This is a genomic window from Hydrogenophaga sp. PML113 (assembly GCF_001777155.1).
GTDB classification, from domain to species: Bacteria; Pseudomonadota; Gammaproteobacteria; order Burkholderiales; family Burkholderiaceae_C; genus Hydrogenophaga; species Hydrogenophaga borbori.
The window spans coordinates 52,193-137,500 of record NZ_MIYM01000009.1 but is presented as its reverse complement, the minus strand read 5'-3'; the positions used below and the strand labels follow the sequence as shown (position 1 = coordinate 137,500).

At 70.5% G+C, this 85,308-nt stretch carries 76 protein-coding genes, 2 rRNA genes and 1 riboswitch (1 of these 79 running past the window's edge); of the genes, 54 read left to right on the top strand and 24 right to left on the bottom strand.

Annotation, left to right across the window (positions count from 1 at the left end; all coding sequences use genetic code 11):
- Positions 1 to 137 precede the first annotated feature (137 nt).
- Positions 138 to 3,011 (top strand): 23S ribosomal RNA (locus tag BHU06_RS17285).
- A gap of 155 nt (positions 3,012 to 3,166) precedes the next feature.
- Positions 3,167 to 3,279, top strand: a 5S ribosomal RNA gene (rrf, locus tag BHU06_RS17280).
- Positions 3,280 to 3,388: 109 nt separating this feature from the next.
- On the opposite strand, the gene BHU06_RS17275 is transcribed toward rrf, so the two are convergent.
- Together BHU06_RS17275 and BHU06_RS17270 are read right to left on the bottom strand one after the other, a co-directional pair.
- The gene (locus BHU06_RS17275) at positions 3,389 to 4,345 is read right to left on the bottom strand and encodes an MBL fold metallo-hydrolase (protein ID WP_254668197.1); all 957 of its coding nucleotides are present in this window, start codon (positions 4,343 to 4,345) and stop codon (positions 3,389 to 3,391) included.
- 26 nt (positions 4,346 to 4,371) lie between these two features.
- Positions 4,372 to 5,115, bottom strand: a complete 744-nt coding sequence (locus BHU06_RS17270) for a hypothetical protein (protein WP_070400450.1) — start codon at positions 5,113 to 5,115, stop codon at positions 4,372 to 4,374.
- A 62-nt stretch (positions 5,116 to 5,177) separates the two neighbouring features.
- Between BHU06_RS17270 and BHU06_RS17265 the strand changes: the two genes are divergently transcribed.
- Positions 5,178 to 6,170: a triacylglycerol lipase gene (locus BHU06_RS17265; RefSeq protein WP_070400449.1), complete on the top strand. Its 993-nt coding sequence runs from the start codon at positions 5,178 to 5,180 to the stop codon at positions 6,168 to 6,170.
- On the opposite strand, the gene phhA is transcribed toward BHU06_RS17265, so the two are convergent.
- Both phhA and hppD read right to left on the bottom strand, forming a co-directional pair.
- Entirely contained in the window at positions 6,092 to 6,946 is an 855-nt protein-coding gene (phhA, locus tag BHU06_RS17260) for a phenylalanine 4-monooxygenase (protein WP_070400448.1), read from the bottom strand. The genes BHU06_RS17265 and phhA overlap by 79 nt on opposite strands.
- Before the next feature lie 19 nt (positions 6,947 to 6,965).
- A complete protein-coding gene (hppD, locus tag BHU06_RS17255) occupies positions 6,966 to 8,087 on the bottom strand; it encodes a 4-hydroxyphenylpyruvate dioxygenase (protein ID WP_070400447.1) in 1,122 nt (373 codons plus the stop codon).
- A gap of 119 nt (positions 8,088 to 8,206) precedes the next feature.
- On the opposite strand from hppD, the gene BHU06_RS17250 reads away from it, so the two are divergent.
- From BHU06_RS17250 to BHU06_RS17200, 11 genes are all read left to right on the top strand, one after another.
- Positions 8,207 to 8,680 carry an Lrp/AsnC family transcriptional regulator gene (locus tag BHU06_RS17250; RefSeq protein WP_070400514.1) on the top strand — a complete coding sequence of 158 codons (474 nt, stop codon included), beginning with the start codon at positions 8,207 to 8,209 and terminating at the stop codon, positions 8,678 to 8,680.
- 85 nt (positions 8,681 to 8,765) lie between these two features.
- Positions 8,766 to 9,437 (top strand): GNAT family N-acetyltransferase, encoded by a 672-nt coding sequence (locus tag BHU06_RS17245; protein ID WP_070400446.1) that lies wholly within the window; start codon positions 8,766 to 8,768, stop codon positions 9,435 to 9,437.
- Between the two features lie 95 nt (positions 9,438 to 9,532).
- Positions 9,533 to 10,399, top strand: a complete 867-nt coding sequence (locus tag BHU06_RS17240) for an HlyC/CorC family transporter (RefSeq protein ID WP_175442878.1) — start codon at positions 9,533 to 9,535, stop codon at positions 10,397 to 10,399.
- Positions 10,400 to 10,471: 72 nt separating this feature from the next.
- A complete protein-coding gene (gene lnt / locus BHU06_RS17235) occupies positions 10,472 to 12,283 on the top strand; it encodes an apolipoprotein N-acyltransferase (protein WP_070400445.1) in 1,812 nt (603 codons plus the stop codon).
- A 130-nt stretch (positions 12,284 to 12,413) separates the two neighbouring features.
- A complete protein-coding gene (gene glyQ, locus BHU06_RS17230) occupies positions 12,414 to 13,319 on the top strand; it encodes a glycine--tRNA ligase subunit alpha (protein ID WP_070400512.1) in 906 nt (301 codons plus the stop codon).
- Between the two features lie 21 nt (positions 13,320 to 13,340).
- Positions 13,341 to 15,485: a glycine--tRNA ligase subunit beta gene (gene glyS / locus BHU06_RS17225; protein ID WP_070400444.1), complete on the top strand. Its 2,145-nt coding sequence runs from the start codon at positions 13,341 to 13,343 to the stop codon at positions 15,483 to 15,485.
- A gap of 28 nt (positions 15,486 to 15,513) precedes the next feature.
- On the top strand, positions 15,514 to 15,834 hold the full coding sequence (locus tag BHU06_RS17220) for a hypothetical protein (protein WP_070400443.1): 321 nt from the start codon (positions 15,514 to 15,516) through the stop codon (positions 15,832 to 15,834).
- Positions 15,831 to 16,370, top strand: coding sequence for a DUF6036 family nucleotidyltransferase (locus tag BHU06_RS23050; RefSeq protein WP_070400442.1), 540 nt, complete (start codon positions 15,831 to 15,833; stop codon positions 16,368 to 16,370). Before BHU06_RS17220 ends, BHU06_RS23050 begins: the two co-directional genes overlap by 4 nt.
- A complete protein-coding gene (gene gmhB, locus BHU06_RS17210) occupies positions 16,367 to 16,945 on the top strand; it encodes a D-glycero-beta-D-manno-heptose 1,7-bisphosphate 7-phosphatase (RefSeq protein WP_070400441.1) in 579 nt (192 codons plus the stop codon). The genes BHU06_RS23050 and gmhB overlap by 4 nt, the downstream gene beginning before the upstream one ends.
- Before the next feature lie 18 nt (positions 16,946 to 16,963).
- Entirely contained in the window at positions 16,964 to 17,698 is a 735-nt protein-coding gene (locus BHU06_RS17205) for a 1-acyl-sn-glycerol-3-phosphate acyltransferase (protein ID WP_070400511.1), read from the top strand.
- A gap of 5 nt (positions 17,699 to 17,703) precedes the next feature.
- Positions 17,704 to 18,603 carry a M48 family metallopeptidase gene (locus tag BHU06_RS17200; RefSeq protein WP_070400440.1) on the top strand — a complete coding sequence of 300 codons (900 nt, stop codon included), beginning with the start codon at positions 17,704 to 17,706 and terminating at the stop codon, positions 18,601 to 18,603.
- Here BHU06_RS17200 and BHU06_RS17195 read toward each other — a convergent pair.
- Positions 18,590 to 19,657: an MBL fold metallo-hydrolase gene (locus tag BHU06_RS17195; RefSeq protein ID WP_070400439.1), complete on the bottom strand. Its 1,068-nt coding sequence runs from the start codon at positions 19,655 to 19,657 to the stop codon at positions 18,590 to 18,592. The genes BHU06_RS17200 and BHU06_RS17195 overlap by 14 nt on opposite strands.
- A gap of 122 nt (positions 19,658 to 19,779) precedes the next feature.
- On the opposite strand from BHU06_RS17195, the gene BHU06_RS17190 reads away from it, so the two are divergent.
- The 10 genes from BHU06_RS17190 to BHU06_RS17145 all read left to right on the top strand — a co-directional run bounded on the left by BHU06_RS17190 (position 19,780) and on the right by BHU06_RS17145 (position 29,440).
- Entirely contained in the window at positions 19,780 to 20,184 is a 405-nt protein-coding gene (locus BHU06_RS17190; RefSeq protein ID WP_070400438.1) for a MerR family DNA-binding transcriptional regulator, read from the top strand.
- Between the two features lie 98 nt (positions 20,185 to 20,282).
- Positions 20,283 to 20,741: a PaaI family thioesterase gene (locus tag BHU06_RS17185; RefSeq protein ID WP_070400437.1), complete on the top strand. Its 459-nt coding sequence runs from the start codon at positions 20,283 to 20,285 to the stop codon at positions 20,739 to 20,741.
- 34 nt (positions 20,742 to 20,775) lie between these two features.
- On the top strand, positions 20,776 to 21,957 hold the full coding sequence (locus BHU06_RS17180) for an isovaleryl-CoA dehydrogenase (protein WP_070400436.1): 1,182 nt from the start codon (positions 20,776 to 20,778) through the stop codon (positions 21,955 to 21,957).
- A 35-nt stretch (positions 21,958 to 21,992) separates the two neighbouring features.
- The gene (can, locus tag BHU06_RS17175; protein ID WP_070400435.1) at positions 21,993 to 22,652 is read left to right on the top strand and encodes a carbonate dehydratase; all 660 of its coding nucleotides are present in this window, start codon (positions 21,993 to 21,995) and stop codon (positions 22,650 to 22,652) included.
- A gap of 60 nt (positions 22,653 to 22,712) precedes the next feature.
- The gene (locus BHU06_RS17170) at positions 22,713 to 23,894 is read left to right on the top strand and encodes an acetyl-CoA C-acyltransferase (RefSeq protein WP_070400434.1); all 1,182 of its coding nucleotides are present in this window, start codon (positions 22,713 to 22,715) and stop codon (positions 23,892 to 23,894) included.
- Between the two features lie 103 nt (positions 23,895 to 23,997).
- A complete protein-coding gene (locus tag BHU06_RS17165) occupies positions 23,998 to 24,666 on the top strand; it encodes an SDR family oxidoreductase (RefSeq protein WP_070400433.1) in 669 nt (222 codons plus the stop codon).
- Between the two features lie 14 nt (positions 24,667 to 24,680).
- Positions 24,681 to 25,313, top strand: coding sequence for a pyridoxamine 5'-phosphate oxidase family protein (locus BHU06_RS17160; protein ID WP_070400432.1), 633 nt, complete (start codon positions 24,681 to 24,683; stop codon positions 25,311 to 25,313).
- A 1-nt stretch (position 25,314) separates the two neighbouring features.
- A complete protein-coding gene (locus BHU06_RS17155) occupies positions 25,315 to 26,445 on the top strand; it encodes an acyl-CoA dehydrogenase family protein (RefSeq protein ID WP_070400431.1) in 1,131 nt (376 codons plus the stop codon).
- A 126-nt stretch (positions 26,446 to 26,571) separates the two neighbouring features.
- Entirely contained in the window at positions 26,572 to 27,963 is a 1,392-nt protein-coding gene (trkA, locus tag BHU06_RS17150; protein ID WP_070400430.1) for a Trk system potassium transporter TrkA, read from the top strand.
- Positions 27,964 to 27,976: 13 nt separating this feature from the next.
- Complete coding sequence (locus BHU06_RS17145; protein ID WP_070400429.1) at positions 27,977 to 29,440, top strand: TrkH family potassium uptake protein; 1,464 nt, start codon at positions 27,977 to 27,979, stop codon at positions 29,438 to 29,440.
- Positions 29,441 to 29,550: 110 nt separating this feature from the next.
- Here BHU06_RS17145 and BHU06_RS17140 read toward each other — a convergent pair whose 3' ends face one another.
- Entirely contained in the window at positions 29,551 to 30,255 is a 705-nt protein-coding gene (locus tag BHU06_RS17140; RefSeq protein WP_070400428.1) for a glutathione S-transferase N-terminal domain-containing protein, read from the bottom strand.
- Positions 30,256 to 30,350: 95 nt separating this feature from the next.
- Here BHU06_RS17140 and BHU06_RS17135 point away from each other — a divergent pair, with 95 nt between their 5' ends.
- Together BHU06_RS17135 and BHU06_RS17130 are read left to right on the top strand one after the other, a co-directional pair.
- On the top strand, positions 30,351 to 30,752 hold the full coding sequence (locus tag BHU06_RS17135; protein WP_070400427.1) for a YchJ family protein: 402 nt from the start codon (positions 30,351 to 30,353) through the stop codon (positions 30,750 to 30,752).
- Positions 30,749 to 31,390, top strand: a complete 642-nt coding sequence (locus BHU06_RS17130) for an HAD family phosphatase (protein ID WP_070400426.1) — start codon at positions 30,749 to 30,751, stop codon at positions 31,388 to 31,390. The genes BHU06_RS17135 and BHU06_RS17130 overlap by 4 nt, the downstream gene beginning before the upstream one ends.
- A 12-nt stretch (positions 31,391 to 31,402) precedes the next feature.
- Here BHU06_RS17130 and BHU06_RS17125 read toward each other — a convergent pair whose 3' ends face one another.
- The 3 genes from BHU06_RS17125 to BHU06_RS17115 form a co-directional block, all read right to left on the bottom strand.
- Complete coding sequence (locus BHU06_RS17125; protein WP_083293289.1) at positions 31,403 to 32,548, bottom strand: alpha-hydroxy acid oxidase; 1,146 nt, start codon at positions 32,546 to 32,548, stop codon at positions 31,403 to 31,405.
- Positions 32,533 to 33,213 (bottom strand): Fe2+-dependent dioxygenase, encoded by a 681-nt coding sequence (locus BHU06_RS17120; RefSeq protein WP_070400425.1) that lies wholly within the window; start codon positions 33,211 to 33,213, stop codon positions 32,533 to 32,535. Before BHU06_RS17120 ends, BHU06_RS17125 begins: the two co-directional genes overlap by 16 nt.
- Before the next feature lie 130 nt (positions 33,214 to 33,343).
- Complete coding sequence (locus tag BHU06_RS17115) at positions 33,344 to 34,366, bottom strand: AraC family transcriptional regulator (RefSeq protein ID WP_070400424.1); 1,023 nt, start codon at positions 34,364 to 34,366, stop codon at positions 33,344 to 33,346.
- Positions 34,367 to 34,484: 118 nt separating this feature from the next.
- On the opposite strand from BHU06_RS17115, the gene BHU06_RS17110 reads away from it, so the two are divergent.
- The 14 genes from BHU06_RS17110 (at position 34,485) to BHU06_RS17045 (ending at position 47,902) form a co-directional block, all read left to right on the top strand.
- Complete coding sequence (locus BHU06_RS17110; RefSeq protein WP_070400423.1) at positions 34,485 to 36,092, top strand: carboxyl transferase domain-containing protein; 1,608 nt, start codon at positions 34,485 to 34,487, stop codon at positions 36,090 to 36,092.
- An 8-nt stretch (positions 36,093 to 36,100) separates the two neighbouring features.
- Positions 36,101 to 36,616 (top strand): DinB family protein, encoded by a 516-nt coding sequence (locus BHU06_RS17105; RefSeq protein ID WP_070400422.1) that lies wholly within the window; start codon positions 36,101 to 36,103, stop codon positions 36,614 to 36,616.
- 30 nt (positions 36,617 to 36,646) lie between these two features.
- A complete protein-coding gene (locus tag BHU06_RS17100; RefSeq protein ID WP_083293288.1) occupies positions 36,647 to 37,783 on the top strand; it encodes an acyl-CoA dehydrogenase family protein in 1,137 nt (378 codons plus the stop codon).
- Between the two features lies 1 nt (position 37,784).
- Positions 37,785 to 38,567: an enoyl-CoA hydratase/isomerase family protein gene (locus BHU06_RS17095; protein ID WP_070400420.1), complete on the top strand. Its 783-nt coding sequence runs from the start codon at positions 37,785 to 37,787 to the stop codon at positions 38,565 to 38,567.
- Positions 38,568 to 38,684: 117 nt separating this feature from the next.
- The gene (locus BHU06_RS17090) at positions 38,685 to 39,305 is read left to right on the top strand and encodes a DUF4126 domain-containing protein (RefSeq protein ID WP_070400419.1); all 621 of its coding nucleotides are present in this window, start codon (positions 38,685 to 38,687) and stop codon (positions 39,303 to 39,305) included.
- Positions 39,302 to 40,618: an adenosylmethionine--8-amino-7-oxononanoate transaminase gene (gene bioA / locus BHU06_RS17085; protein ID WP_083293287.1), complete on the top strand. Its 1,317-nt coding sequence runs from the start codon at positions 39,302 to 39,304 to the stop codon at positions 40,616 to 40,618. The genes BHU06_RS17090 and bioA overlap by 4 nt, the downstream gene beginning before the upstream one ends.
- On the top strand, positions 40,608 to 41,837 hold the full coding sequence (locus tag BHU06_RS17080) for an 8-amino-7-oxononanoate synthase (protein WP_070400418.1): 1,230 nt from the start codon (positions 40,608 to 40,610) through the stop codon (positions 41,835 to 41,837). The genes bioA and BHU06_RS17080 overlap by 11 nt, the downstream gene beginning before the upstream one ends.
- Positions 41,837 to 42,547 (top strand): dethiobiotin synthase, encoded by a 711-nt coding sequence (bioD, locus tag BHU06_RS17075; RefSeq protein WP_070400417.1) that lies wholly within the window; start codon positions 41,837 to 41,839, stop codon positions 42,545 to 42,547. Before BHU06_RS17080 ends, bioD begins: the two co-directional genes overlap by 1 nt.
- Positions 42,540 to 44,549, top strand: coding sequence for an acetyl/propionyl/methylcrotonyl-CoA carboxylase subunit alpha (locus tag BHU06_RS23170; protein WP_070400416.1), 2,010 nt, complete (start codon positions 42,540 to 42,542; stop codon positions 44,547 to 44,549). The genes bioD and BHU06_RS23170 overlap by 8 nt, the downstream gene beginning before the upstream one ends.
- Before the next feature lie 19 nt (positions 44,550 to 44,568).
- On the top strand, positions 44,569 to 45,489 hold the full coding sequence (locus tag BHU06_RS17065; protein ID WP_070400415.1) for a glyoxylate/hydroxypyruvate reductase A: 921 nt from the start codon (positions 44,569 to 44,571) through the stop codon (positions 45,487 to 45,489).
- 11 nt (positions 45,490 to 45,500) lie between these two features.
- Entirely contained in the window at positions 45,501 to 46,412 is a 912-nt protein-coding gene (locus BHU06_RS17060; RefSeq protein ID WP_070400414.1) for a hydroxymethylglutaryl-CoA lyase, read from the top strand.
- A gap of 4 nt (positions 46,413 to 46,416) precedes the next feature.
- On the top strand, positions 46,417 to 47,013 hold the full coding sequence (locus tag BHU06_RS17055) for a YbaK/EbsC family protein (RefSeq protein WP_254668196.1): 597 nt from the start codon (positions 46,417 to 46,419) through the stop codon (positions 47,011 to 47,013).
- Complete coding sequence (locus tag BHU06_RS17050; protein WP_070400413.1) at positions 47,010 to 47,234, top strand: DUF1289 domain-containing protein; 225 nt, start codon at positions 47,010 to 47,012, stop codon at positions 47,232 to 47,234. Before BHU06_RS17055 ends, BHU06_RS17050 begins: the two co-directional genes overlap by 4 nt.
- Positions 47,231 to 47,902 carry a 2-hydroxychromene-2-carboxylate isomerase gene (locus BHU06_RS17045; RefSeq protein ID WP_070400412.1) on the top strand — a complete coding sequence of 224 codons (672 nt, stop codon included), beginning with the start codon at positions 47,231 to 47,233 and terminating at the stop codon, positions 47,900 to 47,902. Before BHU06_RS17050 ends, BHU06_RS17045 begins: the two co-directional genes overlap by 4 nt.
- A 16-nt stretch (positions 47,903 to 47,918) precedes the next feature.
- Here BHU06_RS17045 and BHU06_RS17040 read toward each other — a convergent pair whose 3' ends face one another.
- A complete protein-coding gene (locus tag BHU06_RS17040) occupies positions 47,919 to 49,211 on the bottom strand; it encodes a serine hydrolase (protein WP_070400411.1) in 1,293 nt (430 codons plus the stop codon).
- A gap of 56 nt (positions 49,212 to 49,267) precedes the next feature.
- Positions 49,268 to 50,362, bottom strand: a complete 1,095-nt coding sequence (locus BHU06_RS17035; RefSeq protein ID WP_070400410.1) for a substrate-binding domain-containing protein — start codon at positions 50,360 to 50,362, stop codon at positions 49,268 to 49,270.
- Between the two features lie 236 nt (positions 50,363 to 50,598).
- Between BHU06_RS17035 and BHU06_RS17030 the strand changes: the two genes are divergently transcribed.
- The 6 genes from BHU06_RS17030 to BHU06_RS17005 all read left to right on the top strand — a co-directional run bounded on the left by BHU06_RS17030 (position 50,599) and on the right by BHU06_RS17005 (position 60,465).
- Positions 50,599 to 51,072 carry a hypothetical protein gene (locus BHU06_RS17030; RefSeq protein ID WP_070400409.1) on the top strand — a complete coding sequence of 158 codons (474 nt, stop codon included), beginning with the start codon at positions 50,599 to 50,601 and terminating at the stop codon, positions 51,070 to 51,072.
- An 84-nt stretch (positions 51,073 to 51,156) separates the two neighbouring features.
- Positions 51,157 to 51,639, top strand: a complete 483-nt coding sequence (locus BHU06_RS17025) for a hypothetical protein (protein WP_070400408.1) — start codon at positions 51,157 to 51,159, stop codon at positions 51,637 to 51,639.
- Between the two features lie 62 nt (positions 51,640 to 51,701).
- Entirely contained in the window at positions 51,702 to 55,331 is a 3,630-nt protein-coding gene (locus BHU06_RS22875; protein ID WP_175442877.1) for a hypothetical protein, read from the top strand.
- A gap of 76 nt (positions 55,332 to 55,407) precedes the next feature.
- The gene (locus BHU06_RS17015) at positions 55,408 to 57,132 is read left to right on the top strand and encodes an NADH-ubiquinone oxidoreductase-F iron-sulfur binding region domain-containing protein (protein WP_070400406.1); all 1,725 of its coding nucleotides are present in this window, start codon (positions 55,408 to 55,410) and stop codon (positions 57,130 to 57,132) included.
- On the top strand, positions 57,129 to 59,957 hold the full coding sequence (gene fdhF / locus BHU06_RS17010) for a formate dehydrogenase subunit alpha (protein ID WP_083293286.1): 2,829 nt from the start codon (positions 57,129 to 57,131) through the stop codon (positions 59,955 to 59,957). Before BHU06_RS17015 ends, fdhF begins: the two co-directional genes overlap by 4 nt.
- Positions 59,958 to 60,027: 70 nt before the next feature.
- Complete coding sequence (locus tag BHU06_RS17005; RefSeq protein WP_070400405.1) at positions 60,028 to 60,465, top strand: universal stress protein; 438 nt, start codon at positions 60,028 to 60,030, stop codon at positions 60,463 to 60,465.
- A gap of 23 nt (positions 60,466 to 60,488) precedes the next feature.
- On the opposite strand, the gene BHU06_RS17000 is transcribed toward BHU06_RS17005, so the two are convergent.
- Entirely contained in the window at positions 60,489 to 61,595 is a 1,107-nt protein-coding gene (locus BHU06_RS17000; RefSeq protein WP_070400404.1) for an ABC transporter substrate-binding protein, read from the bottom strand.
- 134 nt (positions 61,596 to 61,729) lie between these two features.
- Between BHU06_RS17000 and uvrA the strand changes: the two genes are divergently transcribed.
- Together uvrA and BHU06_RS16990 are read left to right on the top strand one after the other, a co-directional pair.
- The gene (gene uvrA, locus BHU06_RS16995) at positions 61,730 to 67,639 is read left to right on the top strand and encodes an excinuclease ABC subunit UvrA (RefSeq protein ID WP_254668195.1); all 5,910 of its coding nucleotides are present in this window, start codon (positions 61,730 to 61,732) and stop codon (positions 67,637 to 67,639) included.
- 175 nt (positions 67,640 to 67,814) lie between these two features.
- Complete coding sequence (locus BHU06_RS16990) at positions 67,815 to 68,672, top strand: hypothetical protein (protein ID WP_217494353.1); 858 nt, start codon at positions 67,815 to 67,817, stop codon at positions 68,670 to 68,672.
- A 19-nt stretch (positions 68,673 to 68,691) separates the two neighbouring features.
- Here the strand turns inward: BHU06_RS16990 and BHU06_RS16985 are convergent, their stop codons facing one another.
- The gene (locus BHU06_RS16985; protein ID WP_070400402.1) at positions 68,692 to 69,150 is read right to left on the bottom strand and encodes an Lrp/AsnC family transcriptional regulator; all 459 of its coding nucleotides are present in this window, start codon (positions 69,148 to 69,150) and stop codon (positions 68,692 to 68,694) included.
- Between the two features lie 111 nt (positions 69,151 to 69,261).
- Between BHU06_RS16985 and mdeB the strand changes: the two genes are divergently transcribed.
- Positions 69,262 to 71,844 (top strand): alpha-ketoglutarate dehydrogenase, encoded by a 2,583-nt coding sequence (mdeB, locus tag BHU06_RS16980; protein ID WP_070400401.1) that lies wholly within the window; start codon positions 69,262 to 69,264, stop codon positions 71,842 to 71,844.
- Between the two features lie 32 nt (positions 71,845 to 71,876).
- Here mdeB and BHU06_RS16975 read toward each other — a convergent pair whose 3' ends face one another.
- On the bottom strand, positions 71,877 to 72,371 hold the full coding sequence (locus tag BHU06_RS16975) for a hypothetical protein (protein WP_070400400.1): 495 nt from the start codon (positions 72,369 to 72,371) through the stop codon (positions 71,877 to 71,879).
- Between the two features lie 230 nt (positions 72,372 to 72,601).
- Here BHU06_RS16975 and BHU06_RS16970 point away from each other — a divergent pair, with 230 nt between their 5' ends.
- Positions 72,602 to 72,943: a hypothetical protein gene (locus tag BHU06_RS16970; RefSeq protein ID WP_070400399.1), complete on the top strand. Its 342-nt coding sequence runs from the start codon at positions 72,602 to 72,604 to the stop codon at positions 72,941 to 72,943.
- Positions 72,944 to 73,003: 60 nt separating this feature from the next.
- On the opposite strand, the gene BHU06_RS16965 is transcribed toward BHU06_RS16970, so the two are convergent.
- From BHU06_RS16965 to BHU06_RS16950, 4 genes are all read right to left on the bottom strand, one after another.
- The gene (locus tag BHU06_RS16965) at positions 73,004 to 73,384 is read right to left on the bottom strand and encodes a hypothetical protein (RefSeq protein WP_070400398.1); all 381 of its coding nucleotides are present in this window, start codon (positions 73,382 to 73,384) and stop codon (positions 73,004 to 73,006) included.
- Between the two features lie 87 nt (positions 73,385 to 73,471).
- A complete protein-coding gene (locus BHU06_RS16960) occupies positions 73,472 to 74,638 on the bottom strand; it encodes a hypothetical protein (RefSeq protein WP_070400397.1) in 1,167 nt (388 codons plus the stop codon).
- 129 nt (positions 74,639 to 74,767) lie between these two features.
- Complete coding sequence (locus BHU06_RS16955; protein ID WP_070400396.1) at positions 74,768 to 75,994, bottom strand: MFS transporter; 1,227 nt, start codon at positions 75,992 to 75,994, stop codon at positions 74,768 to 74,770.
- Positions 75,991 to 76,791, bottom strand: a complete 801-nt coding sequence (locus tag BHU06_RS16950) for an HAD-IIB family hydrolase (RefSeq protein WP_070400395.1) — start codon at positions 76,789 to 76,791, stop codon at positions 75,991 to 75,993. The genes BHU06_RS16955 and BHU06_RS16950 overlap by 4 nt, the downstream gene beginning before the upstream one ends.
- Positions 76,792 to 76,886: 95 nt before the next feature.
- A riboswitch (S-adenosyl-L-homocysteine riboswitch) is annotated at positions 76,887 to 76,978 on the top strand.
- Between the two features lie 65 nt (positions 76,979 to 77,043).
- Between BHU06_RS16950 and ahcY the strand changes: the two genes are divergently transcribed.
- The 4 genes from ahcY (at position 77,044) to BHU06_RS16930 (ending at position 80,601) form a co-directional block, all read left to right on the top strand.
- Positions 77,044 to 78,474, top strand: a complete 1,431-nt coding sequence (gene ahcY / locus BHU06_RS16945) for an adenosylhomocysteinase (RefSeq protein ID WP_070400394.1) — start codon at positions 77,044 to 77,046, stop codon at positions 78,472 to 78,474.
- A gap of 102 nt (positions 78,475 to 78,576) precedes the next feature.
- Complete coding sequence (locus BHU06_RS16940) at positions 78,577 to 79,332, top strand: TlyA family RNA methyltransferase (RefSeq protein WP_070400393.1); 756 nt, start codon at positions 78,577 to 78,579, stop codon at positions 79,330 to 79,332.
- Positions 79,329 to 80,159, top strand: a complete 831-nt coding sequence (metF, locus tag BHU06_RS16935) for a methylenetetrahydrofolate reductase [NAD(P)H] (protein ID WP_070400392.1) — start codon at positions 79,329 to 79,331, stop codon at positions 80,157 to 80,159. The genes BHU06_RS16940 and metF overlap by 4 nt, the downstream gene beginning before the upstream one ends.
- A gap of 64 nt (positions 80,160 to 80,223) precedes the next feature.
- Complete coding sequence (locus tag BHU06_RS16930) at positions 80,224 to 80,601, top strand: septal ring lytic transglycosylase RlpA family protein (protein WP_239478314.1); 378 nt, start codon at positions 80,224 to 80,226, stop codon at positions 80,599 to 80,601.
- Between the two features lie 19 nt (positions 80,602 to 80,620).
- Here the strand turns inward: BHU06_RS16930 and BHU06_RS16925 are convergent, their stop codons facing one another.
- From BHU06_RS16925 to BHU06_RS16900, 6 genes are all read right to left on the bottom strand, one after another.
- Positions 80,621 to 81,727, bottom strand: coding sequence for a 2Fe-2S iron-sulfur cluster-binding protein (locus tag BHU06_RS16925; RefSeq protein WP_070400391.1), 1,107 nt, complete (start codon positions 81,725 to 81,727; stop codon positions 80,621 to 80,623).
- A 2-nt stretch (positions 81,728 to 81,729) separates the two neighbouring features.
- Positions 81,730 to 82,254, bottom strand: coding sequence for a 1,2-phenylacetyl-CoA epoxidase subunit PaaD (gene paaD, locus BHU06_RS16920; RefSeq protein WP_070400390.1), 525 nt, complete (start codon positions 82,252 to 82,254; stop codon positions 81,730 to 81,732).
- A gap of 4 nt (positions 82,255 to 82,258) precedes the next feature.
- Positions 82,259 to 83,098: a 1,2-phenylacetyl-CoA epoxidase subunit PaaC gene (paaC, locus tag BHU06_RS16915; protein ID WP_070400389.1), complete on the bottom strand. Its 840-nt coding sequence runs from the start codon at positions 83,096 to 83,098 to the stop codon at positions 82,259 to 82,261.
- Complete coding sequence (gene paaB / locus BHU06_RS16910; RefSeq protein WP_070400388.1) at positions 83,098 to 83,394, bottom strand: 1,2-phenylacetyl-CoA epoxidase subunit PaaB; 297 nt, start codon at positions 83,392 to 83,394, stop codon at positions 83,098 to 83,100. Before paaB ends, paaC begins: the two co-directional genes overlap by 1 nt.
- Positions 83,391 to 84,401, bottom strand: a complete 1,011-nt coding sequence (paaA, locus tag BHU06_RS16905; protein ID WP_070400387.1) for a 1,2-phenylacetyl-CoA epoxidase subunit PaaA — start codon at positions 84,399 to 84,401, stop codon at positions 83,391 to 83,393. Before paaA ends, paaB begins: the two co-directional genes overlap by 4 nt.
- Positions 84,402 to 84,528: 127 nt before the next feature.
- Positions 84,529 to 85,308 carry the 3' portion of a 23S rRNA (adenine(2030)-N(6))-methyltransferase RlmJ gene (locus BHU06_RS16900; protein WP_070400386.1) on the bottom strand. It continues 135 nt past the right edge of the window, so 780 of the gene's 915 nt are visible here — the last part of the coding sequence; its start codon lies beyond the right edge, outside the window; the stop codon is at positions 84,529 to 84,531.

The window sequence follows — 85,308 nt, the reverse complement described above, 5'->3', positions numbered from 1 at the left end:
TCAACGAATATTCAATTTGATTAAAGCAAATTGGATGCGGCATAACGCGCCGGGTGAAAGACCCGGCAAGCATTTGCTTGATGATGTGGCGGCGAGGTTTGTGCGGCGGCAACGTGGCGCAGACGTCAAAGTTATAGGGTCAAGTGAATAAGAGCATGTGGTGGATGCCTTGGCGATGATAGGCGACGAAGGACGTGATAGCCTGCGATAAGCTTCGGGGAGCTGGCAAATTAGCTTTGATCCGGAGATTTCCGAATGGGGAAACCCACCGAAAGGTATCGTGCACTGAATACATAGGTGCACGAGGCGAACCGGGTGAACTGAAACATCTCAGTAGCTCGAGGAAAAGACATCAACCGAGATTCCGAAAGTAGTGGCGAGCGAAATCGGAGGAGCCTGCAAGTGATAGCACAAGACTTAGCGGAACGCTCTGGAAAGGGCGGCCATAGTGGGTGATAGCCCCGTACGCGAAAAGACCTGTGTGGTACTGAGCTTGCGAAAAGTAGGGCGGGACACGTGAAATCCTGTCTGAAGATGGGGGGACCATCCTCCAAGGCTAAATACTCATCATCGACCGATAGTGAACAAGTACCGTGAGGGAAAGGCGAAAAGAACCCCGGGAGGGGAGTGAAATAGATCCTGAAACCGCATGCTTACAAAAAGTCGGAGCCCGCAAGGGTGACGGCGTACCTTTTGTATAATGGGTCAGCGACTTACATTCAGTGGCGAGCTTAACCGAATAGGGTAGGCGCAGGGAAACCGAGTCCGAATAGGGCGATTCAGTCGCTGGGTGTAGACCCGAAACCAGGTGATCTATCCATGGCCAGGATGAAGGTGCCGTAACAGGTACTGGAGGTCCGAACCGACTAGTGTTGCAAAACTAGCGGATGAGCTGTGGATAGGGGTGAAAGGCTAAACAAACCTGGAAATAGCTGGTTCTCTCCGAAAACTATTTAGGTAGTGCCTCAAGTATTACCGTCGGGGGTAGAGCACTGTTTTGGCTAGGGGGTCATGGCGACTTACCAAACCAAGGCAAACTCCGAATACCGATGAGTACAGCTTGGGAGACAGAGCACCGGGTGCTAACGTCCGGACTCAAGAGGGAAACAACCCAGACCGCCAGCTAAGGTCCCTAAAATTGGCTAAGTGGGAAACGAAGTGGGAAGGCTAAAACAGTCAGGATGTTGGCTTAGAAGCAGCCATCATTTAAAGAAAGCGTAATAGCTCACTGATCGAGTCGTCCTGCGCGGAAGATGTAACGGGGCTCAAGCCAGTTACCGAAGCTGCGGATTCGCCAGCAATGGCGAGTGGTAGGAGAGCGTTCTGTAAGCCTGTGAAGGTGGCTTGTAAAGGCTGCTGGAGGTATCAGAAGTGCGAATGCTGACATGAGTAGCGTTAAAGCGGGTGAAAAGCCCGCTCGCCGTAAGCGCAAGGTTTCCTACGCAACGTTCATCGGCGTAGGGTGAGTCGGCCCCTAAGGCGAGGCAGAGATGCGTAGCTGATGGCAAGCAGGTCAATATTCCTGCACCGATCACAAGTGCGATGTGGGGACGGATCTTAATAGGTTATCCGGGTGTTGGATGTCCCGGTTTAGGCAGAAGTAGGCGTGCGTCAGGCAAATCCGGCGCGCATATACCGAGGCTGCCGATCGAGCGAGCTTGCTCGCGAAGTAACTGAACGAGGTCCCAGGAAAAGCCACTAAGCTTCAGCTTGTGATCGACCGTACCGCAAACCGACACTGGTGCGCGAGATGAGTATTCTAAGGCGCTTGAGAGAACTCGGGAGAAGGAACTCGGCAAATTGACACCGTAACTTCGGAAGAAGGTGTGCCCTAGTAGTGTGTAGTGAACAACGAAGCACGAACGGGTTGCAAAAAATAGGTGGCTGCGACTGTTTATTAAAAACACAGCACTCTGCAAACACGAAAGTGGACGTATAGGGTGTGACGCCTGCCCGGTGCTGGAAGATTAATTGATGGGGTGCAAGCTCTTGATCGAAGTCCCAGTAAACGGCGGCCGTAACTATAACGGTCCTAAGGTAGCGAAATTCCTTGTCGGGTAAGTTCCGACCTGCACGAATGGCGTAACGATGGCCACACTGTCTCCTCCCGAGACTCAGCGAAGTTGAAATGTTTGTGATGATGCAATCTCCCCGCGGAAAGACGGAAAGACCCCATGAACCTTTACTGTAGCTTTGTATTGGACTTTGAACAGATCTGTGTAGGATAGGTGGGAGGCTTTGAAGCCCGGTCGCTAGATCGGGTGGAGCCAACGTTGAAATACCACCCTGGTGTGTTTGAGGTTCTAACCTAGGTCCATTATCTGGATCGGGGACAGTGCATGGTAGGCAGTTTGACTGGGGCGGTCTCCTCCCAAAGCGTAACGGAGGAGTTCGAAGGTACGCTAGGTACGGTCGGACATCGTGCTAATAGTGCAATGGCATAAGCGTGCTTAACTGCGAGACTGACAAGTCGAGCAGATGCGAAAGCAGGACATAGTGATCCGGTGGTTCTGTATGGAAGGGCCATCGCTCAACGGATAAAAGGTACTCTGGGGATAACAGGCTGATACCGCCCAAGAGTTCATATCGACGGCGGTGTTTGGCACCTCGATGTCGGCTCATCTCATCCTGGGGCTGTAGCCGGTCCCAAGGGTATGGCTGTTCGCCATTTAAAGAGGTACGTGAGCTGGGTTTAAAACGTCGTGAGACAGTTTGGTCCCTATCTTCCGTGGGCGCTGCAGATTTGAGGAAGCCTGCTCCTAGTACGAGAGGACCGGAGTGGACGCACCTCTGGTGTACCGGTTGTCACGCCAGTGGCATTGCCGGGTAGCTAAGTGCGGAAGAGATAACCGCTGAAAGCATCTAAGCGGGAAACTCGTTCCAAGATGAGATCTGCCGGGGCCTTGAGCCCCCTGAAGGGTCGTCGTAGACCACGACGTTGATAGGCTGGGTGTGGAAGCGCAGCAATGCGTTAAGCTAACCAGTACTAATTGCCCGTGCGGCTTGACCCTATAACTTTGATGTCTCACATCAACAGCAAATGCAACGATATGCCAATCGTTGTCGCAATCAAATGAAACGCTGATCGATCCGCCGCAACATGCGCGGATCACGACTCTATGAATCCGCTTGGCTGAACCAATCAGCAGCCAAGCAACCCGTTATGCCTGACGACCATAGCAAGGTGGCCCCACTCCTTCCCATCCCGAACAGGACAGTGAAACGCCTTTGCGCCGATGATAGTGCGGATTCCCGTGTGAAAGTAGGTCATCGTCAGGCTCTTACAACCAAACCCCCAACCAATCGGTTGGGGGTTTGTCTTTTTGGGGTATCCAAAAGTTTTGTGTCCAATACCGCCGACCTTGTTATGGGTTGTCGCAGGAGGCGGTCAACAATTGCAAACCCAAGCGCCGTCGATGGCGAGCGCTTGTACCCGAACCAAATCGCCCAGCAGCGTGTCAAGCACCTCCGATGGCGTTCCCGGGTGGTCCATTCGCGCAATGCGGAGGAAGTAGTCCGACGCGGCAAACCAGCTTTGCAGTTGGGCCAGTTCAACGCGTTGCCATTCCAGCATCTTGAATTTCACCAGCACTTTGAGTGCGTGCGATCGGTGCTTGGCGGGATCGCGCTGGAATTGGTCCAGGCGGCTGCGGGCCCGGGCAAGGGCGATACCGACCTGCTCGCCCTGGAAGACGGGGCCATGGCCAGGGATCACGGTCGAGGGAGCGAGCGACTCGATCAGGTCCAGGGTGGCGCCGACCTCATCAAACGCATCGACGCCGTCCAGCTCCGGAAAGACAACACCGAAGCCATTGCCCCACAAGGCATCGCCGGAAATCAGGACGCCATGTTCGGGCTCGTGCAGCAGGATGGCGTGAGGGTCGTGGCCTGGGGCTGAGCGCACCTCCCATCGCAGGGCACCGGTGCGCAGATGCCCGCCCGGGTGCAACAGCTCGTCGTAGTCAAAGCGCGGGCAGAACTGGCCGGTGGGCACGTAGGTCAAGGCGACGGGGTCCCAATGGCGAACCGCTAAGGCCTGTCCGGGCGGGATGGCGACCCGGGCACCGGGCCAAGCGTCCAGCAGCGCGGCATTGCCGCCGCAATGGTCGCTGTGCAAGTGGGTGTTCACCACCCGTTCCAGTGGTTGATCGCCAAGGGCCTGTCGGATGAGGGTCACGGTCTGCTCGGCGTGGCTGGCGTAGCCTGTGTCCACCACCAGGCCACCGGCCTCGGTGCGCACGACCACGCTGTTGGCCGACAGCCATCCCCGCTCCAGCACCTGGATCCCCAGCGCCGCCAAGGGCTCTCTGGGCATGGCGTGGGCGAGGGCGGGTGCGTGGGGCATGGGCGATTGTGGGTCGGACCGGCACCCTATGCCGGTGCGCGTGACCACTCGGCGTCGAGTCGGCGACAGGCCTCGGCCAGCGGCGCGTCGAACAGGCAGTCGATCCAGCCGGCTTCTCGCTCGGCGATGGTGTGCAGGAAGGCGGAGGCGTCGCCGAGCGCGGCAAAGGCATCGAAGCCGGATTCGAGAAAGTGCTGCAGGGCGTCCAGGCCGGCCGCTTCTGCGGGTTTGCGCATCATGCGAAGGCCCAGCCGCAGTGAGCGCATGCGGGTCAGCCGCTGTAGCTCCTGGCCCATGTGCTGGACCACGGCCAACTGGCGCTCGCGCTCGCCGCGGGCGCCGCAGGCTCGCCAGGCCAGGGTGTAGCGCTCGGCGATGGGCGTGCCTTCGGCCTGGCCCAGCCAGTGCCCGGCGAGGGCATCGTCCAGCCGCTCGGTGAGCGCGTGAATTTCGGTCAGATCGACCGCCAGTTGGGCAACGGCGGCAGGGAACAGGCGTTCGAGCGCGCCGGCAATGCGCCCGAACTGCTCGTCGCGGCGGGAGAAGTCGTGTTCACCGTACAGCTCCTCCAGAAAGAAGCGCACCGCCGGCTGGGTGCGCGGATCGATGGCGAGGTCGGCGTAGCTGGCGCGGAAGCGCCGGGCCTGCAGCCGTTTCACGGTGTGCACCGCGGCGGCATGGGCGGGCGAGCCCAGGGCCCCCTGGCGGAGCGCGGCCACGCTGTGCAGGTGGGCGCGGATCTGGTCGGCGAAAGCCGTGTTGAAACTCATGTGCAGGTGAAACCTGGCGTGATCGGCGGCGATGAATGCTGTTGGCGTGAGATAGTCGGTGCATGCGCGAGCCGACACCACATCCTACCGCCCGCTCGGCCCTGGCCGACCTGCAGCGTTTGCTGGTGTGCGGCGCAGGCCTGTTGCTGCTGTTGGCGGTGGGCCTGTGGTGGCGCGGGCACCCGACCGGGGCGCTGCTGCTGGCGGCGACCGTGCTGTTCGGGCACGCCCTGGCCTTGGGCGTCGAATGCGCGCTGGCGGCCTGGGTGAACCGCGAGGACACCCGCCGCCAGGGCCGCGGCGCGGTCACGCCCTGGACCGCCTGTGTGCGCGCCTGGTGGCGCGAGGTGCTGGTGGCCCCCCGGGTGTTCGCCTGGCGCCAACCCTTTCGCTGGCGTCTCTTGCCGGATACCCCGGCACCGATGCCGGGCCCCGGTGGGGCGGTGGTGCTGATCCATGGCTTCGTGTGCAACCGGGGCTTCTGGCTGCCCTGGCTGCGCGCCTTGCGCGAACGGGGCCTGGCCTATGCGACGGTCAACCTGGAGCCGGTGTTCGGCTCGATCGACGACTATGTGCCGCTGGTGGAGGGGGCCGTTCGGCGCGCCGAGCGGCTGGGCACCGACCGGCCGACCCTGGTGTGCCACAGCATGGGCGGCCTCGCGGCCCGCGCCTGGCTGGTGGCCGATCCGCGCAATGCCGCGCGCGTGGCCAGGGTGGTCACCATCGGCAGCCCGCACCGCGGGACCTGGATCAGCCGTTTCAGCCGCGTCGTCAATGGCCGCCAGATGCGCGTGGACGGGGACTGGCTGGGCCAGCTCGCCGAGCGCGAGCGCGCGCAGCGCGGCGAGTTGCCCTACGCCGGCTTCGTGTGCTGGTACGCGGACACCGACAACATCGTGTTCCCGGCACCCACCGCCACGCTGCCCGGCGCCGACAACCGGCTGGTGCCGGGCGCGGCGCACGTGGACCTGGCGTTTCAGCCGAGGGTGATGGGCGAGTCGCTGGCGATGCTGGCGTCGGCCGGCAATTCGCCGAGCGAGCGCACGGTGTCGTAGATCGGCGTGAAGTCGGGCGCTGTCATGTCGAAGAGCTGCTCGAAGCTGTCGATGACGAAGTAGGTGGCCTGGTAGTCGTCGATCTTGTAGCGGGTGCGCATGCAGCGCACCAGGTCGAGCGCGATGCGCCGCGCGCGCGGGCTGGTGACGCTGTGGCGCAGTTCGCCAGACGAGCTGAGGATGCCGGCGCCATAGGCGCGCAGGCCCTGCGGCTCGCGGATCAGCCCGAATTCGATGGTGTACCAGTACAGGCGCGAGAGCAGCTCGCCCGCGCCGAGGTCGTGCGCCTTCAGCCCGCCCTGGCCGTAGCGTTGCACGTAGTCGGCGAACACCGGGTTGAACAGCAGGGGCACGTGGCCGAACAGGTCGTGGAAGACGTCGGGTTCGACGATGTAGTCGAACTCCTGCGGCGTGCGGATCCAGTCGGTCACCGGGAAGCGGCGGTGGGCCAGCAGGTCGAAGAAGGGGCGCTCGGGGATCAGCCCGGGCACGGCCACGATTTCCCAACCGGTGGCCGGGCGCAGGCGCTCGTTGATCTCGTCGAAGCGCGGGATGCGGTCGCGCACGCCGAGGGCGGGCAGGGCGTCGACAAAGGCCTGCGCGGCCAGGCCGGGCAAGAGGGCGCTCTGGCGCTCGTAGAGCCGGCGGTAGGTGTCGTGGTCGGCCTCGGTGTAGGCCGACCAGTTCTGCGGGCAGGTGTAGTCGTCGCGGGCGCGCGAATAGTCCCCGCGCGGGGGGCGCTCGCTGGCGCCGTAGACGACGGGTTCGACGGCCATGGTGTTTTCCGCCGGATGCTCAGGTTTTCTGCAGCACGCCGCGGCGCATCTGGTCGAGCTCCATGGTCTCGAACAGGGCCTTGAAGTTGCCTTCGCCGAAGCCCTGGTTGCCCTTGCGCTGAATGAACTCGAAGAAGATGGGGCCGAGCTGGTTCTCGCTGAAGATCTGCAGCAGCAGTTCGCCGGGCGCGCCGTCCACCAGGATGTTGCGTTGCTTCAGGGCCTCGATGTCCTCGGCCAGATTCGGGATGCGCTTGGGCAGCAGCTCGTAGTAGGTCTCGCTGGTGGTCAGCAGCTTCACGCCCGCCATCTGCAGCGCGTCGACCGTGTCGTACAAATTGGTCGAGCCCATGGCGATGTGCTGGATGCCCTCGCCGTGGTAGCGGTCCAGGTACTCCTGGATCTGGCCCGACTTTTCGTTACCCTCTTCGTTGATCGGGATGCGGATCTTGCCGCAGGGGCTGGTCATGGCCTTGCTCTTGACGCCGGTGGCCTGGCCTTCGATGTCGAAGTAGCGCACCTCGCGGAAGTTGAACAGGCGCTCGTAGAAGTCGGCCCATTCGGCCATGCGGCCGCGGTGCACGTTGTGCGTGAGGTGGTCGATGTAGGTGAGGCCGTGGCCCACCGGGGCGAGCTCGGCGCCGGGCAAGGGCTCGAAGTCGACGTCGTAGAAACCAATGTTGCCGATGTCGCCGTCCTTGGCGCCGTTCTTGCCGCGCCAGCGGTCGATGAAATAGATGATGGAGTCGCCGATGCCCTTGATGGCGGGGATGTTCAACTCGCCCGGGCCGGCCTGCCCCGCGTAGCCCCAGGCGCCCAGGGAGATGGCGCGCTCGTGGGCGGCCTTGGCGTCCTTCACGCGAAAGGCGATGGCGCAGACGCTGGGCCCGTGTTGGCGCGCGAAGCGCTGCGCGAAGCTGTCGGGCTCGGCGTTGATGATGAAGTTGATCTCGCCCTGGCGGTACAGGGTCACGGCCTTGTGGCGGTGCTTGGCGATCGCCTTGAAGCCCATGCGCTCGAACAGCGCGCCCATGGCCACGGGGTCGGGCGCGGCGTACTCGATGAACTCGAACCCGTCGGTGCCCATGGGGTTGTCCCAGCCCTGAAAGGCGGTGGCGGAAGCGGGCAGGGCGGCGTTCATGGCGGTCTCCTTCGTGGGGTCTGGGGGATGGGCCACTGTATCGGCGCAGGGTGTCACGATTCCGGCGTTTGTGGGCGCGCCATTTGTCCATCACGCAGGATTTCTGCACAATGCCGGCGATGGAAGCCTTGGACAAGCTCGATCGCGCCATCCTGCGCAGCCTGCAGGCCGATGGACGCGCCACCTACGACCAGGTCGCCGAGACCGTGGGCCTGTCGGCCAGCGCTGTGCTGCGCCGGGTGCGCCGCCTGGAAGAGTCGGGCGTGATCGCGCGCTACGTGGCCCTGCTGCGGCCCGAGGCCGTGGGCCTGGGCCTCACGGCCCACGTGAGCGTGCGCCTGGAAAAGCACGCCGAGGGCAACAAGCGCAACCCCATGGACGAGTTCCGCGCCAGCGTGATGGCCTGGCCCGAGGTGGTGGAGTGCGTGGCGCTCACCGGCGACATGGACTACCAGCTGCGCCTCGTGGTGGCCGACATGGCCGCCTACTCGCGCTTCATGATGGACACGCTGCTTAAGCACCCCAGCGTGCAGGACTGCAAGACCAGCTTCGTGATGGACCGCGTCAAGAGCACCACCGCGCTGCCGCTCTGAGCGGGCGCCGCGCCCGGGGCGCGGGCGCTTGCGCGTGGCGGTGCTTGCGGCCAGACTTGGGCGCTTTCCCCAGCCGGCACACCCCATGGCGACCCGCGACCCCGCCCCGCCCCGCGACGACCGAACCGACAGCGGCACGGTGCCCATCCGCGCGCTCGACAGCGGCCACCGCGCCGAGATCGTGCGGCACCTGCTCTCGCTGGACGCCTCCGACCGCTACCTGCGCTTCGGCTACGCCGCCACCGACGAGCAGATCGGCCGCTACGCCGAGCGCCTGGACTTCGACCGCGACGCGGTCTTCGGCATCTTCAACCGCCGCCTGCACCTCATCGCCATGGCCCACCTGGCCTTCTCGGTCGACCCGCAGCTGCGCAGTTGCGCCGAGTTCGGCGTCTCGGTGGCCAAGGCCTCGCGCGGCAAGGGCTACGGCAGCCGGCTGTTCGAGCGCGCCGTCACGCACGCGCGCAACGAGGGCGTCTCCCAGCTCTTCATCCACGCCCTGTCCGAGAACACGGCCATGCTCAAGATCGCGCGCAACGCTGGCGCGGTGCTGGAGCGCGCCGGCTCCGAGACCGAGGCCCACCTGCGCCTGCCGCCGGCCGACTTCGACTCGCGCGTGAGCGAACTGCTCAGCGACCAAGTGGCCGTGACCGACTACCACCTCAAGGCCCAGGCCAAGCAGTTCTGGGGCGTGATCCGCCTGCTGCAGGAGATCCGCCAAGGCGTGCGCGACGCCCGCGACCGCGCGCGCGGCTGAGCGGCCGGACCGGGTGCGCCACCGGCGCGCCAGGGGTTTGTCCCTTCAAACCCATGGGGTATCCTCGCCCGTTGTTACAACCACCGTCTCCCCCAGTGGCCGACCACCCCCCCAGTAGCGGGCCGCAGCGCGGCCTGCGGCCCCCCGACAAACGCGGATTCCTGCAGAAGCTTGTCGAGTTCATCAACCCCGGGCCGGACTCCAAGGACGAGCTGATCGAGACCCTCGCCGAGGCCGAGGACAACGACATCATCAACGCCGAATCCCGCGTGATGCTCGAAGGCGTGATCCGCATCGCCGACATGACCGCCGGCGACGTCATGGTGGCCGCGCCGCGCATGGACATGATCGCCATCGACGCGCCCTACGACGAGCTGCTGCACCTGGTGATCGACACCGCGCACTCGCGCTTTCCGGTCTACGAGGGCGAGCGCGAGAACATCATCGGCATCCTGCTCGCCAAGGACCTGCTCAAGCTGCAGCGCGCGCCTTCGCTCAACATCCGCGCCCTGCTGCGCCCGGCCACCTTCGTGCCCGAGAGCAAGGGCCTGAACGACCTGCTGCGCGAGTTCCGCGGCAACCGCAACCACCTGGCCATCGTCATCGACGAGTTCGGCCGCGTCGCCGGCCTCATCACCATCGAGGACGTGCTGGAGGAAATCGTCGGCGAGATCGAGGACGAGTTCGACGTCGACGAGGACGCTGGCGACGTCTTCGCGCTGGCCGACAGCACCTGGCGCGTCAGTGGCGACACCCCGATCGAACGCATCAACGAGGCCTTCGAGCTCCACCTCTCCGACGAGGACTTCGACACCATCGGCGGCCTGATCGCGCACACCATGGGCCACGTGCCCAAGCGCGGCGAGGCGCACGAGATCGAGGGCCTGCGCTTCACCGTGCTGCACGCCAAGGGCGGTGCCGTGAAGTGGTTCAAGGTGGCGCCGGTGCCCGCCGAGCCCTGACCCCCTTCCCCCAACCCACGGCCCATGCGCAGCCTTTTCGGATCGCTCCACACCCCCTCGAGCTTCCACCCCATGACGCGCCGCCCGCCCGGGCGCGGTTCGCGGCTGGCGGGTTTCCTGTTCTTCTGGGTCTGTCTGCTGGGGGGCCTGGGCCAGGCCGCCGCCATCGCCTGGCCCACGGCGGCCTGGGTGCCGCCGGGCCTGGTGCCGGGGCAGCCCAGCGGCGGGCTGCAGATCGTGTCGCTGGCCCTGCTGGTGCTTGCGCTGCAGTTCGCCACGCGCGTGGGGCAGGCCATGTGGCGCGGCTGGCTGTTCGCCACCGCCTGGCTGGCCGGCAGCTTCTGGTGGCTGTTCATCTCCATGAACACCTATGGCGGCTTGCCGGCCTGGCTGGCCGCCCTGGCCGTGCTGGCGCTGGCCGGCGCGCTGGCGCTGTACTACGCCCTGGCCGTGGGCTTCCTCTGCGCCTGGGCGCCGCTGGCGCGCAGCGCACAGGCGCTGATGTTCGCCGCCGCCTGGACGTTGGCCGAGCTTGCGCGCGGCCAGCTCTTCACCGGTTTTCCCTGGGGCGCGGGCGGTTACGCCCAGGTCGACCTGATGGCGCCATGGGCGCCGCTGGTCGGGGTCTACGGCATGGGCTTCATCGCGGCCATCCTGGCCTATGTGCTGGCCTCGGTCCTCACCTGGGCGGTGCACGCCGCCCTGGCCTGGATGCGCCAGCCCGTGCGGCCCGTGCCCGTGCGCAACGCCGGTGGCGTCTACGTGTCCACGCCGCCCACCGCCCGCGTGCAGGCGCGCCACTGGTCGCCGTTCACCGTGGCGCGCGGCGCCCTGGCCTGGCTGGTGGTGCTGCTGCTGGTCATCAGCTGCCTGGGAGGCGGCGAGCGCTGGCGCGGCCTGGGCCAGACCGAGACGGCCGGCACCGGTCCGCTGCGCGTCTGGCTGCTGCAGGGCAACATTCCGCAGGACCAGAAGTTCGTGCCTGGCACCGGCGTGGCCCAGGCGCTGGAGTGGTACCCGCGCCAGATGCGCGAGGGCATCGCGGCCGCCAGCGCGCGCGCCGACGGGCCCCAGCTCATCGTGGCGCCGGAAACCGCCGTGCCCCTGCTGCCCGAGCAGCTGGGCGCCGCCTTCTGGCAGCCGCTGCTGCAGCCCATCGCCGCGCAGACCGGCCCGCAGGCCGCCGCCGTGCTCACCGGCCTGCCCCTGGGCAGCCTGGAGACCGGCTACACCAATTCCACCTGGGGTTTCACCCCCGCCGCCGCGCGCCGTGCCCTGGCCAACGCCCAGTCGCCCGAGGTGCACCGCTACGACAAGCACCACCTGGTGCCCTTCGGCGAGTTCATCCCACCCTTCTTCCGCTGGTTCACGCAGATGATGAACATCCCCCTGGGCGACTTCGCGCGCGGCGCGCTGCCCCAGGCGCCCTGGACCTGGGCGGGCCAGCGCATCGCACCCAACATCTGCTACGAGGACCTGTTCGGCGAGGAGATCGCCGCCGGCTTCGCCACCGCCGAAGGCGCGCCCACCGTGCTGGTGAACCTCAGCAATATCGCCTGGTTCGGCGACTCCATCGCCATCGACCAGCACCTGCAGATTTCGCGCCTGCGCGCGCTGGAGTTCGGCCGGCCGATGCTGCGCGCCACCAACACCGGCGCCACCGCCGCCATCGACCACCGCGGCGTGGTCACACAGCTGCTGCCGCGCCTGGAGCGCGGCCGGCTGGAGGCCACGGTGGAGGGTCGCAGCGGCCTCACGCCCTACGCGCAATGGGCCGCGCGCTGGGGCCTGATGCCGCTGTGGGTGGTCTGCGGCGCGCTGCTGCTGGTCATCGCCTCGCTGCGCCACCTGGGCCGCCGGGGCGGCCGCACGCGGCGGCGCTGAGCCCGGCCGGACCGACCCCCGGCCCGTAAAATCGCGCATTCCGCCGGTGGCCCGCCTGGGCGGCGCACCGCGCACCCCCAACAAGACCTCTCCCTTTCCGCCGGCCCGCCCACGCGCGGGCCTCACGCGCATGTTGACCTTCCAGCAAATCATCCTCACGCTGCAGACGTACTGGGCCAACCAGGGCTGCGCGCTGCTGCAGCCCTACGACATGGAGGTGGGCGCCGGCACCAGCCACACCGCCACCTTCCTGCGGGCCATCGGCCCCGAACCCTGGAAGGCCGCCTACGTGCAGCCCAGCCGCCGCCCCAAGGACGGCCGCTACGGCGAGAACCCCAACCGCCTGCAGCACTACTACCAATACCAGGTGGTGCTCAAGCCGGCGCCGGCCAACATCCTGGAGCTCTACCTGGGCTCGCTCGAGGCCCTGGGTTTCGACCTCAAGAAGAACGACATCCGCTTCGTCGAGGACGACTGGGAAAACCCCACGCTGGGCGCCTGGGGCCTGGGCTGGGAGGTCTGGCTCAACGGCATGGAGGTGACGCAGTTCACCTACTTCCAGCAGGTCGGCGGCATCGACTGCCGCCCCGCCACCGGCGAGATCACCTACGGCCTGGAGCGCCTGGCCATGTACCTGCAGGGCGTGGACAACGTCTACAACCTCACCTGGACCGAGGGCCTGAGCTACGGCGACGTCTACAAGCAGAACGAGGTGGAGCAGTCCACCTACAACTTCGAGCACAGCGACGCCGATTTCCTGTTCACCGCCTTCGCCGCGCACGAAAAGCAGGCCAAGCACCTGATGGCCGAGCGGCTCGCGCTGCCGGCCTACGAGCAGGTGCTCAAGTGCGCGCACAGCTTCAACCTGCTGGACGCGCGCGGCGCGATCAGCGTGACCGAACGCGCCGCCTACATCGGCCGCATCCGCAACCTCGCGCGCAGCGTGGCCCAGAGCTACTACGAGAGCCGCGAGCGCCTGGGCTTCCCCATGGCGCCGCGCGAGTGGGTGGCGCAGATCGAGAAAAAGGCCGCCTGAGCCGGGAAGAGAAGAACAACGATGTCCGCACAGAACCTGCTCGTCGAACTGTTTGTCGAGGAACTGCCGCCGAAGGCGCTGAAGAAGCTCGGCGAGGCCTTCGCCACCGGCCTGGCCCAAGGCCTCAAGGCGCAGGGCCTGGCGCCGGCCGACGCCACCGTGACGCCCTTTGCCTCGCCGCGCCGCCTGGCCGCGCACCTCACGGGCGTGCTCGCGCGCGCCGCCGACAAGCCCGTCTCGCAAAAGCTCATGCCGGTCTCGGTGGGGCTGGACGCCAGCGGCCAGCCCACGCCGGCGCTGCTCAAGCGCCTGGCCGGCCTGGGCGCCGACGCCTCGGCCGTGGCCGGCCTGCGCCGCGCCATGGACGGCAAGGCCGAGGCCTTGTTCTTCGACAGCGTGGCGCCCGGCGCCGATCTCGCCGCGGGCCTGCAGAAGGCGCTTGACGAGGCCATCGCGCAACTGCCCATTCCCAAGGTCATGACCTACCAGCTCGAGTCCGGCTGTGCCCTGCCGGGCTGGGACAGCGTGCAGTTCGTGCGCCCCGCGCACGGTCTGGTGGCACTGCACGGGGCCGAGGTGGTGCCCGTGAAGGCGCTGGGCCTGAAGGCCGGCAATGCCACGCACGGCCACCGCTTCGAGGCCCGCGTCGATCCCGTGCCCATCGCCCACGCCGATGCCTACGCCGACACGCTCGCCCAGGACGGCGCCGTCATCGCCTCCTTCGCCGAGCGCCGTGCCGACATCGCGCGCCAGCTCGCCGAGGCCGCCGCGCGCGTGGGCGGCGGCTGCCGCCCGATCGAGGACGAGGCCCTGCTCGACGAGGTGACCGCGCTGGTCGAGCGCCCGAACGTGCTCATCTGCGAATTCGAGAAGCAGTTCCTCGACGTGCCGCAGGAGTGCCTCATCCTCACGATGAAGGCCAACCAGAAGTACTTCCCCCTGCTCGACGCGCAAGGCCGGCTCACGAACCAGTTCCTGGTGGTCAGCAACATCCGCCCGGCCGACGCCAGCGCGGTCATCGGCGGCAACGAGCGCGTGGTGCGCCCGCGCCTGGCCGACGCCAAGTTCTTCTTCGACCAGGACCGCAAGAAGACGCTGGAATCGCGCGTCGAGGGCCTGGGCAAGGTGGTCTACCACAACCAGCTCGGCACGCAGGGCGAGCGCGTGGAGCGCGTGCGCGCGATTGCGAAATGGGTGGCCGACAAGATCGGCGCCGACTCGAAGCGTGCTGACCGCGCGGCGCTGCTGGCCAAAGCCGATCTGCTGACCGACATGGTGGGCGAGTTCCCGGAGTTGCAGGGCATCATGGGCGGTTACTACGCTAGGCACGACGGTGAGGACCCAGACGTCGCTCAAGCGATTGCCGATCAGTACGTTCTGAATCGCTCGGAGACCGCTGACGCAGACAACCTTGTTTCTGCCGCGTTGGTTTTGGCCGATCGTGCAGAGACGTTGGTGGGCATCTGGGGCATTGGCTTGAAGCCTACGGGTGACAAGGACCCGTTTGCTCTGCGTCGCCACGCGCTGACGGTGCTAAAGACCATAGAGCTTCTCAACCTCGCGTCGTCCCTAGACGGAGGGGGGCAGCAGCAGTTCTCGCTTGCTGAGCTGCTTCGCTTTGCCGCATCAACGTTCAAGGCGAACCAGGTAGGTGAGGGTGTGGCGGATGAGGTTCGCCAGTTTGTTTTCGAGCGGTACGCAAACCAACTGACTGCGCTTTTTGGCGCAAACACTGTTGATGCAGTACTGAGTCTTGAGCCACCCATCGGCCACATCACCGGTCAGCGCATCAAGGCCGTGCGCGCCTTCGCCGCGCTGCCCGAGGCCCCGGCCCTGGCGGCGGCCAACAAGCGCATCGGCAACATCCTCAAGAAGTCCGAGGGCGTGGGCGAGTCGGTCAACGCTGGCCTGCTGAAGGAGCCCGCCGAGAAAGCCCTGTTCGACGCCATGCAGGCCACCGTGCCCGGCGCCGACGCTCAGTTCGAGGCCGGCGACTTCACCGCCAGCCTGCAAGCCCTGGCCGCGCTGCGCGAGCCGGTCGACGCCTTCTTCGACGGTGTCATGGTCAATGCCGACGAGCCTGCGCTCAAGGCCAACCGCCTGGCCCTGCTGCAACAATTGCACCGCGCGATGAACCGCGTGGCCGACCTGTCCCGGCTGGCCTGAGATCACCGGACGCCACTACCATTGCGCCATGCCCACCCCGCGTCAGATTGAGCGCTTCACCCTGGCTTTCCACCGGGAGGCTTTGCAACGGGTGGCCCGGTCGCCCGAGCTGATCGATCGCGCGCTGGCCGTGCTGGACCGTTGGGAAGCCTCGGGTTTGTCGAATGGATCGACGCCTTACCGCGAGGAGTGGCGGCAACTGCTGCTCGCGCGGGACGTGTCGCGGCTGACCCAGGCGGTTTGCGCCGACGGCGATCACGCGGCGACCTTGCGGGGTATGTCCCCGCTCGGCTTCGTGCTGCCGGACGAAGAGCGGCAGCGCCTTCGCCGGGAAGCCATGGCGCAATGAAACGGACCCAGCTCGCCCATGTGCTGCGCGCTGCCGCCGAGATTTCCGGCGAGAAGAGCTTCGTGCTGGTCGGTAGTCAAGCGGTGCTGTTGCTGCTGGAGCAGCCAGAGGGACGGTTGACCTTGTCCGAAGAGATCGACCTGTATCCCGCTGTTGCTCCCGACAAGGCCGATCTGATCGATGGTGCGCTTGGCGCGCTCTCGCCGTTCCATGATGAGTTCGGCTACCACGCCGATGGGGTCAGCCCGGACACGGCCGTGATGCCGGCCGACTGGATGGACCGCGCGGTCTTCCACTACTTCGGCGACATCACGGCCATCTGCCCCGATTTGCACGATCTGGCCGTGTCCAAATGCGTGGCCGGGCGCGAGAAGGACGCCGAGTTCCTGCGGGCCTTGTTCGAGCAAGGCCATCTGGATGTGAACGTCCTCATCGAACGCATCCGCCAACTCGATGGCACCCAGTACCCGGTCGGCAGCATCGAAGCCTGGGCCCGCCGGCGCCACGCGGACGCCCTGCATGGGAAGGGATCATGAAGCTTCTCATCCTCGACCGCGACGGCACGCTCAACCGCGGCCGCGACGACAAGGTGGCGTCGCCGGACGAATGGGAGCCTTTGCCGGGCGCGCTCGAGGCGGTGGCGCGGCTCAACCACGGCGGCTGGCGCGTGGTGCTGGCCACCAACCAGTCGGGCATCGGCCGCGGCCTGTTCGACATGGCCTCGCTCAACGCCATCCACCTCAAGATGCACCGCCTGCTGGCCGCCGCCGGCGCGCGGGTGGAGGCCATCTTCATCTGCCCGCACGCGCCCGAAGACGCCTGCGGTTGCCGCAAGCCCGCGCCCGGCCTGTTCCAACAGATCGGCGCGCGTTTCGGCGTGCCCCTGGCCGAGGTCGTGGCCGCCGGCAACTCGCTGCGCCACGTGCAGGCTGGCGCCGCCGCCGGTTGCGCCACGCACCTGCTGCTCACCGGCCAGTCGGCCACGCTGGGCGGCCAGCCCGGCGCCACCATCGCCGGCCTGCCGCCCGCCACCCAGGTCCACGCCGACCTCAGCGCCTTTGCCGACTGGCTGCTGGCCCAGGTCCCACCCCCTTCCAAGCCGACCGCCTGACCCCCGAGCATGATCGCCATCCACTTCCTGCGCTCCGTGTTGCATTTGCTGGTGATGGTGATCACCGTGATCCCCTGGGGGCTGGCGGTGGTGATCGTCTCGCCCTTCGTGAGCAGCACCACGCTGTACTGGATGTGCGCGAACTGGCTGCGCGTGGCGGTGCACAGCGGCACGCTGATCCTGGGCATCCGCAACCGCGTCACGGGCCTGGAGAACCTGCCCGTGGGCAGCACCGCGCCGGCCGTGCTGCTGCTCAAGCACCAGTCCACCTGGGAAACCTTCGCCATGCCCACGCTGATGCCGCACCCGCTGGCCTACGTGTTCAAGAAGGAGCTGCTCTACGTGCCCTTCTTCGGCTGGGCCATGGGCCGGCTGGACATGATCCACATCGACCGCAGCAAGCGCACCCAGGCCTTCAACAAGGTGGTCGAGCAGGGCCAGCGCCTGCTCGACCAGGGCACCTGGGTGATCATGTTCCCCGAGGGCACGCGCATCCCGCGCGGCCAGAAGGGCAGCTACAAGACCGGCGGCACGCGCCTGGCCGTGGCCACCGGCGCGCCGGTCATCCCCATCGCCGTGACCTCGGCCAAGTGCTGGCCGCGCAAGGCCTTCATCAAGCGGCCTGGCGTGGTGGACTTTTCCATCGGCAAGCCCATCCCCAGCCAGGGCCGCGAGGCCGACGAGCTCATGCGCGAGGTCGAGGCCTGGATCGAAGGCGAGATGCGCCGGCTCGACCCCGAGGCCTATCGATAGAAGCCATGAAGGGCTTCGTGCAGCTGGCGTTCGATCTGTTCGGCCCCGCCGAGCCCGGGCCGCCGCGCGCCGCGCCGGCCCCATCGGCCCCATCGGCCCCGGCCGCCCCGGTCGGTACCGACCACGCGCTGCCGCTGGCCGAGGTCTTCCAGCCCGGCACCTGGCACCACCCGCGCGCCAACCGCCTGGTGCGCCTGCGCGGGGCCGAGGTGGGCTACGAATTCCTGCGCGGCAAGCGCCGCACCATCGGCCTGAGCGTGGGCGCCGAGGGCCTGAGCGTGCGCGCCCCGCGCTGGAGCACGCTGGGCGATGTGGAGGCCGTGCTGCAGGAAAAGGCCGGCTGGGTGCTCGACAAGCTGGCCGAGGCGCGCGAGCGCGCCGAGCGCCAGGCCAGCTCGCGCATCCGCTGGGCCGACGGCGCCGAGCTGCCGCTGCTGGGCGAGCCGGTGCGCCTGGCACTCGATCCGGCGCACGGCTTCTCGGGCCGCGGCGGCGCCTTCGATGCGGCCGCGCGCGTGTTGCGCGTCGGCCTGCCGCGCCACGCGAGCGAGGCGCAGATCCGCGACGCCGCGCAGGCCTGGCTGATGCGCCACGCGCGCACCGTGTTCACGCAGCGCCTGGATCACTTCGCGCCGCGCCTGGGCGTGCAATGGACCCGGCTGAGCCTGTCCAACGCCGACACGCGCTGGGGCAGCGCCAGCGCCGACGGACGCATCCGCCTCAACTGGCGGCTCATCCACCTGTCCATGGACGCCATCGACTACGTGGTGGTGCACGAACTCAGCCACCTGCACCACATGGACCACAGCCCACGCTTCTGGGACGTGGTCGCCAGCGTGATGCCCGATCACGCCGAGCGCCGCCGCGCGCTCAAGGACGCGGCGCTGCCCTTCACCGAGGGCTGAAGCGCCAGACGCCGTCGGCGCCGCGGGTGCGCGCCAGCGTGCCCGCGTGCCACAGCCGGTTCAGGTGCGCCACCGCTTCGCCCATGGCGAAGGTGGTCTGGTGCAGGTCCAGTTGGCGCTGGAACAGCACGGGCAGCGCGTCGAAGGCGCTCAGGGGCTTTTCGCGGCAGGCCGCCACCACCTCGGCCAGGCGCTCGTCGTGGTGCGCGTGCAGTTGCGCGATGCGCTCATGCAGGCCGGTGAAGGGCCGCCCGTGCGAGGGCAGCACCAGCGTGTGCTCGGGCAGCGGCAGGAACTTGTCGATGGAGTCGAGGAAGCGCTGGAGTGAGTCGGCCTCGGGCTCCTGCTCGTACACGCTCACGTTGGTGGAGATGCGCGGCAGGATCATGTCGCCGCTGATCAGCACGCCCAGGGACTCGCTCCACAGGGCCATGTGCTCGGGCGCGTGGCCGTAGCCGCTGATGCAGCGCCAGTCGTGCTCGCCGATGCGCACCGCCAGGCCGTCGAGCAGGCGGCGCGACTGCGCGGGCACGGACGGCACCAGGTTCGGGTAGTAGCCGGCGCGCGCCCGCACCTTGGCCACGCTCTGGGGGTCCGTGAGGCCGTGGCTGGCGAAGTAGGCCGCCGCCGCGTCGCCGCCGAAGCCGGTGGTGGTCTGGGTGCCCAGGCGCGCCATCGCGTGGTCGGTGGCGCTGATCCACAAACGGCAGTCCCACTTCTCGCACAGCCAGTGCGCCAGGCCGATGTGGTCCGGGTGCATGTGCGTCACGATCACGCGCAGCACGGGCAGGCCGTCCAGCTCGTTGGCGAACACCTGCTCCCACTGCGCCTTGGCCTCCTCGCGGGCGATGCAGCAGTCCATCACCGTCCAGCCCTCGCGGCCGTCCAGGGTGTCGCGCAGCAGCCAGAGGTTGATGTGGTCGAGTGCGAAGGGCAGCGTCATGCGGATCCACTTCACCCCCGGTGCCACCACCAGGGCGCGGCCAGGCTCGGGCAGGGTGGTGCCCAGGGGGTAGTGCAGCCGGGCTTCGAGCTGATCGCGGGTGAGACTCATGGCGTGGGGGAATGATTTCAGTAAGATGCGCGCGCCTTGACGTTGACGTAAACGTCAAGAAAAGGGCATTCTACGGAGCCACCGTTCCCTCCTCTGTCCGCCACCCGACACCCGCCCGGCACATGGCCACCAACCCGACCTACACCATCAGCGATCTGGCGAGAGAGTTCGACCTGACGACCCGCGCCATCCGCTTCTACGAAGACGTGGGCCTGCTGCAGCCGCTGCGCGAAGGCCCGGGCGGGCGCAACCGCGTCTACAGCGCGCGCGACCGCACCCGCCTGAAACTCACGCTGCGCGCCAAGCGCCTGGGCCTGTCGCTCACCGAGGCCAAGGACATCATCGACATGTACGACAGCCCGCGCGACACCGGGCCGCAGCTGCGCAAGTTCCTCGCCGTGCTGGCCGAGCACCGCCGCCAGCTCGAGGGGCAGATGGCCGATCTGGTGGCCAACCTCGACGAGGTCAAGGCGCACGAAAAGGAGGCGCGCGCCCTGCTCACCAAGATCGAGCGCAAGGGCGCCTGAGCCGCCGGCGGCCCGGTCGACCGCTGGTTTGACGTTTACGTAAACGTCAACCTAGAATCGGGGCTCTCCCATCCCCCGGGCCGCGCAGCCCCGCACCGATGAGCACCCCCTTCCAGGCCCAGGACCCGAACTACGAAGCGCGTGTGCGCGAGAGCTTCGCTCGCCAGGCCGCCATGGACACCCTGGGCGCCTCGCTGGCCGAGGTGGCGCCGGGGCGCGTGGTCATCACCCTGCCATGGGCCGCGCGCCTCACGCAGCAGCACGGCTTCCTGCACGCGGGCATGGTGTCCACGGCGCTCGACTCGGCCTGCGGCTACGCGGGGTTCTCGCTCATGCCGGCCGACGCCGCCGTGCTCACCATCGAGTTCAAGATCAACCTGCTCGCGCCCGCGCAGGGCGAGTCGTTCCGCATGGTCGGCACGGTCATCAAGCCCGGGCGCACCGTCACCGTGGCCGAAGGCCAGGCCTATGCCCTGCACGAGGGCCGGGAGAAGCTCGTGGCCACCATGGGCTGCACCCTCATGACCGTTCTGGGCCGCGACAAGGTGCGCGGCTGACACCTCCCACACCAACACCCACAGGAGACTTTCCATGACCCAACTGCCCGGCCTCGACTTCCAGCTTGGCGAGGACATCGACGCCCTGCGCGACGCCGTGCGCGACTTCGCGCAGGCCGAGATCGCGCCGCGCGCGGCCGAGATCGACCGCAGCGACCAGTTCCCCATGGACCTGTGGCGCAAGATGGGCGAGCTCGGCGTGCTGGGCATCACCGTGCCCGACACCTACGGCGGCGCCAACATGGGCTACCTCGCGCACATGGTCGCCATGGAAGAGATCAGCCGCGCCAGCGCCTCGGTCGGCCTGTCCTACGGCGCGCATTCCAACCTGTGCGTCAACCAGATCAAGCGCAACGGCAACGACGCGCAGCGCCAGAAGTACCTGCCCAAGCTCATCAGCGGCGAGCACGTGGGCGCGCTGGCCATGAGCGAGCCCGGCGCGGGCTCCGACGTCATCAGCATGAAGCTCAAGGCCGAGGACAAGGGCGGCTACTACCTGCTCAACGGCAGCAAGATGTGGATCACCAACGGCCCCGACGCCGACACCCTGGTGGTCTACGCCAAGAGCGAGCCCGAGCTGGGCGCGCGCGGCGTCACGGCCTTCCTCATCGAGAAGGGCATGAAGGGCTTCTCCATCGCGCAAAAGCTCGACAAGCTGGGCATGCGCGGCAGCCACACCGGCGAGCTGGTGTTCCAGAACGTGGAGGTGCCGGCGGAGAACATCCTGGGTGGCCTCAACAACGGCGCCAAGGTGCTCATGAGCGGGCTGGACTACGAGCGCGCCGTGCTCACCGGCGGGCCGCTGGGCATCATGCAGGCGGTGATGGACAACGTGGTGCCCTACATCCACGACCGCAAGCAGTTCGGCCAGAGCATCGGCGAGTTCCAGCTCATCCAGGGCAAGGTGGCCGACATGTACACCGTGCTGCAGGCCGCGCGCAGCTTCGCCTATACGGTGGCCAAGAACCTGGACACGCTGGGCAGCGAGCACGTGCGCCGCGTGCGCAAGGACTGCGCCTCCGTCATTCTGTGGACGGCCGAGAAGGCCACCTGGATGGCCGGCGAAGGCGTGCAGATCTTCGGCGGCAACGGCTACATCAACGAGTACCCCCTGGGCCGCCTGTGGCGCGACGCCAAGCTCTACGAGATCGGCGCCGGCACCAGCGAGATCCGCCGCATGCTCATCGGCCGCGAACTCTTCGCCGAAACCATGTAAGCCGCCCGGCGGGCGGCAGGCAGCACAATCCTTCCATGAGCGACGACCTTCAACACCTGCTGGATCACAACCGGCGCTGGGCGGCCCAGATCGAGGCCGAACGCCCCGGCTTCTTCACCAAGCTCTCGCAGCAGCAGAGCCCACGCTACATGTGGATCGGCTGTTCCGACAGCCGCGTGCCCGCCAACCAAATCACCGGCCTGGACCCGGGCGAGGTCTTCGTGCACCGCAACGTGGCCAACGTGGTGGTGCCGACCGACCTGAACTGCCTGTCCACCGTCCAGTTCGCGGTGGACGTGCTCAAGGTCGAGCACCTCATGGTGGTGGGCCACTACGGCTGCGGCGGCGTGCAGGCCGCGTTGCGCGACACCCGCGTGGGGCTGGCGGACAACTGGTTGCGCCATATCAAGGACGTGCGCGACAAGCATGCCACGCTGCTGTCCGCGCTGCCCGAGGCGCACCGCCACGACGCGCTGTGCGAACTCAATGCCATCGAGCAGGTGGTCAACGTCGCGCAGACCACGGTGCTGCAGGACGCTTGGGAACGCGGCCAGGCCGTGGCCCTGCACGGCTGGGTCTACGGCCTCAAGGACGGCCTGGTGCAGGACCTGCGCATGACCGTGCGCGGCAACGCCGACCTGGAGGCGGTGCACCGCCAGGCCGTGGCCGGCGTGAAGGACCGCTCGCGCGGCTGAGTTCCGCCGCCCGCGCGCCGCCACCGTTCTCGACCGATCTTTCGAACCAAGGAGTACACCATGTCCGATCCCATCGTTATCCTCGGCGCCGCGCGCACGCCCATGGGCGCCTTCCAGGGCGACTTCTCGCCGCTGGCCGCGCACGACCTCGGCGGCGTCGCCATCAAGGCCGCCATCGAACGCAGCGGCGTCGACCCCAAGGGCGTCGACGAGCTGCTGTTCGGCAACTGCCTGATGGCCGGCCAGGGCCAGGCGCCCGCGCGCCAGGCCGCGCTCAAGGGCGGGCTGCCGCTGTCCACCGGCGCGGTCACGCTGTCCAAGATGTGCGGCTCCGGCATGAAGGCCACCATGCTGGCGCACGACATGCTGATGGCCGGCAGCGCCCAGCTCATGGTGTCCGGTGGCATGGAAAGCATGACCAACGCGCCCTACCTCATGCTCAAGGGCCGCGGCGGCTACCGCATGGGCCACGACCGCATCTTCGACCACATGATGCTCGACGGCCTGGAAGACGCCTACGAACCCGGCCGCAGCATGGGCACCTTCGGCGAGGACTGCGCCGCCAAGTACGCCTTCACGCGCGAGCAGCAGGACGCCTTCGCCACCGCCTCGGTGTCGCGCGCCAAGGCCGCCACCGAGAGCGGTGCCTTCGCCAAAGAGATCGCCGCCGTCACCGTGAAGGACCGCAGCGGCGAGCGCGTGGTCTCCATCGACGAAGGCCCGGGCAAGATCAAGCTCGACAAGATCCCCGCGCTCAAGCCGGCGTTCAAGACGGACGGCACCATCACCGCCGCCTCCAGCTCCTCCATCAACGACGGCGCCGCCGCGCTGGTGCTGGCCAAGGCCTCCACCGCGCAGCGCCTGGGCGCCAAGCCCATCGCCCGCATCGTCGGCCACGCCACGCACGCGCAGGAGCCCAACTGGTTCACCACCGCGCCCGTCCACGCCACGCAGAAGCTGCTGGCCGCCACCGGCTGGAAGGTGGGGGATGTCGACCTGTGGGAAGTGAACGAAGCCTTCGCCGTGGTGCCCATGGCCCTGATGGCCGAGCTCAAGGTCTCGCACGACAAGCTCAACGTCAACGGCGGCGCCTGCGCCCTGGGCCACCCCATCGGCGCCAGCGGCGCGCGCATCCTGGTCACCCTGATCCACGCGCTGCAGGCGCGTGGCGGCAAGCGCGGCGTGGCCACGCTGTGCATCGGCGGCGGCGAAGCCACGGCGATGGCCATCGAGCTGCTGTGAACCACCCCCGCCGCGCTTCGCGCGACCCCCTTGGGGGGGCGGCACCGACGGCCCGGCAACGCCGGTTCCGTGGTGCCCCTGGGTCGCCTCCCCTCTGACCCGCATGGCCACCGTTCTGGTCATCGGCGCCTCGCGTGGCATCGGCCTCGAATTCGTGGGCCAGTACCGCGAGGCCGGTGAGCGCGTGATCGCCACCGCGCGCGACGACGCCGGCCTGGCGCGCCTGCGCGAACTCGGTGCCGAGGCCCTGCGCGTGGACGTGGCCGAGCCCAACAGCGTGAGCGGCCTGGCCTGGCAGCTCGAGGGCGAGAAGATCGACGTGGCCCTGTACGTGGCGGGCGTGTTCCCGCAGGGCAGCGCACGGACGCCGCCCACGCGCGAGGCCTTCGACCACGCCATGCACGCCAACCTGCTGGGCGCCATGCAGGTGATCCCGCAGGTGGCCCCGTTGGTGGAGGCCGCGCACGGGCGCTTCGCCTTCCTGTCCAGCGCCATGGCGCAGATCGCGGGCGTGTCCGACAGCCGCGGCTGGGTCTACCGCGCGAGCAAGGCCGCGCTGAACATGGCGGTGGCCTCGGCCCAGCACGACTACCCCGAGGCCATCCTCGTCGCCATCTCGCCCGGCTGGGTGCAGACCGACATGGGCGGAGCCTCGGCCCCGCTCTCGCCCGAGCGCAGCGTGGCGGACATGCGCCGCACCCTCGCGCGCCTCACGCCCCGCGAGGGCGGTCGCTTCATCGACCACGACGGCCGGCCGTTCGACGGCTGGTGAGCCAGGGGCTTTCCATGATCCAGACCCTCGAACAGTTGCGCGGCCTCTACGCCGCCCCGGGCGAGCGCGCGCGCCGCAAGCAGCTGTCGCGCATCGACGCGCACGCCCGCCGCTTCATCGCGCTGTCGCCCTTCTGCGTGCTCGCCAGCGGCGGCGCCAACGGCCGCCTGCTCGACGCCTCGCCGCGTGGCGGCGAGGCCGGCTTCGTGAAGGTGCTCGACGAGCACACCCTGCTGCTGCCCGACTCGGGCGGCAACAACCGGCTCGACACGCTGGAGAACCTGATCGCCGACCCGCGCCTGTCGCTGATCTTCCTGGTGCCCGGCGTGGAAGAGACGCTGCGCATCAACGGCCGCGCGCGCCTGCGCGACGAGCCCGAGTTCGTGGACCGCTTCGCCCGGGAGCGCCAGCGGCCCAAGCTGGTGATCGAAGTCGCGGCGCGCGAGGTCTACCTGCATTGCGCCAAGGCCTTCATGCGCTCGCGCTTGTGGGAGCCGGCGGGCTGGCCCGCGCGCGACGCGTTGCCGACCATGAACCAGATGATCAGCGACCAGATGGGGCTCGCCGCGCCCACCGAAACCCAGGAGGCCATGCGCGCGCGCTACCTCGCGCAGCTGGTCCAGGAACAGAGTCCCGATAAGGAATGACATGCTGCTGACCCCCGACCAGGAAGCCGTCCGCGAGGCGGTGCGCGCCTTCGCCCAGGCCGAGCTCTGGCCCCACGCCGCGAAGTGGGACCAGGAGCACCACTTCCCGGCCGACGTGCACCGCGGCCTCGCCGAACTCGGCGCCTACGGCATCTGCGTGCCCGAATCGTTGGGCGGTGCCGGCCTGGACTACGTGAGCCTGGCCGTGGTGCTGGAGGAAATCGCCGCCGGCGACGGCGGCACCAGCACCGCCATCAGCGTCACCAACTGTCCCGTCAACGCCATCCTCATGCGTTACGGCAGCGCCCGGCAGCAGGAGCGCTGGCTGCGTCCGCTGGCCGCCGGCCAGATGCTGGGCGTGTTCTGCCTCACCGAGCCGCACGTGGGCTCGGACGCCTCGGCCTTGCGCACCACCGCGGTGAAGCAGGGCGGCGACTACGTGCTCAACGGTGTCAAGCAGTTCATCACCAGCGGCAAGAACGGCCAGCTCGCCATCGTGATCGCCGTGACCGACAAGGCCGCGGGCAAGCGTGGCATGAGCGCCTTCGTGGTGCCCACCGACACACCGGGCTATGTGGTGGCGCGGCTGGAAGACAAGGTGGGCCAGCACAGCAGCGACACGGCGCAGATCAACTTCGAGAACTGCCGCATCCCGGCCGACAACCTCATCGGCGCGGAGGGCGAGGGCTACAAGATCGCGCTGTCGGCGCTGGAGGGCGGGCGCATCGGCATCGCGGCGCAGAGCGTCGGCATGGCGCGCAGCGCCTTCGACTGCGCGCTGGCCTACGCCAAGCAGCGCGAGAGCTTCGGCCAGCCCATCTTCAACCACCAGGCGGTGGGTTTCCGCCTGGCCGAGATGGCGACGCAGATCGAGGTGGCGCGCGCCATGGTGCTCCACGCGGCCGCGCTGCGCGACGCCGGGCGCCCCTGCCTGAAGGAGGCGGCCATGGCCAAGCTGTTCGCCAGCGAGATGGCCGAACGCGTGTGCAGCGACGCCATCCAGGTGCACGGCGGCTACGGCTACGTGAGCGACTTCCCGGTCGAGCGCATCTGGCGCGACGTGCGCGTGTGCCAGATCTACGAAGGCACCTCGGACGTGCAGAAGATCCTCATCCAACGCGCCCTGGCCTGATGACCAGAGAACCCCTCCGGCGCGAAATGCCTTGACCGAGGGTGCCGCGGAACCGGCTTTGCCGGGCCGCAGGCACCGCCCCCTGGGGGGTGACGCCGCAGGCGGCGCGGGGGGTACCATACTTTTATGAACATCATCATCCTCGGGGCCGGCCGCGTGGGCGAGAGCGTGGCCGAGAGCCTGGTCTCCGAGCAGAACGACATCACCGTCATCGACATGGACCCGGCGCGCCTGCGCCTGCTCGAAGACAAGCTCGATCTGCGCGGCGTGGTGGGCAACGGCATCCAGCCCTCGGTGCTGCGCGACGCCGGCGCCAAGGACGCGGACATGGTCATCGCCTGCGCGGCGGCCGACGAGACCAATCTCGTGACCTGCAAGGTGGCGCACGACGTGTTCAACGTGCCCACCACCATCGCGCGCCTGCGCTCGCCCGAGTTCATCGAGGGCGACGAACTGCTCTCGCAGACCGGCTTCTCCGTCAGCCACGTGCTCTGTCCCGAAGAGTCCGTCACGCGCTACATCCGCCAGCTCATCAGCTACCCCGAGGCCCTGCAGGTGCTGGAGTTCGCCGATGGCCGCGCCAGCCTCATCGCGGTGCGCGCCAACCACGGCGGCGCGCTCGTGGGGCACACCATCGGTGAGTTCCGCGAGCGTTACACCCGCTGCGAAATGCGCGTGGTCGCGCTCTACCGGCTCGACACCGAGATGGAGGCCACGCCCTCCACCCGCATCCTCGCGGGCGACGAGATCTTCGTGCTCGCCGACACCGACAAGATCCGCGACGTGCTCTCGGCCATCCACAACACCGACAAGCCCGTGCAGCGCGTGATGATCGTCGGCGGTGGCCGCGTCGGCCTGCGCCTGGCGCGCAGCCTGGTGGGCCAGTGCGAGGTGAAGCTGCTGGAGCGCGACAAGAAGCGCTGCGAGTACCTGGCGAGCCAGCTGCCCTCGAGCATGCTGATCCTGCAGGGCGATGGCGCCGACGAAGACCTGCTGGAGGAGGAAAACGTGGGCGAGATGGACATGTTCCTCGCGCTCACCAGCGACGACGAGGACAACATCATGTCGGCCATGCTGGCCAAGCGCCTGGGCGCGGGCCGCGTCATGGCCCTCATCAACCGCCGCGCCTACGCCGACATGATGCAGGGCGGCACCATCGACATCGCCATCTCGCCCTCGCAGGCCGTCATCGGCGAGCTGCTCACCCACATCCGCCGCGGCGACGTGGCGGCCGTGCACAGCCTGCGCCGCGGCGCGGCCGAGGCCTTCGAGGGCATCGCGCGCGGCGACGCCAAAACCAGCAAGCTCGTGGGCCGCCGCATCGAAGAGCTCAAGCTGCCCAAGGGCACGCGCATCGGTGGCATCGTGCGCGGCGAAGGGCGCAACTCCGAGGTGCTGATGCCGCACCACGACCGGCTCATCGAGGCCGGCGACCACATCATCCTGTTCATCCCGAACAAGCGCCTGGTGCGCGAGGTCGAGAAGCTGTTCCAGGTCAGCGCCACCTTCTTCGGCTGACGGCCGAGCGACCATGCAATCCCTCTGGCTGCCCGTCCTCAACGTCTTTTCGCGCGTGCTGCTGGCGTTCTCGCCGACCTTCCTGGTGCCCATGGCCTGGGCCTGGTTCCTCGACAAGAACCACCACGTGCTGGTCTGGGCCTTCGGCTTCGCGGCCACCGTGTGCAGCGGCTGGGCCCTGTGGATGCTCACGCGGCGGCACCGCCGCGAGCTCATGCCGCGCGACGGCTTTCTGCTGGTGAACCTGGTGTGGGTGGTGCTGCCGGCCTACGCCGCCGCGCCGCTGTACTACAGCGTGCCAGACCTGAGCCTGAGCAAGGCCTACTTCGAGGCCATGAGCGGGCTCACCGCCACCGGCGCCACGGCGATCTCGGGGCTGGACCTGCTGCCGGTGTCCATCAACGTCTGGCGCTGCTTCCTGCAGCTCGTCGGCGGCCTGGGCATCATGCTGCTGGTGGTGGCCGTGCTGCCGCTGCTGGGGCTGGGTGGCATGCAGATCTACCGCGCCGAGACGCCCGGCCCCATGAAGGACACCAAGTTCACCCCGCGCATCGCCGAGACCGCGCGCGGCCTTTGGGGCGTGTACGCGCTGTTCTCCGTGGCTTGCATGCTGGCCTACCGCTGGGCCGGCATGGGCTGGGCCGACGCCTTCATGCACATGTGCACCACCATGGGCCTGGGCGGCCTGTCGCCCTACGACGCCAGCTTCGGCCACTACAACTCGGCGCGCATCGAGTGGGTGGCCACCGCCTTCATGACCATGGCGGGCATCAGCTTCCTGCGCTACTTCGTGGTCATCAAGCACCGCTCGCTGCGGCCCATCACCAACGACCGCGAGATCCGCACCTACCTGGTGGTGCTGGCCGCGGCCATCGCCGTGGTGACGCTGCTGCTGCTGGTGAACGGGGTGTACACGGACGTCGGAACCGCCCTGCGCAGCGCGGCCTTCCACGTGGTCTCGGTGGCCACCACCACGGGTTATGCGTCGGTCGACTACGCGCAGTGGCCGGTGTTCGCCCCGGTGCTGCTCATGTTCCTGGGCTGCTTCGCCTCCTGCGCGGGCTCCACGGGCGGCGGCATCAAGATGGTCCGCATGGTGCTGCTGATCAAGCAGGCGCGGCGCGAACTGGTCCGCATCATCCACCCGCGCGTGGTCAACCCGGTCACGCTGGCCGGCGGCGTGGTGCCGCCGCAGGTGATGAACGCGGTGTTCGGCTTCATGCTGATCTACGGCGCGGCCACTGTGGGCCTGACCATGCTGCTGCTGCTCACCGGGCTGGACATCGTCACCGCGTTCTCCGCCGTGGTCGCCACGGTCAACAACATCGGCCCGGGCCTGGGGCTGGTGGGGCCGGCGAGCAACTATGGCGTGCTCAATGACGGCCAGATCTGGGTGCTGAGCTTCGCGATGATGCTGGGCCGGCTGGAGCTGTTGACGGTGCTGGTGCTCTTCACCGGCCACTTCTGGCGGAAGTAGGAAGCCCCCCTGCGCCGCTGCGCGGCTTCCCCCGGAAGGGGGGACGGCGCCTGCGGCCTGGCAGAGCCAGTTCCGCGGCGCCCCTGGACGACGACCCTTCGTGCCTGGGCTCAGTCGCGCGCCGGGATGTTGAGCCCGCGCTGCACGGCGGGGCGCGCGACAAAGGCCTCGAGCACGCGCTGCACCTCGGGGAAGTCCTGGAAGCCGACGATCTCGCCCGCGCCATAGAAGCCCACGAGGTTGCGCACCCAGGGAAAGGTGGCGATGTCGGCGATGGTGTACTGCTCGCCCATGATCCAGCGCTTGCCCTTGAGGTGCTGGTTCAGCACCGCCAGCAGGCGCTTGCTCTCGTTCACGTAGCGGTCGCGCGGGCGCTTGTCCTCGAAGTCCTTGCCGGCGAATTTGTGGAAGAAGCCGAGCTGGCCGAACATGGGGCCGATGCCGCCCATCTGGAACATCAGCCACTGCAGGGTCTCGTAACGCGCGCCGGCGTCGCGGGGCAGGAGCTGGCCGCTCTTGCTGGCCAGGTAGACCAGGATGGCGCCCGATTCCCACAGCGCCAGCGGCGTCCCCTCGGGACCGTTCGGGTCGATGATGGCCGGGATCTTGTTGTTCGGGTTGAGCGAGAGGAACTCGGGCGAGAGCTGGTCGTTGGTGTCGAAGCGCACCAGGTGCGGCTCGTACGGCAGGCCGGTTTCTTCCAGGGCGATGGACACCTTCACGCCATTGGGCGTGGGCAGCGAGTACAGCTGCAGGCGGTCGGGGTGCCGGGCGGGCCACTTCTTCGTGATCGGGAAGCTGTCGAGAGCGGTCATGGGTTCTCCTTGGGGTGCGCGCATTGTGCGGTCCGCCCCGCGTGGCCCCAGGGATTGCAGGGGCATCGATAATCCGCCCTCTTCCGCGATTCCCGATGCCCACCCCCACCAGCGCGCCCTGTCCCTGCGGTCGCGGCCCCGCCTTCGACGCCTGCTGCGGCCGCTACCTCGGCACCGCCACCCCCGCCCCCGACGCCGAATCGCTCATGCGCTCGCGCTACAGCGCCTTCGTGCGCGGCGACGTGGCGCACCTGCTGGCCACCTGGCATGCCAGCACGCGGCCGGCCACGCTGGACCTGGAGCCGGGCGTGAAGTGGCTGGGGCTGCAGGTGCGCGCGCACCGCGCCATCGACGCCGACCACGCCGAGGTCGAGTTCGTCGCGCGCTCGCGCGTGGCGGGCCGGGGCCAGCGCCTGCACGAGCGCAGCCGCTTCATGCGCGAGGGGGGGCTCTGGTACTACGTGGACGGCGATTTTCCGAGCGAGGACAAGCGGTGAGTTTCGAGGCGGTTTTGTTTGATTGCGACGGCGTGCTGGTCGACAGCGAGCCCATCACCAACGGTGTGTTGCGCGAGTCGCTCGTCGAGGCGGGCTGGGCGATTTCGCCCGAGGACTGCGAGCGCCTGTTCATCGGCCGCGCGGTGCGCGACCAGCGCGCGCTGATCGAGCAACACACCGGCCGCCCCTGGTCCGAAGAATGGCTGCAGGCCTTCTACGCGCGGCGCAATGAGCGCCTGCGCGCCGAGCTCAAGGCCATCGAGGGCGTGCACGAGGCCGTGGCACAGCTGCACGGCTCGGTGGGCGGGCGCATCGCCTGCGCCTCGGGCGCCGACCGCGCCAAGGTGGTGATGCAGCTCGAGCAGGTGGACCTGGCGCGCTGGTTCGGCGACGCCATCTTCAGCGGCCACGACCTGCCGCGCTCCAAGCCGGCGCCCGACGTCTACCTGGCCGCCGCCGCGCACCTGGGGGTGGACCCGAGGCGCTGTCTGGTCATCGAGGACACCGCGCCCGGCGCCCAGGCCGGCCTGGCCGCGGGCGCCACGGTCTGGGGCTTCTGCACCCAGGGCCATGGCCGCGCCTTCGAGGGCCTGCCGGTGGCGCGGGTGTTCCACCACATGCGCGAGCTGCGGCTCTGAGCGGGGCGCGGCTCAGCCGCCGCGCCAGATCCGGCTCTCGTCGATATCCGCCAGCGTGCGGCAGCCTGTCAGGGCCATCGCCATCTCCAGTTCCGCGCGCAGCAGGTGCAGCACATGCGCCGCGCCGGGCGCGCCAGCGGCGGCCAGGCCATGCAGCACGGGCCGGCCCACCAGCACGGCCGAGGCGCCCAGGGCCAGCGCCTTGAACACGTCGGTGCCGCGGCGCACGCCACCGTCCAGCAGCAGCGGCAGGCGGCCGTTCACGGCGCGCGCGATGGCGGGCAGGGCCTCGATGGTGGCGGGCACGGTGTCGAGCACGCGCCCGCCGTGGTTGGAGACGATCACGCCATCCAGGCCCTCGTCGGCCGCGCGCACGGCGTCCGCGGGCGAGAGCACGCCCTTGAGCAGGACGGGCAGCGCGGTCTGCTCGCGCAGCCAGGCGATGTCGCGCCAGGTCAGGGCCGTGTCCACCAGCGGGCTGTCGAACAGGGGCGGGCGACCCAGGGGCGCGGTGTGGGGCGGCGGGTTGCGCACGCCCTGCAGGTTCACGGCGCTCAGGCCCGGCGGCAGCGCGAAGCCGGCGCGCTGCTCGCGGTTGCGCGCGCCGCTCACGGGCGCGTCCACCGTCACCACCAGGGCGCGGTAGCCCGCGGCTTGCACGCGGTGCACCAGTTCGCGGGTGAAGCCGCGGTCGTGCTGCACGTAGAGCTGGAACCACAGCGGCGCGGTGGCCTGGCGCGCCAGCGCGTCCAATGGCAGGCCGGCCTGCGTGCTCACCACCATGCCCGCGCCCAGGGCGCCGGCGGCGAGCACCGTGGCCCTCTCGCCGTCGGGGTGCGCGAGCTGCTGGTAGGCCACCGGGGCGACAAAGATGGGGTGCTCGAAGGCCTGGCCCAGCAGCGTGAGCCGGGTGTGGGCGCCGGCCAGCTCGGCCAGCGCGCGCGGCGCCAGGCGCAGGCGCTGGAAGGCGGCCTGGTTCTCGCGCAGGGTGATTTCATCCGCCGCGCCGCCCTGCAGCCAGGCCCAGGCCGCGGGCGTCATGCGCTCGCGCGCCAGCGGTTCGTAGTCGCTGACGGCGGCCACCTCGGGCGGGATCTGCGCCAGCGGCGGCTTCATGTCGCGTGGGCTCGCCGATGGCGACATCAGGTGTTCGCCCATTGCCGCAGCAGGTTGTGGTACACGCCGGTGAGCCGGTCCAGCGCGGGGTGCCCGGGCGTGTCGCGCACAAGCTGCTGGATGGCGGTGTCGAGTTCGAGCATCAGCGCGCGCTGGCTGTCGTCGCGCACCAGGCTCTGGACCCAGAAGAAGGCCGCCAGCCGCACGCCGCGCGTGACCGGGGTGACGTGGTGCAGGCTGGTGCCGGGGTAGAGCACCAGGTCGCCGGCCGCCAGCTTGGCGCTGTGCTGGCCGAAGCTGTCCTGCACGGTCAGTTCGCCGCCCTCGTACTCGTGTGGCTCGCTGAAGAACAGGGTGGCCGACAGGTCGCTGCGCACCCGGTGCGGCGTGCCCGGCACGCTGAAGATGGCCGCGTCCACGTGCGCGCCGTACCGGCCGCCGCCCTGGTAGCGGTTGAAGCGCGGCGGCAGCACCTTCAGCGGCAGGGCGGCCGACAGGAAGAGTGGGTGCTGGCCCAGGGCCTGCAGGATCAGGTCGCCGACCTGGCGCGCCGCCGGCTGGTCGTCGCCCAGCTGCTGGTTGTGCTTGACCTGGGCGGCCAGGTGGCCGGCGGTGGCGCGGCCGTCGGTCCAGTCCGCGGTCTCCAGCGACTGGCGGCACTGGCGCAGCTGCTCGGGCGTCAGCACCTGGGGAATGCGCAGCATCATGGGCGGGCAATTTAAATGAGAACGATTCCCGATTGTGACCGGCTTTTGTCCCGAGACACCGCGGAACCGGCGTTGCCGGGCCGAGGCCGGCGCGCGGGGGCGCGCGACGCTCGTCGGGTGGGCTGCCGCGTCAGCGCCGCCGGAAGTCGCCAGGCGACTGTCCCGTCCAGGCCCGGAAGGCGCGGATGAAGCTTTTCTCGTTGCGAAAGCCCGCCGCCTCGGCCACCTGCTTGATGGGCCGGTCGGTGCGCAGCAGCAGCTGGCTCGCGCGCTCGCGCCGCACCTCGTCCTTCAGCGCCTGCAAGTTGGCCCCTTCTTCCCTCAGCTGGCGGTGCAGGGTGCGCGCCGAGGTGTGCAGCAGGGCGGCCAGGTCGTCGGCATTGTGGGTCTCCAGCGGCTGGCGGGCCAGCAGCTGGCGCACGCGCTGCACCAGCAGGCGGTCGCGCCGGTAGGAACGCACCGTCAGCGGCAGCGCGCGCTGCAGCAACTGGCTCATGGCCGCTTCGTCGCGGCGCAGGGGCAGGCTGAGGTAGCGCGAATCGAAGTGGATGGCGGCCTGGTCTGTGCCGAAGCGGGCCGGGGCGTCGAACAGCACCGCATAGGCCTCGACGTGCGGCGGCGGCGCGTAGGGGAAATGCGCCTCCAGCAAGGGGATGCGCGAATCCACGAACCAGGCCGCCAGGCCGTGGATGTTGCGCAGCACCGAGACCACGCACAGCTCGGTGAGCGGGCCGGGGTCGCGGCGCAGGCGCAGGGCGATGGCGGCGCGCTCGCCGCTGGTCTCGACCGAGAGCGCGACCGCGTTCGCCAGCAGGCCGTGGTGGCGGCACCAGCGCTTGAGCGCCACCGCCAGCGTGGGCGAGGACAGCGAGGCCCGCGCCAGCAGCCCGTAGCTGCCCCAGGGCAGCGCCCGCTCGAAGCAGCCCAGGGCCTCGTCGTCGAGCTCGCGCATGGCCGCGTAGGACACAGCCTCCATCTGCGCGGCGGTGATGCGCGCTGGCGGATCGTTCAGGTGCTCTGGCGGAATTTGTGCCTGCGCCAGGGCCGCCGCCGGGTCCATGCCGCGCGCCCGGTAGGCCAGCACCATGGCCCGGACCAGCGCCATGGGCGTGAGGGCGGGGCCGGGCAGCAGGTCGGGGGTGTCCGCGGGCATGGCGCGAGTGTGCCACCGCGCCTGGTCTTGTGGCGCGATTTGCAACCGCCATGGCGGCCGGCGGCGGCGGCCGGGGGTGTACCCTCGCCCTTCGTTCGCCCACCACACGAGACAGGCCATGCCCATCCTGGAGACCAAGCTCAACCCCCGATCGGCCGAATTCCAGGCCAACGCCGAGGCCATGCGCGCCCAGGTGGAGGACCTCAAGGTCCAGCTCGCCCAGGCCGCCCAGGGCGGCGGCGAGGCCGCGCGCGCCAAGCACGTCAAGCGCGGCAAGCTGCTGCCGCGCGAGCGCGTGCAGATGCTGCTGGACCCCGGCACGCCCTTCCTGGAGCTGGCGCCCCTGGCCGCGCACGGCATGTACCACGGCCACGCGCCCTGCGCCGGCCTGATCGCCGGCATCGGCCGGGTGAGCGGCGTCGACTGCCTGATCGTCTGCAACGACGCCACCGTCAAGGGCGGCACCTATTACCCCATGACGGTGAAGAAGCACCTGCGGGCGCAGGAGGTGGCGATGCAGAACCAGCTGCCCTGCATTTACCTGGTGGACTCGGGCGGCGCCAACCTGCCCAACCAGGACGACGTCTTCCCCGACCGCGAGCACTTCGGCCGCATCTTCTACAACCAGGCCAACATGAGCGCGCAAGGCATTGCGCAGATCGCGGTGGTGATGGGCTCGTGCACCGCCGGCGGCGCCTACGTGCCCGCCATGAGCGACGAGACCATCATCGTGAAGAACCAGGGCACCATCTTCCTGGGCGGCCCGCCGCTGGTGAAGGCCGCCATCGGCGAGGTGGTGAGCGCCGAGGACCTGGGCGGCGGCGACGTGCACACGCGCCTCTCGGGCGTGGCCGACCACTTGGCGCAGAACGACGCCCACGCCATCGCGCTGGCGCGCCAGGCCGTGGCCACGCTGAACCGCCGCAAGGAGGCGAGGCAGGCGCTGATCGAGCCGCGCGCGCCCAGGTATCCGTCCGAGGAGCTGTACGGCGTCATTCCCACCGACACCCGCAAGCCCTACGACGTGCGCGAGGTCATCGCGCGCCTGGTCGACGGCTCCGAGTTCCACGAGTTCAAGGCGCGCTTCGGCAGCACCCTGGTCTGCGGCTTCGCGCACATCGAAGGCATGCCCATCGGCATCGTGGCCAACAACGGCGTGCTGTTCTCCGAAAGCGCGCAGAAGGGCGCGCACTTCATCGAGCTGTGCGGCCAGCGCAAGGTGCCGCTGCTGTTCCTGCAGAACATCACCGGCTTCATGGTGGGACGCAAGTACGAGAACGAGGGCATCGCGCGCCACGGCGCCAAGATGGTCACGGCCGTGGCCACGGTGCAGGTGCCCAAGTTCACCATCATCATCGGCGGCAGCTACGGCGCGGGCAACTACGGCATGTGCGGCCGCGCCTACAGCCCGCGCTTCCTCTGGATGTGGCCCAACGCGCGCATCAGCGTCATGGGCGGCGAGCAGGCCGCGAGCGTGCTGGCCACCGTCAAGCGCGACGGCATCGAGGCCAAGGGCGGGTCCTGGAGCGCCGAGGAAGAGGCGAAGTTCAAACAGCCCCTGCTCGATCAGTTCGCGCACCAGTCGCACCCCTATTTCTCCAGCGCCCGCCTGTGGGACGACGGCGTGATCGACCCCGCCGACACGCGCCGCGTGCTGGCGCTGGCGATGTCGGCCACGCTGAACGCGCCCATCGGTGAGCCGAAGTTCGGCGTGTTCCGCATGTGAGCGCAGCCATGGACGCCCGCGCCCATTTCCTCACGCTCGCGCGCTACCACGCCTGGGCCACGCGGCGCCTGCTGGAGGCGGTGGCCGCGCTCGACGAAGACGCCTACCGGCGCGACGTCGGCCTGTTCTTCAAGAGCGTGCACGGCACGCTGAACCACCTGCTGGTGGGCGAAAGCCTGCTGTGGTTTCCCCGCTTCGCGCGGGGCGAATCGCCGGCGCTGGCGCTGGACATGGAGGCCGAGCCCGATCGCGCGCGGCTCGCGCAGGCGGTGCTTGATGGCGCGCTGGCCTGGGACGGGGCCATCACCCACTGGCCCGCCGAGCGCTTCGACGGTCGCCTGCGCTACACGCGCTCGAATGGCGAGGCCATGGACCTGCCCTTCGCGCCCACGCTGGCCCATGTGTTCAACCACGCCACGCACCACCGCGGCCAGATCACCGCGGCACTGACCCTGCTGGGGCAACCGGGGCCCGAACTGGACCTCGTGCGCTTCCTGCAGCTGCAGCCCGCCCGGACCGGCTGAAGCCGGCCACCCTTGACGGAGACACCAGCCTTGGAACCCACGATCTACGACACCCCCGAGCACCAGACCCTGCGTGAGCAGGTGGCGCGCTTCATCGCGCGCGAGGTCGAGCCGCACGGCATGGCCTGGGAGCAGCAGGGCTTCGTGCCGCGCGAGGTGCTGCGCCGCATGGGCCAGGCCGGCCTGCTGGGCATAGCCTTCGAAGGCGAATACGGCGGCGGCGACGCCGATGCGCTGACCAATCTGGTGTTCGCCGAGGCGCTGTCGCAGAGCACCTTCGCCGGCTTCGTGATCACCGTGCTGGTGCACACCGACATGGCCGGCCCGCACCTGCACCACGCCGGCAGCGCCGCGCAGAAGGCCCGGCACCTGCCTAAGGTCTGCGCGGGCGAATCGATCTGCGCCGTGGCGATCACCGAACCCGGCGCCGGCTCCGACGTCGCCGGCATCCGCACGCGCGCCGTGCGCGAGGGCGATGAATGGGTGCTCAACGGCACCAAGATGTTCATCACCAACGGCGTGCACGCCGACCTCTACTTCGTCGCGGCCAAGACCGGGCCGGGCAAGCGCGAGGTCTCGATGTTCATCGTCGAGAAGGGAACGCCCGGCTTCAGCGTGGGCCGCGCGCTGCACAAGACGGGCTGGCTCAGCTCGGACACCGCCGAGCTGGTGTTTGACAACGTGCGCCTCCCCGCCGCCAACCTGCTGGGCGAGGAGGGCAAGGGCTTCTACGCGGTGATGAAAAACTTCCAGACCGAGCGCATCGCCCTGGGCGCCATGGCCGTGGGCCATTGCCAGCGCGCGCTGCAGCTCACGCTGGACCACGTGCGCCAGCGCCAGGCCTTCGGCGGGCCGCTGTGGGACCAGCAGGTGATCCGCCAGCGCCTGTCGATGCTCGACGCCAAGGTGCGCGCGGCGCGCCAGTTCATGTACCACTGCGCCTGGGCGGTCACGCAGGGCAAGGACATCGTGCAGCAGGTGTCGATGCTGAAAGCGCTTACCGGAGAACTGGTGAACGAGGTGGTGCAGACCTGCCAGCAGTTCCACGGCGGCATGGGCTTCATCCGCGAGACCGCCATCGAGCGCCTGTGGCGCGACGCGCGCGTGCTGGCCATCGGCGGCGGCGCCACCGAAGTGATGCTGGAAGAGGTTGCGAAGAGGTACTGACATGAGCGATGTGATCGAGGTTTCCCGCCCCAGCGCGCACGTGGCGCGCGTCTGGCTCAACCGCCCCGATGTGCGCAACGCCTTCAACGACGAGGTGATCGCCGCGCTCACGCACGCCTTCGGCGCGCTGTCGCAGGACGCGGACCTGCGCGTGGTGGTGCTGGGCGCGCACGGCAAGGCCTTCTGCGCCGGCGCCGACCTGAACTGGATGAAGGCCATGGCCGGCTACTCGTGGGAAGAGAACCGCGCCGACGCCCAGCGCCTGGCCGACATGCTCTGGACCCTGGACCAGTGCCCGGTGCCCGTGGTGGGGCGCGTGCAGGGCGACTGCTACGCCGGCGGCGTGGGCCTGGCGGCCATCTGCGACGTGCTGGTGGCCGTGGAGGGCGCGACCTTCTGCCTGTCCGAGGCGCGCCTGGGCCTGCTGCCGGCCACCATCAGCCCCTACGTGGTCCGCGCCATGGGCGCGCAGGCCGCGCGCCGCTACATGGTCACGGCCGAGCGCTTCAGCGCCGTGCAGGCCCACGCCCTGGGCATGGTGCACGAGCTGGCCACGCCCGAGACGCTGGACGCCACGGTCGACGGCATCGTGGCCACCCTGGCCAACAACGGCCCGGCCGCCGCGCGCGCCTGCAAGGCCCTGGTGCGCGACGTCGCCGGCCAGCCGCTCACGGCCGAGCTGCGCGCCGACACCGCGCGCCGCATCGCCGACATCCGCGCCAGCGAGGAGGGCCGCGAAGGCCTGGCCTCCTTCCTGAACAAGCGCGCGCCGAACTGGCAGTGAGATGAAGCTGCCCCCGCGCCGCTTTGCGGCTCCCCCCTCTCTCGCCTTCGGCGGGAGTGGGGCGCACCCAGAGGCCTGGCAAGGCCAGTGCCTCGGGTGCTCCGGAGGCAACGCGACATGAATGACGCACTGCGATCCCTGGGCACGCCCGAGCTGCTGGCGCTGGCCGCCGCGCTCGGCTGGGCCAGCGGCCTGCGCCTGTACCTGGTGGTTTTCCTCACCGGCCTGGCGGGCTGGATCGGCTGGCTCGAGTTGCCGCCCGGCCTGCAGGTGCTGCAGCACCCCGCGCTGCTGGGCGCCAGCGGCTTCATGCTCTTCATCGAGTTCTTCGCCGACAAGATCCCCTGGGTCGACTCCCTCTGGGACCTGGTCAACAGCGTGATCCGCGTGCCGGCCGGCGCCGCGCTCGCCGCCGGCGCGCTGGGCGCCGACAGCGCCACCCTGGCGCTGATGGCCGCGCTGCTGGGCGGCACCCTGGCGGCCACCAGCCAGGCCGCCAAGACCAGCGCGCGCGCGGCCGCCAACGCCTCGCCCGAACCCTTCACCAACCTGGGCTTAAGCCTGCTCGAAGAGGGCCTGGTGGTGGCCGCGCTGTGGCTGGCCACGAACCACCCCCTGGTGTTTGCGGTCCTGCTGGTGGTTATCGTGCTGGTCATGTGGTGGATCACGTGGACGCTGTTCCGCTTCCTGCGCGCCGTCTGGCGCCGCGCGCTGGGGCGGGCACAAGAACCGGTATGACGAACAACGGATCGGCCATGCCCGAGCTGGCCGCGCGCAGTCTGGCGCGCGTGTGGCACCCCTGCACCTCGATGGCGCGCGCCGCGCAGCGCCCGCCGCTGCCCCTGGCGCGCGGCGAAGGCCCCTGGCTGTTCGACAGCGAGGGCCGGCGCTACTTCGACGCCATCTCCTCCTGGTGGGTCAACCTGTTCGGCCACAGCGACGAGGGCCTGCGCGCGGCCATCACCGCGCAGTTGAACACCCTGCCGCACGCCATGCTGGCGGGCTGCACGCACGAGCCCGTGGTGCGCCTGGCCGAGCGCCTGTGCGCGCGCAGCGGCGGCGCGCTGGCGCACGCCTCCTTCGGCAGCGACGGCGCAAGCGCGGTCGAGATCGCGCTCAAGCAGAGCTTTCACGCCTGGCGCAACCAGGGCCTCGAGGGCAAGCGCGGCTTCGTCGCCCTGCGCGGCGGCTACCACGGCGAGACCCTGGGCGCGCTGTCGGTGACCGACGTGGCCATCTTCCGCGACGCCTACGACCCGCTGCTGATGCGCAGCCGCCTGGTGGACGCGCCCGACAGCCGCCTCGGCAATGAAGACCAGGCGCTGGCCGCGCTGGCCGCGCTGCTGGCGCGCGAGGCCGATCAACTGGCCGCCGTGCTGATCGAGCCGCTGGTGCAGGGCGCCGCCGGCATGGTGATGCATGCGCCGCGCTACCTGCGCGAGCTGCGCCGCCTGTGCACCGCGCACGGCGTGCACCTGATCGCCGACGAGATCGCCGTCGGCTGCGGGCGCACCGGGCGCTTCTTCGCCTGGTCGCACACCGAGCCGGCGGGCCCGGCCGATTGGCCCGACTTCCTGCTGCTGTCCAAGGGCATCACCGGCGGCACCCTGCCGCTGTCGGTGGTGCTCAGCGGCGAGGCCGTGTTCCGGGCCTTCTGGTCCGACGACCCCGCGCGGGCCTTCCTGCACTCGCACTCCTACACCGGCAACCCGCTGGCCTGCGCGGCCGCCAACGCGGTGCTCGACCGCTTCGACGCCGGCCAGGAGGCGCGCTGCGCCGAGCAGGCCGCCTGGCTGGCCCAGGCCTTCGCGCCGCTGGCGCAGGACGATCGCGTGGCGCACCTGCGCCAGCGCGGCACCATCCTGGCCTTCGACCTGCCGGGCGCGGCGGCCGATGTCGCCGAGCGCTTCCACCTCGCGGGGCGCGCGCACGGGCTGCTGATCCGGCCCATCGGCCGCACGGTCTACCTCATGCCGCCGTACCTCGTCGACCCTCCCACCGCGGCCTGGCTGGCCGAGGCCGTCACGGACACGCTGAACGATGTGGTTTGAGCACCTGAACCAGCGCCTGGACGACCTCGACGCGCGCGACCTGCGGCGGCGCCTGCGCGTGGCCGACAGCGGCACCGCGCCGCGCCAGCGCGTGCGCGATCCGCGGGGCGGCACGCGCGAGCTGCTCATGTTCTGCGGCAACGACTACCTGGGCCTGGCCGCGCACCCCGCCATCGCCGAGGCCCTGGCCGAGGGCGCGCGGCGCTGGGGCGGCGGCTCGGGCGCCTCGCCGCTGGTGAGCGGCCACAGCGCCGCGCACGCGGCCGTCGCGGCCTGGCTCGGCGAGGCCTTCGCCGGGCACATTCCCCAGGCCCGCGCGCTGGGTTTCTGCACCGGCTACATGGCCAACCTGGGCGTGCTCACCGCGCTGGGCGACGCCGAGGTCGAGCTCTTCTGCGACCAGCTCAACCACGCCTCGCTCATCGACGGCGCGCGCCTGTCCCGGGCGCGTGTGAGCGTCTACCCGCACGCCGACACCGCGGCCCTGGCCGCGCGACTGGCCGCCAGCGCGGCGCCGCGCAAGCTCATCGCCACCGACAGCGTGTTCAGCATGGACGGCGACATCGCTCCCCTGCGCGAGCTGCTGGCCCTGGCCGAGGCGCACGACGCCTTGCTGGTGGTCGACGACGCGCACGGCTTCGGCGTGCTGGGCGAGGACGGCCTGGGTGCCCTGCAGCTGCTGGGCCTGCGCAGCCCACGCCTGGTGCTGATGGGCACCCTGGGCAAGGCCGCGGGCCTGGCCGGCGCCTTCGTGGTGGCGCACGACCGCGTGATCGAATTCCTGCTGCAGAGCGCGCGCAACTACATCTTCTCCACCGCCGCGCCGCCGTTGCTGGAGCACGCCGTGCTCACCTCGCTGCGGCTCATCCAGGGACCCGAAGGCCGGCGGCGCCGCGCCGCGCTGCGCGAGCGCGTCGCCCAATGGCGCGCGGGCGCCCAGGCCCTGCTGGCGCGCCACGCCGGCCTGGGCTGGCGGCTGATCGATTCGCAGACGCCGGTGCAGGCCCTCGTGGTGGGCGGCAACGCGCCGGCCATGGCGCTGTCGGCGCGGCTCGAGGCCGAAGGCCTGCGCGTGCCGGGCATCCGCCCGCCCACGGTGCCGGTGGGCAGCGCGCGCTTGCGCGTGACCTTGTGCGCCAGCCACGCGCCCGAGGACGTGGACCAGCTGCTGCACGCCCTGGAACGCGCCGCGCTGTCCGTGGCGCTGGAGGTGGCCTGATGCAAGGCCTGTTCGTCACCGGCACCGATACCGAGATCGGCAAGACCTGCGTCAGCGGCGGCCTGGTGCTCGCGCTGCAGGCGCGGGGCTGGCGCGTGGCGCCTTTCAAGCCCCTGGCGGCCGGCCAGCGGCAGGACGCCGACGGCCGCTGGTTCAACGAAGACGTGCGCCACCTGCACGCGGCCCAGGCCCTGGGGCTGAACGAGGCCGAGGTCGGGCCGTTCCAGTGGCGCGAGGCCTGCGCGCCGCACATCGCGGCCGCGCACGAAGGCCGGCCGGTCGAGCGCGCGGCCGTGCTGGCGGCGGCGCGCGCGCTCGCCGCACGCGCCGATCTGCTGGTGGTCGAAGGCGTCGGCGGTTTTCGCGTGCCCCTGCGGCCGGACTGGGACACGGCCGATCTCGCGGTCGACCTGGACCTGCCCGTCCTGCTGGTCGTGGGCTTGCGCCTGGGCTGCCTCAACCACGCCGCCCTCACCGCCGAGGCCGTGCGCGCGCGTGGCCTGCGGCTGGCGGGCTGGGTGGCCAACGCGGTCGACCCGGCCTTTGCCCACGCCGACCTCAACCTGTCATCGCTGCAGGCGCTGCTGCGGGCGCCCTGCTGGGGCCGCGTGCCGCGCCTGGCCGATCCCACGCCGCGCGCCGTCGCGCCGCACCTCACCCTGGACCACGCGCCCGCGTGGCCATCCACCCGGAGACCCTCCCATGTTTGACAAGATCCTGATCGCCAACCGCGGCGAGATCGCCTGCCGCGTCGCCGCCACCGCGCGCCGCCTGGGCGTGAAGACCGTGGCCGTGTACTCCGACGCCGACGCGCGCGCCAAGCACGTGGCCGCCTGCGACGAGGCCGTGCACATCGGCGGTTCCGCGCCCAAGGACAGCTACCTGCAGTGGGAGCGCATTCTCGCGGCCGCCCGGGCCACGGGCGCGCAGGCCGTGCACCCGGGCTACGGTTTCCTCAGCGAGAACGAGGCCTTCGCCGACGCCTGCGCCAAGGCCGGCCTGGTCTTCATCGGCCCGCCCTCGTCGGCCATCGAGGCCATGGGCCTGAAGGCCGAATCCAAGCGCCTGATGGAAAAGGCCGGCGTGCCCCTGGTGCCCGGCTACCACGGCACCGACCAGGACCCGGCCCTGCTGCAGCGCGAGGCCGACCGCATCGGCTACCCCGCGCTCATCAAGGCCAGCGCGGGCGGTGGCGGCAAGGGCATGCGCGTGGTGGAAAAAAGCGAGGACTTCGCCGCCGCCCTGGCCAGCTGCCAGCGCGAGGCGCGCAACAGCTTCGGCAGCGACGCCGTGCTGATCGAGAAGTACGTGCAGCGCCCGCGCCACATCGAAATCCAGGTCTTCGGCGACACGCAGGGCAACTGCGTCTACCTGTTCGAGCGCGACTGCTCGGTGCAGCGGCGCCACCAGAAGGTGCTGGAGGAGGCGCCCGCGCCCGGCATGACGCCCGCGTTGCGCCAGCGCATGGGCGAAGCCGCGGTGGCGGCCGCGAAAGCGGTGAACTACGTGGGCGCGGGCACGGTGGAGTTCATCGTCGAGCAGCCCGAGGGCTACGACCACCCCGAGGCCATGCGCTTCTACTTCATGGAGATGAACACGCGCCTGCAGGTGGAGCACCCGGTGACGGAGGCCATCACCGGCCTGGACCTGGTGGAGTGGCAGCTGCGCGTGGCCTCGGGCGAGCCCCTGCCGCTGCGCCAGGACCAGCTGCGCATGAACGGCCACGCCATCGAGGCGCGCATCTGCGCCGAGAACCCCGACAACCAGTTCCTGCCGGCCACCGGCACGCTGCAGGTCTACCGCAAGCCGGCGCACACCGCCTTCGAGCGCGGCACCACCCGCGTGGACGACGGCGTGCGCGAGGGCGACGCCATCAGCCCCTTCTACGACTCCATGATCGCCAAGCTCATCGTGCACGGCGACAACCGCGAGCAGTCCCTGGCGCGGCTGGACGCGGCCCTGGCCGAGACCCGCATCGTCGGCCTGGCCACCAACGTGCAGTTCCTGCGCCACGTGGTGGCCAGCGAGTCCTTCGCCACGGCGCGGCTCGACACCGCGCTCATTCCGCGCGAATCGGCCGTGCTGTTCCAGCAGGACCGCGTGGGCACGCCCACGGCCGTGGCCGCCGCCGTGGCCCAAACCCTGCTGGGCGAACGCGCGCTCGAAGGCGCCGACCCCTTCTCGCGCCGCGACGGCTTCCGCTCGCACGGCCTGACCACGCGCCGCTTCGACTTCGAGGTCGCCGGCGCCACGCTGCAGGCCACGCTCACCTACGGGCGCGGCGGCGCGCTCACGCTGGCGCTGGGCGACGTGCAGGGCCCGCTGGTGGTCGAGCCGCTGGCCGGCGAACGCTTCGACCTGCAGTTCGCCGGCCGCCGCGACACCGTGCAGACCTGGACCACGGGCGAGACCGTGCACGTGTTCTGCGCGCGCGGCGCCACCAGCCTGGTCGAGATCGACCGGCTGGCCCACGCGGGCGAAGGCGAGGGCGAGGGCGGCCGCCTCACCGCGCCCATGCCCGGCAAGGTCGTGTCCTTCGCCGTGAAGGCCGGCGACGCGGTGAAGAAGGGCCAGCCGCTGGCGGTGATGGAGGCCATGAAGATGGAGCACACCATCGCCGCGCCGGCCGACGGCACCGTGGCCGAGCTGCTCTACGCGCCCGGGGACCAGGTCGCCGAGGGCGCGGAGCTGCTCAAGCTGGCCGCGCATTGAGGAACCCCCGCTTCGCACCATGCACATCACCGTTTGCCTCAGCCAACAGAAGCCCGAACCCTGGCAGGAGGGCCTGCGGGCCGCGCTGCCGGATGCCACCGTCAGCGTCTGGCGGCCCGGCGCGCCCGCCGCCGACTTCGCGGTGGTCTGGGCGCCGCCCCAGGCCTTCTTCGACGAACAGCCGGGCCTGAAGGCCGCGTTCAACACCGGTGCCGGCGTGGACGCCCTGCTCGGCCTGCGCGTCGCGCCGTCCACGCGCCTCGTGCGGCTCGACGACGCCGGCATGTCGGTGCAGATGGCCGAGTTCGCCTGCCACGCGGTGATCCGCCATTTCCGCGAACTGGACGCGTATGAGGCCGACGTGCGCGAGGGTCGCTGGAGCTACCGCAAGCCGCGCGCCCGCGCCGACTTCCCGGTCGGCGTGATGGGCCTGGGCGTGCTCGGCGAGCGCGTGGCGCGCGCGCTCACGGTGTTCGACTTTCCCGTGCACGGCTGGAGCCGCTCGCCCAAGGCCATCGACGGCGTGCGCTGCCACGCGGGCGAGGCGCAGCTCGACACCTTCCTGTCGGGCTGCCGCGTGCTCATCAACCTGCTGCCGCTCACGCCCCAGACGCAGGACATCCTGAACCGCCGCACCCTGGGCCTGCTGCGCCCGGGCGGCTACCTGATCAACCTCGCGCGTGGCGCGCACCTGGTGGACGAGGACCTGCTGGCCCTGCTCGACAGCGGTCATCTGGCCGGCGCGGCGCTCGACGTCTTCCGCACCGAACCCCTGCCCGCCGGGCATGGTTTCTGGAACCACCCGAAAATCACGCTCACGCCGCACACCTCGGCCCGCACCCTGCGCGAAGAGAGCATCGCGCAGATCGCGCGCAAGATCGCCGCGCTGCAACGCGGCGAAGCCGTGGCGGGCGAGGTGGACCGCCAGCGCGGCTATTGAAAGGACATCCCATGAACCAGCTCCCTCAGCGCGTCAAGCTCGTCGACGTCGGCCCGCGCGACGGCCTGCAGAACGAGAAGCAGCCCGTGCCCGCCGCGGTCAAGATCGAGCTCGTGCACCGCCTGCAGGCCGCCGGCCTGACCGAGATCGAGGTCACCAGCTACGTGAGCCCCAAGTGGGTGCCGCAGATGGCCGACAACCACGAGGTCATGCAGGGCATCCAGCGCCGCGCCGGTGTGCGCTACTCGGTGCTGACGCCCAACCTGAAGGGCTTCGAGGCCGCGCTGGCCGACCGGCCCGACGAAATCGTGGTCTTCGGTGCCGCCAGCGAGGCCTTCAGCCAGAAGAACATCAACTGCAGCATCGCCGAGAGCATCGAGCGCTTCGCGCCCGTGGTGGCGGCGGCCAAGGCCAAGGGCATCGCCGTGCGCGGCGCCATGAGCTGCACCGTGGGCTGCCCGTACGAAGGCGAGGTGCCGCCCTCGCGCGTGGACTACCTCGCCGGCCTCATGAAGGGCATTGGCGTGGAGCACGTGGGCGTGGCCGACACCATCGGCGTGGGCACGCCGAAGAAGGTGCAGGCCGCCTTCGAGGCCACCTTCAAGCACTACGGCGTCGACCAGGTGTCGGGCCACTTCCACGATACGTACGGCCAGGCCGTGGGCAACACCCTGGCCGCGCTGGAGATGGGGGTGTGGCAGTTCGACGCCTCCGTGGCCGGCCTGGGCGGCTGTCCCTACGCCAAGGGCGCCACCGGCAACGTCGCCACCGAGGACGTGGTCTACCTGCTGCACGGCATGGGCATCGCCACCGGCATCGACCTCGACGCCCTGATCGACGCCGGCGCCTACATCAGCCAGCAGCTGGGCCGGCCCACCAACTCGCGCGTGGCGCGCGCCGTGCTGGCCAAGCGCCAAGGCTGAGCGCATGACGCCGGTGTCCGAACTGCAAACCTCCCCCGCCATCCGCCGCGTGGCCGAGCGCCTGGCCGCGCTGGGCCACGCGCACGCGCCCGTGATGCTCGACGACGCCGCGCGCACCGCGCAGCAGGCGGCCGACGCGCTGGGCGTGGCCCTGGGACAGATCGCCAAAAGCATCATCTTCCGCCGCAAGGGCGACGAGCGCGCGGTGCTGGTCATCACCTCCGGCGACCGCCGCGTGGACGAGAAGCGCGTGCAGGCCCTGGTCTGCGGCGAGGGCCACAAGCTGGGCCGCGCCGACGCCGACTTCGTCAAGGCGCAGACCGGTTTCTCCATCGGCGGCGTGTCGCCGCTGGCGCACGCCCACGAGCCCGTCACGCTGATCGACCGCGAGCTGTTCCGCTTCGACGTGGTCTGGGCCGCGGCGGGCCACCCGCACGCCGTGTTCCCGCTCACGCCGCAGGAGCTGGAGCGCTACACCGGCGCGCCCGTGGCCGACGTGGTCCAGGGTGACGCGGGCCCCCACGCGCCGCCGCTGCGCGGGCCGCTGCCCCCCGCGGGGGCGGATCCGGCTGGCGGCGGCCCGGCGCCGGATCGCGCATGAACGCGCCCGAACGCCCCAACTTCAAGCGCGCCCGCATGCGCCAGCCCGGCGTGGCCGTGCCCTCGCCCTGCCTGAGCGTGTGCCGGCTCGACGAGCGCCGGGGCCAATGCGTGGGTTGCCTGCGCACGCTGGCCGAGATCGGCGCCTGGAGCCGCATGAGCGACGCCGACAAGCTGGCCGTGTGGGCGCAGCTCGACACCCGGGAGCCGATCGCCGAATGAAAGACGTCCAGTTCTTCTACGACCCCATCTCGCCCTACGCGCACCTGGCCTTCGCGGCCTTGCCGCAGGCGCTGATGGGCCACAGCGTGGCGCTGCACTACCGCCCGGTGCTGTTCGCCGGCCTGCTCAAGGCGCACGGCCAGCTGGGGCCGGCCGAGATCCCGGCCAAGCGCGACTGGACCTACCGCCAGGTGCAGTGGCTCGCGCACACGCACGGCATCCGGCTCGAGCTGCCCGCCACCCACCCCTTCAACCCGCTGCCGCTGCTGCGCCTGGGCCTGGCCACCGCCGTGGACGAAGCGCCCGGCGAGACCAGCCGCTACGTCACCGAGCTGCTGTTCCAGCACGTCTGGCACGGCGGGGCCGACGCGGCCGATCCGGCGCGCCTGGCCGATCTGCGGGCGCGGCTGCAAGACCACATGGCCCAGCGCGGTCGGGCCTGGGTCGAGCCCGACAGCGATGTGGTGAAGCAGGGCCTGCGCGCCAACGGCGAACAGGCCCTGGCCCTGGGCCTGTTCGGCGTGCCCGCCCTGGTGGTGGACGGGCGCCTCTTCTGGGGCTTCGACGCCCTGCCCATGCTCAAGGCCTGGCTGGACGGCGACGCCTGGTTCCAGGGCGGCGCCTGGGAGGCCGCCGCGCGCACGGCGGTGGGCGTGCAGCGGCGCTGAACGCGGGGCGCGCGCCTCAGCGCCGCGCCATCAGGTGCTTGGCCAGCGCGTGGTACGCCGGCAGCGAGTTCGGGTCGTTGGCCGCGTTGCCGGCCGTGGGGTGCGAGGCGAAGCGCGCGATCACCATCTCCGCCTTCGGGTCGATGTACAGCGCCTGGCCGTGCACGCCGCGGGCCATGTAGGCGCCGTGGTCGTTGTGCGTCACCCACCACATGTTGCGGTAGCTCCAGCCCTTGAGCTGGGCGTAGCCGGCCTTCTCGAAATCGGCCTTCGAGCCGCCGCGCCGGATGTCGGCGATGGCCGCGCGCGGAATGATCTGCTGCCCGCCCAGGCGGCCGCCGTTGCGCAGCAGCTCGCCCACGCGCGCGAGGTCGCGCAGGCCCGCGTTGAGCCCGCCGCCGGCGAAAGGCGTGCCGATCGAGTCGACGGTGAAGTAGGCGTCCTGCTCGGCGCCGATGCGCCGCCACAGGCGCCGCGACAGCAGCTCGGCCACCGACTGGCCGCTGACCCGCGCGATCACCCAGCCCAGGGCGTCGCTGTTGGCGGTCTTGTAGCCGAAAGCCTCGCCGTGGTGGCCCTGGGGCTGCACCGTCTGCAGGTACTCGAAGTAGCTGCGCGGGCCCTGGTAGCCGGCGGGCTTGGGCAGTGGGCTGCCCGCCTGCGCGTGCTGCCAGACGTCGGCCTGGGGGTCGGCGTAGTCCTCGCTGAAGCGGATGCCGGTGGTCATGTCCAGCAACTGGCGCACGGTGGCGCTGCCGAAGGCCGAGGCCGCGAGCTCGGGCACGTAGTGGTCCACGCGCCGGTCCGGGTCCAGCCGGCCTTCGGCCACCAGCACCGCACCCAGCAGGCCGGTGAAGGACTTGGTGACCGACATCAGGCCGTGCTGGCCTTCTTCGGTGAGCGCGCCGAAGTAGCGCTCGTAGACGATGCGGCCGCGGTGCAGCACGACGATGCCATCGGTGTAGTTGAGCGCGAGCGATTGCGCCCAGGTGATGGGCTCGCCGCCGCCCAGCGGGGTGAAGCGCAGGCCGTCGATGTCGCCGCGTTCGGCGCGCGGCAGCGGCCGCGGCGCGCCCAGTCCGCGCGAGACCTGCACGGTGGGCATCAGTTCGCGGAAGTGCGCCACGCTCCAGCGCCAGGCCGGGAAGTTGGCGTAGCTGCCATCGGCGAAGCGGATGGTGCGCTCGGCCGGCGGCGGGGCGCCCTTCATCCAGCCCAGCCGGGCGGGGTCGCTGGCCTCGGCGTCGGGGGGCGCGGCGGGCGCGGGCAAGGCCGCGAGCAGGGACAGGGACAGCAGCAGGGATCGCATGGGGTCTTCCTCCGATGGGCCAGTAGACGGCGCCCGTGCGCGAGCGTCAAGGCGGCTCAGCCGCCGAAGGCCTCGGCCAGCGTCAGCACGCGGCCGGTCTGCGCGGCCTCGTAGCCTTTGAGCGCCGCCACCCGCGCGCGAAACGCCGGCGAGCGCAGCACCGCCAGCACTGGCCGCAGGCCGGGGCGCTGCGAGGCGTCGGCCGGCACCGCGAAGAAGTAGCGTTCGCGCAGCAGCGGAATGAAGTGCAGGCCGAAGCGGTGCGCCGCCGTCTGCACGCCGATGCCGGCGTCGGCCATGCCGCTGGCCACGTAGGCGGCCACGGCCGCGTGCGTGAACTCGGTGTTGTCGTAGCCCAGCAGCGAGCGCGGCGCGATGCCCTGGCGCTGCAGCAGCAGCTCGATCAGCACGCGCGTGCCCGAGCCCTCGGGCCGGTTCACGAAGCGCAGGCCGGGCCGCGCGAGGTCTTGCAGGCCGCGCAGGCCCAGCGGGTTGCCCGGCGCCACGAACAGGCCCTGCGTGCGCACGGCCAGGTGCACCAGGCGGTGCTGCTCGGGCCGCAGCCAGGCCAGGTAGCGCTGCGCGGCCGCCGCTTCGAATTCGCCCAAGGGCACGTGAAAGCCGGCCAGGTCGCACTCGCCGTGCGCCAGCGCGGCCACGGCCTCCAGGCTGGAGCGGTAGCGCAGCTCCACCGGCACCTGACGCGCCGCCAGCTGCTCGCGCAGCGCGGCCACCGCGAAGCCGTGGCTGGCGTGCAGGCGCGCCACGGCGGGGGCGTGCGGCCGCACGCGGCCCAGCTCGCCTTCGAGCTCCGAGGCCAGGGATTCCAGCAGGGGTTGCAAGCGCGCGCCGATGCGCGCATCGGCCCACACCAGCTTTTCGCCCAGCCCGGTCAAGGCCGAGCCGCGCCCGCGTCCGCGCAGCAGCAGCGGTTCGCCGAACAGGGCCTCGGCCTGGCGCAGCAGGCCCCAGGCGTGGCGGTAGGACAGCCCGGCCTCGCGCCCGGCCTGGGCGATGCTGCCGGTGGCCTGTACGGTGGCCAGCAGTTCGAGCAGGGGGGTGGCGTCGAGCGGGGCGTCGTCCGCGCGGCCCACGCGCCAGCGTGGTTGCAGGCTCACGCGCAGCGGTTCGGGCGGGGGGCGGACGGCCATGGCGCGGCGGCTATGTGAATGGCCGGACATATTAAGCGAGCCGCCGCGCGCGCTGGCCGGTCGAGCGGTGCGGGGGCTGGGCCCTGTGCGTTTCCTGACGTGATGAATTGGTAGAGAACCCGCATCGGCCATCGGGATACCTAAGGTCCGCCTTTTGCATGAATGACGTTCAGGCGTTCGCGAGGAGGGGATGGATGGGCCTCGTGAGCGTTCCGACAACACACAGGACGCCCCGCATGACCGAACCCCGTGCCACCGATTTGCTCGAGCGCTTGTTGAACGCGCTGTCCGAGGAACTGCCCGCCGACCGGCCCCTCGCCCCACCACGGGGCGAGGGGCCGTTTCTCTTCGATGTCGAGATCGCCTCGATGCCCGTGACGCTGCGGTGCGATCCGCGGCATTCGCCGGCCTGCCTCACGGTGGCCTGCCCGCTTGGCCCCGTGCCCGAAGGCGACGCCCTGGCCGAGGCCGCGCTGCGCCAATTGCTGCGCGTGAGCGAGCTCACGGCCGGCTCGGGCACCGTGGCCGGCTACGAGCCGGGCGATCGCCGCCTGCACCTGCTGCACGTGGTGCCCTTGGCCACCGCGAGCGCGCGCCTGCTGCTGGCCACCATGACCGGCCTGGCGCACATGGCGCGGCGCTGGCGGGACGACCACTTCCTGGGTGCCGCGCCCCTGGCCGATGGCTTGAGCGCCAGCCTGCGCGCCTGAACGGCGCGGGCTCTTCGCGCCCGCGCCGGCCTTTGTTCCCTTTGTGCTTCGGCGCCGGCCCGGCCGGCAGGAGGGCGCACGCCCATGCCAACCCCACCACCGACGTTCCGTTTCGCCACGCACGACCCGCGCCGCCTCCTGGTGGATTGGCTGGCGGCCATGCGCTGCGCCTGGTACCCGGTCGAACTCGGCGCCGCGCTGAACCCTTCGCTGGACCCCGGGTCGCTGCTCGCCGCCCAGTGCCGGGTGGGGACCGAGACGGTGCTGCTGCAGCACGACCTGGAGAACCGGCCCGACCACGCGCGCGTGGTCTGCGTGCTGGGACCGCTGCCCGGACGCGATCCGCTGCCGATGCTGCTGAGCCTGCTGCAGGCCAACCTACTCATCGCCTTGCGGGGCCACGGCGCGGTGCTGGGCCTGGAGGCCAGCGCCGACGCCGTGTGCCTGACGGACGAGCTGTCGCTGGCCGAAGGCGCGGAGGCGGCCTTCCGCGTGCGCCTGCGCCACCTGGCCAGCCAGGCCGCGCGCTGGCGCCAGGGCCAGCTGTTTCCCGAAGCCTGGCCCTGATGCACCACGCGGGCCGACGCGAGCCCGGTGGCTTCCCGTTCCATTGACCCGCTGGCCTCTCCATGAACCCTTTCACTTCCCAGCCGCCCACGGCATTCCCTCGTCGTCGCTCGGCCTCGGCGCCGGTCGGCACGCTCCACGACCGGCCCAGCGCCCCGGGTGAGCGGCGGGGCGGCGACCCCGCCCAGGCCTCACCGCTGAAGCCCAGCGTCGTCCAGTTGGTGGACGAGCTGCTGGCCGGCGCGGTGTTCGATCCCCAGGCGGTGTTCAACAGCTACTGGACCGGCCAGTGGAATCCCCAGGATCCGCGCGGCAGCCTGTTCGGGCCATTGAAGGGGCCGGCGCTGTACGACGCCGTGGTGCAGGTGCTGCAGGTGGGGCAGGCGAGCCTGCGGACCCAGCGCCACGAGCTGAAGGCGTTCAACAACCTGTTCGAGCCTTTGCTGCACGAGGCCACCGCCGACGCCGAGGCCGCCACCGAGCAGCCCGAGCCGCCGCCGTTGGGGTTCCCGGTGCAGGACACGCCGGGCCTGACCGACGCCGGCACCGATGCCGAGCCGGTGGTGGAGGCCTGCTTCCCGCGATGGCCTGCGCGCCAGGCGCCGCTGTCCGACCGGCAGGCGCGGCACACGGTCCACCTGCTGCTCGATCACCGGGAGGGCGCGGACCTGACCGATGCCTGGGATTCGCTGGGCCCGCTGGAGGGGATCGATCGGCTCAGGGCGCTCGACCAAGTCGAGCTCAGCCTGCACGAGCTCCTTGACATGCTCACGATCAGCGACGCCGATGGCCACCGGATCGCCACCCTCATCGAGGCCATGCGGCAGGGCGTCGAGGTGAAGGAAGAGGATCGGCTGCTCGCGGCCTTGCTCCGGGGCGCGCACCCCGGCGACCGTGAGGCCCCGGCGCCGCTGGACATGGGGGGGCTGATCGATCGCTTGCGCAAGGGCAAGTTCGGTGAAGGCGACAACGCCGCTCTCATCGAGCTGTTTGGCGGTCGCACCGGCAGCGAGCTCTGGGACGCGATCAACGAGGTGGAGTGCGCTCTGCGCGAAGGCGCGCACTCGGGCGAGCGCACCCCGTTGTCGGAGGACGAGCGCGAAGCGGTGTTGTCCTGCCTCACGGCCTTGCGGCAAGGCCTGCTGCGCGAGAGCCTGTCGACCGCCGCCGCCCTCGACGGGCTGATCGCCGAGATCGAGCGGTGGCCCGGACCGGGCGAGGCGCCGCCGACCCCGGTGCCCCCATCGTTGCAGCGCGAGCCCGACGCCCTGGGCGCGCTGGGCCAGCTCATCCACCGGGTGGGCGCCTTGCACGGACGCCAGCCTCGGGGGCTGAGCAAACACCCGCATTGGCTCGGCGTGAGGCTCGAGGCTTGCCGGCGGGTGCTGCAACAAGGGGGGGTGGCCGCGCTGCAGCGCCTGCTCGCCCACCTGAGCCCGCCCCAGCAATGGCAGGTGCTGTCGACCCTGGTGGAAGACACGGCGCTGCTGAAGCAGTACCCGGCCCTGTTGGCGCTGGAGGACCACGTCTACCGGCACCGCATCGCCCAGCGACGGGGCGACCAGCCACTGAAGCGCGTGCGCGACTGGTACCGGCTGCTGTCGACCCAGGCCCGGGCCTGGGTGGTGCCGCCCGCCGTGCCCGCGGGCATCGGGGCCGAGGAGTGGGTGCGGGAACTGTGGATCCTGCTGTACCAGCGCCACCCCGAGCCCTCGCGCCAGCGGGCCGAACTGAGCCAGGCCCTGGAGCGCTACCAGCACGCGCTGGGCGTCAAGACGGACCGCGAGCACGCGGCGGCCCTGTGGCTCGATTCGGTGAGGGCGGCGTTGGCGGCGTCGACATCGGGGCATGCGCTGCTGGAGGTGCTGCGCCACCACCTGGGCCTGGACGCGAACGTCGCGCTGGCGCTCATGGCCGCGCTGGCGGAACCGGTGGCGTTCGACGACACCCAGCGGGTCTTGATCCGGCGCGCCGCCGCGATCCTGATGGCCGAGCACGACCACAGCCTGCTCTGCATCGCCTTGCCCTACCACAAGGCCAGGACGCCCCAGCGACTGAACATCTTCTATCCCCGTGCGGCCAGGCCGCACGCCTCGGCGGACACCCTGGACCACCACCAGAAACTGTTGAACCGATGGCGCGAACACGCGCCCCTGGTCGATCAAGACCTCCACCGGGTTCAGGCGTGGCTGTCGGACCCGCCCACCACCCGGACCGGTCCCGACGGGCAGGCCGTCGAACTCACCCCGGGCGAGCAGTGCGACCACCTGCTCTGCGCCATGGCACTGCCCCCCAAGCGCGTGGAGCTGGCGCTGTTGAAGATCGCGCAATCCAGCACGGACCCGGACGGGCGCGACAAGTACCTGCTGGTGCGGCGCCTGCTGTCCGAACTGGTCTACTCCGAACGCAACGACGCCCGCCGCAACCCGCCCATGAGCGCGTCCGCCATCCTGCTGCGCGCGCTGGGGGTGGCCGCCAACGGCGCGCGCGAAGGCGGTGCGCACGGCGTGGCCATGTTCGCGGTGCGCCTGGGCGCGCACTACATGGGCGGCTGGAGTTTTCCGTTGTTGGGTGGGGTCTGCATGGTCCTGTCGCTGTGGGCGCGGTACCACCTCGAACACGCCAAGTCGCCGGACTACCAGCTGAACCCGAGCCCGATCCTGGACAACCTGATCCGGTACGTTCCCGTGCTGAACACGGTGTGCCTGTCGGGACTGCTGCTGTGCACGGGCATCCTGCCGGCGGCGAATGGCCTCGAGCTTCCCTTCGATCTCGGCGAGGCGCTGTACCTCATGAACGTCATGCGCGCGCTGCGCCAGGTCATGCAGAGCGGCACGCAGCCCCTGGCGCGCCTGTTCCGCCTGACCGACGCGCGCGGCGCGGGCCTGCCCGCCCAACTGACCTTCTTCGTGAACTGCGGCCGCGACGCCCTCTACATGGGCAGCTCGATCGGCTTTCTCTTCTTCCTTGGCCGGCACCTTGATGAACAAATGGCCGGATGGGGCGCGCCGCGCTCCACCGGCGACCGGCTGCTGCGGGAGCTGATGAAGACGCTGCCGTCGACGCTGAACGAAATGGTGGACGGCTTCAATCCCGACATCGCCATCCTGTCGGCCCGGTGGGTGTCCTGGCTGAAAGGCACCCTGGGGCTGGGCGACGACGACTTCCTGCTGCAACCCGGCGTGCCCCTGCAACCGGCGGCCGTGCCCGCGCACATGGCCGACCACATCGCCGGGCGCAGCGACATCGTCGGCCTGCAGGACCCGTTCAACACCGCGTCGGCGCTGGCGACCCATCTGGAACAGCACGGGCTGGCGCTGTTTTTCAAGTGGGTGGCGGTGGTGCTGAACGGGTTTCTCGGCGCCTTGCGCGGCCGGGAGCTGAGCTACCTGAGGACCACCGACCCCAGGGCCTCGGCGATGGCGCCGCGCGACGGCTTCAACCCCCGGAACCCCGACGGCCTGCTGGTGGCGCTGGCCTACCTGGCGTCCGCGCTCGCCTCCCAGGTGCGTCAGGGGGGGCGCCACCTGGGGCTGTTGCAGGCACCGCCCCCGCAGGTCACGACACAGATGCCGCCTCAGGTGCGAGAGGCGCAGCGCCTCCGGACCCAGACGCTGCTGGCCTCGTCCCGGGGCCGGGACGCCGTGCCCGGCACCCCCCGGACGACCACCGACGACGCCCGCGAGTCGTGAGCCGGTGCCGATCGGCGTTCATATAGGCAACAAAAAACATATTAAGTGCCGTGCATGGTGCTAGCCTGCCGGCACGATGAACCCGCCCCACGACACCCGCGCGGTCATCCCCATCCGCCCGCTGGACCGGCAGGCGCGTGGGGCCGCGCGCCGCACCCCCAAAGGCCGCCAGGTGGCGCCCGCCGCGCGCGAACGCGTGGCCGCGCTGTGCGCCGGCCTGGAGCCGCGCCCCGATCTGCTGATCGAGCACCTGCACCGCCTCAACGACGCCGAGGGCGCCCTGCGCCGGGGCCAGCTCGCCGCGCTGGCCGAGCGCCTGCGCCTGAGCCAGGTCGAGGTCTACGAGGTCGCGAGCTTCTACCACCACTTCCACGTGGTCGACGACGAGGCCGCCGCGCCCGCCACCACCGTGCGCGTGTGCACCAGCCTGGCCTGCGCCATGGCCGGCGGCGAGGACCTGCTGGCCCGCACGCGCGAGGCCTTGGCGGGCCGCGCCGACGTGGCGGTGGAGGAGGCCCCCTGCATCGGCCAGTGCCACCAGGCGCCCGCCGCCTGCGCGGGCCAGCGGCAACTGCCCCAGGCCACGGCCGAGTCCATCGTGGACCACGTGGCGCGCGGCGAGACCGGGCCGCGCCAACTGCCGCACCCGCTGCCCAACGATCTGGCGCAATTGGGGCGCCTGCTGGCGGGTGACCTCACGCCCGAGGGCGTGATCGCCGAACTCAAGGCCGCCCACCTGCGCGGCCTGGGCGGCGCCGGCTTTCCGGCCTGGCGCAAATGGGACACGGTGCGCGCGCAGCCCGGCCCGCGCCACGGCGTGGTCAACATCGACGAGGGCGAGGTCGGCACCTTCAAGGACTGGCTGGTGCTCAGCATGGGCGCGCCGCAGGTGCTGGAAGGCGTGCTGGTCGCGGCCGAGGTGGTGGGCCTGGACCACGTCTGGCTCTACCTGCGCGACGAGTACCACGACCTGCGGCCGATGCTGCAGCGCGAGATCGACGCGCTGGCGCCGCGCCTGCAGGCCCTGCGCGAGCGCTTCCCGCACTACCGGCCGCCGCGCATCGAGCTGCGGCGCGGCGCGGGCGCCTACATCTGCGGCGAAGAGTCCGCGCTCATCGAGTCCATCGAAGGCCGGCGCGGCCTGCCGCGCCTGAAGCCGCCCATCGTGGCCATGAACGGCGTGTTCGGACGGCCCACGCTGGCGCACAACCTGGAGACCCTGTGGTGGGTCCCCGAGCTGCTGGCGCAGGGCGGGGCGGCCTGGGCCGCGCTGGGTCGGCGCGGGCGCCACGGCCTGCGGCGCTTCTCGGTGTCGGGCCGGGTGAACCGGCCCGGCGTGCACCTGGCGCCGGCGGGCATCACGCTGCGCGAGCTGGTCGACGAGTTCGCGGGCGGCATGCAGGCCGGCCACGAGCTGCGCGCCTACCTGCCCGGCGGCGCCTCGGGCGGCATCCTGCCCGCGTCGCTGGCCGACGTGCCGCTGGACTTCGACACCCTGGCCGAGCACGGCGCCTTCGTCGGCTCCATGGCCGTGGTGGTCATGAGCCAGCACGACAGCGTGCGCGACGCCGCGCTCAACCTCATGCGCTTCTTCGAGATGGAGTCCTGCGGCCAATGCACGCCCTGCCGCGCGGGCACCGGCCAACTGGTGCGCCTGATGCAGGCGCCGCGCTGGGACGCCGAGCGCATGGACGAACTCTCGGCCGTGATGCGCGAGGCCAGCATCTGCGGCCTGGGCCAGGCCGCGCCCAACCCGGTGGACAGCGTGCGCCGCTTCTTCGCCCAGGAGGTGGGCCTGTGAACACGAACGATCTGCCGCGCCACGCCGCGCCGATTGCCTTCACGCTCGACGGCCGCGTGGTGGAAGCCGCGCCCGGCGAGAGCCTGCTGGACGCCGCCGAGCGCGCCGGCGTGGTGCTGCCCCGCCTGTGCGCCAGCGAGGGCCTGCGCCCGGCCGGCAACTGCCGCGCCTGTGTGGTCGAGATCGAGGGCGAGCGCGTGCTCGCGCCCTCGTGCTGCCGCGCGCCCACGGCCGGCATGGTGGTCAGGAGCGACACGCCGCGCGCCGCGAACGCGCGCCGCACCGTGCTCGAGCTGCTGCAGGCCGACGCGCCGGTCACCACCGCGCTCAAGCACGACAGCGAACTCGCGCACTGGGCGCGCGAGACCGGCGCGCGCGCCGGCCGCTTCGCGCCGCGCGGCGCCATCGGCGAGGACCTCAGCCACCCGGCCATGGCGGTGAACCGCGACGCCTGCATCCAGTGCACGCGCTGCATCCGCGCCTGCCGCGAGACGCAGGGCAACGACGTGCTGGGCCTGGCCTTTCGCGGCGGCCACGCGCAAATCGTGTTCGACCAGAACGACCCCATGGGCGCCAGCACCTGCGTGGCCTGCGGCGAGTGCGTGCAGGCCTGCCCCACGGGCGCCATCGCGCCGGCCAACGGCGCCTTCGCCAAGCCCTCGCTCCAGCGGGTCGACTCGGTCTGCCCCTTCTGCGGCGTGGGCTGCCAGCTGCGCTACCACGTCGATGAGAGCGGGCGCATCGCGCACGTCGAAGGCATCGCGGGCCCGGCCAACGAGGGCCGCCTGTGCGTCAAGGGCCGCTTCGGCTTCGACTACGCGCACAGCCCCGAGCGCCTCATGCGCCCGCTGATCCGCCGCGCCGACGCGCCCAAGGACCCCACGGCCATCGAACGGCGCGACTGGCGCGAGCTGTTCCGCGAAGCCAGCTGGGACGAGGCCCTGGACGCCGCGGCCGCGGGCTTCCGCGCCGCGCTGGGCGCCACCGCCGCGCGCGGCCGCGCCAGCCCGGTGGCGGGCTTCGGTTCGGCCAAGGGCACGAACGAAGAGGCCTATCTGTTCCAGAAGCTGGTGCGCACCGCCTTCGGCACGCACAACGTCGACCACTGCACGCGCCTGTGCCACGCCTCCAGCGTGGCCGCGCTCATGGAAGGCCTGGGCTCGGGCGTGGTGAGCAACCCGCTGCGCGACGTCGAACACGCCGAGCTGGTGCTGCTGATCGGCGCCAACCCGGCGCAGAACCACCCCGTGGGCGCGACCTGGATCAAGAACGCCATCCGCCGCGGCACGCGCCTGGTGCTGGCCGATCCGCGGCGCACCGAACTCGCGCGCCACGCTTGGCGCTACCTGGGCTTCTCGCCCGGCAGCGACGTGGCCCTGCTCAACGCCATGCTGCACGTGATCGTGGCCGAGGGCCTCACCGACCCCGCCTACATCGCCGCGCACACGCGCGACTTCGACGCCGTTCAGGCCCACGTCGCGGCCTTCACGCCCGAGGCCATGGCGCCGGTCTGCGGCATCGAGCCCGAGGCGATCCGCGAGGTCGCGCGCGCCTTCGCCACCGCCAAGAGCGCCATGATCCTCTGGGGCATGGGCGTGAGCCAGCACGCGCACGGCACCGAGAACGCGCGCGCGCTGATCGCGCTCTCGCTGATCACGGGTCAGATCGGCCGGCCTGGCACCGGCCTGCACCCCTTGCGCGGCCAGAACAACGTGCAGGGCGCGAGCGACGCCGGCCTCATTCCCATGGTGCTGCCCGACTACGCGCGCGTCAACGACGCCTCGGCGCGCGAGCGCGCCGAGGCCCTGTGGCGCCTGGCGCCCGGCACCCTGGGCGCCGAGCCCGGGCTCACCGTGGTCGAGATCATCGAGGCCGCCTACCGCGGCGACATCAGCGCCATGCTGGTCCAGGGCGAGAACCCGGCCATGAGCGACCCCGATGCCGCGCACGCGCGCGCGGCGCTCGCGGGACTGAAGCACCTCGTGGTGCAGGACATCTTCCTCACCGAGACCGCCGCGCTGGCCGACGTGGTGCTGCCCGCCACCGCCTGGCCCGAGAAGACCGGCAGCGTGACCAACACCGACCGCTGCGTGCAGCTGGGCCGCAAGGCCGTGGCCTCGCCCGGCGAGGCGCGCGCCGACGCCTGGATCACCGAGCAACTGGCCCGCCGCCTGGGCCTGGGCTGGGACTACGGCATCGCGCCCGACGGCTCGGGCACCGGCGACGGCGCGCAGGGCATCGGCGCCGTGTACGAGGAGATGCGCGCGCTCATGCCCAGCATCGCCGGCCTGTCGTGGCCGCGCCTGTGGCGCGATGGCGCGGTGACCTATCCCGTGAGCGACGAGCAGGACCCGGGCCAGCCCGTGGTCTTCACCGAGGGCTTTCCCATGCCCGAGGGCCGCGCGCGCCTGGTGCCCGCCGCGCTGGTGCCGCCGGCCGAGCGGCCCGACGGCGAGTACCCGCTGGTGCTCATCACCGGCCGCCAGCTGGAGCACTGGCACACCGGCAGCATGACGCGGCGCAGCGCGGTGCTCGACGCGATCGAGCCCAGCCCGGTGGTGAGCCTGAACCCCGCCACCGCCGAGCGCCTGGGCCTGCGCGCGGGCGCGCTGGCGCGCGTGCGTTCGCGGCGCGGCGCCATCGCCCTGCCGGTGCGCGTCGACGACGCGATGCCGCCCGACACAGCCTTCATCCCCTTCGCCTACGCCGAGGCGGCGGCCAACCTGCTCACCAACCCCGCGCTCGATCCGCTGGGCAAGATCGCCGAACTCAAGTACTGTGCGGTGGACGTGCGGCCCGCGGCGCACGAGGCGGCGTCGGCTTGACCCGCCTCAAGCCCCGGGCCGCGACCCTGGCCCATCATGGGCCATCGATCCGCGACCACAGGAGGCCCGCATGTTCAAGAAGATCCTCGTTCCCACCGACGGCTCCGAGGTGGGGCACCAAGCCGCCGCCACGGCGGCCCAGATGGCCAGCGAGTCGGGCGGGCAGGTGGTGGGCGTGTACGTCATCGACCCCTTCCCCTACATCGGCATCGGCGACGCCTCGGCCGTGGGCCTGCAGGCCTACCTGAGCGATGCCAAGCGCGTGGCCGGCGACGCGCTGGACAGCGTGGCCAACGCCTGCCGCGCGAAGAACGTGCCGTTCGCGGGTGACACCATCGAGCGCAACCTGGTGTGGGAGGGCATCCTGGAAACCGCCAAGGCCGAGGGCTGCGACCTGATCGTGATGGGCTCGCACGGCCGCCAGGGCGTCAAGGCCCTGATCCTGGGCAGCGTCGCGCAGAAGGTGCTGACGCACGCGCACATCCCGGTGCTGATCGTCAAGGGCTGAGAAGCGCGGAGCGGCGCCCCGGCTCAGCGCCGGAAGCGCCCGCTGGCGTCGATGATGGACAGGTCGGCGAAGTCCAGCCCGGTGTGGTTGCCCGAGCTGTAGCTCACGGTCAGGCCGCCCAGGTCGTAGCGCGACAGGCCCTCCAGCGCGTCGCGCAGCTTCTGCGGTGTCGGCTTGGGGCCGGCGCGGCGCAGGCCCTCCACCACCACCTTGGCACCGGCGAAGCCTTCCATCATGGCGGGCGACACACCCGCCAGGCCCTTGGCCTTGGCCAGGTCCTGGGCTTCCTTGATCAGCGGGTAGCTCACCGAGCGCTCGTTGGGGAAGACCTGGGTCACGATCACGCCGCGCGCGTGCTCGCCCAGCAGCTGGATGAAGCCGTCCGAGGCGTTGTTCGACAGCGTCACCACCTGGGCGCGCGAGCCCGCCGCGCGCAGCGCCTTCACCGCGTTGGCGGTGTTGCCGGCCGAGGCGATCACCATCACCGCGTGCGCCTGCCGCTGGGCGATCTCGGCCGCCACGGCGCTGTAGTCGGGCTTGTCGCGCGGCGTCTTCTGGCGCAACACCGGTTCCAGCTTGGCCTTGGCGAAACCCTGCATCGCGCCGGCCGCGCTGTCGGCGCCGAAGGAGTCGTCGGTCTCGATGATGGCGATGCGGTTCTGGCCGATGCTGGCCAGGTGTTCGACGGCGCGCGCGGCCTCGCGCTGGTAGGTGGCGCGCACGTTGAACACCCAGGGGTTGACCGGCTGGTGCAGCACCATGGCGCCGGTGCTGGGCGCCACCAGCGGCACCTGGTGCTCGGCCAGCAGCGGCAGCAGCGCCTCGGAGTGCGGCGTGCCCCGGTTGAGGAACAGGGCCAGCACGCCGCGCTGGGTGATCAGCTCGCGCGCGACCTGCACCGTTACCTTGGGGTCGAACTTGTCGTCGACCGAGATCAGTTCGATCTTCTCGCCATGCACGCCGCCGCGCGCGTTCACGGCGTCGAAGTACAGCCGCGCGCCTTCGGTGTTTTCCTTGACCCCGGCGGCCACCGAGCCGCTGAAGCCCGAGGGCTGGCCGATGCGCAGCTGGGCGTGCGCCTGTGCGAGGAGGATGGTCAGGGCGATGGCGACGAGCAGGCGGTGCCTCATCTTTGTCTCCATTTGTAATGGCGCGCGATTCTGCGCAGAGGCTCCCCCGGAAGGACAGTGTGGAAATGACGTAGGGCGCGGCAGCGGTCGCGGGCGGTCCATAGAATCTTCCGCTTCCCGCTCAGGAGCCCTGCATGTCCGACGATCGCCGCCCCGACCTCTCCACCCCGGCCGAACCCGATGAACGGGCGGCCGATGGGGGCGGCGCCGAGGGCCTGATCCGCATCCGCGGCGCGCGCCAGCACAACCTCAAAGGCCTGGACCTGGACATCCGCACCGGCGAACTGACCGTGGTGACCGGGCCCAGTGGTTCGGGCAAGTCCAGCCTGGTGTTCGACACCCTGTTCGCCGAGGGCCAGCGGCGCTACGTGGAAACCTTCAGCGCCTACGCGCGGCAGTTCCTGGACCGCATGGACAAGCCGGCGGTGGACCGCGTGGAGGGCGTGCCGCCCGCGATCGCCATCGACCAGACCAACCCGGTGCGGTCCTCGCGCTCGACCGTGGGCACCATGACCGAGCTCAACGACCACCTCAAGCTGCTGTTCGCGCGCGGCGCCGAGCTGTTCGACCGCGAGACCGCGCTGCCGGTGCGGCACGACTCGCCCGAGACCATCGCGGCCGAGCTGCGGCGGCGCAGTGAGGCGCAAGGCAATCCGCGCCTGGTGCTCACCTTCCCGGTGGAGCTGCCCGCCAACACCACGCCCGAGGAAATCGAGCAGTGGCTTTCGGCCAGCGGCTACACCCGCGTGCAGGCCGAGCGCACCGTGCAGCGCGAGGCGAAGGAAGAGGCGCCCGCCGCCAAAGGGGCGAAGAAGGCCAAGCCGGTGATCGAGGCCGTGAAGCTGCTCGATGTGGTGGCCGACCGTTTCCGTGTCGCCGGCGCCGAACCCGCACGCGTGATGGAGGCCATCGAGACCGGCCTCAAGCGCGGCGGCGGCCGGCTCACCGTGTACGTCCTGAAGGACGAGGGTGAGCCCGAGATCTGGAAATTTTCGACCGGCCTGCACTGCCCCGAGAGCGACATCCGCTACAGCGAGCCCGCGCCGTCCATGTTCTCGTTCAACTCGCCGGTGGGCGCCTGCGACAGCTGCCGCGGCTTCGGCCGCGTGATCGGCGTCGACTACGGCCTGGTGATCCCGAACGACAAGCTCACGCTGCGCAACGGCGCCATCAAGGTGTTCCAGACGCCGGCCTGGAAGGAATGCCAGGACGACCTGATGCGCCACGCCGAGGCGGCCGGCATTCCGCGCGACACGCCCTGGGCCAAGCTCACGCCCGAGCAGCAGGCCTGGGTGAAGAACGGTTCGCCACAGTGGAACGGCAAGTGGAACCAGCACTGGTATGGCGTGGGCCGCTTCTTCGAGTACCTGGAAAGCAAGGCCTACAAGATGCACATCCGCGTGCTCTTGTCCAAGTACCGCAGCTACACCGAGTGCCCGGTGTGCCGCGGCGCGCGCCTCAAGACCGACAGCCTGCTCTGGCGCGTGGGCACGGCGGCGCAGGCCGACGCGGTGCTGGCGCCGTCGCAGCGCTACCTGCCCGCCGGCGTGAAGTGGTCGCGCGCGCAACTCGAGGCGCTGCCCGGCCTGTGCCTGCACGACCTCATGCTCATGCCGCTGACGGACCTGCGGCGCTTCTTCGATTCCATCGTGCCCGCGCAGGCGGGCAGCACGGGTGAGCAGCAGGCGCTCAAGCTGCTGCTGGAAGAAATCAACACCCGCATCCGCTACCTCTGCGAGGTCGGCATCGGCTACCTCACGCTGGACCGGCAAAGCCGCACGCTCAGCGGTGGCGAGGTGCAGCGCATCAACCTCACCACGGCGCTGGGCACCTCGCTGGTCAATACGCTGTTCGTGCTCGACGAGCCCAGCATCGGCCTGCACCCGCGCGACATGGCGCGCATCGTCGACGCCATGAAGCGCCTGCGCGACGCCGGCAACACCCTGGTGGTGGTGGAGCACGACCCGGCCGTCATGCTCGCGGCCGACCGCCTGATCGACATGGGCCCCGGCCCGGGCGAGCGCGGCGGGCGCATCGTGTTCGACGGCACGCCGGCGCAGATCCGCTCGGCCGACACGCTCACCGGAGCCTACCTGGGCGCGCGCAAGACCATCGGCATGGGCTTCAAGCGCGCCGTCACCGACAGCACGCCGCGCCTCATCCTGGAAGGCGCGCGCGAGCACAACCTGAAGAACGTGTCGGTGGAGTTCCCGCTGCAGCGCCTCGTGGTGATCACCGGTGTGTCGGGCTCGGGCAAGTCCACGCTGATCCAGGATGTGCTGGCGCCCGCGCTCATGCGCCACTTCGGCCAGAGCACCGAATCGCCCGGCGCGCACGACCGCCTGCTCGGCGCCGAGCAGCTGGCCGACGTGGTCTTCGTCGACCAATCGCCCATCGGCAAGACCGCGCGCTCCAACCCGGTGAGCTACGTCGGCGCCTGGGACGCCATCCGCGCGCTGTTCGCCGACGCGCCGCTGGCGCGCCAGCGCAGCTACACGCCGGCCAAGTTCAGCTTCAACAGCGGCGACGGCCGCTGCCCCACCTGTGGCGGCTCGGGCTTCGAGCACGTGGAGATGCAGTTCCTCTCCGACGTCTACCTTCGCTGCCCCGATTGCGACGGCAAGCGCTACCGGCCCGAAATCCTGGAGGTGAAGATCGACCGCGGCGGCCGGATGCTGAGCGTGGCCGACACGCTGGAGCTCACCGTCAACGAAGCGGCCCAGCTGTTCGCGCACGACCGCGAGGTGATCCGCGCGCTGCAGCCCATCGTGGACGTGGGCCTGGAGTACGTGAAGCTGGGCCAGCCCGTGCCCACGCTCTCGGGCGGCGAGGCGCAGCGCCTCAAGCTCGCGGGCTTCCTGGCCGAGGCCGCCAAGTCCGCGAGCGCCAGCCGCCAGGCCGTGTCGCGCAAGGGCACGCTGTTCCTGTTCGACGAGCCCACCACCGGCCTGCACTTCGACGACATCGCCAAGCTCATGCGCTCGCTGCGCAAGCTGTTGGACGCCGGCCACTCGCTGGTGGTGATCGAACACAACCTGGACGTGATCCGCGCCGCCGACTGGCTGGTCGACCTGGGTCCCGAGGGCGGCGCGGGCGGCGGCGCCGTGGTGGCCGAGGGCCCGCCCGAGCAGGTGCGCGAGCACCCCACGAGCCACACCGCGCTGGCCTTGCGCGAGTACGCGGCGGCCATGGACCCGGTGCACGCGGTGGGCGAGGCGCCGGCGCCGTACCGCGCGCGCGCCACCGCGCGCCGCGCGCCGCGCGACGAAGCCATCCGCATCGTCAACGCCAAGGAGCACAACCTCAAGCAGCTCAGCGTGGACATCCCGCGCGGCAAGTTCAACGTCATCTCGGGCGTGAGCGGTTCGGGCAAGAGCACGCTGGCCTTTGACATCCTGTTCAACGAAGGCCAGCGCCGCTACCTGGAAAGCCTCAACGCCTACGCGCGCAGCATCGTGCAGCCGGCGGGCCGGCCCGAGGTGGACGCGGTGTACGGCATCCCGCCCACGGTGGCCATCGAGCAGCGCCTGTCGCGCGGCGGGCGCAAGAGCACGGTGGGCACCACCACCGAGGTCTGGCATTTCCTGCGCCTGCTCTACGTGAAGCTGGGCACCCAGCACTGCGTGCACGACGGCGCGGCCGTGAAGCCGCAGAGTGCCGACAGCATCGCGGCCGCCATCCTGCGCAAGCACGCGGGCCGGCACGTGGGCCTGCTGGCGCCGCTGGTGGTCAACCGCAAGGGCGTGTACACCGAACTGGCCGACTGGGCGCGCCCGCGCGGCTTCAGCCACCTGCGCGTGGACGGCGACTTCCTGCCCACCACCGGCTTCCCGCGCATCGACCGCTTCAAGGAACACACCATCGAACTGCCGGTGGCCGATTTCGTGGTGAACCCGGCCGACGAGGCGCAGCTGCGCCGCGAACTGGCGAAGGCGCTGGAGCACGGCAAGGGCATCCTGCACCTGCTGCACCCGCTCGACGGACTGAAAGAGGCCATCGCCGAGGGCCGCCCCACGCGCGACATCGGCGCCGTGGAGGTGTTCAGCACCGCGCGCGCCTGCCCGGTGTGCAGCACCAGCTACCCCGAGCTGGACCCGCGCCTGTTCTCCTACAACAGCAAGCACGGCTGGTGCCCCGACTGCGTGGGCACGGGCGTGAAACTCTCGCGCGAGCAGCGCAAGGCGCTCGACGATTCGGTGCGCGACGCCGACGAAAAAGGCCGCGAACAGAGCTTCGCCGAGCCCGAGGTGGAAGGCGTGGGCGACGAGGCCTGCCCGACCTGCGAAGGCTCGCGCCTCAATGCGCAGGCGCGCGCCGTGCGCTTCGGCGGTGTGGCCATCACCGATATCGCGCGCCTGTCGGTGAGCGAGGTGCGGCAATGGGTGCGCGGTCTCATGGACGGGGCGGCGGTCGATCCGGCGCCGGGCCGCCCCCAGCCGGATCAGCCCCCTCAGGGGGCAGCGACCCGCGCCAGCGGCGCAGCGTGGGGGCCGCTGTCCGCACGCGAGGTCGATATCGCGCGCGACCTGCTGCCCGAGATCGAGAGCCGCCTGGCCTTCCTGGAGCAGGTGGGCCTGAACTACCTCACCCTGGACCGTGGCGCGCCCACGCTCAGCGGCGGCGAGGCGCAGCGCATCCGCCTGGCGGCCCAGCTCGGCAGCCATTTGCAGGGCGTGTGCTACGTGCTCGACGAGCCCACCATCGGCCTGCACCCGCGCGACAACCAGATCCTGCTCGACGCGCTGCACCAGCTCGGCCACCAGGGCAACACCCTGGTGGTGGTGGAGCACGACGAGGACACCATCCGCCGCGCCGACCACGTCATCGACATCGGCCCCAGCGCCGGCAAGCGCGGCGGTCGTGTGGTGGCGCAGGGCTCGGTGGCGGACCTGTCGGCCAACCCCGAATCGGTGACCGGCCGCTACCTGCTGCACGCCATGAAGCACCCGCTGCAGGCGCGCCGCGCCATGCCGGCGGACATGGACGCGCTCGACCTGCGCGGCGCCGCGCTGCACAACCTGCAGCGGCTCGACGTGAAGGTGCCGCTCAAGCGCCTGGTGGTGGTCACCGGCGTGAGCGGTTCCGGCAAGAGCACGCTCGCGCGCGACGTGCTGCTCACCAACGTCGCGGCGGCGGTGTCCATGCGCGCCACGGCGGCCGGCAAGAAGGCCTGGGAGAAGGGCGAGCGGCCCGCCTGGTCGGGCTGCGAACGCCTGATCGGCAGCGAGGCCGTGGACCGCGTGCTCGAGGTGGACCAGACGCCCATCGGCAAGACGCCGCGCTCCTGCCCGGCCACCTACATCGGTTTCTGGGACACGGTGCGCAAGCTCTTCGCCGATACCCTGGAGGCCAAGGCGCGCGGCTACGGTCCGGGCCGCTTCAGCTTCAACACCGGCGAAGGCCGCTGCCCCAGCTGCGAAGGCCAGGGCGTGCGCACCATCGAGATGAGCTTCCTGCCCGACGTGAAGGTGCCCTGCGAAACCTGCCACGGCGCGCGCTTCAACCCCGAGACCCTGGCCGTCACCTGGAAGGGCAAGAGCATCGGCGACGTGCTGCAGATGGAGGTGGACGAGGCGGTGGAGTTCTTCGCCTCCATGCCCGCCATCGCCCACCCGCTGCAGCTGCTCAAGGACGTGGGCCTGGGTTACCTCACGCTGGGCCAGCCCTCGCCCACCCTGTCGGGCGGCGAGGCGCAGCGCATCAAGCTCGTCACCGAACTGAGCAAGGTGCGCGACGAGGTGGGCCGGCGCGGCCAGAAGGCACCGCACACGCTCTACGTGCTGGACGAACCCACGGTGGGCCTGCACATGGCCGACGTGGAGAAGCTGATCCGCGTGCTGCACCGCCTGGTGGACGGTGGCCACAGCGTGGTGGTGATCGAGCACGACCTGGACGTCATGGCCGAGGCCGACTGGATCATCGACCTGGGCCCCGAGGGGGGCGCCGGCGGGGGCCGCGTGGTGGCTGCCGCCGCGCCCGAAGCCGTGGTGGCCGCGGGCACGCACACGGGCAAGGTGCTGGGGCCGGTGCTGGCGCGGGGGTGAGAGGCTGCGCCCCGGCACAGGGTTTCTTGAGGAGCGGACCGCCTGCCGCCGGCTACTCAGGCGCGGTTGTCCACCTCCAGCCGCGCCCATGAAAAAAGAGTCCATTGGCCACCGTTTCCGGGCCTTGTCCGCCGGGGCGGGGGCGCTGCAGCGCCGCCCTCGATCCGAGGGCCCCTTGCCCACCGACCCCGCCAATCTGGATGCCTTCCTGACCGCAGCCCTCATCCAGGACGATCCTGCTCCCCTGCTGCAGCTCGTTGGGCAGGTGTTGCGCGAGCCAGCGCAGGAAGGGCGGGTTCTCTACCTGAGGGACAAGGCGCCGAAGTGGTCCGCCACGGAAAACCTCGGCCGTGAAACCCCGCACCAGACGAGGCTCTGCCGCTGGAACGCGATTCACAAAGCCCAGCAGATCGGCCGCCAGTTTCTTGTGCCGCCGCATGAGTCTTGGGCGGTGCAGGAGGCCGCTCAGGGCCTGATGTCGCTGTGCGAGGCCAAGGACACGCGCCAGTACGGGCTGACGGCCACGGAGACGCTGCGCCAGCACCTGCTGGTGTTGCACATGGCCTACGTGACCCTGCACCACGAGCCGCCCCTGCCGACCAGCGGGTCGCCGAAGAAAAAGAAGGGCGTCGCGCCCCTGCTCCCCGCCTTCCCCGCCAGGGTGGAGCCGCCGGTCGAGGATGCGCCCGTGAGCGTGTCCCGGCGCATGCGCCAGCCCGACGCCAGCCGCCCTTCGTCGGGCAGGTCCTCGCCGACCAAGCCGCGCGTGACCGTGCGGTTCAAGTCGTCGGACAGCATGGGCGCGCTGGAGGTCGAGCGCGACGAGCCGCTTCGGGCGCGCCCGGGGTCCAGCACGCCGCCGTACGCCAAGCGGTACGGCAGCGGAGGTTCGCGCCGCACCAGCGGCGATGCCTCGGTCCCATTCCTTCCCGCGGCCACACCCAGGGACCGGAGCCCGGTCCTGGGGCCGCCCGTCGAGAAGCGTCAGGCCCTCAGTGGAGAGGCGCCCACGGCGGACACCCGCGAGCATTGAGCGCTCGTCGGCGGTGCGGTCAGGACGGCAGCGGCAGCGCGGTCTTGTAGCGCACCTGCTTGAGCGCGAAGCCCGAGCGGATTTTTTCCACCTCGGGCATGGGCGAGAGGCGTTCGAGGATGAAGCGCTCCAGCGCGCCGATGTCGGGCACCACCACGCGCAGCAGGTAGTCGGAGTCGCCCGTCATCAGGTAGCACTCCATCACCTCGTCGAGGTCGGCGATGCGCTGCTCGAAACGCGCCAGGGCCTCCTTGCTCTGCGTGGTCAGGCTGATGCTGATGAACACGTTGAGCCCCAAACCCAGGCGCGCCGCGTCGGCCAGGGCCACGTACTGGCGGATCACGCCCGATTGCTCCAGCGCCTTCACGCGCGCCAGGCAGGGCGAGGGCGAGAGGCCCACGCGCTGGGCCAGGGCCACGTTGGACAGGGAGCCGTCGCGTTGCAGCTCGTCGAGAATCCGGCGATCAAGGGCGTCCATGGCGGTTTGTGCTGTCAGTTGATGAAATGGCGGCATTATTTGCTGTCGCCGGGACAGGTGGCGAGCGTTTCGGCAGCACATGCCGGGGCTGCGGGGCTAGAGTGCCCCGCCATGAACCCCCACGACCTCATCTCCCAGGACCCGGACCCGCAGGAAACCGCCGAGTGGCAGGAAGCCTTCCTGTCGCTGCTGCAGACCCAGGGGCCCGCGCGCGCCCGCCAGATGCTCGATGGGTTGGTGGCGCTGGCGCGGCGCGAGCGCGTGGGCTGGCGGCCGCGGTTGAACACGCCCTACGTGAACACCATCGCGGCCGAGCAGCAGCCCCCGTTCCCGGGCGACCTCGCCATCGAGGAGCGCCTGGCCTCGCTGATGCGCTGGAACGCCCTGGCCATGGTGGTGCGCGCCAACCAGGCCCACGGCGAGCTGGGCGGGCACATCGCCAGCTACGCCAGCGCGGCCGACCTGTTCGAGACCGGCTTCAACCACTTCTTTCGCGCGCGCAGCGAATCGCACGGCGGCGACCTGGTGTTCTTCCAGCCGCACAGCGCGCCCGGCGTGTACGCGCGCGCCTTTCTCGACGGTCGCCTGAGCGAGCGCGACCTCATGCACTACCGCCAGGAGATCGCCGCGCCCGGCCAGGGGGCGCGCGGGCTGTCCAGCTACCCGCACCCCTGGCTCATGCCCGACTTCTGGCAGTTCCCCACGGGCTCCATGGGCATCGGCCCCATCAGTTCGATCTACCACGCGCGCTTCATGCGCTACCTCGCGCACCGTGGCCTGCTGGACACCGGCGGGCGCACCGTGTGGGGTGTGTTCGGCGACGGCGAGATGGACGAGCCCGAGAGCATGAGCGCGCTCACCCTGGCCGCGCGCGAGACGCTCGACAACCTGGTGTGGGTGGTCAACTGCAACCTGCAGCGGCTGGACGGCCCGGTGCGTGGCAACGATCGCATCATCGACGAGCTGGAGCGCCTGTTCGCGGGCGCGGGCTGGAACGTCATCAAGCTGCTGTGGGGCAGCGACTGGGACGGCCTGTTCGCGCGCGATCCCGGCGGTGCGCTGGCGCAGGCCCTGGGCGACACGGTGGACGGCCAGATGCAGACCTTCGCCGCCAAGGACGGCCGCTTCAACCGCGAGAATTTCTTCGGCCAGAACCCGGCGCTGGCCGCGCTGGTGCAGGGCCTGAGCGACGAGCAGATCGATCGCCTCAAGCGCGGCGGGCACGACCTGGTGAAGATCCACGCCGCCTACGCCGCCGCCGTGGCGCACCGAGGCCAGCCCACGGTGATCCTGGCGCACACCAAGAAGGGCTACGGCATGGGCGCGGCCGGCCAGGGCCGCATGACCACGCACAGCCAGAAGAAGCTCGACGCCGACGAGCTGCTGGCCTTTCGCGACCGCTTCGCGCTACCGCTGAGCGACGAGCAGGCCACGGGCCTGGCCTTCTACAAGCCGGCCGAAGACAGCGCCGAGCTGCGCTACCTGCGCGAACGCCGCGCCGCCCTGGGCGGCGCCCTGCCGCGGCGCGAGACCGCGTGCCAGCCGGTGCCCGTGCCCGCTGTCGAGGCCTATGCGGGCTTTGCGCTGAACGCTGGCGGCAAGGAGATGAGCACCACCATGGCCTTCGTGCGGTTGCTGGGCAACCTGCTCAAGGACAGCGCGCTGGGCCCGCGCATCGTGCCCATCGTGGCCGACGAGGCGCGCACCTTCGGTATGGCCAACCTGTTCAAGCAGGTCGGCATCTACAGCAGCGTGGGCCAGCGCTACGCGCCGGAGGACATCGGCTCGGTGCTGAGCTACCGCGAGGCGCTGGACGGGCAGATCCTGGAGGAGGGCATCAGCGAGGCCGGCGCCATCGCCAGCTGGACGGCCGCGGCCACCAGCTACAGCGTGCACGGCCTGGCCATGCTGCCCTTCTACATCTACTACTCGATGTTCGGCTTCCAGCGCGTGGGCGATGCCATCTGGGCCGCGGCCGACCAGCGCGCGCGCGGCTTCCTGCTGGGCGCCACCTCGGGCCGCACCACCCTGGGCGGCGAGGGCCTGCAGCACCAGGACGGCAGCAGCCACCTGGTGGCCGCGACCATCCCCAACTGCAAGGCCTACGACCCGGCCTTCGCTGGCGAGCTGGCGCTCATCGTCGACGCCGGCCTGCGCGAGATGCTGGTGGCGCAGCGCGACGTTTTCTACTACCTCACGCTGATGAACCAGAACTACGCCCAGCCCGACCTGCCAGCCTCGGCGCGCGAGGGCGTGCTAAAGGGTGGCTACGTCTTCGGCCGCGTCGGGCCGGTGGACGGCGCGCCGCTCACGCTGCTGGGCTCGGGCGCCATCCTCACCGAGGTGCAAGGCGCGGCCGAGCGGCTGGCGCAGCAAGGGTTTTGCGTGCACCTGTGCAGCATCACCAGCTGGAGCGAACTCGCGCGCGAGGCCCAGGCCGCCGAGGCCGAGGGGCGAGACGCATGGTTGCACCAGATGCTGGCCGACACCGCCGGCCCGGTGCTGGCCGCCAGCGACTATGTGCGCGCCGTGCCCGAGGCGCTGCGCGCCTGGCTGCCGCCCGGCCGGGCCTACCGCACCCTGGGCACCGACGGCTTCGGCCGCAGCGACACGCGCGCGGCGCTGCGCGCGTTTTTCCAGGTGGACGCGGCCAGCATCGCCGAGGCGGCGCGGCGCGCAGGGGCGGCGGGCTGAAGGCCTTGCGGGTTCAACTGGCCGATCTTGATCTAAGGCAGCGCTTGGGTCACCGGATCGCCGGACGGTGAAGCGGCATTCAAGGCCACGCAGAGCGCCTGGGAGGCCTGGCGCAGTGCGGCGGTGTTGACCACGCCCTTCTTCTGTGCCGCCAAAAGATTCAACACGTTCTTGGCGGCCTCGGCGACCGGGGGTCGCTCTTCGTCTCGGCTCAGGATGGCATACATGGCATCGACGCGCTCGCGTGTCTGCCGATGGGCCTGGGTGTAGTTGACCGGCTTGAACACGTCCCGCAGGGACTGGTAAGCGGACCAGGCATTGGTGGCAAAGTGCTCGAGGCCGCCCTTCTTGTACCGGTGGATGTAGATGTAGTTGTTGCGGACCCCATGCTGGAGCACCACGTTGAAGGACGTGGCGGCGGCGGCTGCGGCCCGCCGTTCTTTCTTGCTGGGCGCCCGATTGTCTGGCGGGGGTGTGATGGGCTGGGCCGCGGTGCATTTGTGGTGCCAGCGGTCGGCGGAAGACATTCGGAGCATGGTCGGGACGGGCGTGGTGCCGGGCAGTCAGGAAGGTGCGGACTGAGTGCTCGGACCCGCTGCCGGGTTCCGGGCCTGGCCGAATGGCCGTTGGGCGCGTTGGCCTGTTGGCGTGCCGGTCTGATGGCGTGTCGGCCTGTTGGCGATGGCCCATCGCGCACAGCGTCGAACAGGCGCGATGATGCGGGGCCAGCGCCGCCGGCCGGCGTCCCTCGCCACCCATGCCCCTGCAAACCATCCACATCCACCCCGCCGCGCCGGCCAAGCCCGCGTGGGGCGCGCCCTGCAATGGCTGCGGCGTGTGCTGCCTGGCCGAGCCCTGCCCCTTGGGACGCGTGATATCGCGCCGTCGCACGGGCGCTTGCGACGCCCTGCGCTGGGACGGTGCGGCGGGCCTCTACCGCTGCGGCGCGATCAGCGACGCGCCAGGGGTGTTGGGCCCGCGCTGGGCCTGGGCAGCGCCGCTGCTGCGGCGCCTGGCGCGGCGCTGGATCGCCGCCGGCGTGGGCTGCGATGCGGCGATCGAGGTGGATCGGCCCGCGGCCAGGGGGCCTTTGGCCTAGCGCCCATCCGACGCCTCTTTTCGCCGCGGGGTCGAGGCGAGGGGGGGGCCGCGTCCGCGTTCAGCGCGCCAGCAGCACGCCCAGGCCCACCGCCAGCAGCACCGCCACCCCGATCAGCAAGCGCGTGCGCACGCGCAGCAGCTGCACCGCTTCCACCAGGCGCGCGTTCTGCTCGGCCAGCTCGCTCAGGGTCTGGGCCATCTGCTGCTGGGCGGTGGCCTGCTGGTCGATGAGCTGGCGCGCTTCGATCAGACGCTTGTGCAGTTCGCCCAGGCTGGGTGTTTCGGCGGCCGGGTCCAGGGGCGTGCCCACGGGCGGGGGGGCGCTGGGCGCTTTCTGTTTGTCGAGCAGCTTGCGCGCGGCCGCGAGCACCTTGGGCGCGTGTTCGATCACGTCGCCCCAGGGGATGATCTTCAGCGCGGCGATCCAGGGGATGGGCATGGGACTCCTTTCGGCCGGGGCGGGCGTGGGGCCCGGCCGGCGGCCTCAAGGATCGCATGGGGGCTTGTCACCATGCGGCACGCGGGCTCACTGCTCTTCGAGCAGGGGCTCGGGCCGGGTCGCCGGGGTGGGCGATGCCGGGTCCGCCGATGGCGACCCTGGCGTGGCTTGCGGTGTCGGCGGGGGCTGTTTGGCCCGAAGGCTGGGCCGTGGCATGCGCTGCTGCTTCAGCGGGGCTCTGGGGCTGGTCGGCTGAGGCTGGTCGGGCGAGGTGGGGCTGGTGGGCGTCGACTGGGACTTGCTGGTCCGCAGGCCGTCCTCCGGGATGGGCTCGACGTTCGACTTGGGTCGATCCGACTGGGCGGCTGGTGGGGAGGGCTCCCGGGAAGACCCCATGGCCGATGGCCTGTCCCGGCCCACAGGCAAGAGCGGCAGTTGCAGGGCGGGGGCGCTGGCGGGGGTGCGGGGCGATGAGATGGATTTTTCCGGGGGGAACATGAGGTCTTGAAGCTCGAGGAGCGCCTGCTCCCGTATCTGCTGCTGTTGCTCCAGGTACGTCTTTCGGATCGGGTTCAGGTTTTGTCGGGCGACCTGCTTGACCGGCAGCCGGGCCACCCGGTTGGTTTTGGGCTTTCTGGGCGTGCCGCCCGTGTTGGGGGGCGAGCCCTCCTCGCTGAGCGAGACCGCCGTTTGTGAGGCGGTGCTGCTCTCCTCGTCATCCGTCGATTGGTGCCGTGGCGATCTGTCCGTGTTCGATCGGGGCGTGTGCGCGGTCGGCTGCCGTGGCGTCGATGCCATCGAGCGCTGGCCGCTTTCCATCCGCTTCAGTTGCCGCAGCAGTTCGGGGGTGCAGGGCAGACCGAACACCTGGGTGCTGTCGCTGTTGCACAGCCTGTCGAGATCCCGGGCCGCTCGTTGGGCGTCGCGCGGCGCCGAAGACAGCTGGAGCCAGAAGGTGGTCAGGTCCTTCAGCTGCGCGGTGGCGCCCTGCTGCTGGGTCTGCTTGAGCTTGCGGGGCTGCGTGGCGCGGATCTGCGGGTCTTCGTGCCGAGAGTCGAACTTGGTGGTGATGTAAGGCTGCGCGGTCCGATCGGACGAGGGGGCGGTGGTCTTCAGGTAGAGCACCCGCGGCTGCTGGTCTTTTTCGGTCTTGGTCACCGCGGCCTCGACCACCTGGCGCAGGGGCGTCACCTGGGCCTGGCCGGGCAGCGCGGCATCGAGCTTGTATTGTTTGGGGTTGGAGCGGGGGATCATGGAGAGGGCGCGCGTGGCGCTGCGGAGTGGAAAACCCCTCTCGGTGGCGGCCGCCGCGGCGCGAAATCCTCAAGGACGCCTCTCCGACCGCGGCGCCGCCCGGCCGCTTCGTGCGATCGAAGCGCGAGCTCAGGCCGGCTGGCGCCGCAGCAGGAACACCCCCAGCAGCGCCACGCCCACCAGCAGCGCCGGGAAGCCCAGCGTGGGCGACCACTGCAGCGCCGCCGCGCCCAGCGCGGGCGCGAGCACGCCGCCCAGGGTGTAGCTCATCACCAGCACGGCCGTGCTGTTCACCAGGGTGATGCCCTGTTCGCGCGAGCCGATGTCGATCATCGCCAGCGTGTAGAGGCAGCCGCCCGCGCCGCCCCACACGAAGGCCACGGGCGCGGCCAGCCAGGGCGTGTTCGCGACGAAGGGGATCAGCAGCGTGCCGAGCAGTGTGATCCAGGCGCAGCCGCGCATGAGCAGGAGCCGCGCGGCGCGCTCGTCGCCCCAGCGCTGGCGCGGGTGGTGCGCCAGGCGGTCGGACAGCACGCCGGCGGGCAGCATCATGAGCGCGCTGCCCAGCCCGCTGGCCGAGACCAGCAGGGCCGAGACCACCGCGCCCAGGCCCAGGGCCAGGCCATACAGCGGCAGGATGGACGTGAGCCCGCTTTCGAAAAAGCCGCCGACGAAGCCCACCGTCATGATCAGCGGGTGCGCGGTCAGCGCGTGCCACACGCCGCCCAGGCCCACGCGGGCCTCGTGCGCGTCGGCCGCGGGCGGCACGCGCGGGATCAGCAGGCTCCAGGCCAGGCCGATGGCCATGCAGCCGAAGGCCAGCCAGATCGCGGTGTCGCTCTGCGGCCCCACCCAGGCCAGCATCAGCGGGCCGAGCACGAAGGTGACGCCGACCAGGGTTTCGAAGATGCCCACGTAGCGGCCACGCTGGCCGGGCGGCGCGAACTCCGCCACGATGGCCTCGGCCAGTACCCAGCGCAGGCCCGAGGCCATGCCGGCGATGAGCTTGAGCCCGAACCACAGCGGCAGCCAGGACGAGAGCGCGAAGCCCATGGTGGCCAGCGTGGGAATGAGCGCCGACAGCCACAGCGTGGGCCGCCTGCCCAGCGCGCGCGTGACGGACGAGGCGAAGGGCACCATGAGGAAGATGCCGAACCAGCCGCTGGCCGCGAACACGCCGGCCAGGGCGGTGGACTCGCCGCCGTCCTTCAGGCGCAGCAGCAGCAGGGGCGTGAGCATGAAGTAGCCCACGAGCTCGAAGAAGGTGGCGCCAAAGATGGCGACCAGGCCCAGGCGGGCGTGGGCCGGCGGCGCGGCGGGCGCTCGGCCGCCGGCGGGCAGCGGGAGTTCGCTCATGACTGGCCTCTGGCCGCGAGCACGGCCTCGGCCACGTCGGCGAAGCCCTGGCCGCGCTCGCGCGGCGCCACGTAGCGCGGGTGGTGCGCGAGCTGCGCCCAGAAGCGCGCGATGTTGGCCACGCCCACGCTGTGCGGGAAGCGCGCGAACATGGCGGCGTCGTTGGTGGAGTCACCCACGTAGACCCAGTGATCGATCTCGGCGTCGAGGTCGCGCCCCAGGCGCTCGCGCAGGATCCAGCGCGCGCCGCTGAGCTTGTCGTGCGCGCCGATCCAGCCATTGACATGGATGGAACTCACGGTGGCGGTGAGGCCTTCGTCCCGCAGGATGGCGAGCGCGCGCGCAATATCGGCTTCGCCCAGGTGCGCGTGCTCGCTGTGGTCGATGGCGATGTCGGTTTCGCGGCCCGCGCTGTCGGTGGCCAGGGTCGCCTGAGGCAGCTCGCGCAGCACGCGCGCGGCGGCGGCCCGCAGGCGGGTGAGGTTCGCGGCGCGGGTGGCCGCGTCCTGCGCATAGGCCTTGTGCAGGCGCCCGCCGTCGTTCCACAGCGCCACGGCGCCGTTCTCGGCCACGATGGCGTCGATCGGCCAGCTCAGCGCGAAGGGTTCGCTCCAGCCGGCCGGGCGGCCGGTGACGGCGAACACCGGCAGGCCGGCCGCGCGCAGGCGGTGCAGCGCCGCCCCCGCCTCGGGCGCCAGCGCGCCCTCGGCCGTGAGGGTGTCGTCGATGTCGGTGAGCACGCCATGGATGCGCGCGCGCTCGTGCGGGGGCCAATCGGCCAGCGGGGTGGGTTGCATGGAGGGGCGGCAGTTTCTCACAGGGGCCGCACCAGCGTGGTGCCACTGGGAGGGGATATCCCCACGCCAGAAAAGAGGCCGGGTAGAATCGCGCCCCATCCGAGGAGCGTTGCAGCGCCCCACCCGCACCGAGCGGGCCGCGGGCGTGAGGCTCGGACCCTTCAACCGGCAACCACGCTCATCCACTGCACGTGCGATGGGTTCCTTCATCTCCCTTCCTGTGCGGTGGCTTTCAACGTTTTGGAGCGCCACATGAATGCACGAATCAACCCCGCCGCCGACTGCGTGATCGCCGACATCGGCCTGGCCGACTGGGGCCGCAAAGAGATCAAGATCGCCGAGACCGAGATGCCCGGCCTCATGGCCATCCGCGAGGAGTACGCGGCCAAGCAGCCGCTCAAAGGCGCGCGCATCACCGGCTCGCTGCACATGACCATCCAGACCGCGGTGCTCATCGAGACGCTGCAAGCCCTGGGCGCGCAGGTGCGCTGGGCCTCGTGCAACATCTTCTCCACCCAGGATCACGCGGCCGCCGCCATCGCCGCCGCCGGCACGCCGGTCTTCGCCGTCAAGGGCGAGACCCTGGTCGACTACTGGGACTACACGCACCGCATCTTCGACTTCGGCGCCAAGGGCACGGAAGGCGAAGGCCCCAACATGATCCTGGACGACGGCGGCGATGCCACGCTGCTCATGCACCTGGGCAAGCAGGCCGAGAAAGACCGCTCGGTGCTGGCCAAGCCCGGCAGCGAGGAAGAGCGCATCCTGTTCGCGGCCATCAAGGCCAAGCTGGCCGAGGACGCCACCTGGTACAGCCGCAAGAGCGCGCAGATCATCGGCGTGACCGAGGAGACCACCACCGGCGTGCACCGCCTGAAGGAAATGTCGGCCAAGGGCTCGCTGATGTTCCGCGCCATCAACGTCAACGACTCGGTCACCAAGAGCAAATTCGACAACCTCTACGGCTGCCGCGAATCGCTGGTGGACGGCATCAAGCGCGCCACCGACGTGATGATCGCCGGCAAGGTGGCCGTGGTGGCCGGCTACGGCGACGTGGGCAAGGGCTCGGCCCAGGCGCTGCGCGCGCTGAGCGCCCAGGTGTGGGTGACCGAGATCGACCCCATCAACGCCCTGCAGGCCGCGATGGAAGGCTACCGCGTGGTGACCATGGAATACGCCGCCGACAAGGCCGACATCTTCGTCACCACCACCGGCAACCGCGACGTCATCACCTTCGAGCACATGGCCGCCATGAAGGACCAGGCCATCGTCTGCAACATCGGTCACTTCGACAACGAGATCCAGGTCGCCAAGCTGGAAGAGAAGTGCCAGTGGGAAGAGATCAAGCCCCAGGTGGATCACGTGATCTTCCCGGACGGCAAGAAGATCATCCTGCTCGCCAAGGGCCGGCTGGTGAACCTGGGCTGCGGCACCGGCCACCCCAGCTTCGTGATGTCTTCCAGCTTCGCGAACCAGACCATCGCACAGATCGAGCTGTTCACGCACCCCGAGGGCTACGACGTGGGCAAGGTCTACGTGCTGCCCAAGCACCTGGACGAGAAGGTGGCGCGTCTGCACCTGAAGAAGGTCGGCGCCCAGTTGACCGAGCTGAGCGACGAGCAGGCCGCCTACATCGGCGTGCCCAAGCAAGGCCCGTACAAGCCGGACACGTACCGGTATTGATCACCCCCGCCGCGCTTCGCGCGACCCCCTTCCGGGGGCGATGCCTGCGGCCCGGCCAAGCCGGTTCCGCGGCATCCTCGGTTCGGGTCTTGGCGCTCCACCGTGCGTGCTGATCAACTTCTCGTCGAGCGTGGTCTGGCGGCGTCGCGCTCGCAGGCGCAGCGGCTGATCGCGGCTGGCGTGCGCTGGCGCGCCGGCGGCGGCTGGCGGCCCGTGGCCAAGAACGGCGACGAGTTGCCCGCGGACGCCCAGGTCGAACTGCTGGACGCGGCCGAGGCGCGTTATGTCTCGCGCGGCGGACTGAAGCTGGAGGGTGCGCTGGCGCACACCGGCGTCGAGCCGTGTGGCCTGCGCGCGCTCGACGTGGGCCAGAGCACCGGCGGCTTCACCGACTGCCTGCTGCAGCGCGGCGCGGCCCAGGTGGTGGGTGTGGACGTGGGCAGCGGCCAGCTCAACACCCGTCTGCGCGGGGATGCGCGGGTGATCGCCATCGAGCACTGCAACGCGCGCGAATTGACGGCCCAGCGCCTGCGCGAGGCCGGGGCCGAGCCGCCCTTCGACCTGATCGTCGGCGACCTGTCCTTCATCTCGCAGACGCTGGTGTGGCCCGCGCTGGCGCCGCTGCTCAAGCCCGGCGGCCAGGGCCTGATGCTCGTCAAGCCGCAGTTCGAGCTGCAGCCCGAAGACATCGGCAAGGGCGGCCTGGTGAAGGACGCCGCGTCGTACGCGCGGGTGCGCGAGCGCATCACGACCGCGCTGCAAGGCCTGGGCCTTGAGCCGCTCGACTATTTCGACAGCCCCATCGCCGGTGGCGATGGCAACCGCGAATTCTTCGTCTTCATTCGGAAACCGGCATGAACCTGCCCATCAGCTTCGAATTCTTCCCGCCCAAGACGCCCGAGGGCGCGCAGAAGCTGCGCGCCGTGCGCCAGCAGCTCTACGCGCGCGCGCCGCTGTTCTGCTCCGTCACCTACGGCGCTGGCGGCTCCACGCAGGAGGGCACCTTCGGCACCGTGCGCGAGATCCTCGCCGAGGGCGTGGACGCGGCCTCGCACTTCTCGTGCATCGGCGCCACGCGCGCCGGCGTGCGCGAGCAGCTGGCGCAGCTCAAGGCCATGGGCGTCAAGCGCCTGGTGGCGCTGCGCGGCGACCTGCCCAGCGGCTATGGACTGGGTGGCGAGTTCCACTACGCGAGCGACCTCGTGGCCTTCATCCGCGCCGAAACCGGCGAGGACTTCCACCTGGAGGTGGCGGCCTATCCCGAGGTGCACCCGCAGGCCCGCTCGCCCGAGGCCGACCTCAAGGCCTACGCGACCAAGGTCCGCGCCGGCGCGCATTCGGCGATCACGCAGTACTTTTACAGCGCCGATGCGTACTTCCGTTTCGTCGAGGAGGCGCGCGCCCTGGGCGCCGACATCCCGGTGGTGCCCGGCATCATGCCCATCACCAGTTCCACGCAGCTGATGCGCTTCTCGGACGCCTGCGGGGCCGAGATCCCGCGCTGGATCCGACTGCGGCTGCAGGCCTATGGCGACGACACGGCCTCGATCAAGTCCTTCGGCCTCGACGTGGTCACGTCGTTGTGTGAGCAATTGCTTCGCGGCGGGGTGCCGGGCCTGCACTTCTATACGATGAACCAGAGCGCGGCGACGTTGGAGATCCTGCGCCGCCTCGACACCCGCTGATCACCGCTTGACCCGCATGACGCCCACCCGCCTTGCCGCCCTGGCCGTGCTCGCCGTCGCCCTCGTGGGCTGCGCGAGCCGCGGCGGGCCGCCGGGCGAGGACTGGGGCGCGGACGCGCCGTCGGGTGGCGGTCCGGCCGCGCACGAGGCGCGCGAGATCGGGCGCGGCAACGCCTCGTGGTACGGCGAGCCGCACCATGGCCGTCGCACCGCGAACGGCGAGGTCTTCGACATGAACGAACTCACCGCCGCGCACAAGACCCTGCCGTTCGGCACGCGCGTGCGCGTGGAGAACCTGGCCACGGGGCAGGCGGTGGTGGTGCGCATCAACGACCGCGGGCCGTTCGCGCCGGGGCGCGTGATCGACCTCAGCCGCGCCGCGGCCGAGCGCATCGGCCTCATCCGCGCGGGCGTGGCGCCCGTGGTGCTCTACACCGATTGAGCGGGCCGGCGGTGGCCGCTCAGCGCTCGTCGTAGCTGACGACGACCCGGTCGGTGGTGGGGCGGGCCTGGCAGCTCAGCACGAAGCCCTGTTCGGTTTCCCAGGGCTCCAGCGTGAAGTTCTTTTCCATCTCCACCTGGCCTTCCATGACCTTGGCGCGGCAGGTGCAGCACACGCCGCCGCGGCACGACCAGGGCAGGTCCAGACCGGCCTCCAGCGCCACGTCGAGCACGCGCTGGTCGCGGCCCATGCGCAGTTCGTGCGGTTTGCCGTCGAGCACCACGGTCAGGGCCACCTCGCCCTCGGCCTGGGGCGCGCGGCCCAGCTGCACGCGCTCGCGCTCGCCGCGCGGCAGGGCCTCCAGCGTGGGCGAGGTGAAGCGCTCGGTGTGGATGCGCTCGGGCTTCACGCCGGCGCCCAGCAGGGCCTGCTCGGTAGCCTCGATCATGGCTTCGGGGCCGCAGACGAAAACCTCGTCCATGCTGGGCACGGGCAGCAGGGCGGCGATGAGGGCGCGCACCTTATCGCCGTCGATGCGGCCTTCGAGCAGCGGCACCTCCTGCGCCTGGCGCGAGAGGATGTGGATCAGCGTGAGCCGGTCGCGGTAGCGGTCCTTCAGGTCTTGCAGGGCCTCGTTGAACATCACGCTGGCCATGCGCCGGTTGCCATAGACCAGCGTGAACTTGGCGGTGGGCGATTCCTCCAGCGTGCTCGTCATGATGGACAGGATGGGCGTGATGCCCGAGCCCGCCGCGAAGCCCACGCGGTGCAGGGCGCGCGGGCGGTGCACGGTGAAGCGGCCGTCGGGCGGCATGGCCTGCAGCGTGTCGCCGGCCTTGAGCTGCATGGCGGCCCAGTGGCTGAACACGCCGCCCTCCACCGGGCGGATGCCCAGCGTGAGCTCGCCCTTGCGGGTGTACAGGCTGCGTGGGCTGCTGATGGAGTAGCTGCGCCGCACGTCCTGGCCGTCGATGAGCGCCCGCACCGTGAGGAACTGGCCGGGCTCGAAGGCGAAGGCGCCGCGCCGCTCGGCGGGCACGGTCAGGGTGACGGCCACCGAGCCCGCGGCCTCGGGGCTCACGCGTGCGATGGGCAGCTCGACGAATCCGCGGGGGCTGGTGCTCATGGTCAGTAGGGCTTGAAGAGGTCGAAGGGTTCGAGGCAGTCCAGGCAGCGGTAAAGCGCCTTGCACGCGGTCGAGCCGAAGGGCGAGGTTTGTGTGGTGTGGGTGGAGCCGCAGCGCGGGCAGGGCACGGGCTGGCTGGCGGCGCGGCGCGCGAAGCCCACCACCTGGGCGCCGGCCTGCGCCGCGCGGCCATTGGGTGGCGCGATGCCGTAGGCGCGCAGCTTCTCGCGCGCGGCGGGCGCCATCCAGTCGGTGGTCCAGGCGGGCGAGAGCTGCGTCACCACGCGCGCGGCGATGCCGCTGTCGCGCAGCGCGGCGCGGATGTCGTCCTCGATCTGCCCCATGGCGGGGCAGCCGCTGTAGGTGGGCGTGATGACGACCTCGGCCACGCCGTCCCCGCCCAGGCGCACCTCGCGCAGGATGCCCAGCTCGGCCAGGCTCACCACGGGGATCTCGGGGTCGCTCAGGTGCGCGATGGCCGCGCGCACGGCGTCCAGCGAAGGGGGGTCGCGCAGCGCCGCGTCCATGGCCTCACCACACGGCTTGGGGGTGCTCGCGCGCCAGGCTCTGCATCTCGGCGAGCAGGAAGCCCATGTGTTCGGAGTGCAGGCCGCGCTTGCCCTGCGTCACGTAGCCGCCGTCGGCGGGGCGCCGCAGCGTGGCCTCGGCCAGCACCTCGTCCACCAGCGCATCCCAGGCGGGCTTGAGTTCGGCGAGGGCCACGCCGGTGCCGCTGGCCACGGCGGCGGACTCGGCCTCGTCGCCGGTCCAGAACTCTTGGGTGTGCGGCATGAGGTGGTCCAGCGCGGCCTGCGCGCGCGCGCGGCTCTGATCGGTACCGTCGCCCAGGCGCACCAGCCAGTCGCCGGCGTGGCTCAGGTGGTAGCGCACCTCCTTGAGCGACTTGGCCGCGATGGCGGCGAGCTGCGGATCGGCGCTGGCCTGCAGGCGCTCCCACCACAGGTTCATGAGCGCAGCGTAGAGCACGTTGCGCACGGTGGTGGTGGCGAAGTCGCGGTCGGCGCGCGCGGGGCCGGCGAGCGGGCCGTGGTGCGGCAGCTCCAGCAGGGTGAAGTTGCGGAACTCGTGCGTGGCGCGGAAGTAGGCCAGGCTGTCTTCGGTCAGGGCGCCATCGGCGCGCGCGCCTTGCAGGTGGGCGAAGCGCTTGGCCTGCGCGGGGTCGGCGTTGATGAGCGCGGCCGCGTGCTGGTAGAGCAGGCGCGCCTGGCCCAGGTGGTCGAGCGCGTGGTTGGCCAGGGCCAGGTCCTCTTCCAGGATGGGCCCGTGGCCGCACCACTCGGCGTTGCGCTGGCCGAGCACGAGGGCGTTGTCGGCCAGGTGCAGCACATAGTCAACAGGCGCCGAGCTCATCACATGTGCCCCACTTTGTCCGGGATCTCGTAGAAGGTCGGGTGGCGGTAGACCTTGTCGGCGGCGGGATCGAAGAAGGCGTCCTTCGAATCCGGTTCGCTCGCGGTGATGCTGGCCGAGGGCACGACCCAGATGCTCACGCCTTCCTGGCGGCGCGTGTACACGTCGCGCGCCATCTGCAGGGCGTGGCGCGCGTCGCTGGCGTGCAGGCTGCCGCAGTGCTTGTGCTCCAGGCCCTGCTTGCTGCGGACGAAGACCTCCCACAGCGGCCATTCCTTCAATGCCGGGGTGCTCATGCGGCCTCCTTCATGGTGCGTTGTGCTTGCTTGCGCGCGTGGGCCAGGGCGGCCTCGCGCACCCAGGAGCCGTCTTCCCAGGCCTTCACGCGGGTGGCCAGGCGCTCCTTGTTGCAGGGGCCGTTGCCGTTCACCACCTGCCAGAACTCGTCCCAGTCGATGGCGCCGAAGTCGTGCTGGCCGCGCTCGGCGTTCCACTTCAGTTCGGGGTCGGGCAGGGTGACGCCCAGCACCTCGGCCTGCGGCACGGTGGCGTCGACGAACTTCTGGCGCAGCGCGTCGTTGCTGATGCGCTTGATGCCCCAGCGCATGCCCTGCACGCTGTTGGGGCTGTTGTCGTCGGGCGGGCCGAACATGGCCAGGCACTTCCACCACCAGCGGTTCACCGCGTCCTGCACCATGGCCTTCTGCTCGTCCGTGCCCTGCATCATGGTCAGCAGCGACTCGTAGCCCTGGCGCTGGTGGAAGCTCTCTTCCTTGCAGACGCGGATCATGGCGCGCGCGTAGGGGCCGTAGCTGCAGCGGCACAGGGGGATCTGGTTCATGATCGCCGCGCCGTCCACCAGCCAGCCGATCACGCCCACGTCGGCCCAGGTGAGGGTGGGGTAGTTGAAGATGGAGCTGTACTTGGCGCGGCCGCTGTGCAGCGCGTCGACCATTTGGTCACGGCTGGTGCCCAGGGTCTCGGCGGCGCTGTAGAGGTACAGGCCGTGGCCGCCCTCGTCCTGAACCTTGGCCAGCAGGATGGCCTTGCGCTTGAGGCTGGGCGCGCGGCTGATCCAGTTGCCCTCGGGCAGCATGCCCACGATCTCGCTGTGCGCGTGCTGACTGATCTGGCGCACCAGGGTCTTGCGGTAGGCCTCGGGCATCCAGTCGCGCGGCTCGATCTTGCCGTCGGCGTCGATCACGGCATCGAAGTGGGCCTGCAGGGCGGGGTCGGCGGCGGCTGGCACGGCCTGGGGGCCGGGGGCGGTGCCGTCGGGCACGTTGAAGGATTGCGTGTACATGCGCGGTCTCCTCGGCGGGTGGGGCTCTGGCCGCGCAGTGTACCAAGTTAGCCGACCGGCCGGTCGGTTAATTTTTTTTTGCCGCGATGGATGGGGGCCGGGGCCCGTCCGCGCCGGGCCGCGCGGTTCAGCCCGAGTGTTCCAGCGTGTGGCCTTGGCCGCGCCCACGGCCCAGCGCGCCCACCAGCAGCGGCAGGGCCTCGGCCAGCCCGGCGTGCAGGGTGTGCGGCGGGTTGATCACGAACACGCCGCTGGCCGTCAGGCCCGGGCGCTCGTCCGGGCCCAGGGGCGGGTGGCCCACGGCCAGCGTGGCGTGCAGCCAGGGGCGACCGGCGCGCTGGGCGTGGCCGCGCAGCTTGCGCGGCAGGTCATGGGCCTCGGCGCGCGGGATCACCGGGTACCAGACCAGGTAGGTGCCGGTGGCGAAGCGCTTCAGTGAATCTTGTATGCAGGCGCTCACTTTGGCGTAATCGCTCTTGATCTCGTAGCTTGGGTCGATCAACACCATCGCCCGGCGCGAGCCCTTGGCGTCGGCGGGCGGGGGCAGCAGGGGCTTGAGGCCCTCGAAGCCGTCCTCGCGCTTGACCACCACCGCGCGGCCGGCATCGAGCTGGGCGATGTTGGCCGACAGCGTTTTGCCGTCGGTCGGGTGCAGCTCGAACAGCTTGAGCCGGTCGCGCGCCTCGTGGCGCATGAGCCGCTGCACCACGAAGGGCGAGCCCGGGTAGACGCGCAGCGCGCCCGAGGGGTTGAAGCCGGCCACGAGGTCGAGGTAGTCGTCGATCGGCGGTGTCGCCTGCGCGGTCGGCGAGCCCGTGGCCGGCCGGCAGGCGGCGAAGAGCCGCACCACGCCGTGCTCGGCCTCGCCCCCCTTGTCGGCGAAATCGCCGTCCAGCCGGTACAGGCC

Coding starts and splice junctions, on each gene's coding strand:
- BHU06_RS17275 (WP_254668197.1), bottom strand. CDS start 4,345: ATGCCCCACGCACCCGCCCTCGCCCACGCCATGCCCAGAGAGCCCTTG.
- BHU06_RS17270 (WP_070400450.1), bottom strand. CDS start 5,115: ATGAGTTTCAACACGGCTTTCGCCGACCAGATCCGCGCCCACCTGCAC.
- BHU06_RS17265 (WP_070400449.1), top strand. CDS start 5,178: ATGCGCGAGCCGACACCACATCCTACCGCCCGCTCGGCCCTGGCCGAC.
- phhA (WP_070400448.1), bottom strand. CDS start 6,946: ATGGCCGTCGAACCCGTCGTCTACGGCGCCAGCGAGCGCCCCCCGCGC.
- hppD (WP_070400447.1), bottom strand. CDS start 8,087: ATGAACGCCGCCCTGCCCGCTTCCGCCACCGCCTTTCAGGGCTGGGAC.
- BHU06_RS17250 (WP_070400514.1), top strand. CDS start 8,207: ATGGAAGCCTTGGACAAGCTCGATCGCGCCATCCTGCGCAGCCTGCAG.
- BHU06_RS17245 (WP_070400446.1), top strand. CDS start 8,766: ATGGCGACCCGCGACCCCGCCCCGCCCCGCGACGACCGAACCGACAGC.
- lnt (WP_070400445.1), top strand. CDS start 10,472: ATGACGCGCCGCCCGCCCGGGCGCGGTTCGCGGCTGGCGGGTTTCCTG.
- glyQ (WP_070400512.1), top strand. CDS start 12,414: ATGTTGACCTTCCAGCAAATCATCCTCACGCTGCAGACGTACTGGGCC.
- glyS (WP_070400444.1), top strand. CDS start 13,341: ATGTCCGCACAGAACCTGCTCGTCGAACTGTTTGTCGAGGAACTGCCG.
- BHU06_RS17220 (WP_070400443.1), top strand. CDS start 15,514: ATGCCCACCCCGCGTCAGATTGAGCGCTTCACCCTGGCTTTCCACCGG.
- BHU06_RS23050 (WP_070400442.1), top strand. CDS start 15,831: ATGAAACGGACCCAGCTCGCCCATGTGCTGCGCGCTGCCGCCGAGATT.
- gmhB (WP_070400441.1), top strand. CDS start 16,367: ATGAAGCTTCTCATCCTCGACCGCGACGGCACGCTCAACCGCGGCCGC.
- BHU06_RS17200 (WP_070400440.1), top strand. CDS start 17,704: ATGAAGGGCTTCGTGCAGCTGGCGTTCGATCTGTTCGGCCCCGCCGAG.
- BHU06_RS17195 (WP_070400439.1), bottom strand. CDS start 19,657: ATGAGTCTCACCCGCGATCAGCTCGAAGCCCGGCTGCACTACCCCCTG.
- BHU06_RS17190 (WP_070400438.1), top strand. CDS start 19,780: ATGGCCACCAACCCGACCTACACCATCAGCGATCTGGCGAGAGAGTTC.
- BHU06_RS17185 (WP_070400437.1), top strand. CDS start 20,283: ATGAGCACCCCCTTCCAGGCCCAGGACCCGAACTACGAAGCGCGTGTG.
- BHU06_RS17180 (WP_070400436.1), top strand. CDS start 20,776: ATGACCCAACTGCCCGGCCTCGACTTCCAGCTTGGCGAGGACATCGAC.
- can (WP_070400435.1), top strand. CDS start 21,993: ATGAGCGACGACCTTCAACACCTGCTGGATCACAACCGGCGCTGGGCG.
- BHU06_RS17170 (WP_070400434.1), top strand. CDS start 22,713: ATGTCCGATCCCATCGTTATCCTCGGCGCCGCGCGCACGCCCATGGGC.
- BHU06_RS17165 (WP_070400433.1), top strand. CDS start 23,998: ATGGCCACCGTTCTGGTCATCGGCGCCTCGCGTGGCATCGGCCTCGAA.
- BHU06_RS17160 (WP_070400432.1), top strand. CDS start 24,681: ATGATCCAGACCCTCGAACAGTTGCGCGGCCTCTACGCCGCCCCGGGC.
- BHU06_RS17155 (WP_070400431.1), top strand. CDS start 25,315: ATGCTGCTGACCCCCGACCAGGAAGCCGTCCGCGAGGCGGTGCGCGCC.
- trkA (WP_070400430.1), top strand. CDS start 26,572: ATGAACATCATCATCCTCGGGGCCGGCCGCGTGGGCGAGAGCGTGGCC.
- BHU06_RS17145 (WP_070400429.1), top strand. CDS start 27,977: ATGCAATCCCTCTGGCTGCCCGTCCTCAACGTCTTTTCGCGCGTGCTG.
- BHU06_RS17140 (WP_070400428.1), bottom strand. CDS start 30,255: ATGACCGCTCTCGACAGCTTCCCGATCACGAAGAAGTGGCCCGCCCGG.
- BHU06_RS17135 (WP_070400427.1), top strand. CDS start 30,351: ATGCCCACCCCCACCAGCGCGCCCTGTCCCTGCGGTCGCGGCCCCGCC.
- BHU06_RS17125 (WP_083293289.1), bottom strand. CDS start 32,548: ATGGGCGAACACCTGATGTCGCCATCGGCGAGCCCACGCGACATGAAG.
- BHU06_RS17120 (WP_070400425.1), bottom strand. CDS start 33,213: ATGATGCTGCGCATTCCCCAGGTGCTGACGCCCGAGCAGCTGCGCCAG.
- BHU06_RS17115 (WP_070400424.1), bottom strand. CDS start 34,366: ATGCCCGCGGACACCCCCGACCTGCTGCCCGGCCCCGCCCTCACGCCC.
- BHU06_RS17110 (WP_070400423.1), top strand. CDS start 34,485: ATGCCCATCCTGGAGACCAAGCTCAACCCCCGATCGGCCGAATTCCAG.
- BHU06_RS17105 (WP_070400422.1), top strand. CDS start 36,101: ATGGACGCCCGCGCCCATTTCCTCACGCTCGCGCGCTACCACGCCTGG.
- BHU06_RS17095 (WP_070400420.1), top strand. CDS start 37,785: ATGAGCGATGTGATCGAGGTTTCCCGCCCCAGCGCGCACGTGGCGCGC.
- BHU06_RS17090 (WP_070400419.1), top strand. CDS start 38,685: ATGAATGACGCACTGCGATCCCTGGGCACGCCCGAGCTGCTGGCGCTG.
- bioA (WP_083293287.1), top strand. CDS start 39,302: ATGACGAACAACGGATCGGCCATGCCCGAGCTGGCCGCGCGCAGTCTG.
- BHU06_RS17080 (WP_070400418.1), top strand. CDS start 40,608: ATGTGGTTTGAGCACCTGAACCAGCGCCTGGACGACCTCGACGCGCGC.
- bioD (WP_070400417.1), top strand. CDS start 41,837: ATGCAAGGCCTGTTCGTCACCGGCACCGATACCGAGATCGGCAAGACC.
- BHU06_RS23170 (WP_070400416.1), top strand. CDS start 42,540: ATGTTTGACAAGATCCTGATCGCCAACCGCGGCGAGATCGCCTGCCGC.
- BHU06_RS17065 (WP_070400415.1), top strand. CDS start 44,569: ATGCACATCACCGTTTGCCTCAGCCAACAGAAGCCCGAACCCTGGCAG.
- BHU06_RS17060 (WP_070400414.1), top strand. CDS start 45,501: ATGAACCAGCTCCCTCAGCGCGTCAAGCTCGTCGACGTCGGCCCGCGC.
- BHU06_RS17055 (WP_254668196.1), top strand. CDS start 46,417: ATGACGCCGGTGTCCGAACTGCAAACCTCCCCCGCCATCCGCCGCGTG.
- BHU06_RS17050 (WP_070400413.1), top strand. CDS start 47,010: ATGAACGCGCCCGAACGCCCCAACTTCAAGCGCGCCCGCATGCGCCAG.
- BHU06_RS17045 (WP_070400412.1), top strand. CDS start 47,231: ATGAAAGACGTCCAGTTCTTCTACGACCCCATCTCGCCCTACGCGCAC.
- BHU06_RS17040 (WP_070400411.1), bottom strand. CDS start 49,211: ATGCGATCCCTGCTGCTGTCCCTGTCCCTGCTCGCGGCCTTGCCCGCG.
- BHU06_RS17035 (WP_070400410.1), bottom strand. CDS start 50,362: ATGGCCGTCCGCCCCCCGCCCGAACCGCTGCGCGTGAGCCTGCAACCA.
- BHU06_RS17030 (WP_070400409.1), top strand. CDS start 50,599: ATGACCGAACCCCGTGCCACCGATTTGCTCGAGCGCTTGTTGAACGCG.
- BHU06_RS17025 (WP_070400408.1), top strand. CDS start 51,157: ATGCCAACCCCACCACCGACGTTCCGTTTCGCCACGCACGACCCGCGC.
- BHU06_RS22875 (WP_175442877.1), top strand. CDS start 51,702: ATGAACCCTTTCACTTCCCAGCCGCCCACGGCATTCCCTCGTCGTCGC.
- BHU06_RS17015 (WP_070400406.1), top strand. CDS start 55,408: ATGAACCCGCCCCACGACACCCGCGCGGTCATCCCCATCCGCCCGCTG.
- BHU06_RS17005 (WP_070400405.1), top strand. CDS start 60,028: ATGTTCAAGAAGATCCTCGTTCCCACCGACGGCTCCGAGGTGGGGCAC.
- BHU06_RS17000 (WP_070400404.1), bottom strand. CDS start 61,595: ATGAGGCACCGCCTGCTCGTCGCCATCGCCCTGACCATCCTCCTCGCA.
- uvrA (WP_254668195.1), top strand. CDS start 61,730: ATGTCCGACGATCGCCGCCCCGACCTCTCCACCCCGGCCGAACCCGAT.
- BHU06_RS16985 (WP_070400402.1), bottom strand. CDS start 69,150: ATGGACGCCCTTGATCGCCGGATTCTCGACGAGCTGCAACGCGACGGC.
- mdeB (WP_070400401.1), top strand. CDS start 69,262: ATGAACCCCCACGACCTCATCTCCCAGGACCCGGACCCGCAGGAAACC.
- BHU06_RS16975 (WP_070400400.1), bottom strand. CDS start 72,371: ATGTCTTCCGCCGACCGCTGGCACCACAAATGCACCGCGGCCCAGCCC.
- BHU06_RS16970 (WP_070400399.1), top strand. CDS start 72,602: ATGCCCCTGCAAACCATCCACATCCACCCCGCCGCGCCGGCCAAGCCC.
- BHU06_RS16965 (WP_070400398.1), bottom strand. CDS start 73,384: ATGCCCATCCCCTGGATCGCCGCGCTGAAGATCATCCCCTGGGGCGAC.
- BHU06_RS16960 (WP_070400397.1), bottom strand. CDS start 74,638: ATGATCCCCCGCTCCAACCCCAAACAATACAAGCTCGATGCCGCGCTG.
- BHU06_RS16955 (WP_070400396.1), bottom strand. CDS start 75,994: ATGAGCGAACTCCCGCTGCCCGCCGGCGGCCGAGCGCCCGCCGCGCCG.
- BHU06_RS16950 (WP_070400395.1), bottom strand. CDS start 76,791: ATGCAACCCACCCCGCTGGCCGATTGGCCCCCGCACGAGCGCGCGCGC.
- ahcY (WP_070400394.1), top strand. CDS start 77,044: ATGAATGCACGAATCAACCCCGCCGCCGACTGCGTGATCGCCGACATC.
- metF (WP_070400392.1), top strand. CDS start 79,329: ATGAACCTGCCCATCAGCTTCGAATTCTTCCCGCCCAAGACGCCCGAG.
- BHU06_RS16925 (WP_070400391.1), bottom strand. CDS start 81,727: ATGAGCACCAGCCCCCGCGGATTCGTCGAGCTGCCCATCGCACGCGTG.
- paaD (WP_070400390.1), bottom strand. CDS start 82,254: ATGGACGCGGCGCTGCGCGACCCCCCTTCGCTGGACGCCGTGCGCGCG.
- paaC (WP_070400389.1), bottom strand. CDS start 83,098: ATGAGCTCGGCGCCTGTTGACTATGTGCTGCACCTGGCCGACAACGCC.
- paaB (WP_070400388.1), bottom strand. CDS start 83,394: ATGAGCACCCCGGCATTGAAGGAATGGCCGCTGTGGGAGGTCTTCGTC.
- paaA (WP_070400387.1), bottom strand. CDS start 84,401: ATGTACACGCAATCCTTCAACGTGCCCGACGGCACCGCCCCCGGCCCC.